Source organism: Mycobacterium sp. PTI7 (genome assembly GCF_056679845.1).
The window spans coordinates 5,113,248-5,226,972 of the sequence record NZ_CM155252.1 but is presented as its reverse complement, the minus strand read 5'-3'; the positions used below and the strand labels follow the sequence as shown (position 1 = coordinate 5,226,972).

The window sequence follows — 113,725 nt, the reverse complement described above, 5'->3', positions numbered from 1 at the left end:
CGCGAATCCTCCGCGGGGCGGCCGGGCACGCCCGCACCGTCTTCCGCACGCTGGCCGCCGCCGAGGCGGTCGGGATCAGCTGGGCCACCATGAACATGGCCGTCGAGTACGCGAAGGTGCGCGAGCAGTTCGGCCGTACCATCGGCACCTTCCAGGCCGTCAAGCACCACGCCGCCAACATGCTCGTCGACGCCGAACAGACCACCGCCGCGACGTGGGACGCGGCCCGTGCCGACGACCTCGACAGCGCCGGGTTCGCCGCCGCCGTCGCCGCGTCCCACGCGATCCGCACCCAGGTGTCCAACGCGCAGGTCAACATTCAGCTGCACGGCGGGATCGGCTTCACGTGGGAGCATGACGCCCACCTCTATCTCCGGCGGGCCCGCACCCTGGCGGCCGTGCTCGCCGACGCCGGTGACCCCCTCGTCGACGTCGTCGAGGCGCAGCGCAGCGGACGGGCGCGCGGTGCGGTGTTCACGCTGCCCGACGAGGCCGAGGTGCACCGTGCGGCGGCCCGCGAGGCCGTCGACACCGTCAACGGGTTGCCCGAGGACCGGCGGCGGGACTTCCTCGTCGACTCCGGCTACCTGGTGCCGCACTGGCCGAAGCCATGGGGACGGGAGGCCGGCGTCCTCGAGCAGTTGGTGGTGGAGGAGGAATTCGCCTCCGTCGCCCGCCCGGACATGGGCATCACGGGATGGGTGACGCTCACCATCGCCCAGGCGGGCACCGACGACCAGCGTGAGCGCTGGGTGGGGCCCGTGCTGCGCGGTCGGGTCATGTGGTGCCAGCTGTTCTCCGAGCCCGGCGCCGGGTCCGACGCCGCGGCCGTGCGCACGTCGGCGACACGGGTCGACGGGGGCTGGCGCGTCACGGGCCAGAAGGTGTGGACAAGCCTCGCCCACGAGTGCCAGTGGGGGCTCGCCACGGTGCGCACCGATCACGATGCGCCCAAGCACGCCGGCGTCACGATGATGGCGATCGACATGACGGCCGACGGCGTCACGATCAACCCGCTGCGCGGCATCACCGGGCACTCGCACTTCAACGAGGTGTTCTTCGACGACGTGTTCGTGCCCGACGGCGACGTCGTCGGCGACGTCAACAAGGGCTGGCTGGTGGCCCGTGCCACCCTCGGCAACGAGCGGATCTCGATCGGCGGCGGGTCGTCGGCACCCACCGGCTTCGGCCCGGACGACCTGGTCGCGCTGCTCGACGCGGCACCGCCGGAAGTGGCGGCCGCGTCCGTCCGTCGGGCCGGCGAGGTGATCGCGGAGGGCCACACGCTGCGGCTGCTGAACCTGCGGCGCGTGACGAGGGCGATCGCAGGCGCCGAACCCGGGCCCGAGGGCAACGTCACCAAGCTGCTGCTGGCCGAGCAGTGCCAGCACGCCACCGAACTCGGGATGGACCTCGCCGGGACGGCGGCCGTGGCCGGGCTGACACCGCAGCTCACCACCGCCTACCTCGGCAACCGCGCGATGACCATCGCCGGCGGCACCTCCGAGATCACGCGGAACACGATCGCGGAGCGGATCCTGGGCCTGCCGCGCGACCCGCTGCTCAAGTAACGATCCAGCGCCAACCGAAGCACGATGCGGCCTCCCCGCGTAGCGAGGCCCCGGCAGCTGTGCCAGGCTCTGAAGTCGTGGCTGGCACACCCCGTTGCCCTGCCGCCGGAAGCGGCGACCGGGCTGAATCACTACGGTCGCGCCGGTGAAGGACCCCGACCTCGACACCGCGCTGGCCGCGCTCGCGCGCCGGCGTGACCAGGCGGCCGCCGGCGCCTCGGGGTCGCCGTGCCCGTCGCCCACGACCCGGACCAACCGGCGCGCGGCGATCGGACTGCTGCTCATCGGCCTGCTGATCGGCGGCACACTGCAGCTCACCGCGCCGGACTCGATCATCCGCGATCCGAACAAGGACAGTCGCGCCGCCAAGGTGTTCGCCAACGCGCAACCGGGGACGTGCCTGAGCTGGCCGGCCGACGAACCCGACAAGCCGTCGTTCGTGCAGTGCAGCAGCGATCACCTGTTCGAGGTGGCCCGGTCGGTCGACATGGACGCCTTCGCCGAACCCTGCCAGCGCGCCGTCAGCGAGTACCTCGGCCCGCGCTACGACCCGAACAGCCGCTTCACCAGCGGCGTGCTGTGGGCCGGTGACGCGGCGGCCGCCCCGTCCGATCGGAAGCTGCTGTGCGGCCTGCAGCTGCTGGGCATGGGCGCGAAGCCGATGCCGTTCACGGGCCTGGTGGCCGAACTCGACCAGTCGAAGGTGTGGCCCGTGGGCACGTGCCTCGGCGTCGACGGCGCGACCACCGTGCCGACCGACGAGATCGTCGACTGCGCCCAACCGCACGCCGCGGAGGTGGCCGGAGCCGTCAGCCTCGCCGAGCGCTTCACGTCCGGTCCGCCGAGCGAGGCCGACCAGGACTCGTTCCTGCGCGAGGGGTGCGCGCGACTCGCCGAGGGCTACCTGGCGCCGCGTGGGCTGCAGGCTGCCGAGCTGGTGGCCCAATTCACCCCGCTGGCTCGGGCGAGTTGGGCGGCGGGCAGCCGCCAGGTGTCGTGCAACGTGGCGCCGCCCGCCGGTGCGGAGTGGAAGCCATTGCTGGGCAGGGTCGGTCGCGTGCAGAGCGACGTGCCCGCGCCTGCCGCGCCCGCTGCGCCTGCTGCGCCGGTGGTGCCTGTTGTGCCTGCGCCGGTGGCGCCGCCGCCGGCCCCGGTCGTCGCGCCCCCGCCCGTCTACACCGAGCCGCTGGCCCCGGCTCCGACCGCGGAGCCGATTGCGCCGTCGCCGGTCACCCCGTCGCCCACCGAGTCGACGCCTGCTCCGTCGCCTGAGTCCCCTGCCCCGCCGTCGCCTGCTGCGCCGTCGCCTGCCCCGCCATCTCCTGCTGCGCCGCCTCCTGGGCCGTCGACCGAGCAGCCGCTCGGACCGCCGCCCGGCCCGGCCCCCGGCGAGATCCCGCCCGAGCCCCCGCCGCCGAACGTCGTCGAAATCCCGGGTCTCGCGCCGATTACCCTCCCCTTCCCACCCCCCTAGCCCGGTCGCCTTCTTCGGCGAGCGTGCGTGTTTGCGGGCGACACGCCGGGCCTGGACCTGACTTCGCGCACGCTCGCGGGGGCGCTCGCCTGGACGGAGGACGCCCGATGAGGGGTCTACGGTTCGTGCGTCGCGTGGATGGTCTGACGTATGTGTTCGTCCGAGATGGCGAATTGGACGGCTATCCCGACTACAAGCGCATCGACGGCGACGTCTGGTGCCGTCGGCTCCCTGACTTCGGCTGGGCGGTGTGCGACGGAAGCGGCGCAGTGTCCGCCCGCCCGTTCGAAGACGCGGGAGCCGGTGACGTTCCGCCGGTGGGTGTATGGGTCAGTTACAAGGGCAATCGGTCCTACGTGTACGACATGGTGCAAGTGGACGACGCCTGACTTTTGGGGTCTCTCGGCGAGCGTGCGCAAAGTCAGGTTTCAACCCGGCGTGTCGCCCGCAAACACGCACGCTCGCCGAAAGAGTGAGACCCCGGAGAAGCGAGACCGGTCAGCGGAGGGCGGCGCGGCCGCGGATCCTGCCGAGCAGCACCAGCGCGACGAGCGTCACCAGCAGCAGGATGCTGGTGCACGCGGCGGCCTGCAGAGCCTGGCCGCGGTCGGTGAGCGCGAAGATGCTGACCGGCAGCGTCTTCCACGTCGCCGGGTACACCATCACGGTGGCACCCAGCTCGCCCATCGACAGCGCGACCGCCAGTCCGGCCGCCGCACCCAGCGCCGGCATCAGCAGCGGCAGCGTCACCTTCAGGAGCACCCGCGTCGGGCTCGCCCCGAGCGACTCCGCGGCCTGCCGGTACGCCGGGTCGAGCCGGTCGAGCGCCGCCGACACCGCACTGAACGCGAACGCGAGCACCAGCACCGCGTGCGCGAGGATGACGATCCACCGCGTGCCACCGAGCAGCAGCGGCCGTTCGTTGAAGGCGATGAGCAGACCGAGTCCGATCGCCACCGACGGCACCGCGATCGGCAGGTGGAACACCGCGTCGACCACGCGCGCCAGCCACGGCGGGCACTCCCGCGCCGCGAGCGCCGCCCACGTGCCGAGCACCAGCGCCACCCCGCCGGCGAGGAACGCCGTCTGCAGGCTCACCGAGAGGCTCGCCAGGTTCTCCCCCGACAGCGCGTCCCCGAGGTGACCGAAGCCGAGGTCCGACGGAAGCGGACCCGTCCACGATCCGGCCAGCCCCGCGGCGACCACGGTGGCCAGCGGGGCGACGAACACCACGAGCACCACCAGGCCGAAGACCGCGAGCAGCACGGCCCTACTTCGGCGGGTCCACAACAGCATCGGTGCCACCCCTTCCCGTCATCAGGCGCGCGAAGACCACGCGGTACAGCGCGTACAGCGTCAGCGACAGCGCGATCTGCACGGTGGCGATCACCGCGGCGCCGGGCAGGTCGAACGTCACGATGCCGCGCGTGTAGATCAGCACCGGCAGCGTCGTCACGCCCTTCGCCCCCGTGAACAGCACGATGCCGAACTCGTTGAGCGTCAACAGCAGAACGAGGCTGCCACCCGCCACCAGCGCGGGCCACGCCTCCGGCAGCACCACGGTCCGCAGCACCCGCAGCGGCGACGCCCCGAGGCTGGCCGCCACGTCGAGCTGCGCCCGCGGCAGTGTCGAGAACGACGCCAGCAGCGGGCGGATCACGAACGGCGTGAAGAAGGTGATCTCGGCGGCGATCACGCCCGCCGGCGTGTAGAGGAAGTTCAGCAGTGGCGACGAGTCGCCCGTCAGACCCGCGAGCGCCGCGTTCACAGCGCCCGCGGTGCCGTAGAGGAACGTGAACGCCAGCGTGATCAGGAACGACGGCAGCGCCAGCACGGTGTCGATCAGCCGTCCCACCACCTGCGAACCGGGGAACGGCACGAACGCCAGCACGATCGCGAGGAAGGTCCCGAGCACCAGGCAACCGACCGTCGACGTCGCCGCAATGGCGATCGTGCGCCACAACGCATCCCGGAACGACTCCGACGCGAGCACGCCGCCCCACGTCGACGACCCCGTCGTCGCTCCGAACGACTCGAGACACACCCGGACGAGCGGATACAGCACCGCCGCCAGCACGACGAGCAGCGGCGGCACCGCCCACCACACGGCCCGCGATCGGGGCGGATCGGGCCGCCGGACCGGCGCCTCGGGCGCCGGTGCGTCCAGGACCGTCACGGCGACGCGACCAGCACGCCGGCCGGTTCGGGGAAGCGGACCCCGACCTCGGTGCCGATGTCGAACCGGGCGTTGCCGGGGACGTCGACGTCGAGCGACTGGTCCGGCATGCCGCCGACCGAGAGCACCAGCCTGGTGGTCGCACCACGCCACACGGACGCGGTCACGTTGGCGCGCAGTGCCTCCCGGTCGCCCAGCGACACGATCCGCAGCGCGTGCGGCCGGACGCACAGCAGCGCCTTCGAGCCGGGGGCCCAGTCCACCCGGCCCACCGACGGCTGCGGCGCCTCGGTGTTGACGGTCTTGTGCGCGAACGTGACCAGTGCCGAGGTGCCGATCACGCGGCCCACGGTGCACGGGATCAGGTTGGCGCCGCCCAGGAACGCCGCGGTGAAGCTCGTCGGCGGCCGCTTCCACAGGCTGTCGGCGGTGTCGACGTCCATCAACCGGGCGTCGTTCATCACGACGATGCGGTCGGCCAGCGCGAGCGCCTCGGACTGGTCGTGCGTGACGTACAGCATCGCGGTGTCCGGCAGCGCCTCCTTGAGTCGCTGCAGCTCGGCCAGCATCGACTGTCGCAGTTGGGCATCGAGCGCGGCGAGCGGCTCGTCGAGGAGCAGCACCCTGGGCCGGATCGCCAGCGCGCGGGCGATCGCGACGCGCTGCTGCTGGCCGCCGGAGAGTTCGCGCGGCAGTCGTCCCGCATAGGCGGACATGCCGACCATGTCGAGGGCCTCGGCCACCCGGCCGGTGACCTGCGCCCGCGGCACCCGGTGCGACCTCAACCCGAACGCGACGTTGTCGGACACCCGCATGTGCGGGAACAGGGCGTACGACTGCAGCACCACGCCGATGCCCCGCTTGGCGGGCGGCAGGTCGGTGACGTCGCGTCCGGCCAGCCGCACCGAGCCCGACGTGGGCCGCACGAAGCCGGCGAGCGCGTTCAGCGCCGTCGACTTGCCCGAGCCGCTGGGACCGAGCAGGGCGACCGTCTCTCCTGCCGCGACCCGCAGGTTGAAGTCGACCAGCGCCTCGGTCGTCTTCTTCCCACGCCCGTAGCTCACCCCGACCCGATCGAACACGATTGCGGCCGAATCACCCTCGGCAGCAACGGTGGTCGACCGCCGGTCGGTCGTCGCCCGTCCGAGCCCGATGTCGGTCACGTCAGCTACCGGTGGCCTTCTGGTACGCCGCGAGGTCGGCGTCGAGATCGGCGAGCACGCCGTTCCAGTCCGGCACCCACACCTCGACGCCCTGGAGGACGCCGGACGGGGTGTTCGGTTCGGCGGATCCCGCCGGCTCCGCGAGTGACGTCAGCACCGGGATGCCGAGCGCGTCGGTGGCGACCGTCTTCTGCACGTCCTCGGAGATCAGGAACGACAGCAGCTTATTGGCGTCGTCGGCGTGCGGCGCCCCGGCGGTCACGCCCGCCACGTAGGGCAGCGAGATGGTGGTCCGCTTACCCGAGGCGTCGGCGGGGACGAAGATCCGGAACGTCGAGCCGTCGTCCTTGATGGAGCCGAGGTTCATCTGCACGTCGCCGTTGGCGACCAGCAGTTCGCCGTTGCTCACCTTGGGCTGCAGCTTTCCGGTGGACGACGAGGGGCCCACGTTGTTGGCCTGCAGCCGTCCCAGGTAGTCCAGTGCGGCGGGCTTGCCCATGAGGTGCTGCAGCAGGATCAGCACCGCCGTGCCGTCGCCGGCCTGACCGGGCGTGGAGTACTGCAGCTTGCCGGTGAACTCCGGCTTGAGCAGGTCGTCCCACGTGGCGGGCTGCGGGTTGGCGCCGGGGTTGGCGATGAAGCTCAGCGCGTTGTTGACGATCGGGACGTAGGTCGCGTCGGGACCGACCTGCTCGCCGGGGATGCCGCTGGCATCGACTCCGCTGGGCTGCAACAGGTTCGACTCGGCGGCCTTCTGGATGAACGGCGGTAGCGTGACCAGCAGGTCGGCCTGCGGGTTGGACTGCTCCTTCTCCACCCGCGACACCACCTCGCCGGAACCGGCCTCCACGATGTCGACGTTGATGCCGGTCTCGTCGGTGAACTGCTTGAACCGCCCCTCGTACCAGGTGGCCAGTCCGTCGGCGCTGTAGACGGTGATCGTCTGGCCGTCGCCGGATCCCGATGACCCGGTGCCGCCACACGCCGTCATGCCGAGCGCGAGGACGACGGCGATGCCCGCCCCTAGCAATGGTCTCTTCACGGTCAGCCCTTCACGGTGCGGTTGGAGGTAATGATCAGGTCGGCGAACTCGGTGACGTCGGCGACGACGTGGGTGGCGAGCGCGGCGCGCAGCCGCTCGGCGTCGTGCGCACCGGTGAGAGTGCCTGCGGCAATGGAACATCCGGCCCGCAGCGCGCTGTCGACGTCGCTCGACGTGTCACCGAGGGCGGCGACGGCGGTGACGGCGTCGACGCCCAGCCGGATCAGCGCGGTGAGGATCAGGTCCGGGTACGGGCGGCCACGGACGCCGTTCCCGGGGGCCAGCACGAGGTCCGGCAGCGTCTGCCAGCCGAGTGCGGCCAGCAGCTTCTCCTGCGTCGTACCGCTGAAGCCGGTGGTGAGCGCCACCTTGACACCGGCGTCGCGCAATCGCGTGATCGCCTCCGCGGCACCGGCGATCGGCCGCGCACCGCCCTCGTCGATGGCCCGTTCGTAGGCGTTCTCGAACTCGGCGTTGGCGCGCTGGGCGCGATCCTCGTCGCCGAACAGCGCACGGAACACCACGATCTTGGACTGCCCCATGGTGTCGAGCACGTACTGGCGTGCATGGTCGCGTTCCGGCCCGGCGGTGGGCAGGCCCACCGCGGTCGCGGCTGCGTCGAAGGCACTCACCACTAGGCCGTCGTCGGCGACGGTGGTGCCGGCCATGTCGATGACGGCGAGTTGAATCGCGTTGTGCGGCATGTGCAGTCCTCTCAGAGTTCCAGCAGATCGGCGGTCTGTTCGGCGATGACGGGGCCGAGCGTCATCCCGCGGCCGCCGGGTCCGGTGACCACCCACACGCCGTCGTCGACCTTCGCGCGGCACACCAGTTCACCGGGGTCGACGCACTGGCTGTACACGCCCGCCCACCGCTGCCGGATCGCAGGCAGGGGCCGGCCGAGGAACTCCTCGACGACGCCGGTCAGGTAGGCGTACGGCGATTCCTGGACGTCGAAGTCGAACGGCTCGTCGTAGGCGTGGGTGTCGCCGATGGTGAGGCCACCGTGGGCGCGCTGTACGCACAGCAGCTGCATCCGGTGCTCGGCGGCGACGTCGTCCTGCGGTTCCCCGTCGCGCAGCGCGGTCAGCGCCTCGCCGGCGAAACCCGGGTAGTAGCGGAAGCTGTCGCCGTCGGCGATGGACGTGGTGAGCGGTTCGCCGAGCGGTTCGGTCTGCATCATCTGCAGCCGCACGCGGCGGACCGGCAGGTCGCCCGCGATCTCCCGGGTGAGGCCACCGTGCGCCGCGCCCGGGCAGACGATGACGAGGTCGGCGTCGTACCGGTGGCCGCGGTCGTCGACGACGGTCCGCCCGGACACCGAGCGCGCCTCCGTCCCGGGCATCCACTGATAGCGGCCCGTCGCCTCGAGGTGGGCGCGGATGGCGGGCAATGCCTGTCGGGACTCGACGGCGGCATCGGTCGAACAGTGCAGGGCGCCAAGAAACTTTCCGCGCAGGGCCGGGTTGATCTCGCGCACCCGGTCCGCGTCGACGAACTCGAAGCCGCGAGCCGTGGCGTCGGACCGTGCGGAGGCCTCCTCGGCGACGGCGACCTCGAGCGGCGTGCGGAGCAGGGTCAGCGAGCCGACGGGCCGGAACCCGACGCCCGGGACGTCTGCGCCGATCCGCTCCCACAGCTCGCGAGAGCGCAGCGCGGCCTCCAGTTCGCCGGACGAGCGGCCGGAGACCCACACCAGCCCGAAGTTGCGGACGGTGGCGCCACGCGCCTCGGTCTCGCGTTCGAGCTGGGTGACGTGGTGGCCGCGTCGAACGGCCTCCAGCGCATGGGCGGTGCCGAGGATGCCGCCGCCGATGATGGTCATACGCATGAGAACAGACCTTTCAAGGTGTGGAAGGCGCCGCACCGACCGCCGGATGGTCGGGGGCGGAACAACAGGTTAACAATTGGTATAGACCAATCAGGGTTACACTCGACCCATGCACCAGCTCGACGAGACGGCCACCGTCCTGCGTTCACTGCGCGGCGTGTGGGACGAGGAGGCCGTCGACGAACTCGACCACGCACTGCAGTCCGCCGCGCGGGCCGTCGAGGACGGCGCCGACGACGAACTCGTCCTCGCCGCCGCCCTGCACGACGTGGCGCACAGCCCGCTGCTCGGCCCGTCGACCCCGCATGACGAGGCCGCCCGAGCGTGGCTGCGGCCCCGGTTCGGCGACCGCGTCGCGTGGCTGGCCGGTGCCCACGTCGCCGCCAAGCGGTACCTGGCTGCCACCGAAACCGGCTATGCCACAGCGCTTTCCGGGACGTCAGTCGCCTCGCTGCATGCGCAGGGTGGCGCGGGCGTCGACGCGGCGTGGACCGAGCACCCGTGGTGGCCGGACGCCCTGCGACTGCGCCGCTACGACGACGCGGCGAAGGATCCGTCCGCGCGCGGACTGACCGTCACCGAGGTGCTCGCGGTCGCCGAACGCGTGGTCGTGGCCGCCCGGTGAGCAAGCCGCACCAGATCCGCACGGCGCTCGACGAACTGCTCGACGGCCTGGTCGAGGGCGATCCCTTCCCACCCGAGCGGGAACTCGCGACGAGGTTCGGCGTGGCCCGCGAGACCCTCCGCCAGGCACTGCACGAACTGCTCGTCGAGGGCCGCATCGAACGGCGCGGTCGCGGTACCGTCGTGGCGAAGTCCAAACTGCTGCAACCGCTTTCGCTGAGTTCCTACACCGAGGGCGCCCTGCGGATGGGCCGCAAGCCCGGCCGCGTGCTGGTGACGTGGGACGACGTGCCCGCCACCGCCGAACTCGCCGACGCCCTCGACGTGGCCGAGGGCGTCGCGGTGATGCACCTCGAACGCATCCTGCTCGCCGACGGACAGCGCATCGGCCTGGAGAGCACCTACCTACCCGGACACCGCTTCGGCTCGTTCCGCGAGACCTTCGACCCGACCACGTCGCTGTACGCCGCGGTCCGGGCGATGGGCGTGACGTTCGGGTCGGCGGTGGAGCGCATCGAGACGGTGCTGGCGTCGCCGCGTGAGGCGCGGCTGCTCGAGTCGACGACGGCGATGCCGATGCTGCGGTTGCACCGGCGCTCGCTGGACACCGACGGCGCACCGATCGAGGTGGTGCACTCGCTGTACCGCGGGGATCGCGTCGCGTTCGAGGCGAGGCTCACCTGAGCGCGAGCGTGCGCAAACTCAGGTTTTGGGTCGGCGTGTCGCCCGCAGACACGCACGCTCGCCGAAGGGGCCAACCACGTACCCAGCCACGAGTAGGGTCGACGGCGTGGAGGACTTTCACCCCGAACTGCGCCGCATGGCCCGCCGGCTGCCGCGCACGGTGATCACCAAGCGCTCGCTGCCCGTGATCCGCAAGCTGTCGAAGGCCATGGACCGCAAGCCCGCGGCCAAGGACGTCGACGTGCTCACCCTGTCGTCCGGCATCGGCGTCCGGCTGCACCGCCCCGCCGGGGTCACGGGTCCGGGACCGGCGCTGCTGTGGATCCACGGCGGCGGCTACGTGATCGGCAGCCCCAGCCAGGACGACGACACGTGCCGCAAGCTCGCGAACCAGCTCGGTGTCACCGTCGCCGCGGTGAAGTACCGGCTCGCGCCCGAGCACCCGTATCCGGCCGCGCTCGACGACTGTCACGACGCACTGGTCTGGCTGGCGTCGCTGCCCGCCGTCGACCGGACGCGGATCGCGATCGCCGGCGCCAGCGCGGGCGGCGGACTCGCGGCGGCGCTCGCCCTCGCGGCGCGCAACCGTGGCCAGGTCGACGTGGCCGCGCAGGTGCTCGTCTACCCGATGCTCGACGACCGCTCGGGACGTCAGGCGGGGCTGGACAGTCCCAACCACCGGCTGTGGACGCAGGCCTCCAACGTGTTCGGCTGGGCCAGTTACCTCGGCGGCGCCGATCCGGAGTCGGCGGTGCCCGCGCGGCGCACCGATCTGGCCGGCCTCCCGCCGACGTGGATCGGCGTCGGCACCCTCGACCTGTTCCACGACGAGGACCTCGCCTACGCCGAGCGGCTCCGCACGGCCGGCGTGCCGTGCGACCTCGAGGTTGTCCAAGGCGCGTTCCACGGCTTCGACGGCCTGGCGCCGAAAGCCGCTGTCACGCGGTCGTTCGTCGCCAGTCAGGTGGACTTCCTGCGCCGCAACCTCACGCAGCGGGAATCCGCGGAGGCCTGAAGCCCTGCGCCGGCTACGGATCCCCGTGGACGAGGTGGCCGTCGACGATCGTGGCGACCACTCGGTCGGCGCGGAGGTCGGCCAGCAGGTCGTCGGCGGTGCCCTCGACGAGGATCAGGTCACCGGGCCGGCCGGGCGCGACCGACCGCGGCACCGTCGGCCGCTCGGCGTCGCCGAGGAACATCGTCAGCGCGTCGAGCGGCGACACCGACTCCGACGCGCCGAGGACCGCACCCGACGCCGTCGTCCGGTGCACCGCCGCGCGCATCACCGCCCACGGGTCCGCGTCACCGAACGGCATGTCGGTGGACAGCACGACGGGGACGTCCGCCGCCATCAGTGAGCCCACCCGCCACAACTGATCGTGCTCGTCGGCGGGGACGTCCGCGAGGTACTGGTCACCGCGCTCGCAGACGAAGTTGGGTTGCGTCGCGACGACGACGCCGAGGTCCTCGAGGTCGGCCAGGCAGTCGTCGGGCACCACGGCGGCGTGCTCGATGCGGTCGCCCGGGACGCTGCCCGCCGCGCGCAGCGCCGCGATCGTCACGACGAGCTGCGCGGCGGTCACGCAGTGCACGGCCACGTGACCGTCGGCGTCGTGGCGCCGCTCGATCCACGCCGTCAGCTCATCGAGGTCGAGGTCGTCGTCGTGCAGGATGCGCTTGCCGGGCGCCAGGCAGTGCACCCGCTGCAGCAGCTCGCCGTGCCTGCGGGCCTCGGCGAACGCGACGACGTCGGCGATGCCGAGATCCGGGGTCGCGTCGGTGACCCCGGTGACGCCGTACGCGGCCAGCCTGCGGCTGATCTCGGCGAGCCCGACGTCCCTGCGCTGCAACGCCCGTGACCACCCACTGTCGGCGCTGCGCAGCCGGCCGTCGGGATGATCGGCCAGGCCCACCCGCTCGAGCCCAACGCTGTTCAGCGTCCACTCGACGCCGCTGCGGTGCTGGACGCGCACCGGGACCGGCGGTGACACGGCGTCGAGTGCGGCACGGTCCAGCGGCCCGGCCACCGCGTCGTGATAGCCGACGGCCCTGATCCAGCCGTCCTCGCCGACCGGCGCCGCGGCGAGCGCCCGGGCCAGATCGTCGCGGCCCGCCACGTCGCGCGGACCCACCCGCACCGAGGTCAGCGCCGCGGCGGCCGAGTACAGGTGGACGTGATGGTCGTGCAGGCCCGGCAGCAGCGTCCGGTTCCCGGCGTCGAGGACGTCCTCGTGCGCGGCGGGGGTCAGGCCCGCGCCGAGTTCGACGATGCGGTGGCCGACGCGTACGTCGCACACCCGTCCGTCCATCAGACGCGCACGCTGAATCAGCATGGGGCCGGGCTCCTCTCGTCGATCAGCCGGTCGACGCGCCCGTGGTCGGCGTCGAGGTCGGCGGCGGGCACCGGCACGTCCGGTGCGACGGGCGCGCGGGCCGGGCCGGTCCACTCGGTTCTGGGCAGCGCCGCGTAGGTGGCGGCCACGTCGGCCATCGCGACCCGGATCTCCTCGCCGCCGCCGCGGTGTAGCGCCTCGGCGACGGCGAGCGCGGCGTGCAGGCCGGTGAGCGGATCGGCGACGGCGTCACCGCAGAACACGGGTCCGCGGCCGACCAGTCCGCCCGCGACGGCCGCGTCGTCGCCGAACGCGACACGGTCGGGGGCGTCCCGGTAGCCGGCGATGCTCAGCCAGACCCTGCCGTCGCGCGCCGCGACGCCGTCGGGGCCGAGGCCACGCCGGCGCAGGCCCGCGGGACGGCTGGACTCGATCACGACGTCGGCCGCCTCGAGCAGCAGGCACAGCGTGGCCACGTCGTCGAAGTCGACTGCGTAGCTGAGCTTTCCGCCATTCACCCAGTCGAAGAAGGCGCGCGGGCCGGCTCGCGTGCCGTCCGGTCGGGCGCGGCTCTCGACCTTGACGACCGTCGCGCCGGCCCGCCGCAGCGACTGCGCGCACGACGGACCCGCCCACATCGACGACAGGTCGATCACCAGGAGTCCGGCCGGGGTGCGCGGCGCGGTCCGTGGGCCGACCCGCCGTATCGACGGGGCCGCGGGCGTCGCCTCCCCCAGCACGGCGGCGGGCAGGTCGAGCAGACGGGCGCGCTCGACGACGTCGGCCGGGTCGCGATCGCGGGCCCACCGCCGCACCGCGTCCCACGCATCGGGCACGCCGTCGGCCTCGACCAGCGCGGGCACCAGGTCGACGTCGTCGGGGCGGGACAGGGTGAGCGCGAACCAGCCGTCGGCGGCGGGCAGCAGACGGCTCGCCCCGCCGGCGGAGATCCGGCCGCGGCGGGTCAGGCCGAGCAGCGCGGCGCGGCCCGCGAGGGCCTCGGCGGCGTCGACGGGGACGCCGGTCAGCGCGGTGAACCTCGCGGCCGTGGCCCGCGCCTCGGTCAGGACGGCGGCCCGAGTGAAGTCCGGGTGGCCGTCGGCCGGGCCGGTCAGATGCGCCAGGCCGCTGGCGCCCCACGCGCCGGCGTCGTCGTCCATCCGGCCATCATCCCCTCGGCTAGAACTGCAGGGCGGTGAATCTCCAGTCCAGCACCGGGCGATCCGTGCCGTCGTCACCGACGGCGTACACCAGCGATCGCAGGCTCAGCACGCCGCCGCGGCCGTCGGGCAGCGGCCGGGCGCCCTCGACGTGGATCTCGCTGTGCAGCGTGTCGCCCTCGTACACCGGCCCGGTGTGATCGCAGGACTGCCACCCGAGCACGGTCACCAGGTCGGGCAGCGCCCGGCTCACCTGGCCGAGTGCCAGTCCGATGGTGTGTCCGCCGTACACGAGCCGGCGGCCGCTGATCCGCGAATCGTGATGGATGGCAGCGAGGTTCATGGTCAGCCGGGCCAGTTCGGGCGCACTGCTCACCACGTCGGCCGTTCCCGTCAACACCGCGCCTTCGAGGTCGGGGGCGAAGCCCGCACCCGGGACGCGGACGCGGTACGCCTCGGCGTCCCAGTCGAGGGTGGGGTCGGGCGGCGCGGGGGTGTCGGCGCCGATCTCGCCGAGGTCGTCGGCGTGGCCGGTGTGGCCCGCACCGTCGCTCAACGGCAGCATCGCGCAGCGGTGGAAGTCGAGGACCAGCCGGTCTGCCTGGTCGATGGTCGTCATGCGCAGGGCGGCCATCCCGGTGGCGGCGCGGCCCGGCTTGTCCGAGTTCTGCCGAAGCCCGACCACCTCGGTGCGCGTGTAGAGGGTGTCGCCGAGCGCGGGGAACCGGTGGAAGCCCAGCCCGCGGTAGAACAGGTTCGCCTTGACCCGCTGCGTCGCCAGCGTCGACTGGCCGATGGCCACGTCGGTCACGTAGCCCGGGTGGGCGAGGACCTCGGGCGCCCCGGTCACCGCGTGCGTGAGCGTCGCGTCGAGGGGCAGCCGCAGCCGGTCACCGATGATCGACTGGTGTACCGCCGCGGCCCCGGTCGTGAGGGTCACCGCCGGTGCGGCATCGAACACCAGGCCCACGTGCAGATCGTCGAAGTACGGGCCACCGGTGATTTGGCCGGACATTGTCACAAGCGCTGATGCTGGCACTCCCTGGATCGACGTGTCAATATGGCCGTACATATGACAACTCGTGATCTGGACGCCGACGAGGCGATGCTCGTCGACACCGTCCGCGCCTTCGTCGACCGCGACGTCAAACCGACCGTGCGCGACGTCGAGCACGCCAACGCCTATCCCGAGGCGTGGATCGAGCAGATGAAGCAGCTCGGCATCTACGGCCTGGCCGTGCCCGAGGAGTACGGCGGCACCCCGGTGTCGACGCGCTGCTACGCGCTGGTGACCCAGGAACTGGCCCGCGGCTGGATGAGCCTGGCCGGGGCGATGGGCGGCCACACCGTGGTGGCGAAGGTGCTCGACCTGTTCGGCACCGACGCGCAGAAGCAGCGCTACCTGCCGCCGATGGCCACCGGCGAACTGCGCGCCACGATGGCGCTCACCGAACCCGGCGGCGGATCGGACCTGCAGAGCATGACCACGGTCGCCCGCCCGGACGGCGACGACCTGGTGATCAGCGGCGCCAAGACCTGGATCTCGAACGCCCGCCGCTCCGGTCTGATCGCACTGCTGTGCAAGACCGACCCGGCCGCGACGCCCCGGCACCGGGGCATCTCGATCGTGCTGGCCGAGCACGGAGAGGCCGCCCCGGGCCTCGACCTCCGGTCGAGCGACGGCCTGACGGTCTCCCGTGACCTGCCCAAGCTGGGCTACAAGGGCGTCGAGTCGTGCGAGTTGTCGTTCGACGGCTACCGCGCCCCTGCCTCGGCCATCCTGGGAGGGGTTGCCGGACAAGGGTTCCCGCAGATGATGAAGGGGCTGGAGACGGGCCGCATCCAGGTCGCTGCGCGGGCACTGGGCGTCGCGACCGCGGCGCTGGAGGACGCACTCGCGTACGCGCAGGACCGGGAGAGCTTCGGCCGGCCGATCTGGCAGCACCAGGCCATCGGCCACTACCTCGCCGACATGGCCACGAAGCTCACCGCCGCGCGCCAGCTGACCTTCCACGCCGCCGACCGCTACGACAGCGGCGAACGCGCCGACATGGAGGCTGGCATGGCGAAGCTGTTCGCCTCCGAGACCGCGATGGAGATCGCGTTGAGCGCGGTGCGCATCCACGGTGGCTACGGCTACTCCACCGAGTACGACGTCGAGCGGTACTTCCGCGACGCTCCGCTGATGATCGTCGGCGAGGGCACCAACGAGATCCAGCGCAACGTCATCGCCGCCCAGCTGGTGGCGCGCGGCGGGATCTGACCGGTGCGCGCCCCACCGGCGTATCAGGCACTGCGGAGGCGACTCCTGGACGAGATCGCCGCCGGGGCCTACTCCGACGGCGTCCGCCTGCCCACGGAGTCCGAACTCGTCGCGCAACTGGGACTGTCGCGGCAGACGGTGCGCCGCGCCTTCCAGGAACTGGTCGCCGAGGGCGCCGTCTACCGGGTGCCGGGTCGGGGCACCTACGCCGACGACGCCGGCCGCTACCTCCGTCAGCTCGGTTCCATCGAGGACCTGATGAGCCTGTCCGACGACACGACCATGGAGGTGCTGACGGGCCTGCGCCGCCGCGTCGACGTCGACGCCGCCAGCCGGCTGCGGCTCGACGAGGACGTGGTCCATGCGGTGACGTTCCGCCGGCTGCACTCCGGCGTCCCGTTCGTGGTGACGCGGGTGTTCCTACCCGAGCACGTCGCCCGCCCGGTGCTGGACGCGGCCGAGACCGCCGACGGCGCGGTGAGCACCACGACGATCATCGGCCTGATCGAGCCGCACCTCGCGCAGCCGATCGCCGAGGCCGCGCAGTCGATCACCGTCGGCCCGGCGGACGACGAGGTCGCCGCCGGCGTCGGATGTGCGGCGGGCCATCCGATGCTGCGGGTGGACCGGCTCTACGCCGACGCCGCCGGCACGCCCGTCGAGCTGGCGGTCAGCCACTTCCTGCCGGAGCAGTACACCTACCGGGTCACGCTGCGCCGGTCGCGCTGACCCGAGGCGTCACCGGCCGACGGCGTCGACCAGTCCCCACTCGAGTGCCGTGGCGGGGGTGATCGTCGCGCCCGAGAGCACCAGGTAGGCGGTCCGCCAGCGGCCGATCCGCCGAGTGACGCTGACCGTCCCGCCCGCACCGGGGATGAGCCCGAGCACCAGTTCGGGGAGCCCGAGCGTCGTGTCCGGCGCGCAGGTCACGTGCCCGCAGAACGCCGCCATCTCCAGACCGCTGCCCAGCACCTGACCGTGCACCTCCGCTCGGCACGCTGACCCGAGTCGCCGGGTGATCTCGTCGAGGACCAGTGCGGGACTGTGCCGGGTGCGGGCCAGGTGCGCCGTCGCGGGGTCGTCGAACGTGCCGAACTCGGCGAGGTCGCCCCCGCTGCAGAACGACGGGCCGTTGCCGCCGAGCACCACCTCCGTCACCGACGGGTCGACCCGCGCCACCTCCAGCGCCTCCAGCAGCGCCGCGCGCGCCGGCGTGGAGAACGCGTTGTGCCTGCCGGGCCGGTTGAACCGGACGTGCAGCACGTCGCCGTGGCGGTCGGCGACCACCGGGTCCGGATCGTCGGGCACCCGGGCCGGACCGCGGTGGCGGAGCCAGCGCGCGAACTCGCCGCCGGCCTGCAGCGTCGAGTACGCCAGCGATTCGGCGATTACGCCTGGGAAGGCGGGCGCGGCGGGGTCGACCGATCGCAGGACGTCGTCGCACACGGCGGCAGCCTGCGGACACGCGTCCACCCGCTCGCCGATCGCGGCCACCGCGTCGGGCACCGACCGCACGGTGACCGCCCGTCGATCACCGGTCGGCGTCTCGACGAGCGTGAACATCGCACGCTCCAACCAGGATTCGGCGTGCGGCGCCGCCGGGTCGCCGGTGGCGATCACGATGCCGGTCGTCGGGTGGGGCTCGTCGGCCAGGTCGACGACCGTCGGCGCCATCGGTCAGCTCGCCGGTGCGGAGTACTTGTCGATCAGCGTCTGCTTGTAGAGCTTGCCGGTGTCGGTCCGCGGCAGCGCCGCCTCGAACGAGATGGACCGCGGACACTTGTAATGCGCCAGGCGATCCCGCAGCCACGCCATCAGTTCCTCGGCGAACTCGTCGGTGGCGTCGGCCGGGTCGACGGTCTGCACCGCACCCTTGACGCTCTGCCCCATCTCGTCGTGCGGGATGCCGAAGACGGCCGCGTCCATCACCTTCGGGTGTGTGACGAGCATGTTCTCGGCTTCCTGCGGGTAGATGTTCACCCCGCCCGAGATGATCATGTGGTGCCTGCGGTCGGTGAGGTAGAGGTAGCCCTCCTCGTCGACGTAGCCGATGTCGCCGACGGTCATCCAGCCGTGCCCCTGCTTGTCCCGCGACGACTCGGTCTTGCCCGGATCGTTGAGGTACTCGAAGTCCCGGCCGCCCTCGAAGTAGATCTCGCCCGCCTGGCCTGGCGGCAGCTCGTTGCCGTCCTCGTCGAGGATGTGGAGACCGCCGGTCATCGGCCTGCCGACCGAGCCCGGGTGGGCGAGCCATTCCTCGGCGCTGATCAGCGTGGACCCGTGCGCCTCGGAGGAGGCGTAGTACTCGTCGACGATCGGGCCCCACCAGTCGATCATCTGCTTCTTGATCTCGACCGGGCACGGCGCCGCGGCGTGGATGACCCGCTCGAGGCTGGCGACGTCGTAGGAGGCGCGGACGTCCTCGGGGAGCTTGAGCATGCGGGTGAACATCGCGGGCACGAACTGGCCGTGGGTGACACGGTGACGGGCGATGGCGTCCAGACAGCCTGCGGCGTCGAACTTCTCCATGACGACGGTCGTGATGCCGCCGGCCTGCACGTTCATCGACCACACCGACGGGGCCGTGTGGTACAGCGGCGCGGGACTGAGGTACACGGCGTCGGGGTGCATCCAGAAGCCGACGAGCGCCGACATCATGCCGGGCACCTCGGCGGGCGGCAGGTGCGGCAGCGCGCGCTTGATGCCCTTCGGCCGGCCGGTGGTGCCGGACGAGTACTGCAGCAGATCGCCCTCCCACTCGTCGTCGATCGGGGTCTCGGGCTGGTCGGCGACACACTCGGGGTAGCGCTCCCACCCGTCGAGGGAGCCGTCCGCGATCAGCAGGACGTCGGGCAGACCGCGGGGCAGCTCCTCGGCGAGACCCTGGCACGTCTCGCGCAGCGCCTCGGAGCCGATGATCGCCGACGCACCGGAGTTGTCGACGATGTACGCCGCCTCGGCAGCGGTGAGGTGCGTGTTGATCGGCACGTAGTAGAGGCCGCTGCGGCGGGCGGCCCACATGACGACGTGCATGTGCTCGTTGTTCTCCAGCAGGATCGCGACGACGTCACCTTCGCGTAGCCCCCGGCTGCGGAAGTAGTGCGCCAGCTGATTCGCCCGCGCCTCGAGCTGGTCGAACGTGACGACCGTGCCAGAGGGATACAGGACGATGGCGGGCTTGTCGGAGCCCAGGTGGTCACGGATCTGCATGCCAGAACTTTACGACGGCCACTTTTGACAGGTGTCAAGAGGGTGCCATGGCTGTGTCGTGGCTCACTGAACCCGTCGTGACGTGGTCCACATCGCGAACGATCTTTGCTTCGCTTCATGAGTCCAGCGACGTCAGATGTACCAGTACAAACGCATTGCTTCGCACCTCTGCGTGTCTTGCCTTTGCACTTTCAGCAAACCTTTGCTTCACTAGAAACATACTTCCGGTCGGTTTTCCGGAAACGAGTCGGACGAAGGGTTTGCAATGGCGGAGTTCGACTACCTCGTACTCGGCGCCGGCGCGTCCGGCTGCGTCATCGCCAACCGTCTGTCGGAGAGCCCGACGAACCGCGTCCTGCTGGTCGAGGCGGGCGGGCACGGCCGCAGCCCCTACCTCCAGGTCCCACGCCTGGCCGGCCGGCTCCTGAACGACCCGCGCCACGCCTGGCAGTACCGGACCACGCCGTTCGGGCCGCACACCGACGGCGAGGCGTGGCCCCGTGGGCGGGTGCTCGGCGGATCCAGCGCGGTCAACGGCATGGTCTACAACCGCGGCGATCGCCGGGACTACGACGACCTCGAGGCCCTGGGCAACCGCGGCTGGGGCTGGGACCACATGCTGCCCGTCTACCGCGACGTCGAGGATCACCAGCTCGGCGCCTCCCCGACCCGCGGCGCCGGGGGTCCGCTGCACGTCAGCGTGCCGACCGATCCCACCGAGCTGGCACGCGACATCATCGCGGCCGGCGAGCGACTCGGCATGCGCCACGTCGACGACGTCAACGCGACCGGGGATGCCCGGGTCGGCCTGCCGCCGGCGACCATCCATCGCGGCCGACGGGTGAGTGCTGCGACCGCGTTCCTGCGGCCCGCCGTCCGGCGCCCCAACCTCGAGGTCGCCACCCACTCGTACGCCGAGCGGCTCGTCATCGAGAACGGCCGCGCGGTCGGCGCCGTCATCCGCACCGGCACGTCCTTCTCCGTGGTGCGCGCCCGGCGCGAGGTCATCGTGTGCCTCGGCGCGCTGGAGTCACCGAAGCTGTTGCAGCTGTCCGGGATCGGACCCCGCGACGTGCTCGCGGACGCCGGGGTCAAGCTGTACCTCGAGAGCGCCAACGTCGGTCGCCGGATGCTCGACCACCGCACGCTCGTCAACACCTACCGCCTCCTGGGCGACGGCGGCTACAACGCCCAACTGGCGACCCCGCTGGCCAAGGTGAAGACCGGACTGCACTACCTCGCCACCCGCAGGGGACCGCTGGCCACGCCCACCGCCGACGTGCTCGCACTGTTCAGCACCGACCCCGCGTCGTCGCGCGTCGACGGCCAGATGCTCGCCACGCTGCTGACCGTCACCGATCCGAGCGGCGGGGGACGCTCGGCCGTCGAGCACGCCGCGGGCATCACGTGCATGGGCGAGATCCTGCGCCCCACCTCGGAGGGCAGCGTGCGCGTCACCTCGCCCAACCCCGAGGCACCGCTGCTGATCGACCCCAACTACCTCGCCACCGAGCACGATCGCCGAGTGGGCGCCGGCGTATTGCGCACCATGCGTGCGGTCTTCGAACAGTCCCCCATCGCCGATCGCATCGACTTCGAGACCTGCCCCGGCGCCGACGTGCAGAGCGACGACGATCTGGTTGCCGCCGCACTCGCCACCGGGACCACGGGCCACCACGCGATCGGCACGTGCGGCATGGGCCCCGACGACGACGACGTGGTGGACGACCAGCTGCGCGTCCGCGGCATCGACGGGCTGCGCGTCGCGGACCTCTCGGCATGGCCGATCATGTTGTCGGGCAACACGAATGGACCGGCGATGGCGGTGGCCTGGCGGGCCGCCGACCTCATCCTGGACGGGGCGTGCGACCGCGTCGCCACGCTGCGCCCCGACGCCGCCTGACCACGACAGACCTGCTGCGCGAGCAGACGCAAAATCCCCTGAACCAGCTGGTTTCAGGGGATTTCGCGTCTGCTCGCGGTAAGGGGCGGTCTACTCGGCCTCGGCCAGGCGGGTCTTGAGCGCGTCGAACTCGTCCTTGATGCCGGTCGGCAGCTTCTCGCCGACGAACTCGAACCACTCCTCGATCAGCGGCAGTTCGTCGCGCCACTCGCTCGGGTTGACGGCCAGCGCCTCGTCGACGTCGGCGGGGTCCACGTCCAGCCCGGCCAGGTCGAGATCGGCTGCGGTGGGCACGATTCCGATGGGGGTGCTCTTCCCGTCGGCCTGGTGCTCGATGCGCTCGACGGCCCACTTCAGCACGCGGCTGTTCTCACCGAAGCCCGGCCACAGGAAGCGGCCGTCGTCGCCGCGGCGGAACCAGTTCACGAAGAACACCGCGGGCAGCTTTGACTCGTCGGCGTTCTTGCCCAGGTCGATCCAGTGCTGGAAGTAGTCGCCGACGTTGTAGCCGAGGAACGGCAGCATCGCCATCGGGTCGCGGCGGACGGTGCCCACCTTGCCCTCCGCGGCGGCGGTCTGCTCGGAGCCGAGGGTGGCGCCGATGAACACGCCGTGCTGCCAGTCGCGCGCCTGCGTGATCAGCGGGACGGTGGTCTTGCGGCGACCGCCGAACAGGATGGCCGAGATCGGCACGCCCTGCGGGTCGTCCCACTCGGGGGCAAGCGTCGGGCACTGCGAGATCGGGGTGCAGTAGCGCGAGTTCGGGTGCGCCGCCTTGGTTTCCGTCTCCCGCAGGTTCCAGTCGTTGCCCTTCCAGTCGATCAGGTGGTCGGGCTCGCCCTCGAGGCCCTCCCACCACACGTCGCCGTCGTCGGTCTTCGCGACGTTGGTGAAGACGGTGTTGCCGCCGGCGATGGTCTTCATCGCGTTGGGGTTGGAGTCCCAGTTGGTGCCCGGCGCGACGCCGAAGAAGCCGAACTCGGGGTTGGTGGCGTAGAGCCTGCCGTCCTTGCCGAACCGCATCCACGCGATGTCGTCGCCGACGGTCTCGGCGCGCCAGCCGTCGATGGTGGGCTGCAGCATGGCGAGGTTGGTCTTGCCGCACGCCGACGGGAACGCCGCGGCGATGTAGTACGCCTTGTTCTCCGGCGAGATCAGCTTGAGGATCAGCATGTGCTCGGCCAGCCAGCCCTCGTCGTGGGCCATGGCCGACGCGATGCGCAGCGAGTAGCACTTCTTGCCCAGCAGCGCGTTGCCGCCGTAGCCCGAGCCGAAGCTCCAGATCTCACGGGTCTCGGGGAAGTGGGTGATGTACTTCGTGTCGTTGCACGGCCACGGCACGTCCTTGGCGCCATCCTCGAGCGGAGCGCCGATCGAGTGCAGCGCCTTCACGAAGAAGCCGTCGTCGCCGATCTTGTCGAGCGCGGCCTTGCCCATCCGGGTCATGGTGCGCATCGAGACCACGACGTACTCGGAGTCGGTGATCTCGACACCGAGCTTGGGGTCCTCGGCGCCGAGCGGCCCCATGCAGAACGGGACCACCCACATCGTCCGGCCGCGCATGCTGCCGCGGTACAGCTCGGTCATGATCCCGCGCATCTCGGCGGGGTCCATCCAGTTGTTGGTCGGGCCGGCGTCGACCTCGCGCTGCGAGCAGATGTAGGTGCGGGACTCGACGCGCGCGACGTCCGAGGGATCCGAGAGCGCCAGGTACGAGTTCGGCTGCTTCTCGTGGTTGAGCTTCTGGAAGGTGCCGGCGGCGACCAGCTGTTCGGCCAGCCGCTCGTACTCCTCCTGGGACCCGTCCGCGAACGCGACCCGGTCCGGCTGGGTGAGTTCGGCAACCTCGCGGACCCAGGCCAGCAGGCCCTCGTGTGTGGTCGGCGCGTTGTCCAATCCGGGAATGGTCGCTGAGGTCATTTATTTCTCCTGCGTGCAGTCACGGTGGTCGCTTGATGAAGGTTAACGCGGGTGACGTACCCGCAGTTAATCGGGAGTATGTCCGATCCCTCACAGGAACGATTCAGAGACCGCGAGATTCGGGCGTTTTTCGTCGTGCACCATTCGTACTGGTCAGTAACCGCTTTTCGAGTTCTCGTGGCCCTCGGCGGACGTTTCCCGGACCCCTGCGGACGACCACCCGCGCGGACCGCGGCGAGCTTCGTCGGACGGGCGTTCGGCCAGGGACCGGCACGTGATCACGCCGTCGCCGTGGACGTCGATTGGGGCACGGCCAGGAAGGAGTGGTCACCGGCGGCGCACCCACTCGACCTCCGCGGCGAGGACGCGTTCGGCCACCACCGACTCGGCATGCCATCGCAGCGCCGCGGCGACCTCCGTCACCCACCCGTCCAGCAGGGCGCGGTCGTGCAGCAGGCGGCGGGTCCGCACCACCCAGACCACCAGGGGCAGACCGACGGCGAACCCGGCGGCGGGCCCGAGGTGCGGCGAGCCGGGCAGCAGCTCCACGAGGAGTCGGCTCACCGCCACGGCGATCCCGAGCGCGACGCCCATGCCCAGCACGGCCATCAGGCGGCCCTCGAGCCGGCGCGACGCCGATCGCGCCGGCGCCGGTGGGGCGATCGGCGCGGGCCGGCCGGCGGCGGGGGCTCCGACGCCGAGTTCCGCCGCGGCGCCGGCGAGCGCATGGTCCACCTCGGCGTCGACGTCGGCGAGGAACTCGACGGCCCGGTCGCGCACGTCGGCCTCGAAGGGCGCCGCACCTCCGCTCGGCAGCGCGGCGGCCCGGTCACGCAGCTCGCCGTGCAGCGCCGCAGACCGGTCGCGCACGAGACGCAGGAGATCGATCCGCGTGCGTGCCAGCACGCTCTTCAGCGCGAGGGCGTCGCGGGCCGGCCGACGGTCGGCGACTCCGACACCGCGGGCCGGCGGGTGCGTCAGCAGGTCCACCAGCGCGTCGATCCGCGCCTCGCCGAGGTCGGGTGCCGCGGCGACGCCCACCCACGGCATCGCCGCACGGCGCGGGCTCCACCGCTCGACCCGCCGCCGGTCGGCGTCCAGCACGTCGCGCCAGCCGCGGTGTGCGTCGATCTTCGACACCACCCCGACGACGACCTCGGTGCGCGTCGCCGCCCGTTCGAGCTGCTCCCAGTCGGTGCGGGTCAGCGGGGCGACGGCCGACACCACCGCGACGACGACGTCCGGCACCACCCGCGCGTCGTCGGTCATCACCGCGTGGTCGGGCAGCGCCGTGCGCAGCGCGGCGGCGACACCGTCGGCACCGGAGAGCGGCGGCCCGACCACCAGGACCGTGGTCACCCGGACCGCCCGCCGAGCAGGCGCAGCGATCCCCTGCTGATGTCCGCGCCGCAGCGTTGGTGCAGCGGGCTCACCGGTCCACGGCCGTAGCGGCGCCAGTGGACCGCCCGGGCGAGGTGGGCGGCCGGCGTATCCCCGCGGTCCACGGACCCGCCGTCGGCCTCGACGACGTCGACGGCGGCCGTCATCACCGCCAGCACGACCTCGTCGGACGACAGCCATTCGTCCACCGGACCGTCTGCGAGACAACGCAGTTCGGCCACGGCGTCGACCACCCGCCGGTAGCGCACCCGTGCCGCGGCCGCGTCGAGCGCCGCCAGCGCCTCCGCGACGTTGCTCAGGCCGGCGAGGTGGGCGGTCAGCGCGTCGGGTGCCACCCCGCGCTCCAGCGCGAGGATTGCGTGCGCGAGGCCGAACCGGTCCAGCAGGCCGAGCAGCCGGCTGCGGACCTCGCGGCCGACGGGATGGGGGTCGTCGACGAGGGCGTCCACGTCGGTCATGTTCGGAGGATCGGCGGCGAGGGCGCGCAGCGCGCCGATGACGGCGTCGTCCAGACCGCTCGGACCCAGCGCCGCGAGCAGCCCGACCATCGGGACGGTCGGCAGACCCGAGCGGGCGGTGATGGCCGCGGCGCGGCGCCGTGCGACGGCGAGGGGCCCGCCGGGACCCGTTCCGGCCAGATCGGCCTTGGTCAGCAGCAGCACCACCGGCCGTCCGAGCGCGCGGGCGAGATCGACGTCCTCCCGCTTGGCGTCCTCGGCGATGACGACGGCGCCGACCTCCCCGGCGTCGCGCGACACCACCTCGACGCCGGCCCGCCGCAGCGCGGTCGCCGCGGTACGCCTCCCCACGCCGTCACGCCCCACCACGGCAACCCCGACCGGCCGGCGTAGACGGTGGATGACCGGCGTCAAGCCCGGATGCCCGCGCGTCGCGGCGAACCGCGCGAGGTGGTCGATGAAGGTCTGTGTCACGATGGAATCCCCCCGAAGGCCATCGTCGCACCCTCGGGCACCCCTCCCGAGCGGCGATTTCGCCGCCCCGCGGAAGGCAACCATTGGGTATCAATCCGCACCACGATGCGAGTTCGGCGCCCGTCACGAGAGACGATGGACAAATGCATGCCCAGCGCGAGGACGCCGCTCAGGACGTCGACGCCTCGGCTCCGGCACTCGCGCACCCGTATCCCCGCATCACCAGCTTCCGATCGCGCCGCTCCAGCCTGTCCGACCGGCAGCAGGAGACCTGGACCCGCCGGTGGCCGGAACTCGGCGCGGCGGCCCGCAACGACGATGGCACCCCCGCCGCACCGCTCGACGCCCGGGCCTGGTTCGGCCGCAGCGGACCGCTGGTGCTGGAGATCGGCTGCGGTGCCGGCATCTCGACCCACGCGATGGCCGTCGACGAGCCCGACATCGACGTCATCGCCGTCGAGGTCTACCGCAAGGGACTGGCCCAGCTGCTCGGCGCCGTGGACCGCGACGGGCTCACCAACGTCCGGTTCGTCCGCGGGGACGGCGTCGACGTGCTCGAGTACCTGCTGACCCCCGGATCGCTGACCGGCATCCGCGTCTTCTTCCCGGATCCCTGGCCGAAGGCGCGCCACCACAAGCGCAGGCTCCTGCAGCCGGCCACCGTCGCCCTGATGGCCGACCGCCTCCGCCCGGGCGGTCTGCTGCACGCCGCTACCGACCACGCCGAGTACGCCGAGCAGATCGCGGAGGTCGGCGACGGCGAGCCGCTGCTCCGCCGCGTCGACCCGGACCGCACCGACCTGCCGATGTCGGTCCGCAGGCCGGAGACGAAGTACGAGGCCCGCGGCCTGCGCATGGGTAGTGCCATCACCGAGCTGCTGTGGGAGCGCACATGAGCCTGACCGAGGACGTCCCGCTCGTCGAGGATCCGGACGCCGCACCGGCGGCGCCGCAGCGCGTGCTGCTGGTGTGGGACGCACCCAACCTCGACATGGGCCTCGGTTCCATCCTGGGCGGCAGGCCCACCGCCGCGCACCGGCCGCGGTTCGACGCGCTGGGCCGCTGGCTGCTGTCCCAGACCGCGGACCTGTCCGCCGCCCGGGCCGAGGAGGGCCGCCCGGCCGCGCTCGAGCCCGAGGCCACGGTGTTCACGAACATCGCGCCGGGCAGCGCCGACGTCGTCCGGCCGTGGGTCGAGGCGCTCCGCAACGTCGGATTCGCGGTGTTCGCGAAGCCCAAGATCGACGACGACAGCGACGTCGACTCCGACATGCTCGCACACATCGCATTGCGTCACAGCGAGGGCCTGGCCAGCGTCTACGTCGCCTCCGCGGACGGCCAGGCGTTCCGGCTCCCACTCGAGGACATCGCTCGCGAGGGCATCGGCGTACACGTCCTGGGATTTCGTGAACATGCCAGTTGGGCGTTAGCGTCGGATACCTTGGAGTTCGTCGACCTCGAGGACATTCCCGGCGTCTTCAGAGAATCGCTACCGCGAATCGGCCTTGATTCGCTGCCCGAGCATGGGGCGTGGCTTCAGCCGTTCCGGCCGTTGTCCGCGTTACTCGCCTCGCGCGCCTGACAATTACAAGCAGCTCAGGCCGAAACGACTTGACGCAGATCCAAAGGAGTTGACGTGTTCGCCTGGTGGGGTCGAACGGTGTACCGATTCCGATACGCAGTCATCGGAATCATGGTCGCACTGTGCCTAGGTGGCGGCGTGTACGGGATGAGTCTCGGCGCGCACGTTACTCAGAGTGGTTTCTACGACGAGGGCAGCCAGTCGGTGCACGCCTCGTTGGCGGCCGACGCGGCGTACGGACGTGACACGTCCGGCCACATCGTCGCGCTGTACACCGCACCCGACGGCAAGACCGTCGACGATCCGACCTTCAAGCAGAAGGTCCTGGACAACCTGGCCGAGGTCGAACGCACGCACCCCGACCAGATCCTCCGGACGATCGGCTACTTCAAGGCCCCCGAGGTCCTGAAGACCATGGCCGACGCCGACAAGCAGCACGCCTTCATGTCGGTGCAGCTCAAGGGCGACAACGACGACGCGATCCTGAACAACTACAACAAGAACGTGGGTAGTGACGGCACGACCGTCAAGGAAGCGCTGAACATCCCCGGCATCGAGGTCCAGCAGGCCGGTCTGCAGCCGCTGGCCAGCGAGCTGACCGGCACGATCGGCGAGGACCAGAAGCGCGCCGAGGTGGCCGCGATCCCGCTGGTCTGCGTCGTGCTGTTCTTCGTGTTCGGCGGCGTCATCGCCGCGGCACTGCCCGGCGTCATCGGCGGTCTGACCATCGCGGGCGCCCTGGGCGTCATGCGCCTCGCGGCGGAGTTCATCCCCGTCCACTTCTTCGCCCAGCCGGTGGTGACGCTGATGGGGCTCGGCATCGCCGTCGACTACGGGCTCTTCATGGTCAGCCGATTCCGGGAGGAACTGGCCGAGGGCTACGACACCGAGGCGGCCGTACGCCGCACCGTGATGACGTCCGGCCGGACGGTCATGTTCTCCGCGGTCATCCTGGTCGCATCCTCGGTGCCGCTGCTGCTGTTCCCGCAGGGCTTCCTGAAGTCGATCACCTACGCGATCATCGCGTCGGTCATGATCGCGGCGATCCTGTCGATCACGGTGCTGGCAGCCGCGCTGGCGATCCTCGGCCCGCGCGTCGACGCGCTGGGCGTCAAGACCCTGGTGAAGTTCGCGCTCCCCGACCCCGTCGTGGCAGACCCGGACAACAAGAAGACCAACGTCTTCGCGATCGCCTCGATCCCGCTCGGCGTGCTGCTGCCGCCCGTGGGCATCGCGCTCGGACACATCGCGCGCAAGCGCATCAAGCAGAGCGGCGAGCAGGGCGCGAACCTGGCGCTCATCGGCCAGGTGCTCGGCTACACCGCGCTGTACGGCGCGATGGCCTACGGCATCATGGCGATGAAGGACGCCGACGTCATCGGCAGCGCCGTCTACTGGATGCTGCTCGGCATCGTCATCTTCCTGGTGGTCGTGACGTTCGGCCTGGCACTGGCCCGCTACGTGCCGCTGGCCCGCAAGCCCATCGTGTGGTGGCTGCACTGGCTGGCGGAGAAGACGCAGAAGAACAAGACGCGCGCCGAGGTCGAGAAGGGCTTCTGGGGCAAGCTCGTCAACCGCGTCATGAAGCGGCCCATCGCCTTCGCGGCGCCGATCGTGATCTTCATGATCATCCTCATCATCCCGCTGGGTCAGCTGGCACTCGCCGGCATCAGCGAGAAGTACCTGCCGCCGGACAACTCCGTCCGCCAGGCGCAGGAGGCGTTCGACCGGACCTTCCCGGGCTTCCGCACCGAACCGCTGACGATGGTGCTCGAGAGCCAGAACGGCGAGCCGGTCACCGACCAGCAGATCGCCGAGGTCCGCGCCAAGGCGACGGCCATCCCGGGCTTCATCGAACCCGACGACGACCCGTCGAAGATGTGGCAGGAACGCTCCTACCTCGACGGCGCGTCGAAGAATCCCGACACCCGCGTCATCCAGAACGGCCTGGTGAACCGCGCCGACGCCCCCGAGAAGATCGAGGAGCTGCGCGCGCTGGCCGCTCCCCGCGGCATCACGGTGTCGGTGGGCGGTACGCCCGCGCTGGAACAGGACTCGATCCACAGCCTGTTCGACAAGCTGCCGCTGATGGGTCTGCTGCTCATCACCACCACGACCATCCTGATGTTCCTGGCCTTCGGGTCGGTGGTCCTGCCCATCAAGGCGGCGCTGATGAGCGCGCTGACCCTCGGATCGACGATGGGCGTCCTCACGTGGATGTTCGTCGACGGCCACGGGTCGGGCCTGATGAACTACACGCCGCAGCCCCTGATGGCGCCGATGATCGGTCTGATCATCGCGGTGATCTGGGGGTTGTCGACCGACTACGAGGTGTTCCTGGTCTCCCGCATGGTGGAGGCGCGAGCGCGCGGCATGTCCACCGCGGAGGCCATCCGCATCGGCACCGCGACCACGGGTCGACTGATCACCGGCGCCGCGCTGGTGCTGGCGGTGGTCGCGGGCGCGTTCGTGTTCTCCGACCTGGTCATGATGAAGTACCTGGCGTTCGGCCTGCTGCTCGCGCTGCTGCTCGACGCGACGGTCGTCCGCATGTTCCTGGTGCCCGCGATCATGAAGATGCTCGGCGACGACTGCTGGTGGGCGCCGCGCTGGATGAAGCGTCTGCAGGAGCGCCTGGGCCTCGGCGAGACGGAGCTGCCCGACGAACTGCGGCGGCCCGTGGTCCGCGAGCAGGAGAACGACCCGGCCGCACTGGTCGGCGCCGGCGCCCCGATCCGGCCGCGCCCGCCGCACGATCCCGGGCATCCCGAGGGTGGCCTGCCCGTGGCACCTCGACCGGGTCTGCCGACCGGGCCGTCCGGTGGTCGCGCACAGCCGCAGGCCGTCCCGGCCCGGGTCAGCCAGCCGTCCGCGTCGGCGACGACGCGGATCCCGACGCCTGCGGGTGCGGGTTCCGGCGAAGCGCCGACGACGCGCTTCTCCGCACCCACCGAGCCGGTGCCGTCGGCGAACGCGACGGCCGCCACGCAGCGGACGCCGCGCGTCGACCCCGGCCGTACAGCTCCCCCGCGCGGTGGCGCACCCCGTGCCCCCGAGCCGACGCCCGCTCGCACGCCGGAACCGGCGCGTGCGGCGAACCGCGAGATCGAGTCCTGGCTCGGCGAGCTGCGGGGTGCGGCGCCCAGCGGTCCGGCGGCGGGTCCGACTCCCGCGCAGCCCTCCGCGGAGCCGACCCGCGCGATGCCCGGACAGCGGTCCGCGCCGGCCGAGGAGGAGGCCGGCTCAGGCACATCGGCGTCCTCCGGCCGCGACGAGCCGACCACCGCCATCCCCACGCCGCGCAAGCAGGACGCCGATTCGACCGAGAAGATCGACCTCCGCGACGCGGCGCTCGAGGAGGAGCGCAAGCGGCGTGGCGGTGGCGTGAGTGCCGCAGATCTGCTGCGTCGCGAAGGGCGCATGTAGCCCTCGCGGCAACGCCCGCTGACGTAGGCTCGACGTTGCCCGACGTCCGCCCGGACACGCTCGTCGGCCATGGGCGTCGGGGGGTCTGATGCGGGATGATCGGTAAGTCCGAACGGGTACCGCCGCGGACGATCGTGGTGGGATCGTCGGCCGGCGGCTTGAACCCCCTCACGGCGCTACTGGGCGCCGTTCCGGACCGAACCGGCTGGTGCTTCGTCATCGCACAGCACGTGGGACCCACGGACCGGAGCATGCTGGTCGATCTGTTACAGCGGATCACCCCGATGCGGGTCGTCGAAGCGCGCGACGGCTCCCTCCTCGAACCCGAAGTCGTGTTCGTCGCTCCGCCCGGCGCCGACATCGTGGTGAACGATCGCACCGTGGGCCTGATGTCGGCCGACGGCGAACGCCGGCCGTGGCCGAGCATCGACCGGCTGTTCGCCTCCGCCGCGACGTCCTTCGGCGAGGCGTCCGTCGGCATCGTGCTGTCCGGGACCGGGCACGACGGTGCCGCAGGGGTGGCCGCCATCGGCATGGCGGGCGGAGTGGTCATCGCCCAGGACCACTCGTCGGCCGCATTCGAGTCCATGCCCGACGCGGCCGACGCCACGGGTGCGGCAGACCTCCGGCTTCCGCCGCAGGAAATCCCGGCCGCACTCGTCCGCATCCTCTCCGGCGCGGTAGACGTACCGGAGTTCGAGCCGGCCGACGTCGACGACGACATGGGGCTCGACGACGAGGCCGTCGAGGCGACCGTCGCCGCGCTGCGATCGGCGACGGGCGTCGACTACTCGGGCTACAAGCGGACGACCCTGCGCCGTCAAATCGAACGCCGACTGCGCGTCACCGACCGAACACCGGCGGAGTATGCGAGCGTCCTGGCCACCAGCCCCGGTGAGGCAACCGCCCTCACCCACGGCCTCCTCGTCGGCGTCACGGCGTTCTTCCGGGACAGCGCCGTATGGGACGAGGTCGCCGTGCAGCTACGCGACGTCGTCGGCACCCTCGACCCGACCATGCAGCTGCGGATGTGGGTGCCCGGCTGCGCCAGCGGCGAGGAGGTCTACACCCTGACCATGCTGGCCGCCGAGGCACTGGGCCGGGACACCCACGCGCTGTCCGACCGCCTGAAGATCTTCGCGACCGATCTCAACGAATCCGCACTCTCCGCGGCGCGCCGTGGCCGCTACTCCGACGGATCGACCGCGGCCATCCCGGCGATGCTGCGCGAGCGCTGGCTGACGCGGGTGGGGCAGGACTGGGAGGTGGCCCCCGACCTGCGGGAGTGTGTGGTGTTCGCCCGACACAACGTGGCCTTCGACCCGCCGTTCCCCCGCCTGCACCTGATCTCGTTGCGCAACACCATGATCTACTTTCAGCCCCACCTGCAGGAGCGGGTGCTCGAACTGTTCAGGTTCGCGCTGTTGCCGGACGGCCTCCTGATCCTGGGGAAGTCGGAGAACGTGCCGCGCCTCGGCCTGCGATTCGCCGTGGTGGCGGCCGAGCACCGCATCTACCGGCGGCGCAGCGTCGACGGCCCCGTGCGGGCGCCGGCGGGCCGGTTCGCCCCGATGACCGCGGCCGTGGCCAAATCCGCTGCCGTGCAGCGCCATGACCACGACGCCGCGCTGTACCGGCGTCTTCTCCGCGTCCTCGCCGCGCCGTCCCTGGTACTCGACGGCGACGACCGTCTGCTCGAGGTGGTCGGCGACGTCTCGCCATGGTGCGCGGTCGGCGAGGGCCGCCATTTCGGGTACGCCGCCGAACTGGTTCGAGAGCCCTACCGTCTGGCGGTGCGAATCCTGCTCAGCCAACTGCGGCACGGCAGCGCCGAGGTGATGGAACGGACGGTGGCAGGACCCGACGGTCCGGTCACGCTCCGCGCCGCACGGGTGGCGGCCGACGGGATCAGCACCGTGGTGAGCTTCGACGTCCCCCTGGCGTCGACGACCGGCTCCGAGGTGGCCGCCGTCGTGTCCGTCGCCGACCCGCAGATGACGAAGGCCCTGGAGTCGGCGCAGGACGCGTTGCAGGCCACGATCCAGGACCTGAGTGGCTCGAACGAAGAACTGCAGGCCCTCAACGAGGAACTGCAGGCGTCCACCGAGGAACTGCAGGCGTCCACCGAGGAGGCGCAGGCCTCGAACGAGGAACTCGAGGCCGCCAACGAGGAACTCGTCACCCTGAATCAGGAACTCCAGGCCCGAAGCGCCGAGTTGACGGTGGCCAACTCGGATCTGGAGAACATCCAGGCGTCGCTGACCAGCGGGCTCATCATCGTCGATCGCGACCTGCGGGTGCTGCGCTACACGCCGATCGCGGTGCGGCTCTTCTCGCTGATCCCGGAGGACGTCGGCCGCCCCCTGCCTGCCGTGCCCACGACGATCGCGGTCCCAGCGCTGGCCGCCGACCTCCATCAGACGATCCTCACGCGCACCCCCCAGCTGTTCGAACTCAGCGACGCCACCCGCGACCTCCTGCTTCAGTTGCAGCCCTACACGGGTTCGCACGGCGAGGTGCTCGGCGCACTGGTCATCGTCATCGACGTCGGCGACGTCGCCGAGGCCCGCCGGGAGCGGCAGCGGGCGCTCACCACCCTGGAGACCGTCGCGGGATCCGTCCGCGAGCTCGTCTGGCAGCGGGACGGATCGGACGGCTTCACCTTTCTCAACGGCCGCATCGCCGACGTCTACGGGCTCGACCGGCAGAAGGTGCTCGACGATCCGACGCTCCTCACCGCCGCCATACATCCGGCCGACCGTGCCCGGGTGGCCTCGGTGATGGCCAACTCAGACCGCCGGTGGCAGTTGGAGTACCGCATCGTCCGACCCGACGGATCGGTGCGCTGGATCGACGAGTCAGCCTCCGCTGCACCTGATTCGGAATTGATCACGGGTAGCGCACTCGACGTCACCGACCGACACCACCTACAGGAAGCCGCGACAGAACGTGGCGCGGTGCTCGATGCGCTGCTGACCACCCGCACCGTGGGCATGCTGATCCTCGACGCCGACGACCGGATTCTTCAGGTCAGCGAACTCGTCGCCGCCATCGCCGGACACAAGGCCGAGACGCTGATCGGAACGCCCCTGGGCGTCCTGATGGAACCCGAGCCCACTCCGACGCCGGGGCCCGGCGCGCCTCACGGCCGAGACACCCGCCGTATCCTCGGCCCGGACGGCACCTACCGCGCCGTCACCATCGAGCTGCTGCCGGTCGCACTCGCGACCGCCGATGGCGCCCACGACGTACCCGGACGGGTCGCCTTGATCCACGACGTCACCCAGATGCGGGAAATCTCGGCGGATCTGGCAGCCCACGAGCAGTTCGACCAGCAGACCGGATTGCTCACGAGGACGTACTTCCGGTCCCGCACCGACGACCAGGTACGCACCGGCTCAGCGGAGTTCGCCGTGTTGTGGATCGACCTCGACGGGTTCAAGGAGATCAACGACCGTTTCGGGCACCGCTCTGGTGACATCCTGCTGGCCACGATCGCGTCCCGACTTCGGCGCGCAGCGCGGCGCTACGACGTGATCGGTCGCCTCGGCGGCGACGAGTTCGCCATGCTGATCACTCGGGTCCAAGACCTCGACGGGATCGAGACCCTCGTCCACCGCATCCTTACTGCGGTACGCGAACCGATCGACATCGACGGCACGCTCGCCTACGTTTCGGCATCGGTGGGCATCGCGTTGCATCCGCACGATGGCGTGACCGCAGACGAGCTGCTGCACAACGCCGACACCGCGATGTACGCCGCCAAGCACCAGGGCCGCGACCGTCACGTCTACTTCGCCGGCGACATGAACCGGCGCGCCGACGAGCGCGCGGAGATACGCCGGGAACTGGCGGGTGCCGTTCGCAACAGGGAGTTCGAACTGCACTATCAGCCGGTGCTGGACGTCGCGACCGGCAAGGTCGCCCACGTGGAGGCGCTGGTCCGGTGGCGGCGACACGGAGAGATCCGCACCGCCGAGACCTTCCTCGGCCACGCCGCGGAGACCGGCCAGTTGCGCGGGATCGGCCGCATCGTCCTGGGGCTCCTCGACACCGACATCGCCGAGCTGCACCGCCGCTTCGGCGACGCCGGGCCGCGGGTGGCGGTCAACCTCTCGGGTGCCGAACTCGAGGAGCGCGACATCATCGACTGGCTGGTGGCATGGCACCCTCCGGGCGGCTTCGAACGGGTGATCGCAGAGGTCACCGAGTCCGTGCTGTTGGCCCCTGGTGGGCGGGCAGTGGACACCGTGACGGTCCTTCGTCGCCTCGGTGCCACGATCAGCATCGACGACTTCGGCACCGGCTACTCGAACCTCGAGGCGCTCGACCGGCTGCAACCCGACATCATCAAGATCGACAGGTCGCTGCTCGAGCGGGCCGCGACCGCGGTGGACGGCCGGGGCGCCAACATCCTGCGGGCCGCCGTCCAGCTCGCCCGGGCCCTCGACGCCCAGGTGGTGATGGAGGGCGTGTCCGACGAGGCGATGTGGGAACGGGTCCGGGCGCTCGGCGTCGACCTGGCTCAGGGTTACTTCCTCGCGAAACCCATGCCGCTGCACGCCCTGGTGGACTGGCTCGGTGCGTCCGGGGCCGAGGGCTAGCGAGGCTCGGGACCCGTGTCCGGCTCCGGCTCGTCCGGTTGGGCGGCCGGCCCCTTGATCGGTCCGCCTACCGCGGCCGCGACCCCTTCGGCCGTGGCGCCGTGGTCCTCGGCGATCAGCACCCGCACCGCGCTGTTGAGCACCGCGACGATCGGGACGGCCAACAGCGCCCCGACGATCCCGGCCAGCACGCCGCCGGTCGCGATGGCGAGCACCACCGCGAGCGGGTGGATGGACACGGCGCGGCCCATCACCAGCGGCTGCAGCACGTGCGCCTCCAGCTGCTGCACCGCGATGATCAGCCCGAAGGTGATCGCGGCGTAGACCCACCCCTTGGCGATCAGCGCGACGATGACCGCGATCCCACCGGTCAGCACCGCACCGACCAGCGGGATGAACGCACCCATGAACACCAGTGACGCCAGCGGCAGCGCCAGGGGGATCCCCATGATCGCCAGCCCGGTGCCGATGCCGATGGCGTCGACCAGCGCCACCAGGAACGTGGCGCGCACGTAGCCGATCAGCGAATGGAAACCGGCTCGCCCGGCGTCACGCACCCGGTCGCGGACCGTCACGGGGAAGACGAGGCTCACGAACGCGAAGATGTTCCGCCCGCCGTGCAGCAGGAAGATCACCGTGAAGAACATCAGCAGCGCGCCGGTGACGATCTCGGCGATGGTGCCCGCCGTGGAGAACGCGCCGCTGGTGAGCTTGGCCTGGTTGTTCTTCAGCGCCTCGATCGCCGCGTCGGTCGCGCTCTTCACCTGGTCGTTGCTGAAGTGCGACAGCATGCCCGTCGACAGCGTCTCCCGTGCACCGGCGATGCTGCGCGTGACCTGCTCGATGAGCGCAGGCGCACCCTCGACGAACTGGCTGACGACGAACGTGAGCAGCCCGCCGACCACCACCAGGCTGCCGAGCATCACCAGGGCGACGGCCGCGCCACGGTTCAGCCCGCGGCCGTCGAGGTGGTCGACGACGGGGAGCAGCATCGCCGCCACCATCGTCGCGAGCAGCACCGGGACCACGATCACCTCGAGGTGGCCGACCACCCACAGCAGCGCGACGAGGGCACCGAGGATGACGATCAGCCGCCACGACCAGGCCGCCGCCTTGCGGACCAGCGGACTGACCGACGCATCGGCCGCGGCGTCCAGCGGCATCCCTCGAGACATGGCGGAAGCGTAACGAGTCGACACGGCACGACGAGGGACGCTTTGCCTGGACACGTCCGCCGTTACCCTGTTAGGCGTGTCGCTAGAGGAGCCGGCCGGCGACGCTCGTCCCGAGGGCCGCCCACGCGGCAAGTATTGGTGGGTGAGGTGGGCGCTGATCGCGCTCGCGGTCATCGTGCTCACCGTCGAGGTGGTGCTGGTCTGGGACCAGTTGGCCAAGGCGTGGAAGAGCCTGCGGACGGCCGACCCGCGGTGGGTGATCGCCTGCGTGGTCGCGTCGATGCTCTCGATGCACAGCTTCGCGCAGATCCAGCGCACGCTGCTGCGGTCGGCGGGCGTGACCGTCCGCCAGTGGCGCTCCGAGGCCGCCTTCTACGCGGGCAATGCGCTGTCGACCACCATGCCCGGCGGCCCGGTGCTGTCCGCGACGTTCATCTACCGCCAGCAGCGCATCTGGGGTGCGACGCCGGTGGTCGCATCCTGGCAGCTGGTGATGTCCGGCGTGCTGCAGGCCGTCGGCCTGGCGCTGCTCGGCCTCGGCGGCGCCTTCCTGCTCGGCGCCAGCAAGAACCCGCTGTCGCTGATCTTCACGCTCGGCGGGTTCGTCGCGCTGCTGCTGCTCGCGCAGTCGGTGGCGTCCAACCCCCAGCAGATCGACGGCATCGGCGTCCGGGTGCTCACGTGGGTCAACTCGATCCGCGGCAAGCCCGCCGACACCGGGTTGGCCAAGTGGCGCGAGACCCTCGAGCAGCTCGAGTCGGTGAGTCTCGGCCGCCGGGCGCTGGGGACGGCGTTCGGCTGGTCGCTGTTCAACTGGATCGCCGACGTGGCGTGTCTCGCGTTCGCCGCCTACGCCGCGGGCGGGCACCCGTCGCTGGCCGGCCTGACGGTGGCCTACGCCGCGGCGCGCGCGGTCGGGTCGATCCCGCTGATGCCGGGTGGCCTGCTGGTCGTCGAGGCCGTGCTGGTGCCCGGTCTGGTGACGAGTGGGATGACGCTGGCCTCGGCCATCTCGGCGATGCTGATCTACCGGATGGTCAGCTGGATCTTCATCTCGGCGATCGGCTGGGTGGTGTTCTTCTTCATGTTCCGCACCGAGAAGGACATCGACCCCGACGCCGCCCTCGCGGGTGGCATCGACGCCGAACCCGCCGACGGGGAACCGCCGTTCAGCCCCGATCCGGAGGTGGTTCACGAACCCGAGTCGCGGCGCGATCCCGAGCCCTAGGATCGATGGATGAGCGCACCGGTGCCCCGCATCGTCGCCGTCCTCGCCGCGCTGGCAGTGCTGACGGCCTGTTCCGGGTCGAGCGAAACACGCTCGCAGACCGACGAATCCGCCGCCACGTCGACCTCGGCCCCGGCCGAGGCGGGACCCGTCGCGGCCACCCCGGTGCTGGCGCGCGTGGCGTCGCCGCCGGTCCCGGTGCCCATGACCGACGGCAAGGTGCACCTCGCCTACGAGCTGTCGCTCACCAACGCGATGGGTCAGGACGTCGACCTCCGGTCGGTGGCCGTCACGGCCGGCGATCGCACCCTGCTCGAGCTGTCTGGCGCCGGGCTGGCCTACTGGACGAGGATCCTCGGGTCGGGTGACACGCCGACCACGCGTCTCGGTCCGGCACAGGCCGCCACGGTCTGGCTCGACGTCGTCATCGACGGCGCCGAGGGTGCCACTCCCGCTGTGCCGCAGCAGCTCTCGCACACCCTGGTCGTCGGCCTCACCAAGCCGATGCCTCCCCTGCTACCCGCCACGATGACCGAGGACGTCGCGCCCGTGACGGTCTCGACCCGCGAGCCGGCCACGATCGCGCCGCCGCTCGATGGACCCGGCTGGCTGGACGGCAACGGCTGCTGCGACATGACCGCGCACCGGATGGCCCTCAACCCGCTCAACGGAAGCCTCTACGCTGCAGAGCGATTCGCCATCGACTACGTGCGGCTCGCACCGGACGGCACGGTGTTCCGCGGCGACCAGACCAGGACCGAGTCGTATCCCTACTTCGGCGACGAGATCCACGCGGTGGCCGACGGACCCGTCGTGTCGGTGCTCGACGGCCTGCCCGAACAGGTCCCAGGCCGCAACCCCGAGGGCCTGAAGCTGGAGGAGTACGGGGGCAATCACGTGGTACAGGACATCGGGGACGGGAACTATGCGTTCTACGCACACCTGAAGACCGGGACGGTGGCGGTGAAGCCGGGCGACCGCCTCACCGCGGGACAGGTGCTCGGGAACCTCGGCAACAGTGGCAACACCGACGCCCCGCACCTGCACTTCCACCTGATGGACGGCCCCGACCCGCTGATGGCCGAGGGATTGCCGTTCGTGTTCGGGTCGTTCGAGACCACCGGGCGCCTGGCTACGATGGACGCCCTCGGCCCGATACTCGACGGAAGGCCCGCCGCCATGCAACCCGGGATCACCGCCCGCGAGGACACCAACGTCAGCCCGCTCGTCCTCGACGTGATGACCTATGACGTCGGCTGAGCGGGACCGCCGCGCCGCTGCGCTGGCCCTGATCGCCGACGCCGCGTGCGTGCTGGCGTTCGCCGCCGTGGGCAGGCGCAGTCACGAAGAGGGCCTCACTCTCACGGGCGTGTTCGAGACCGCATGGCCCTTCCTGTCGGGAACGGCGCTGGGCTGGTTGGTGATTCGCGGTTGGCGCCGGCCGAGCGCGCTGATGCCCACCGGCGTCGCGGTGTGGGTGGCCACCGTGGTCGTCGGCATGGCGCTGCGCAAGGCGACGTCCCAGGGCACCGCCGTCAGCTTCGTGGTGGTCGCTTCCCTCGTGACCGCAATCCTGTTACTCGGCTGGCGCGGCGGCGCAGCGATCCTGGCTCGGCGCCGAGGAGTTCGACCCGGTCTGTGATCTCGTCGCCGTCCTGACCGGTCGACACGGTCAGCGTTGCCCGTAGCCCACCGAGCGGTCCGTCGGAGAGTTCGATGGTGCCGCCGTGCAGCGCGGCCTGCTGCGCCACCAGTGCCAGACCGAGTCCGGACCCACCGGGCGCGGCGGTGCTGCCTCGGGCGAAGCGGCCCATGACGGCACCGTGCTCCTCGGCGGGCAGTCCCTTGCCGTTGTCGTCGACCACGATCACCATGGATCGGTCCCGCCGGTGCGCGGCGAGCACGATCTGTGTCGCCTCCCCGTGCGCTATGGCGTTGCGCACCAGGTTGTCCACCGCGAGCCGCAGTCCACCGGGCCACCCCCAGACGGTGCCGACGTCGTCGTCGGTCTCGACTGCGATCTCGACGCCCACCGCGTAGGTGTTCTCCCGTGCGACGCGGTCGAGCATGTCGGTGACGTCGATCGCCTCGCGGTCCTCGGCCTGTGCCAGCTGCCCGGACGCGAGCTGTCCCAGTGCAGTGATGATCGCCTCGACGCGCCGCTGCGCCCGCGACAGGTCGGCGACGACCTCCTCGCGCTCGTCGGCGGGAAGGTCGTGGATGCGCAGCGTGTCGAGGTCGGCGCGCATCGCGGTCAGCGGCGTCCGCAGCTCGTGGGCGGCGTTCGCGGCGAAGTCCTGTGCCGCCTGCAGGCTGTTGGTGGTCGCCTGCTGCGCTGCGGTCAACCGGCTGAGCATGCCGACCATCGCATCCGAGAGTTCTTCGGCCTCACGGACTCCCGTGACGGCCTCGATCTTGTCGGTGCCCTTGCCCAGCCGCATCGTCTGCACGGTCAGCCGCCGCAGCGGCCGGATCGCCGGGCCCGCGAGCAGCCAGCCCAAGCCGCCGGCGATCAGCACCGTGCCCACGCCGACCGCGGTGTACAGCGGGATCCTGGCCGGGCTCAGCAGGATGCTGTCGGCGCGGATGCCCACCGACATCAGCACGCCGCCCCGCTGATCCATCGGAATCGTGCGCACCCGGTACTCGATGCCGTTGACCTCGACGGTCTCGGTGCCCGGCACCAGCTGCGGGAGCTGGAACCCGCGCTGGAACACCACCTGTCCCGACGAGCGCGACCGTCCGGTGGTCAGGACGCCGCGGCTGGGGTCGCTGAGCTGCTCGGGATACATGCTGGCGTCGACGATCGAGTCCAGCCGTCGATCCAGCTGTGCCGCATCGTTGTTCGCCAGCACCACCGACGTCAGCACGGTGAACACCGCGACCACGGCCGCCGCGGCGGCGGCCGACGCCAGTGCCACGCGGGTGCGCAGCGACGCGGAGCGGAGGAAGCGTGGGAGCGGCACCTGCGAGCCGCTACGGATCCTGGCGCAGGACGTAGCCGATGCCGCGCACGGTGTGGATCACCCGCGGCTGCCCCTCGCGCTCCAGCTTGCGTCGCAGGTAGCTGATGAACACGTCGGCCACGTTGGTGTCGACGTCGAAGTCGTAGCCCCACACCAGTTCGAGCAGACGCTGACGGGACAGGACCACGCCCGCGTTCTCGGCGAGCACGGCCAGCAGGTCGAATTCACGCTTGGTGAGTTCGGCGCGCTCGCCGTCGACGAACACCAGGCGGCGCGCCGTGTCGATGGTCAACGGACCCACCGTCATGGTGTCCGACGCCTGCTCCGAGTGCGCCGACCTGCGCAGCAGCGCGTGCAGGCGCGCGACGAGCTCACCGAGGTCGAACGGCTTGGTGAGGTAGTCGTCGGCGCCGGCCTCGAGCCCGGCGATCCTGTCGTTCACGGTGTCGCGCGCCGACAGCACGCAGATCGGGATGTCGTTGCCCAGGGCGCGCAGCGCGGTCACCACGGCGACGCCGTCGAGTTCGGGCATCTGCACGTCCAGCACCAGCGCGTCGTGCGTCTCGGTGGACAGCAGACGCAGCGCTTCCTTGCCGTTCGATGCGACGCGCACGTCGAAGCCCGAGTGCCGCAGACCGCGCGACACCGAGGTGCGCACGTCCGGATCGTCGTCGACCATCAGGACCATCCGGCCGGAGCCGTCCGAGGACGGCTCCTGACCGATCCCGTCCCCCGCGGTGAGCGGTGCCCCCTGCCTCAGCGGCACGGGGCCTACGGGAGTGCGGGCGCCGGTGCCGAGCCGCAGCGGTTCTTCAGGTCGACGAGCGGCTGGCGAATGCCCGTCAGCTCGGCCTTGGTCTGCGGGTTGTCGTTCAGGTAGCGATCGACCTCGACGCGGACCTCGTCGCGGTTCTTGCCCTCGAGGCCGGTGAAGAAGTTGTTCACGTCCGGGTGGGTGAACAGGTAGGCCGACGTCGACGCCGAGACGCCGGAGGCCACGCCCGCCAGATCGGCGGCGGTGCAGTTCGGCGGGTTGGGCGCGGGCTCCGCCATGGCGGAGGGCAGCGCACCGAACAGCATTGCGCCTGCGATCGCGCCGGCGCCCACGACGCCGGCTACCGCACGTCGCCCAGCATTGGCCGAGAGCAACATGATCAAGCTCCTTCTTCGAAAACGGAGTGGCCGTAACCCCAGGCGGTTACCGACATCGAAAAGCTAAGCAGAATCCCCGACGAGTTTCTTGCCTTGCGGTCAATCAGCTGTGAGAAACCGTAAAAGCCCAGGTGAAATTCTTCGCCTCGGTGCCGTTCGCGACGGCAGTCGCTATCCGGCGGTGATCGACGGGGGTCCGGGCAGCGGGCCCGCGCCCTGTCGCGGTGCCGTGCGGGGGGTCGGCACCGTGGGTGCGACGGCGCCCGGGACGGCGACCGTCTGCGCCGACGGCGAGCCCGCCGGCAAACCACCGGGGACCGTTCCGGCGACCGCGCCGCCCTGCGACTGGGCGGTCTGCATCAGACCCATCAGCTGCGGCAGCGTAAGCGGCAGCTTGCACCGGCCCGACAGCGACACCAGCGGCGCCTGCAACGCCTTCATGTCGTCGGCGACCTCGGGATTGGCGTCGAAGTAGGTCTTCAGAGCTACCAGCGACTGGGGTCCGCCCTGCTGCTGCGAGATCGTGGTCAGCGCGGTGTTGGTCTGCGGGTGCGCGTCGAGGTAGCCGCCCGTGGACGTCGCGACCGAGCCGATCGTCTTGGCCACCTCGCTGGCCGCGCACGGGTCCGTGGCCGCGGTCGCCGACGGGGCGGACAGGCCGCCCGGCACGGCGAGCGCCGCGACGGCGGCACCTCCGGCTGCAGTCACAGCGAACACGCCGAGCAGTCCTCGTCGGACGGCTCCGGTGGTATGGGTCATGGGTTGCTCCTCACGGTCCACGCACGCTCCTGGCTGCGTGAACGCTCGCTATCGGGCGGCGATCGAATCCCCGACCCATCGCCGATTCGAGTCATATTGCCATCGACCCGCACCGCTCGCACAATCCACTCAGCTAATCCTCAGCCCGATGCGGCGCCGGGCGGTGGGCCACGCGCGGCACACGCCGGTCGGTGGTGGCCGACGAGCGGGTCCGAAGACGCCCCCCACCAGCCGAAAGCCACTCTCGGGCGGGCAACCGTACACGGTGCTGCGGTACGCTCCAGTCTACGAAACGCCGGGGAGAAGGCCGAGGTTCGTCATCCAGCAGTTCATGATGCGCTTGAGCAGCAACCTGCGCAGATACCGCTGGGCGGTCTTCGCGGCGTGGCTGTTCCTTCTCCTCCCGTCGGTGTACCTCGCGCTGACCAACTCCGGCAACCTCGTCGGAGGCGGTTTCGAGGTCTCCGGGTCGCAGTCGCTGAACGTCGAGTACCAGGTCGAGGACCACTACCCCGACCAGGGCGCATCGCCCCTGGCGCTGGTCGCGGCCCCCCGCGCGGACGCGTCCTTCGCCGACATGACGGCCGCCGTCGGAGAACTGGAGCGCATCGCCGCGGGCGAGCCCCGCGTCACCATCCTGCGCAACCCGCAGCAGCCGCCGCCGCAGCCCGACCGGCCCTACGTGCTGTCCCTGCAGACGGGGTTCGACAGCGGCAGCACCGACATCGCCAAGAAGCTGCGCAAGGACATCGGCATCGACGGCGAGGAGCCCGGCGAGACGGCGGACGGCAAGGTCCGGCTGTACGTGATCGGCCAGGGTGCGCTCAGCGCGGCGGCGGGTGAGGCCACCAAGCACGACATCGCCCAGGCCGAGAAGTGGAACCTGCCGATCGTCCTGATCGTGCTGCTGGCCGTGTTCGGGTCGCTGGCAGCCGCCGCCCTGCCGCTGCTGCTCGGCGTGTGCACGGTCGCGGTGACGATGGGCCTGGTCTTCCTGCTGTCCACGGTCACCACCATGTCGGTGTTCGTGACGTCGACGGTCTCCATGTTCGGCATCGCGCTCGCGGTGGACTACTCGCTGTTCATCCTCATGCGGTTCCGGGAGGAGCTGCGGGCGGGCCGCGACGCCGAGCAGGCGGCGGACGCCGCCATGGGCACGTCGGGCCTGGCGGTGCTGCTGTCGGGCCTGACGGTGATCGCGTCGATGACCGGCATCTACCTGATCAACACGCCGGTGCTGTCGTCGATGGCCACCGGCGCCATCCTCGCCGTGGCCGTCGCCGTCCTTACCTCGACCACGCTGACCCCGGCCGTGCTGCGCACGTTCGGCAAGCACGCCGCGAAGCGGTCGACGTACCTGCACATGTCCCGCCGCCCCGACGTCACGCAGTCCCGGTTCTGGACGCGCTGGGTCACGTGGGTGATGCGCAGGCCGTGGATCTCGGCGATCGCCGCGGCCGCCTGCCTGCTTGCCTTCGCCGCGCCCGCGTTCGCGATGACGCTCGGCAACAGCCTGCAGCGCCAGTTCGAGCCCACCCACGAGATCCGCGGCGGCATCAACGCGGCCGCCGAGGCGCTCGGCCCCGGCGCGCTGGGGCCCATCCGCGTGCTGGTGACCTTCCCGGACGGCGGCGCGAACCAGCCCGCGAACGCTCCGACGCTGACGGCGATCGAGCAGAGGATCGCCGAGGCGCCCTACGTGGTCAACGTGTCACCGCCGGTGTTCGGCGACGACAACCGCAGCGCGCTGACGTCGGTGGTCCTGTCGATCGACCCCGAGGAGGCCGGCGCCCGCGACACCATCGACTGGCTGCGGGCCAACGTGCCCGAGGCGGCCGGTGACCGCGCGACGATCGACGTCGGCGGCCCGACCGCCCTGCTCAAGGACTTCGACGACCGCGTCTCGGCCAGTCAGCCGCTGGTGTTCGTGTTCGTGGCGCTGATCGCGTTCGTCATGCTGCTGATCTCGATCAGATCAGTGTTCCTGGCGTTCAAGGGCGTGCTGATGACGGTGCTGTCGGTGGCCGCGGCCTACGGCAGCCTCGTGGTCGTCTTCGAGTGGGGCTGGTTGGAGTCGCTCGGGTTCGAGCCGCTGACGTCGATCGACAGCACCATCCCGCCGCTCGTCCTCGCGATGACGTTCGGTCTGTCGATGGACTACGAGATCTTCCTGCTCACCCGCATCCGGGAACGTTTCGTCCAGACCCAGAACACCCGCGACGCCGTCGCCTACGGCGTGAGCACCAGCGCGCGGACCATCACCAGCGCCGCGCTGATCATGATCGCGGTGTTCGTCGGGTTCGCGTTCGCGGGCATGCCGCTCGTCGGCCAGCTCGGCGTGGCGTGCGCGGTGGCGATCGCGGTCGACGCCACCATCGTCCGCCTCGTCCTGGTGCCCGCACTGATGGCGATGTTCGCCGAGTGGAACTGGTGGCTGCCGCGCTGGCTGGATCGCATCCTGCCGTCGGTGGACTTCGAGAAGCCGCTGCCCAAGATCGACATCGGCGACCTGGTGATCATCCCGGAGAACATCTCCGAGACCGGCCCGTCGGGCAGCGACATCCGCACCGTCGTCAGGACCGCCGCGAAGCTGAAGAACCTCGCGCCGCAGAGCATCATCGTCGCCGATCCGCTGGCCTTCAGCGGCTGCGGTCCCTGGATCAAGGGCGGCGACGAACCGCAGCTCGTCGGATCGGTGGCCCGCGCGCAGGCCCCGGGCGCGATCCCCTCCGGTCGCGCCGCTCGCCCCGACGTTCCCTCCCGTCGCTCCGCTCGCCCCGACGTCCCCAACGGCGCGGCCGCCGACACCGTCCGGATCGGCACCCGCAGCGGCAGCCGGTTCACCTCCCGGGTCGGCTCCGGCGGGGGCAACGGCAAGCGGACCGCGCCCGCGACCGTGCACCCCGTCACCATGTGGCGCGGCCGGCTCGCCGTGGCCCTCGACGCCCTGCAGACGACGGCCGACGCCGACGAACCCGTGGTCGAGCGGCGCAAGCCCATGGAGACCACCAACGTGCTGCTGCCCACCGGCGACCGGTTGCAGATCCCCACCGGCGCCGAGACGCTGCGGCTGAAGAGCTACCTGATCATGTGCCGCAACTCACGACGCGACTTCGCGGAGTTCGCCGATCTGGTCGACTCGATGGAGACCCAGACCGCCGCGGAGGTGCTGGCCCGGATGGACCGGTATTACTCTGGGAACCGCTCGCGTAGACAGTGGGTGGCCACGCAGTTGATCCGGCGGCTGGCCGACCCCCACCCGTCGGACGTGGACGACGCACCGACCGACGGTCAGGCGCCGGACCCCGACGGGCAGGCAGACTGGGAGCGGGTGAGGAGTCGCTGCCTATCCGTGGCGGTGGCGATGCTGGAGGAGGCTAGGTGACGTTGTCCGCTGATACGCGGAACACGCGCAGCGACGCCGCTTCCGGCCGTCCGCGTCCTCCCACCTCCCCGCCGCAGCGCCCGCAGGTCGACGACCGTCCCGTCGAGTTCTGGCCGACGTCGTCGATCCGCGCCGCGCTCGACACCGACGACCTCACCGTCTGGCAGCGCATCGTCGTCGCGGTGAAGCGCGACCCCTACGGCAGAACCGCCCGGCAGGTCGAGGAGGTCCTGGAGACGGCGCCGCCCTACGGCGTGTCCAAGGCGCTGGCCGAGGTGCTGGTGCGCACCCGCGCCCACCTCGAGGCCAACGAGTGCGCCGAGGTCGCCCGCCACGTGCGGCTGCTGCTCGAGCGTTCCGGTCTGGGCCAGCAGGAGTTCGCGTCGCGGATCGGGCTGCCGCCCACCACGCTCGCCACCTACCTCGAGGGCAAGGACTGCCCTCCGGCATCACTGATGATCCGCATGCGGCGACTCTCGGACCGCTTCGCCAAGATCCACGACGAGCGCGCCGAGCGCTGAGCTACTAGCGCGAGTTGACCGGCGTCACGTCGACCACGCGCCAGGTGCCGTCGTCCTTGGTGAGCGTGATCCGCAGCGCGTAGACGGCGACGTCCGCGGGCTTTCCCGGGGCGTTCTGCGTGCCCCGCATTACGACGGCCACGCTGGCGACGGCCGGGCCGATGGCCTCCACGCCCGCCGAGATGGTCGCCGCCTGACCGGAGATGTTCTTGCTCGTCAATTCCCTTGCGACGGCGGCGAATTCGCTGCGATAGGCCTCGGCACGCTCGGGCGTCATCAGGCCGGTGGCGCGGTTGATCGACGCGTCGGGGTCCTGCGGGGTGAACGTCGCCGACGCCTCGGCGACACTGCTGGCGATGCCCGTCACCTCGGCGATGTCGGCATTCATGGTGCGGTCCGGCACGGTCCACTGCGTGTAGCCGACCACCACCGCGGCGATCAGTGCGGCGGCGGTGAGGCCCACCACGACGAGGCGCAGGCCGGGTCCGTCGTCGTCGGTGCCCATCGTCACGCCGTCGCGGCGGTACAGCACGAAGTCGACGATCATGGCCTGCACGATCAGCAGGCACAGCACCGACGTGACGGCCACCCACCACAGCGGCCAGGACAATGCGGCGCCGAGGTAGATCAGCGCGGCGATCGCGGCCAGCGGCGCCAGGACGTCGAACAGCGCGACGCGCAGCGTGTTCCTCATCGCATCGCCTCCAGCGTCGAGACGAGCAGCTTGCCGTCGACGTCCGAGATGCCCAGGCGCAGGTTCCAGCGCACAGACTGCGGGGCGGCGCCGCTCGCGTTCTCGCTCACCGAGGTGGCGACGACGATCACAGTGTCGGTGCGCGACGCGACGGTGGACAGCTCGGGCTGCGGGCCGGTCTGCTGCCGTCCCGGCGGGTCGTGGTGCAGCGACTCGATCGACACCGACTCGACCTGACCGGTGGTCTGCGACTGCAGCTTCGCGACGAGTTGCCGGAACGGCTCGACCGTCGAGTCGAAGTCGGCATTGAGCTGGCCGACCGTACCGTCGTGCAGCGTCCGGAGACTCTGGTCGACGGTGTCCTTGTTCATGTTCACCAGCACGTTGGTCCAGTCGACCGCGGCCTGCAGCACCTCGGTCTGATGGGTCCGCTCGGAGGCGTCGCTGCGATGGCCCGACCACACGATGGTCGCCAGCACCACGGCCACCACGCACAGCGCACCGAGGACGGCGGAGCCGATGCCGTAGCCGGTGATGCCGCCGCCGGTGTCCTCGGACGTCGTCACGGTCGGCTCGCGCTTGGCGTCTGCGGGCTCGTCGGGCATGGGCGTGAGGGTACCCGGCAGCCGAATTCGCTCGACTGACGTCGTCCCGGCGTGCAGTCGCCGTCCGATGGCAGGATGGAGGCGTGACGCTTGAAGCCATCCGATCCGGTATCGACCTCACCTACGTCGACGACTCCGCCCGCCCGCAGGACGACCTCTTCGGTCACGTCAACGGCCGTTGGCTCGAGGAGTACGACATCCCCGCCGACCGCGCGACCGACGGCGCGTTCCGCACGCTCGCCGACCGGGCCGAGGAGCAGGTGCGCGAGTTGATCAACGAGTCGGCCGCCGCCAACGCTCCGGAGGGCACCGACGAGCAGCGCGTGGGCGACCTGTTCGCGAGCTTCATGGACGAGGCCGCCGTCGCCACCGCGGGTGTTCGGCCGTTGCTGAACGAACTCGCCGCGGTCGACGAGGCCGCCGACCACGCGGCGCTGGCCGCGGTGCTCGGCGGGCTGCAGCGCGTCGGCATCGGCGGTGGCGCCGGCGTGTACGTCGACACTGACTCCAAGGACTCCACCCGCTACCTGCTGCACTTCTCGCAGTCCGGCCTCGGACTGCCCGACGAGTCGTACTACCGCGATCCGCAGCACGCCGAGATCCTCGCGGCGTACCCCGGCCACGTCGCGCGGATGTTCGGCCTGGTGTTCGGCGAGGAGCCGCAGCCCGGCGAGTGGCAGGCGACGGCCGAGCGCATCGTCGCCCTCGAGACGGCGCTGGCCGCCGCGCACTGGGACGTCGTGAAGCGCCGCGACGCCGACCTCACCTACAACCTGCGCCGGTTCGCCGACCTGTCCGACGAGGCCCCCGGCTTCGACTGGACCGGCTGGGTCGCCGCGCTGGGCACCACGCCCGAGCAGGTCGCGGAGATCGTCATCCGGCAGCCCGACTACCTGACCGCGTTCGCCGCACTGTGGGCCGAGCGCGACCTCGAGGACTGGAAGCGCTGGCTGCGCTGGCGGATGATCAACGGCCGCGCCGCCATGCTCACCGACGACGTCATCGCCGAGAACTTCGACTTCTACGGCCGCAGGCTGTCGGGCACCCAGGAGATCCGGGACCGCTGGAAGCGCGGCGTGTCCCTGGTCGAGGGTCTGATGGGCGACGCGGTGGGCAAGCTCTACGTGGAGCGCCACTTCCCGCCTGCGTCGAAGGCGCGGATGGACGAGCTGGTCGAGAACCTGCGCAAGGCCTACCGGGTGAGCATCGGCGACCTCGAGTGGATGACGCCGGAGACCCGTCAGCGGGCGCTGGCCAAGCTCGACAAGTTCACCCCGAAGATCGGCTACCCGGCGCGGTGGCGGGACTACTCGGAGCTGGTGATCGACCGCAACGACCTGTACGGCAACTACGTACGTGGCCAGGCCGTGGAGACCGACCGCGAACTCGCCAAGCTCGGCGGGCCGGTCGACCGCGACGAGTGGTTCATGACGCCGCAGACCGTCAACGCCTACTACAACCCGGGGATGAACGAGATCGTCTTCCCCGCGGCGATCCTGCAGCCGCCGTTCTTCGACGCCGAGGCCGACGACGCGGCCAACTACGGCGGCATCGGTGCCGTCATCGGCCACGAGATCGGCCACGGCTTCGACGACCAGGGCGCCAAGTACGACGGCGATGGCAACCTCGTCGACTGGTGGACCGACCACGACCGCGCCGAGTTCGGCCAGCGCACGCAGGCGCTGATCGAGCAGTACGAGCACTTCGTGCCCCGGCAGCTGGCCGAGGGCCAGCACGTCAACGGTGCGTTCACCGTGGGTGAGAACATCGGCGACCTGGGCGGGCTGTCGATCGCGCTGCTGGCCTACGAGCTGTCCCTCGACGGCAAGGAGGCGCCGGTCCTAGACGGGCTCACCGGTGTGCAGCGCGTCTTCTACGGGTGGGCGCAGGTGTGGCGGACCAAGTCCCGCGACGCCGAGGCGATCCGCCGTCTCGCGATCGACCCGCACTCACCGCCGGAGTTCCGCTGCAACGGCGTCATCCGCAACATGGACGCCTACTACGACGCGTTCGACGTCAGCGAGTCCGACGAGCTTTATCTCGAGCCTGCCGCGCGGGTCCGCATCTGGCGATAGCCTCTCGGGAGAACGCCGGCGAGAGGATCAGTCGTGGGTCGGGTCGTCATCGGTCGCAGCGCCGGTGGGGTCCGCCACGTCGGTGAAGACGACGTCGATCGGGACGCCCACCGCACGGATGCCGAGTGCGTCCGCGAGGACGTCCTCGATCGCGGTGCGCACCACTCCGCCGGTGGGGCCGAGGCGCGCGCCGTAGTGGCCCGCGAGTTCGACGCGGACACCGGTCAGCCGCTCGTCCTCGATCGCGAGGTCGACGCCGTCGAGTTCGACGTCGGCCAGGCGGCGGACGGTGCGGGCGATCTCACCGCTGAGCGCCATGTCGCTGACGGCGATGCCACCCGGTGCCACGTCGGGGGCGGGGTCCTCGGCGCGGATGGGCCAGCCCTGCCGCGGCGTCGCCCGCACCCGCGCGAGGACCTGCTCGACGACGGCGTCCCACCCCGGCTCGGGGGTGTCGCGCAGGACGTCGCGCGCACGCTCGAGGATCCGTTCGGAGATCGGGTCGGTAGTCATCGCCATCGCTGCAGTCGTTGGGCCAGGGTGGTGCGCGCACGATGATGATGTCCTCGCGCCGCGTCGGGACTCAACTTCAGGATCTCCCCTATCTGCGGAAACGTCAATCGCTCAATGTCTCTCAGGATCCACACCTCACGTTGACGCACGGGCAGCTCGGACAGTGCGACGTCGAGGGCCGCGAGAAACTCGTGGTTGGACACCGATTCGAACGGGTCGGCGCCCGCCGAGGTGTCCGCCGGGTCCACCAGCCGGTCGTCGATGGGCTGTGCCACCTTGACCCGCCGCGAATCGACGACCTTGCGGGCGCAGATCGCGAACAGCCAGGTCCGGACCGACGAATCGGCCCGGAAGTCGGCCATCCGGCGCCACGCGGCAACGAAGGTCTCCTGGGCGACGTCGGCCGCGGTGCCCTCGTCGCGGACCATCCGGCGCGCGTAGCGGAACAGCGCGGGACCGTGTCTGCGGACCAGTACCTCGAACGCGGTCCGGTCACCCGCAGCGGCCGCGGCGGCCAGATAGCGGTCGTCACCGGCGTCCTCGTCGGTGGACTCCCCTGTGCTGTACACCACATCCTCACGACGTTCGGTTCGCCATCCGGCCTGCGTCCAACCCTATGTACGAAAGACCAACCCCGTAACGAGTTTTCACAGGAGAAATCATGACGAGTGCCAAGACCTCCGACGGCCAGACCACCGCGTCGACCGTAGCCCCCTCCAGCCCGAGCGTCCTGCAGACCACGCACGGCAAGACCGTGATCGCCGACACCGTCGTGTCGAAGATCGCCGGCCTGGCCGCCCGCGAGGTGCACGGCGTGTACGACCTGGGTGGCAACACCTCGCGCGTCGTCGGCTCGCTGCGTGAGCGCATCCCGGGCGCCACCACCAACTTCTCCCAGGGTGTCTCGGTCGAGGTCGGCGAGAAGCAGGCCGCCATCGACATCGACATCGTCGCCGAGTACGGCGTCTCCATCGCCGATCTCGCCGGTGGCATCCGCCGCAACGTGATCGCCGCGATCGAGCGCATGACCGGCCTCGAGGTCATCGAGGTCGACATCACCGTCCACGACATCCACGTCGACGACGACTCGGACACCAAGGCCGACGACGAGTCCCACGCCGCTCGCGTCCAGTGACCGGGACCGAGCCCTCGACCGCGGGTGAGCCCGCCGATCGCCTCGCAGCGGTCGTGCGGGCCATCCCCGGCGTGGCGGACCTGCACTCGGGCATGTTCGGCGAGGTGGGCACCTACCTCCCGGGCCGTCGCGTCCCAGGCATCCGCCTCACCGACGACACCGTGCAGATCCACCTCAGCGCGCTCGTCGGATCGCCGATCCGCGACGTCGCCGCTGCGGTGCGCCGTGCGGTGACCGCGGAGTACCCGGGGCTCGCGGTCGACGTCACCGTCGAAGACGTGATCGAACCGGCATGACCCACCCGCGCGACGATCTCGGCCGGACCGCGGCCCGCAGGGCCGCCGCCAGGGCTCACCATCCCGACGCCGGCGGCTCTGCGTCCGCGTTCATCGCGGCCCTGGCCGAGATCGACGCGCGACGCTCCGAGCCGACCGTGATCGTGCGCGCCACCGGGAGCCGACGGCGGGCCGCACTGCGGCGCTGGCTGCGACACCGCGCCACGCGCCGCTACATCACGCTCTAGCACCACCCGCTCGCCGAACCACCTGCTTCACCCGAACATCTGCACCATCCAACCGATACGGAGATCGACATGACCACTTCGACCGTGGGCCTGCTGGCCGGCCTGTTGCTCGGCGTTGCCGCTGCCGCAGGCGGTTTCACCGGCTTCCTCGTCGCACTCGTGCTCGGCGCCATCGGCTACGTCATCGGTGGACACCGCGATGGCGAGTTCGACGCGACCGCGCTGCTACGGGGACGGGGCCGTGGCTGACGAATCCGGCGAGCCGCGCGACGACGACGTCGCCGCACGCGGGCGCCTGACCCTGAAGGACCGCGTCGCGGAACGCATCGCCACCCGCGCGGCACTCGACACCCGTGGCGTGCGCAGCCATTCCGGTGCCGTCGGCCGGCTGGTGGGACGCGACCTGCCGCGGACGCACGTCGCCGTCGCCGGTGACCGCATCCGTGCCGAGGTCGACATCGCCGTCGCGTGGTCCCACCAGCTGCCCGTCGTGGCCGCCGAGGTGCACCGCAACGTCACCGCCGCACTGACCGAGATGGCCGGACTGCACGTCGACGGCGTCACCGTGCGGATCGATCGCATCGTGGCGGACGACGCCCGCCCCGAGAGGACCCTGCTGTGACCACGTCAGTCGGCGCGACCCCCGCCGTCGAACCCGCGAAGGCCCATGCGCCGGTCGCATCCTCCGGCGCGAGCTACGTCGGCGTCGCCTCGAGCGTCGTCCTGATCGCATTGGGCGCCATCGCCATTCGCGACGCCGCCGTCATGTTCGACTGGACCGCCGGGCAGCCGTGGTCCGGGGCGGCCATCGACGCCATCGACGGACTCCAGCCGGAGCCCTGGTTGCTGCCCGCCGCCGTGGTGGTCGCGATCGTCGGTCTCGTCTGCGTCATCGCCGCACTCAAGCCGCGCACGAAGATCGGCCGGGAGGTGACCGCCCGCACGTCCGTGTACCTCGAGGACGACGCGGTGGCCCGTCTGGCCGGCAACGCGGTGCGCGGCGTACCCGGGGTGCTGAAGGCGCACGTTCGTGCGTCGCGCTCGAAGGTCGTCGTGCAGGCGGACGTCACCACCACGGCCATCTCCTCGGAGACCATCACCGCTGCCGTGCGAGATGCCCTGCAGCCGTTGACCCGTCAGCCGAGTGTCAAGGTTCGCACGAAGATCGGAGGACGCTCGTGACCCGCACCGCCGTCACCCTGGACCGGGTGGCCTCGTTCGTCATCGGCGCGCTGCTGCTCGCCGCGGCCGCCCTGGCCATCCTGTGGTCCCTCGACCGTCTGTCGGGTGCACCGCGCGAGTTGTCGGCCAAGCCGGTTCTCGATGCCAGCGGCCAGGGGTGGTGGCCGATCGGCCTGTTGGTCGGCGGCGTGCTACTCGTACTGGTCGGGCTGCGCTGGCTGGCGACGCACCGGCCGGCACGGCGCATCTCGGACTTCACCCTGAGCACCCCCGGCGGCGACCAGCACTTCACGGCCGACCTCGGCTCCCTCGCCGACGCGACAGCCGTTGCGGTGCAGGCACATCCGGCGGTGCGGTCCGCGAAGGCCGTCGCCATCGAGGACCGCGGCAGGCCCACCGTGGTGGTGCGCGCCACCGTCGACTCGACGTCGCGGCTGGACGACGTGGTGACCGCCGTGGACGAGGCGGCCAGCACTGCGGCCACCATGCTCGGGGACGGCGACGTCGCGATCCTCACCCGGGTGAAGGTGCCGCGCAATGATCGTCGCGGGGTGCGCTGACGCGTCCCGCGCCTGACGGCCGCGCCGAGACCTCGGAAGTCTGCGGGTATCCCCCCGAATCCGCAGACCGATACCGTCGTCTCGGCGCGCGCTCGTCACCCCACCAGCCTGGTCGGCCTTCCGGACAGCGGTAGCCCCCGGCTGAGCACGGCGCCGAGGTGGACGCCGACACGCGCCATGGTCTCCTCCTCGTCGACGAAGCCGGCGTAGAGCCCGACGCCCCACATGATCGACGACAGCAGACCGATCATCGCGCGGACGTCGGTGTCGGCGGCGAGTTCCCCGCGCTCCACCGCGGCGCGGACCAACGAGCCGAGGAAGCGTTCGGTACTCGACATCAGCGGACCCTTGCCGCGACCCAGGCGCGCGCCGCGGGCGGCGTCGAGATACTCGTGGATCATGAAGCCCATCATCGAGCGGTCCTGGAAGTCGAGCCGGTGCATCGCGGCGACGTACGCGCCGAGCTGCGCCGGCAGGCTGCGCTGGGTGGTGACGTCGGCGAGCGACGCCCCGACCAGACCCACCGTGTCCGCGACCACCTCGCCGTAGATGTCCTCCACGGAGCTGAAGTAGTAGTAGACGGCGGTGTTCGACAGGCCCGCCTCGCGCGCGATCATCGTCAGCGTGGTCGCGGCGTAGCCGCGGGCGCCGAAGACGACGCGCGCCGCCCGGACGATCCCGTCCCGGGTCGTCACCGACGCCCTACCCACGGGTCGGCCGCGTTTGCGTCCGCCCGTTCGGGCACCCTTCGATCCAACTTCAGCCATGGTGACCCCCCACCCCCGCGAACACTCTAACCCCGGCAAACCGCTACTGCACGCAGCAATGGCAAAGATCGGGCGCGGGATCGCGGGTGCGTGCGTCGGCAAGGACTTGGCGGCCCGAGGGCTTGGCCGCGTCGTCCGGCGTGGGCCGGTCGCGGCGCGGCAAATCAACCGCTCGGTTCGGGCGCGGTCGGGGCTGGGCCGGCGCGGTGGTGAGCGGTAGGGCCGCCGCGCCGGTGCGCGGTGGTGATCCGGCGGTTGGCGTAGCGCCGGTGGGGGGGGTGCGGCGTCAGGCCGCGGCGGTGTCGGGTGGTCCGCGTTCGCCGGTGTCGGCGGCGATGCCGGAGCGGGTCTGTTCCGCATCGGTGAGGCCGGCGTCGGGGAGGGTGCCGGTGGTATCGGTGTTGCTGTCCGGGGTGGGCGGTGGTGGGGTCGCTGCGAGCCGGCGGGCAGCCACCGAGGCACGGTTGTCCACGGTGGATCCGGTTGCAGGCGGCCCGGTTTCGGGGTCGGCAACGGTTTCGGGCTCGGCGACCTCCTGCTCGGCGCCCGCATCCGCCTCGACGTCTGGTGGTGCTGGTCGCAGGTCGGCGGTCGAGGGCTGTGGTGGTGGGTCCTCGGGTGGGCGCAGGAGGAGGTCGGGTCGGTGGTGGAAGTTGAGGCGGGTCTGGCCGTGGTCGAGGTCAGGTGGGGGCTGCCATTCCACGTCGCCGCGGGCGGTGATGGTGGTGGTGTAGCCGCCATCGCCGACGAGGCGGTTGTCGGCGCCGCATGCCAACGCCATCTCGTCGACGTTGGTGTTCCCGCCGCGGGCCCAGTCGGTCACGGCGTGGTGGACTTGGCAGCCGTACGCGCCGACGGTGCAGCCCGGTTTGGTGCAGCCCCCGTCGCGGGCGATCAGCATGATCCGCTGCGCCGGCGACGCCGTGCGGCGGGCGCGGAACAGTTCCAACGCCGACCCGGTGGCCTTGTCGAACACCGCCAGGTAGTGGTGGGCGTGCGCCCCCAACCGGATCACGTCCTTGATCGGCAGCTTGGTGCCGCCGCCGGTGACCCCGACCCCGGCGCCGGACTCCAACTCTTGGAGGGTGGTGCGCACGATGATCGACACCGGCAGCCCGTTGAGCTGGCCGGCGTCGCCGCTCATCAACGCCAACCGCCCGATCACCACCAACGCGTCGTGGCGGCGTTGGGACGCGGTGCGGTGATCGTTGTCGATCTGGGCTTGAGTGGGGGTGCCCGAGATACAGGGTTCGGGGTCGGCGGGGTTGCACATCCCCGGCGCGGCGTACTTGCCGAACAACGGTTCGAGCACCGCGACCAACTCGGGGGTGAACCGGCCGTCGAAATCGGTGATCCCGTCACGGCCCTGCGGGCTCAGGTCGGCGCCGCGGGACCGGTCAGGTTCGGTGTCGTCGGGTTCGGGGCCGTCCTGGTCGATGAGGACCAGCCGGAACTCCGCGGCGTCCTTGAGGTCCTTGGGGCCCACGGTGGCCGCGATGCGGACCAGGTCGACCTCCACCTGCCCGCGGGTCACCACGTCCACCCACGCGGGGAGCTTGGCCATCGCGTCCCGCAAGACCTTCACGTGCTCGGCGCTGATCACTCCGGCGGCCTGGGCGGCGGCAACCGCCGGCAACACCGGTTCCAGGGGTTCGCCGGTCAGCCCCCGGCGGGGCCCGAGGTCCCCGGCCTCGGCGAGGCGGCGGCTCGCCTCACTCGAGGACATCCGCCAGCGGATCCGCAGGACTTCGTTCCAGGACTTCGCGCCCATCTCCCGTGGAGTGGTCTCGCCCTGTAGGCGGGCCAGCAGCCGGTGGCGCTGAGTGGGCAGCAGATTGGTCAGCAGTTCCATCGCGTCCAAAACGGCGACGACCTGGCGGCTAGTCAGCAGATCCACCGGCAGCGCGGCGAACACCTCGTAGTCCGCGAGCAGCCGTTCGGCTGCCTCCTGGACCTCATCTGTCATCTCCCAAGACATCGGTGACAGTTCTGCATCAGGACATCGGTGACAGTTCTATTGGTCTTGGTGGTGACACTCGTGCGCCAAGGCTTCGGTGGTGGCTGTCAATGAACCGATCGATCCTTTGGTCCGTCTGGCGATCTCGCAGTGGCCCGATGACGCTCCTCGGGGTGCGGTGTCGACCTTCTGTGCCGAGTACGGAATCTCTCGTAAATCGTTCTACGAGTTGCGCAAGCGTGCGGCGACCGACGGGCCGGCAGCGGTACTCGAACCCAGGACGCGGCGACCGAAGTCGAGCCCGTCGAAGTTGAGTGACGAGGCCAAGGACCAGGCCCTTGCGGTACGCGCCGCGCTGGAGGCCACCGGGCTGGATCACGGGCCGATCAGTGTGCACGACAAGATGCACGCGATGGGCCTAGAGCAGGTCCCGTCCACGGCGTCGTTGGCGCGGGTGTTCCGTGAGGCCGGCGTGGCTCGCCTCGAGCCGAAGAAGAAGCCCCGCTCGGCGTGGCGCCGGTTCGTCTATCCGGCCCCCAATGCATGCTGGCAACTCGACGCCACCGAGTACGTGTTGAGCGGTGGGCGGCGGTGCGTGATCTTTCAGCTCCTCGATGACCACTCCCGCTACGCGCTCGCCTCCCACGTCGCACTCAGCGAGACCGCCACGGCGGCGATCGCCGTGGTCGACAAGGCCATCGCCGAACATGGAGTGCCACAACGACTGTTGTCCGACAACGGACATGCATTGAACCCGTCGCGCCGCGGGCACGTCGGCCAACTCGTCACCCATCTGGCTGCCCTGGGCGTGGAGGCGATCACCGGCAAGCCCTACAAGCCGACCACCCAAGGAAAGAACGAACGGTTCCACCAAACCCTGTTCCGCTACCTCGACAAGCAGCCCATCGCCGAGTCGCTGACCGAACTCCAACACCACGTCGACGCCTTCGACCACATCTACAACACCGAGCGCCCCCACCAAGGGCTACCGGGACGCGTCACTCCCCGCACGGCATGGGAAGCCACCCCGAAAGCGCCAGCGCCTCACCCCAAGCCCGCCCCTTTGTCCTTCGACCATGCCGTAGTCAAGCCACACCGGCCCGCACCAGCGCCCGCCGACCTCCCCCACGGAACCTCGGTCAAGACCCTCAACACCGCCGGTGCCTTCGTCCTCGCCGGCGTCACCTACAAAGTCGATGGACGACGCAGCTTCGAGCAGATCCTGGTCGTCATCGACGGCGACAACATCATCGCGGCCGATCTCGACGGCGAAGTCCTCATCGAACACACCCGGCCCGCACCCGGGATCACCTACGTCGGCAACGGACGACCCCGCGGCCCACACCCCACAACCACCGGACCGTCACCGAAGTCCTGACACACCAACTGTCACCGATGTCCTGACACAGAACTGTCACCCATGTCCTGAGACATCACATCCTGGACCTCATCCGCCTGCATGATTCGAACATACATTCGACCACCGACAAGTGTCCGGTCGCACAAAAGCGCTGAGCCGGCCACCGGAATCCGGTGGCCGACTCAGCGCCGTTGCAGCCTCGAGGGCTCTAGAACATCTGCCAATCCGACGCGCCGTCGGGCTGGTTGTAGAGGCCGACGGAGTTCTTGATGACGACGGGGTCGCCGCTGCCGAAGTTGTCGTAGAACCACTGGGCGTTGGCCGCGCTGAGGTTGATGCAGCCGTGGCTCACGTTGCGCTTGCCCTGGTCACCGACCGACCACGGCGCGCCGTGCACGAAGATGCCGCTGTTGTCGATGCGGACCGCGTCCTGCACCTTCAGCTTGTAGCCCTCCGACGAGTTCACCGGGACGCCGTAGGTGGACGAGTCCATCACGATGTCGGCGAAGCGCTCAAGCACGTAGTAGGTGCCGTTCTTGGTCTCGTGCTTGCCGTCTTCCTTGCCCATCGACACCGGGAAGGTCTTCTCGAGCTGGCCGTTACGACGGATCTCCATCTGGTGCGTCGCGTCGTCGACCGTGGCCACGAGGTAGTCACCGGTGCGGAAGCTCGACTTCGTGCCGCCGGCGTCGATGTTGACCGTCGTGTTGGCGGGCCAGAAGTCGATCGGGCGCCACCGGAGCTGCGTGTCGCTGGTCCAGTAGAAGCGACCGGGCACCGCCGGGCTCGACGAGATGTGGACGGCCTGCTCGGCCATCGCACGATCGGCGATCGGCCGGGCGAAGTTGATGTAGATCGGCTTGGCGACACCGACCATCGACCCGTTGACCGGGTTGAACGTCGGCGGCGCGAACACCGGCTCACCCGTGTAGGGCAGCGGGTTCTGGCCGGCGGGCGTGCCCTCAGGGACCGCGGCCGGTGCGCCGTAGTTGTTGACCGGGGTCGCCGGGGCGGCGGGCACCATCGGATCGACGGGCGCCAGCGGGTCGGCAGCCGGCGCCAACGGCGGATCCCAGGGCATCCGCGGCATCTGGAACGGTGGCGGCGGCGCGGGCGCAGGTGGCGCGTCGATGACCGCGGGGTCGGGTGCGGGCTCCGCCGAGGCCGACGGGCTGCCGACGGCCATGCCGCCGACCAGCACACCGGCGACGACCGCGATGCCCAGTTTCTTGAGAGCCTTCGTCGGCAATCCGTACGACGTTCCTTGCGGCATTGCGCCACCTCCATAACCCAAAATCTGACCCCAGTGTGTCACAGCGCCGGCATCCATCCCTGCCGGCGACGACCCCTGGACACCCGTCCAGACGTGCGGAATCGGGCCAGAAGACGTCGCTGATCTGCTGTGTAGTTCGACGGACGCGCGGGTTCCGTTACGTCTGCGCCGCTGAGACCGGGCTCAGCGAGCGGCCGGATCGACGCACTCCCAGCGCCATACTGCGCCCTCCTCCTCGTCGGGAAACTCGCCCACGAACGCGAACCCGGCCCGTTCGAGCACCGACGTCGACGCACTCCGGCGCGCCGAGGTGTGCGCGAGCACGGTGTGTACCTCGGTCTCGGCGTGGGCCGTGGCGACCAGTGCGCGGGCGGCGCCGGTGGCGCGGCCACAGCCACGGAAGGCAGGCGCGATCTCGTAGCCGATCTCGACCACCCCGTCGTCGGGTGGACCGACGAACCCGCCCGAGCCGACCAGGACGCCGTCGTCGAAGAAGAGGTGCAACCACCACCCGGCCTCGTCGGGTCGCTTGCGCAGCGTGTCGAGGCCGAACTCGACTGCCCCGTCGGACTCCGGCCAGCCCGCCGGTGCGGGACTGCCCACCAGCGCGGCGAACTCGTCCCCGCCGCGATGCAGGGCCTCCAGAGCCGGGACCGTCGCGGGGACGACGCGGATCAGGAACGCACCAGTCGGGCGATGGCGGCCGACGCCTCGGCCAGCTTGCGCTCCGCCTCGTCACCGCCCTCGGCGACGGCGTGCGAGACGCAGTGTCCGAGGTGCTCGTCGAGCAGCCCCAGCGCCACGGACTGCAGCGCGCTGTTGACGGCGCTGATCTGGGTCAGCACGTCGATGCAGTACTTGTCGTCCTCGATCATCTTCGCGATGCCCCGGACCTGCCCCTCGATCCGCCGCAGGCGCTTCGCGTAGTTGTCCTTGTTCGGCGAATAGCCATGCAGTGCAGTCTCATTCGCCTCGACCATGTCGGCCTCGGTCACGTCAGCCTCCCAACATCGACTTCATCTGGGTGATCTCCGACTGCTGGGCATCGATGATCTCTTCGGCGAGTTCCTTGGCGTCGGCGTTGGCACCTTCGGCGATCTCCGTCTTGGCCATGGCGATGGCCCCCTCGTGATGGCCGATCATCGACTGCAGCCACAGCGTGTCGAAGTCGGCGCCCTTCAGCGTCTCCAGCTTCTCCATCGTGGCCCCATCGACCATTCCCTGCATGTTCATCGCGCCCATGTCGTGGCCTTCGTGCCCGGTCTCCGAGCTGCCGGTCCACTCCTTCAGGAACGCCTGCATCTGACCGACCTCGGGCTCCTGGGCCTTCGAGATGGCGGCGGCGATCTCGACGACCGCCGGATCCGACGAGCGATCGGGGACGAGTGCAGACATCTCCACGGCCTGCTCGTGGTGCGGGATCATGTCCTTGGCGAACGCCACGTCGGCGTCGTTGTGCGACGCCGGTTGACCGCCGGCCTCCGACGAATCGTGCGCGTGATCGGTGTGACCGTCGGACGCGGGCGTCTCGGTACAGCCCGAGACGAACAGGACCGCGGCGAACGCGGCCGCGAGGGCAAGGAGGCGGGTCAGCGGCGTCTTCACCCGGCCCACTGTACCCGATACCCCCATGGGGTATTAAAAGCGTTTTGGTCACCTAACCGGTCAGGCGCATAATCGAGCGCATGCCCTCAGGTCCCACCGACGCAACCACCACACATGACGTCAAGCCCCGGAGCCGCGACGTCACCGACGGCCTCGAGAAGACGGCCGCCCGCGGCATGCTCCGCGCGGTGGGCATGGGTGACGACGACTGGGTGAAGTCGCAGATCGGCGTCGCGTCGTCGTGGAACGAGATCACCCCGTGCAACCTGTCGCTGGACCGGCTGGCGAAGTCCGTCAAGGACGGCGTGCACGCCGCCGGCGGCTTCCCCATGGAGTTCGGCACGATCTCGGTGTCCGACGGCATCTCGATGGGCCACGAGGGCATGCACTTCTCCCTCGTCAGCCGCGAGGTGATCGCAGACAGCGTCGAGACCGTCATGATGGCCGAGCGCCTCGACGGTTCCGTGCTGCTCGCCGGCTGCGACAAGTCGCTGCCCGGCATGCTGATGGCCGCGGCCCGCCTGGACCTGGCGAGCGTGTTCCTCTACGCCGGCTCGATCATGCCCGGCAAGGCCACGCTGACCGACGGCACCGAGCGCGACGTCACGATCATCGACGCGTTCGAGGCCGTCGGCGCCTGCGCCCGCGGGCTCATGTCGCGTGAGGACGTCGACATCATCGAGCGCGCCATCTGTCCGGGCGAGGGCGCCTGTGGCGGCATGTACACCGCCAACACCATGGCCTCGGCCGCCGAGGCGCTGGGCATGTCCCTGCCCGGGTCCGCCGCCCCGCCCGCCAGCGACCGTCGCCGCGACGGCTACGCCCGGGCCAGCGGCGAGGCCGTCGTCGAGCTGCTCAAGCGCGGCATCACCGCCCGCGACATCATGACCAAGGAGGCGTTCGAGAACGCCATCGCCGTCGTCATGGCGTTCGGCGGCTCCACCAACGCCGTGCTGCACCTGCTCGCGATCGCCTGGGAGGCGGGTGTCGAACTCACCCTCGCCGACTTCACCCGCGTCGGCGCCAAGGTGCCGCACCTCGCCGACGTGAAGCCGTTCGGCAAGCACGTCATGTTCGACGTCGACCGCATCGGCGGCGTCCCCGTTGTCATGAAGGCACTGCTCGACGCCGGGCTGCTGCACGGCGACTGCCTCACCGTCACGGGCCGGACCATGGCCGAGAACCTCGCCGACATCGCCCCGCCCGATCCCGACGGCAAGGTGCTGCGCGCCCTGACGTCGCCGATCCACCCCACCGGCGGCATCACGATCCTGCACGGATCGCTGGCCCCCGAGGGCGCCGTGGTCAAGTCCGCGGGCTTCGACTCCGACGTGTTCGAGGGCACCGCACGGGTCTTCGAGCGCGAGCGCGCCGCACTCGACGCGCTCGAGGACGGCACCATCACGGGCGGCGACGTCGTCGTCATCCGCTACGAGGGCCCCAAGGGCGGTCCCGGCATGCGCGAGATGCTCGCCATCACCGGGGCGATCAAGGGCGCGGGTCTCGGCAAGGACGTGCTGCTGATGACCGACGGCCGCTTCTCCGGTGGCACCACCGGCCTCTGCGTGGGCCACGTGGCGCCCGAGGCCGTCGACGGCGGACCCATCGCGTTCGTACGCGACGGCGACCGAATCCGGCTCGACGTCGGCAAGGGCACGCTCGACCTGCTGGTCGACGCCGACGAACTCGAGTCCCGCAAGGTCGGCTTCGAGCCGCTGCCCCCCGTCTACACGACGGGCGTGCTCGCCAAGTACACGAAGCTGGTGCACTCGGCGGCGACGGGCGCGGTCTGCAGCTAGCTCGCCCGTACCGCCGAACGTTGGTTACCGCCACGCTTTTTCGCGAACAGCGTGGCGGTACTCCACGTTCGCGGGGCTAGGCGGTCGCCATCGCGTCGATGCGCGACAGCGCGTTGGCGAGGACCGGGAGATAGGCCGGCGCCCACAGCGGCGCGGTCATCCAGGCGCGGCACCCGTCGCCCTCGGGGTCGACGCCGTGCTTGGTCGCGGGCACGCCGGCGACCCGCCAGCTCCACGACCGGCCGGGCACGAACCCGTCGATGGTGAACTTCAGCGGCACGCCCACCGGCGTCCACACCAGACCCGTCGAGCCGAGCGTCAGCAGCTCGCCCTCGTCCAGCTGCGCCGCGCTGACGGTCGCACCCCACCTGGGCCACGCCTCGAGATCGGTGAGGATGTCCCACACGGTCTGGGGAGGAGCGGCGATGACGCGATCGACCGCGATGTCAGTGCCCTTGAGTGAGATGCCCACTGCTCGTCCATGCCCTGGGCGGGACGGCGGCAAACGTCCACGGGGTTTTCCCACACGGGCAAACGGGTAACAAGTCTCTGCCGGTACGCGAGCGTCCGGCGGCACGACAACGCTGAGAGAACGGCGACACCAGTGGACGCGAACCTGACTTCACTGCTCGAGGGCATCGCCCGAGGCAACTCCGAAGCCCTCCTGAAGTTCTACGACCGCACCTCGGCGCGGGTGTTCGGCGTCATCGGCAACCTCGTACCCGATCGCGTGCGTCGCGAGGCGCTGATGGAGCGCATCTACCTCGAAGTGTGGAACACCGCCGCCGACTTCGACCCCGACGTGTTCTCCCCCGGCGCCTGGCTGATCACGCTCGCTCACCAGATGGCCGTGACCGACGCCCGCGACGACGAGACCGTCGACGCCCGCGGTTCGGACGGTGCCCCCGCGATGGAGTCGCTGTCCGCCGTGCAGCGCAAGTGCGTCGAACTGACCTACTACCGCGGCATGACGGTCACGCAGGCCTCCGAGCACCTCGGGATGACGGAGCAGGCGACGTCCGGCGCACTGTCCGAGGCCGTGGGCTCGATGACGCCCGCCGCCGACGAATTGCTGCCCGCCGGTTGATCTTTCGCGCTACGTCACCCGCGCGACCGCGAACCCGTCCCAGCCCTTGGTGCCTACCGTCTGGATCGCGGCGGTGTCGAGGCGCGGGTGCTCGCCCATCATGACGAACATGTCGTGCACCGCCCGTGCCTGCAGATCGTCGGGCGCGGGGTCCAGCACGCGTCCCATCCGTGCGATGTTGTCGACGACGATCAGCGCCCCGGGGTTGGCCAGCGTCACCGCGTAGTCGACGTAGGCGGAGTTGTTCTCCTTGTCGGCGTCGATGAAGAAGAAGTCGAACCGGTCGCCCCGGCCTACCAGTCGCGGCAGGGTGTCGAGCGCTGCGCCGACGATGATCTCCACCCGCTCGCCGACGTCCGCGCGGTCGAGATTTCGGCGCGCGACGTCGGCGTGGCTCTGGTCGTACTCCAGCGTGACGACCGTGCCGCCGGGCCCGACGCCACGCGCGAGTGCGATCGTGCTGTAGCCGCCGAGCGTGCCGATCTCGAGCACGCTCTCGGCCCGCGACACTGTCGCCAGCAGCGTGAGCAACTTCGCGTGCTGAGCCGACACCTCGATGCGGGGCATGCCTGCGGCGTCGGCCGCCTCGCGCGCCGCAGCCAGCGCGTCGTCCTCGGTCCGCAGCAGGCGGCCGAACATGGCGTCCAGGGCGATGGGGTCCGGCTCGTTCACCAGACCCACGTTAACCGGCGCTCTGCTACCCCACGCCTTCCTTGGCGGGTAGGAACTCCTCGCCGGACGACTCCTTCGTCTCCGGCATGAGGGTGGCGTAGAGGACGAGCCCGACGACCGCGATGCCGGCCAGGGTCCAGAACGCCACGTTGTAGCCGAGCGTCACGATGATCGCGCCGGCCATGCCCGCGCTCAGCGCGCCGCCGAGCCCCTGCGTGGTCGCCACGGCGCCCTGCGCCACGTTGAAGCGACCGGTGCCGCGGGTCAGGTCGGCGATGACGACGGGGAACAGCGCGCCAAAGATGCCCGCCCCGATGCCGTCGAGTGCCTGCACAATCAGCAGCCACACCCCGTTGTCGGACACCGTGTAGAGGACGCCGCGCACCGCCAGGACGACGAACGCGGTCAGGAAGATCGGTTTTCGGCCCCACACGTCGGCCTTGCGTCCGACGACGATCGCCACCGGGATCATTACCAGCTGCGCGGCGAGCACGCACAGCGCGACCAGCGAGGTGGCGCTGTCTTTCCCGACCACCCTGGTCAGGAGCTGGCTCACCGAGGTCAGCATCGCCGCGTTCGAGAGGTGGAAGGTGAACGCGATCACCGCGAAGATCAGCAGCGAACGGTTGGTCAGCAGGGCGCGGAAGCCGCTCGCGCCGCTGCCGCCCTCGTCCGGCGTCGAGTCGGTGAGCCCGCGGGCCTGCCGCTCGTCGATTTCCCCGGCGCGGATCTTCAGGGTCGACGCCACGCTGCACAGCGCCAGGACGCCCATCATCCAGAACACGACCACCGGGCCGAAGAAGTACGCCAACCCTGCCGCGATACCGGCGGAGGCGGCGTTCCCGGCGTGGTTGAACGCCTCGTTGCGACCGATCCGCGGCGAGAACATCTTGGGTCCGACCAGGCCGAGCGTGATCGCCGAGATCGCCGGTGCCACCGCCGCACCCGCGATCGACGCGATCGACTGCGTCGCCGTGACCAGCGCGAAGCCGCTGACGAAGGGCAGCAGCAGACAGCTGACGGTGACCGCCGAGGCCGCGACCACGACGACGAGCCGACGGCGCACCACCCGGTCGACGAGGGCGCCGAGCGGTGTCTGGAACAGCAGGCCGACAATTCCGGCCGTGGTGATGACGCCGCCGACGGTCGCCTCATTCCAACCGTTGTCGGGGCCGCGGACGGCGAGCAGGTAGATCGCGAGGTACGGGCCCAGTCCGTCGCGGACGTCGGCCAGGAAGAAGTTCAACGCGTCGAGTGCGCGCAGCGACTGCGTCGACGGGGTCGACACGGGCGCGCTCACGTCGCGTCCACCTGGTCGCGCAGCGCCTCGAAGGCGCCGCGGCCCCTCGAGAACGTCGCCGGGTCACCGCCCTGATCGGGATGGTGCCTGGCCGCGTACTCGCGCCATGCCCGCTTGAGCGTCGACGTCGTCAGCGGTCCGCGGATCCCAAGGATCTCGAAGGGATCGGTTGGTGCGGCGGGTAATTCGGGCAGGCCCATGGACGCACCCTTGGCCGCAGACGTCTTCGTGCCCTTCTTCGTCGGCGGTGACTTCTTGGCCGCCTTCTTCGCTACCTTCTTCGCCGCCTTCGCGGGGGCCTTCTTCACCGCCTTCTTGGCTACCTTCTTGGCAGGCGCCGTCGTCGCCTTCTTCGCCGGTGCCTTCTTCGCAGCCTTCTTGACCGCCTTCTTCGCGGCCTTCTTGGCGGGTGCTCGGCCGCCGGGTCCGTCGTCGGGCCGCTTGGCCAGTGCTCCCATGGCGTCTGTCTATATCGCCAACCTGTGAGGAGCCCCTCGCGCGGCCCGACGTCACCAACTCGTCAGTGTCGTCGACGCCGGCGAGAACGCCTACCGCACACCTTCCTTCGCGTAGACCACGCGCAGCACGTGGGCCACCTCGGGCCCCATCACCGCCTCGGCCAGCGCGCAGAACGTCGACGTGAACTCCGGCCCGTGCGCCGGTTCGACCGGGCTCAGGTGGTGGGCGATCTCGTGCAGCACGACGAGTTCGCGCAGTGCCCACGTGGTGCTCTGGTCCGGCACGGCAATCGTGGCCTCGTCGTCGACGCGCTCGTAGTGCGCCGCGGTGCGGCCGCGTCGGCTACGGACGGCGAGCGGCCCGGCCTCGGGCCACGACCGGCGAACCGAGTCGAGCGCGAGGACCTCGTCGACGTAGCGCCGGACCGATTCCACCGAGGCGAACCGTGCCTCCGGCGGCAGCGTCATCGCCGCGCCGAAGAAGTCCAGGGTGGCGGTACCACGCGACGACGCGCGGTCGAACAGCGTGCGCACGAACTCCTCCGCGGCGTAGACCTTGGAGCGCTGGGCGTCGCGTGCCATCGCGACCCGTCAGTGCTCCAGCGCCGAGCGGGCACCGGAGAATTCGGTGCTGGGCCCCAACCGCGCGCGCTGGCCGGCTCGGTCGCCCGCCCGTCTGGCCGCAGAGGAGTATCCCGCCGACGCGTTCGTCGCCCGCCACGTCCCGCGCGCCTTGGACGCCTGCCGGTAGAACGACTTCAGCTCGATGTCCTTATTGCGCAACGCGATCTCGGTGCCGGTCCGTTCGTCGGCGTCCACCCGCGCCTGCCGCTGGGCGTCGTCGCGCGCGTCCGAGAGGCGCTGTCCGATGCGCGCGCCGAACGCGAGGTGGAAGTTGAGCCGGGCCGTGATGGTCGGCGTCGGCCGGTGCTGACCGGTCGCGATGTACGCGTCGGCGGCCTTGACCATCTGCACCACCAGGCTGGCGTAGAGCGCGTGGGTGGCGTCGATGTCCTCGGCGAAGCCGTGCGCGTAGACGAACGTCGAGTTGGAGGCGACGTCGCACTTCACGTCGTTCGCCATCGCGATCGCGACGAACAGCTGGACGTAGGTGCGCAATCCCCGGGACCCGGCGTTGCCGATGGTGACGGTGCGCTGCACCGGTTCCTGCGCGGCGGTGCGCGTGGCGGAGTGCGCGCGGGCCACCGCCAGGTCGATGGACGTCGTGGTCGCCAGCCGCTGGGCGGCCGTCATGAACGCCTCGGCCTCGTGCGGGTTCTCGGTGTTCTCGGCCTGCCGCAGGAGTGCGGCGATGCGGGCCAGCATCTTGTCGTCACTCACGGGCTTCTCGCTTGTTCGTCATGGGCGCCACGCTAGGGAGCGGGTCCGACTGGTCCATCGGCGCCGAATCCGGATCGGACGATCCATCCCCAGTGCGGGATTCGTCCACAGGTGCGCGCCGTCCCCGATGGTTCGCGTCATCGCCCGAAATTCTAGTCGGCGCTACTTGGTGACGAACCCGTCGAGTGCCGTGATCAGTTGCGGCGACAGCGGATCCTGCTTCGCATAGTTGGCGACGCTGTCGGTCGGATCGTCGCGCAGGACGTGACTGACGCCCTTGAGCTGAACCACGGTGAGGTCGGTGCGGCCGAGCGCGTCGAAGAGCGGCTTCTCACCGGCACAGCTGGCCTGCGCGTCGGCGTCCGAGCAGGTGGCCAGGACCGGCGTTCCCTCCGGGATCTTCGCGGCCAGGGCCTGCGGATCGATCGCGTCGGCCTCCACGACGGCCTTGACGTTGCCCGCGTTGAGGATCGCGCTGAGGCCCTCCGGCAGCTTGGCCGGCGCGGTGCCCTTGGTGCGCGCCTCGTCGACCGCGGCGGCCCACGCGGCCATCACGTCGTCGCCCTGCTGGCGGGTCTTGGCGCCCGAGGACACCGCGGAGTCGACGTCGGCACGCACCCGGCCGGTGATGATGTCGAGGTAGCGGCCCGACAGCGGCTGGAACAGGGCGAGTGAGTGCACCTTCAGCGCGTCGGGCGAGTCGTCGGTGGCAAGCGCCATCGCGTGCACCGTCCCCTCGCCCAAGGCGTACAACGAGATCCGCGACGTGTCGGTCCGCGCCTCGCCGGCGAGGAACCGCGCGGCCGACTTGGCGCCCGCGGTGTAGACGGCGCTGCCGACGTCGGCGGGGTTCTTCGCGTACGGGCCCAGGCCGGTCTTGCCGGTGCCGACCTTGTCGTAGCGCAGCGTCGCGACGTCCTTCTCCGACAGGTACTCCGCGAGCTGGCGCATGTTGCCGACGGGGCCGGCCACCGAGTTGTCGCCATTGCGGTCGGTGTTGCCACTCTCCGAGATCAGCAGGGCGGCGGGCCCGGGGGCGGAGTCGTCGCGGTGCCGGTACGTGCCGTGCAGGGTCAACCCGTCGGCGGTGAACGTGACGTCCTCGTCGACCCACCCGCTGCCGTCGGAGGACGCCTGCTTCTGCTCCTCCGCGGTCGACGAGGAGCAGCCGACGAGTGCGACCAGCAGCATCAGCGTCGCGGCCACGCGGATCACAGGTGAACCTCGATCCACGACACGACGTCGTCGAGCACCAGGTCACGCTCGGGTTCGTTGAACACTTCGTGGTACAGCTCGGGATATACCTTGAGGTTGGCGTCGAGCGGGCCGACGCACTCCAGCAGGCGCCGGCTTCCCGCGACCGGGATCAGCTTGTCCTGCTCGCCATGCACCACCAGAAGTGGCTTGGTGAGGTCCGCCGCGCGGCGCGGCATCGACTCGCCGACGCCGATCAGCGCCTTCGCGATACCGGCGGGGAGCTTGCCGTGGTGCACCAAAGGGTCGGCCTCGTAGGCGGCGACGACGGCGGGGTCGCGGGACACCGCGTCGGCGGGCAGGTTCTCGACGGGCAGCCCCGGCAGGACGCTGCCGACGATCTTGGCGACCGCGATCATGACCGGCGACACCGCGTCCTGCGCGTAGACCGCCGGGCCCGACAGCACCATCGCCGCGTAGTCACTGGGGTGGTCGACGCCGTAGGCGAACACGACACCGCCGCCCATGCTGTGGCCGAGCACGATCCGCTTCAGCAGGGGATGGTCGGCCGCGGCGATTCCGACCAGGCGATCGAAGTCGCCGGTGTACTCCGAGATGTCCTTGAGGTAGACGCGCTTGCCGCCGGAACGGCCGTGGCCGCGCTGGTCCAGGGCGTAGGTGACGAGTCCGGCCTCGCCGAAGCGGGCGGCGACGTGGTCGTAACGACGGGCATGCTCGCCGTAGCCGTGACACAGCACGACCACTCCGCGCGGCTCGGCTGCCGGTGCCGAATCCCCCGTCGCTCCGCTCCCGCCCTCCGGTGCCGGGGTCCACACGTCGTAGACGATGCGCACCCCTCCGACGCCGTCGAAGCTGCGTTCCTCGCGGGTTGTGGGCATCACGCGAGACTAACGGTCGGACCTTTCACGTCGTCCGCGTCGTCCGCAGGTGCTTGTCGGCGGCACTCGGTAGGCTCCCGCATGTGAGCGTTCTCACCGAGGTATCCCTGGCCCCGGAGTCGTTCGACTCCAAAGATGCGTTCCTTGCCGATGCCCAGCGGTACCGGCGCGAGTTGCTGGCGCACTGCTACCGGATGACCGGATCCCTGCACGACGCGGAGGATCTGGTGCAGGAGACCTACCTGCGGGCATGGAAGTCCTACGACCGCTTCGAGGGCCGCTCGTCGGTCCGCACCTGGCTCTACCGGATCGCCACCAACACCTGCCTGACCTCGCTGGACGGCCGCAAGCGCCGGCCGCTGCCCACCGGTCTCGGTGCGCCTGCCTCCGATCCGACCGCCGACATCGCCGAGCACCACGAGATCACCTGGCTCGAACCCCTGCCCGATGCGCCGCGCGAGGATCCGTCGGACCCGTCGGTGATCGCCGAGTCCCGCGAGTCGGTGCGGTTGGCCTTCGTGGCCGCGCTGCAGCACCTGTCGGCGCGGCAACGGGCGGTACTGGTGCTCCGCGAGGTGCTGCAGTGGAAGGCCTCCGAGGTCGGTGAGGCGATCGGCGCCTCCACCGCCGCCGTGAACAGCCTGCTGCAGCGGGCCCGCGCGCAGCTCGACGCTGCCCACCCGACGCAGGACGACGACCTGTCCCCGCCGGACTCGCCCGAGGCGCAGGATCAGCTGGCCCGGTACGTCGAGGCCTTCGAGACCTACGACATGGACAAGCTCGTCGCGATGTTCACCGCGGACGCCATCTTCGAGATGCCCCCGTTCGATGGCTGGTACCAGGGCCCGGAGAATATCGTCACCCTGTCGAAGACGCACTGCCCCGCCGACGGACCGGGCGACATGCGATTCCTGACGACCACGGCCAACGGCCAGCCGGCGGCCGCCCTCTACATGCGCAATCCCGAGACCGGTCGCCACGAGGAGTTCCAGCTGCACGTGCTCGCCGTCCGCTCCGACGGCGTCTCGCACGTGGTGGCCTTCCACGCGGACGGCCTGTTCGAGAAGTTCGGCCTGCCCGCCGCGTTGTAGTCGCCGTGCCAGATCGCGTGGGTCCGGAACCGCAGTACGACGTCTTCGCCGACGAGTTCCTCGAGCACGGACGCGACGGCCTATACAACGCGCACTACGACCGCCCCGCATGCCTGGACCTGCTCGGCGACGTCGACGGGAGGACCGTCCTCGACGCCGCGTGCGGACCCGGCCTCTACGCCGCGGAACTGGAGGCCCGGGGAGCTTCGGTGATCGGCTTCGACGTCAGTCCGCGCATGGTCGAGCTGAGCCGGCAGCGCGTCCCTGCGGGGACGTTCCGCGTGCACGATCTGGCCGACCCGCTCGTCTGGCTCCCCGACGGGTCGGTCGACCTGGTGCTGTTCGCGCTCGCACTCGAGTACGTAGACGACCGGGTCGGCGCGCTCACCGAGCTAAGACGGGTGCTTCGCCCCGGCGGGGCCCTGGTCCTTTCCCGCTTGCATCCGACCGGGGACTGGCTGCGCCACGGTGGCAACTACTTCGACGCACGCGTGGTCGAGGAGGTGTGGAGCCGGGGTTGGCAGGTCCGCTACTGGCTGTCGCCGCTGGAGCAGACCTGCGCGGAACTCCGGGAGGCAGGCTTCCTCATCGAGCGGCTGATCGAGCCGCGGCCCCGACCCGAGGCCGCCGCGATGAATGCCGACGCGTATCGACGTCTGACGAGCGAGCCGACCGGTTTCTTGGCGATCCGGTCGATACCCGACCCGCGCTAGTCGCCGAGTGGCCACTTACGTGGCGCCTTAGCCGAGGATTCGCGCGATAACTGGCCACTCTGCGCCCGCCTGCCGCAACGCGAGGCAGGTTCGCGTCGCGATCACGTCTCGGCGGTAACGCAGCATGTCCGCGCTGACGCGAACGATGCGCCAGCCGAGAGCCGAGAGTTCCGCGTGCCGGTCGATGTCGCGACGGTGCTGACGGGGATCAGTCCAATGCTGCACGCCGTCGTACTCGATGCCAACGCCGAAGTCCTCGTACCCCATGTCGATCCGCCAGCGGTCCACGACGACCTGCGTTCGAGGTCGCGGCAGTCCGGAATCGATCAGGACCAGTCGGGTCCGCGTCTCCTGCGGCGACTCGGACCCGCCATCCATCAGCTCGACCACCTGACGCAGTTGGCGTAGTCCCCTGGCGCCGGGATGGCGAGCGATCATCCGGTGGACGGACGCGGGCGTGAGGCCCGTGGCATGAGCCAAGGCGTCCACGCGGACGGTCGCGAGTGTGCGTCCGCCACGACGGCCGAGGTCGAACGCCGTGCGTGCCGCGGTGGTCGTGCACATGCCCGCGATCATCTGACGCTCGTCCTCCGGCAGCGAGTCGCGGTGGATGACGATGCCCTCGACCGGCTTGCCGTTAACCCGGTACATCTCGGCGGGGGATCTGGCGTCGACCCATCTCGAGCCGTGCAGGACGGCGGCCGAGTTGCCGGCGAGCGTGCCACGTCTCCCGGACCACAACCACGCAGCCCGTGCGCGCGTCGCGGCCGTGACGTCGCTTCCCCGCGGCACGTAGACGTTGCGATAGATCCGGTCGTACCCGCTGCGCAGCGTGCGTGGGCTGACGTCACCTCGCGCGAGTGCGTCACTACCGAGGAACGGCCGAGGCGTCGACATGGCCCAACGGTGCGGCCGGCCTCCGACGAAAAGCGGCGTCTCGGAGAGGGTTGTCCACAGGCTCGGCCCACTCCAGTGGCCACTTACGGCGCGGTTCGGGCAGCCAGACGCGCTGTAACTGGCCACTCGCGGCGACCCTCACGCCCCGTCCAGCCGACCGAGCACGCCGCTCGTCCAGCGGTCGATCGCCTCGAGGTCAGCCGCCGAGACCCCGTCGAAGACGACCTCGCGCACCAGCTCGGCGTGGCCTGGGGCGGCGGTGTCGAGAGCCTGCCTACCCGCCGGCGTGAGGTCGACGGTGGCCGCACGGCGGTCGTCCGACGAGCCACTGCGCGTCACCAGGTCGCGACGTCGCATGCGTGTCAGCTGGTGCGAGAGCCGGCTCTGCTCCCAGCCCAAGCGTTCGCCGAGTTCGGAGATCCGGCACCCGGCCCGCTCGTCGAGCGCCACCAGCACCTCGTACTCGGCGAGCGACAGCCCGCAGTCGCGTTGCAGCTGACGGTTCATGGCGGCCTGCAGCCGACTCGTCATCGTCAGGTAGTTCCGCCACGCCCGCTGTTCGTCCTCGGTGAGCCACACGGAATACATGACACATCATTCATGTTGTCGTGTCCAGTGCCGGCACCTAGGCTGGCGAAGAACTCCCGAGGAGTGATCGACCATGACAGTCACCGAATCCGTCGACATCCGGCGCGCCGCAGATCGTGCCGCAACCAAGATCTCCTGGCTCGACTCCAAGCACTCGTTCTCCTTCGGCGGCAACTACGACCCGGGCAACACCCACCACGGACTGCTCCTGGTCAACAACGACGACGTCGTGACGCCGGGCTCCGGCTTCGACACCCATCCGCACCGCGACATGGAGATCGTCACCTGGGTCCTGCGCGGATCCCTGGTGCACCAGGACTCGACCGGGCACACCGGCGTCATCTATCCCGGCCTGGCGCAACGCATGTCCGCGGGCCGCGGCATCCTGCACTCCGAGAAGAACGACTCCTGGACGTTGACCGGCGATCCGACGCACAAGGAGCCGGTGCACTTCGTCCAGATGTGGGTCGTGCCCGACGAATCCGGTGTGACGCCGGGCTACCAGCAGCTCGAGATCGACGACGAGTTGCTGCGCGGCAAGCTGACCACCATCGCGTCCGGCATGCCCGAGCACGCCGACGACACCGCGATCACCATCCGCAACAAGTACGCGGCGCTGAAGGGCGCTCGCCTGCAGCCGGGCGACTCCGTCGAGCTGCCGAGCGCGCCCTACCTGCACCTGTTCGTCCCCCGCGGCGAGGTCACGCTGGAGGGCGCAGGCCAACTGACCGAAGGCGATGCGGTCCGGTTCACCGCGTCGGGTGGCCAGCGGGTCACGGCCGTCGAACCATCCGAGATCCTGATATGGGAGATGCATGCGAGTCTGGCAGCGGCGTAGTCGAGAGGCCGCAGCACTCGCGGCAGTGGCGATGGTGGTGGCGTCGTGCTCCTCGGCGCCCCCGCCGTCCGCTTCCGAGTCGAGCGAGACGAGCGGGTCGAGCAGTTCGAGCGGGTCCGCCGAGTCGACGGCCGCGCCCGCCGCCGCCGAACTCGAGGAGGTGGACGTCCAGACCACCGACGACACCGCCTCCGCGCCGTTCGACGAGCCGCGAAAGGCGTTGGTGCCCAAGGGATGGACGATGTCGGTCTTCGCCCGCACCACGAAGCCCCGGCTGCTCGCCTGGGCGCCGGACGGCAAACTGCTCGTCTCGGTGCCGAGCGCAGGACAGGTGCTCAGCTTCGAGCCCACCGGCGCGGGACCGCTCGAGAACACCCTGCTGTCGGGGCTCGATCAGCCGCACGGCCTGACGTTCGCCGGCCCGACGCTGTACGTCGCCGAGAGCGACCAGATCGACGCCTACGACTACGCCAACGGCGCCGCCACCGCGCCGCGGACCGTCGCGCCCGGCCTGCCCGACGCCAAGAGTCCCGATCTGCGCGGCGCCTACTCGCACGCCCTGAAGAGCGTCGCCGTGGGACCCGATGGGGCGGTGTATTTCTCGATCGGCTCGACCGGCAACGTCTCCGTCGAGGACCGCACGGCGAATCCGCCACGGGCGACCATCATGCGCATTCCACCGGGCGGCGGTCCCGCCGCGCCGTTCGCGACGGGCGTCCGCAACGGCACCGGCCTGGCCGTCGCTCCGGATGGCTCGGTGTGGACGGCGGTGAACAACCGCGACAACATCGCGTTCCCCGGGGAGGGACCGGACTACGGCAAGGTGGTCCCCGACTACGTCGACGACCATCCGCGTGAGTCGCTGGCCAAGCTCACGCCGGGACGCGAATTGGGTTGGCCCTACTGCAATCCCGACGGCGGTCCGGCGGACCTGCCGTTCATTCGGGACGTCCAGACCAACGCCGACGGACAGTTCCTCGATTGCGCGTCGCTTCCCCCGGTCGAGCAGAGCTTCGGCGCCCACTCGGCACCGCTCGGCCTCAGCTTCACCAACGGTGGCCTGCCCGCGCCCTACGACCGCGGCGCCCTGGTGGGCGTGCACGGCTCCTGGAACCGGCAGAACCCGCAGGCGCCGGACGTCTCGTTCTTCCCGTGGCAGAACGGCAGCCTGGGCGGTCAGCAGACGCTGGTCGGCGGGTTCCAGTCCGAGGACGGCACCCGCTGGGGCCGGCCCGTGGCGGCGGTGGCCGGACCCGACGGCGCTATCTACGTCAGCGACGACTACGCCAACGCCATCTACCGGCTCGCACCATCAGCCGGCTGAGGCCACGTCGGGGCCGACCACTCCCCGGTCGTGCCGCGGTGGCAAAGCGACCTGCGCCTGCGCAACCGCGCCGACACGCGCCCGTGATGCTGCCGTGACGAAAGTTGACAGTGTGTCACCTGTGGTTATTGTGGTCTCATCCTGTGAGGATCTTTGGGAGGACCGCCGGTGGGCAACGCAGCCGCAAACTTCCGGCGCCTGGTCTCGACCGCCACGATCGCCGTGCTGTGCGCCACGCTGGCGTCGACCGCCGGTGCGCCGGTGGCCCAAGCGGCGGACGCCCGCGAACTGCTCGCCGGCGCCATCGCCACCACCAAGGGGTCGTATCTCGTCTACAACTTCGGCGGCGGCAATCCCGCGCCGATGATGAACGCGGCGGGTGAGTGGTACGACCTCACCAGCGGCGGACATCTGATGATCATCAAGAGCGCCTCGACGCGTCTCACGCCTCGCCTTCTGGTGGACTCCCACCGCGGCTATCAGTCGCGGTGCGAACGGGATCCGCGAGCGCGGACCGGTGAGGGGCTGGTGCAGGCCTCGGAGATCTTCAGTCCGCTGCAGGCGTGGCAGGCGCTCGGCCGGCCGACCATCGCGATCAACGCCAACTTCTTCGACGTCCGCGGTCAGACGGGCGGATCCTGGAAGACGACCGGCTGCAGCTCCCCACTGGGCGCCTACGTCGACAACACTCGGGGAGCCGGTCGCGCCAACGAGGCCGTCACGGGCACCACCGCGTACGCCGGCAAGCAGGGTCTGTCCAACGGCAACGAGACCTGGACCGCGCTGAGCACGATGATCCTGCCCGTCGGCGGAGCGCCGTACGTCGTGGCGCCGAAGTCGACCGACGACTATCACGCGGCCACCCCGGTGATCGCCGACCTGATGGACAAGGGCAGTCGGTTCGTCGCCGTCGCCGGCCTCGGCCTACTCGCGCCCGGCGACACCTCGCAGCTGAACGACGGCGGTCCGAGCGCCGCGCGCACCGCCCTGGCCTACTCGCGCGCCAAGGACGAGATGTACGTGTTCCAGGGCGGCAGTTACACCCCCGACCACGTCCAGGACCTGTTCCGCGGGCTGGGTAGCGACACGGCGATCCTGCTCGATGGCGGCGGCTCGTCCGCGATCGTGCTACGCCGCGACACCGGCGGAATGTGGGCCGGCGCAGGCGTTCCCAAGGGATCGTGCGACACCTACGAGGTGCTGTGCGACTCCCGTGAGCGGGCGCTGCCGAGTTGGCTGGCGTTCAACTGACGTCAGGCGGCGTCCGAGGCACCGCCGTCGGACGCCGACCCGGCACCGGCCGAAGCGTCCGCGGCACCGGCGTCAGCCGCTCCGTTGTCCTTGTCCCCCGCGCCGCCGGCCTCGGCCGAGGGGCCGGGCTTGTCCTTGGGCGAGAACGCGTTCGCGGTATCCCGAACGACGTTGAGCGACGGCTTGCTCGGGCTCTCCGGCTTGGCGTGCTTCGGCGGCGTGGTGGACGCCGGCGGCGGCGCGGAGCCGTCGTCCTCCTTGGCGTGCTTCGGCGTCTTCACCTCGTCGACCGACGGCTCGTCGTCCTTCTGCTGCTCCTGCGACTCAGTCCCGTTCGACCCGGTCGGCTCGTCCGCAGCAGGCTTCTCCGCGGCCGGAGCGGCTTCCTCGGAGGCCTCGTCGCCGGCACCCTGCTCACCGGCGCCCTCACCCTCCGCCGCCGGAGGCGTCTCGGCCTCGTCTGCGGCCTTGCCTGCGTCACCCTCGCCCTCGGCATCTGCCTGGGACTCGGCGCCGGTCTGCTCGCCTGAACCCTCTGCAGCACTGAGACTTTCGTCCTCGGCTCCAGCGGAGATCGACAGGGTGGAGAACCGGGCGTTCGCCTCGGGGATCTCGCTCGCCGAACGTTGCACCGCGAGCGTGCTGGAAGCAGCGGTCGGAAGACCCAACCCGCCGAACAGACCGCCGAGCAGTCCGCCGGGGCCCAGCAGTCCGCCGAGCAGGTCGGTGATCGGGTTGCCGGTGGACGGAGTGCCCGTTCCCGTTCCCGGCGCGGGGGTGGTGCCGGGCAGGACGCCGCCGAGTCCGCCACCGAGGATCGCGTCGAGCAGCGTCTTGAGGACGTTGGGGGTGCCCGGCGTCGGGTTCGGACCGAGTTCCTTCTGGATGCCGCCGATCAGGGCGTTGAAGGAATCGCTGAGTGCTCTGCCGTAGTCGATGTTCGCGAACGAGAGGAACGGGGTCTCGACGCCACTGTTCGTGAAGTCGCGCGTGTACGTCCCGTCGGGATTCTGGACGACGTTGGAGTAGCCGATGTTCGTCAGGATCGTCAGCGCCGGGGCGAGAGCGTTGGCGATCCGCATCGGGATCTGGGCGAGCGGTGCCAGACCGATGAGGTTCAGGAAGTCGGACGCCAGGTACAGCGGCTCCAGCATCGGCAGGGTCTTCGACTGCAACGTGAGGTACAGGTTGATCGCCAGCGGGTCACCGGTGAGCAGTGACAGGTCCACCGCGTCGCCGACGCCCGCGAGGAGCTGATCGGCGAGGCCGTTGAGGCTGAGCCCACGCAGCATGTAGGTCGGCGACAGCGCGGCGGCCAGGTTGTTGGTGAGGGTGAAGGCATTCGGCCAGGATGCGAGGTCGGACAGCGGCTGGTACTCGTAGGTGGCGTCCACCAGGATCGGGATGACGTTCGATCCACCGATGTGCAGCCCGAGCGGACCGTCGAGGAAGCCACCGCTGCCGGTGACCTCCGTCCGCGGGTTGACGGTGTTGATGCCGAAGAGCGCACCGAGGGCACCGAACCGCGCGAGGGCACCGCCGTCGGGGCGGGCCGGGTTGTTGATCAGCACCATCGGCAGCAGGGTGATGCTGCCGAGCAGCGGGTTCTCGCCGAACGGATGGGATGCGCCGCCCGGCTGGAACGGCAGGTCGGCGATTACCTTCTCGTACGCCATCGCCGCCGCGAAGGCGCCGATGCCGATCCCGATAGTGGGCGTGATGCGGAGGTGGACGAGGTCCGGGATGAGACCGGTGATGGGGTCCGCGGAGCCGATAAGCTCGTCCACGACGCCGAGCAGTGCGTCGAGGCTCGGCAGGTTGAGGCTGGTCAGCACACCCCCGAGCAAACCGCCGAGGATGGGGTCGAGCGGTCCACCGCCCAGCGTCCCGAGGCGATCGCGGATGAGTTGCAGAACGCCCGCGGCGCCGACCTCGAGGTAGTCGGAGTTGTTGATCTCGTTGGCGACGGAGTTGGGCAGTGCCGGCACCCAGCCCAGGTCGAGGCCCAGCATCTTGAGAGCCGAGAAGGTCGGGCCCGCGGTGATGATGTTGAGACCGGGGATGTCGAGATTCCCGAGGTTCAGCGGATCGGACAGGTTGTAGCCGATCAGCGCCAGCAGCCCGGTCAGGGTGGCGTCGGTGACCTCGTCCAACCCCAAGGAACTCAGGAGGCCGGTCAGGATCGACAGGTCGACCCCCTGCAGCACCGGACCGAGGATGGGCAGGTCGACCGACAGCTGCGCGAGGATGCCGGGCAACAGGCTGGACGGGATGTCGGCCAGCAGGCCGGTCAGCAGGCTCTGCGGGTCGAGGCCCGCCGCCTGCGCCAGGGCGGCGATGTTGATGCCGTTCACGACCGCCCGGATGAGCGAATCGGCGATCGCCTGGTTCCCGTCGTAGATGGCCGTGCCCAGTCCGCCGGTGATGTCGGGCACCTGGTCGCTCTTCGGCAGCAAGCTGATGACGGCACTCAGATCGACCGCAGCGTCGCTCGCACGCTTCTCGGGCACCGGGGCAGGAGCCGCTCCCACCGTCAAAGCCGAGACGGTCGCTGTCGCGGTGGCGACGATCGCAACCCTCTTCGCCTGCCGGCTCCTCTTACGGTGCTCGACCGCCATCTGACCAGTCCCTTCGGGTGATTCCAACCAGTTTCACAGGACGCTAACACTTACGCCGACGGCAATAGTACAGATTGCTGAGCGAATCTCAGCCCGGGCCGAGCCCGCTCACTGAGGACGCGCACAGCGCCGTCACCTCGGCGTTTTCGAGGCCCAACGCTGGCAAACATCCGCGTCCGAATTTCCGGGCGCAGTTAGCTAGTGGTTCTACCCACGGGGTCGTCCGCGACGGCGAGTGCCGCATTTGCTGGAATGTTCGACGACGTCGAATAGTGCATCGAGGATCAGTCGAGGCGACCGATGCGGAGTGCGCTGGACGTGACCTCCGCCACACTGGCGGTGTACGTGTGACCGAACAGCGCAACGTGCATCAGCAATGGATACAGCTGATGCAGCCCCCGCCGGTCCTGCCATCCCACGCCCAACGGCTGCCGGGCCTGGTAGCCGGACATGACGTCGTCGAGATGCGGACAACCGAACAGCGCGAGCATTGCCAGATCCGACTCACGGTGTCCGCCGTGAGCCGCCGGATCGATCAGCACCACGCCCCGCGGCGTCCACATGACGTTTCCGCTCCACAGGTCGCCGTGGAGGCGAGCCGGCGCCTCGCCGTCGTCGAAGTCGCCCGACCTGCACCGCGCGATGACGTCTCGCACCTGGTGCGCGACGGACGCAGGCAGCGCCTCGGCCGCGTCGAGCGCGGGCCGCAGACGAGCCTCCGCATAGAACTCGCCCCACCGCTCGTACGCACCGAACGCCATCGGGAGTGGGCGCGCCGACGGGCCGAAGTACCCGGGCCCCGACCAGTCGTCGGGGGGAGCCCCGAACGCGACGGCACCGGCAGCGTGCGTCACCGCCAGGCGGCCGCCGAACTCGACGGCCGCCGCTCGCGTCGGCGACGCGGTGGTCAACGACTCGATGGTCAGCGTCGTCTCGTCGACGTCGACGACGCGGGCGCACGGCACGCCGCCCGGCACGGAGCCGAGCCAGCGGAGACCACTGGCCTCGCAGGCGAACGACCCCGGCGGCGCGTCGGCGTTCCGCTTCCGGTGGACGCTCACTCGACCGCGGGTCCGAGCCAGAACACCGCGGCGCTCGCGGCGACGACCAGTGCCGCGAGGCCGATGATCGGTGCCACGCAGAACCGGGTGAGCGTCGCGCCCAGCACCGCGCCGCCCAGCATCGTGGCCACCACGCCGTAGCGAAGCTTCTCGCGCTGCCCGGTGCCACCCGCCAACCGGCTGTCGAACCCGATTCCCACGATCGTCGACGTCAGCACGGTGGTGCTCAGCTCCTGGATGCCGAACTGACGTGCGGTGGCGTTCTGATTTCCGAAGGTGACGGCGAGACCTGCAATCAGGATCAGCTTGCCGTTGTCGTGGTACTCCAGCACGCCCGCGCCGGCGAGGATCGCGAGCACCGCCAGGGCGAGCACCTCGAAGCCGAGCGTCACGACCAACCACCGGCGGACGTTCGTCGCGTGGTGTCGGGACAACCGTCCACCCAGCACGGTGCCCGCCACGAAGCTGACGAAGGCCACCACCGCCGCGAGCATGTCGACGCCCGAGTGCGGGACGAACCAGAAGCCCAGGAAGATCACGTTCCCGGTCATGTTCGCGACGAACACGTGCCCGAGCACCAGCACGCTGACCGCGTCCACCAGACCCGTCGCGAAGGTCAACAGCAGCAGCCCGGTCACCGTGGCTCGCTGCGAGACGGGAGACTTCATCGCCGTCGGCCGCGTGCGGCTACAGCCGCGGCGTGAGGTCCAGTGACGTGACCGCCGTCATCCGGGTGATCAGCCAGTCGTTGTCCCTGCGCTCCAGCGACAACCGGTACGACAGGTACCGCAGCGACGGGATGCCCTTGGTCACCGGACTCGTCGCCACCGAGTTGGTGTAGACGAGAGCCGTTGCCTCCGTAGGCGTCAGCGTCTCGACCGCCGAACCCAGCACCTGGGTGGCATTGCTGACCTGTGCCTGCTTGTTCGGCTCGACGATCGAGTCGATGTAGCGCTTGTACTCGGCCGCGAAGTCGCCGCCGAGGTACTTGGCGGCGCGGTCGGGCAGCGTGTCCATGTCGTCCGGCGTGTAGGTCCACAGCGTCGTGATCGCATCGGCCGAGATCTCGGCGACCTCGTACTTGGTGTGCACCTCGGCCCGATCGGCCAGGTAGGGCTGCAGCGTCGCGCCGGCGAAGGCCGCGGCGCCGACGAACAGTGCGCCCGCCGTCACCGCTGCGACCTTGAGTCCGCGGCCCGCCGTGCGGTGCGGCACCAGGACCGGCTCGGGTTCCGGTTCTGCTGCGGCGTCATCCGCCGGCACGTCGGGATCGGCGTCGGCATCCGCGGTGGGATGGACGTCGGTCTCTGCGACCGGTTCGGGAGTTGCCTCAGCCGCCACCTCGGGCTGCGATTCGACCGGCTCGACCGGCTCGTCGACGACCGGTTCGGCCTCGGGCTCGGTTGCAGCCGAATCGGTTTCGGCTTCGGCGGGAGCGGACGGCGCCGCGGGCTCGGTAACAGTCACCGGAGCAGCGGCCTTCGTCCGACCCCACGGGAAGCGACGCCGACGGGTCGGCTCCGAGGCGACGGCCTCGGGCTCGGATGCGACGGGTTCAGGCTCGACCGGTTCCTCGGACGCGACGGGTTCGGACGCCGAGGGCTCCGCGGTCGCGGCCTCGGATACTGAGGGCTCCTCAGAAGACTCGGGGGCCGCGGCCACCTCGTCAGCCGGCGTCACGTCGTCCGACGACGCTGCATCGTGCGACTCCGACTCCGACTGTGCCTGCGTCGCATCGTCCTTCGGCGCATCCGTCTCACGGAGCTTCTGCCGCGGCAACCGGTGGCGCCGCGCGGACTTGCCCTCGGGGACCGCGGAGGCGGTCAGATCACCTGAATCAGCTGGCTGATCTTCCACTGCTCTCCCTCCTCGATCGTCGTTGCCACCCATCGGCTGGCGCTCTCGACGGTGGGCCTTCCATCGCGACCCGGTGTCGTGACGTTCGCGGCGACCAGGATCTGGGCGCTGCCGTCGTCGTTCCACCGTTGCACGCCGGCCTCCAGCACCGAGCCGACGGTCGGCTCGGCACGTGCCACCTGAATGGTGACCTCGTTCATCTTCTCCTTGAACGACGTCTGGAAGTCGCCGGTCGCCTGCGCGTAGATGTGTTCGGTGTAGTCGTTGGCGTGGAACGGATCCAGCGACGTGTACTCGATCATGAAGTTCCGCACGTAGCCGAGCGCCGCCACGTCGCGGAGGTCGGTGCGCCGCTGGCTCTCGTGACCGACCAGCATGACGACGCTGCCGGCGATGGCGGCCACCGCGAGCAGCACCGACATCGCGATGGTGACGGGCAGGCCCCAGCGGCGCGGGGGCTTGGGCTCGACGACCGGCGTCGTGAAGTAGTCGCGGTCGGCGGCGTCGATCTTCCGACGGGGGCTCATCCGCCGGCCTCGCTCGCGGTGGGCTTCTTCAGCACGGTGAGGTTGTTGACGAGCCAGTCGTCGCCCGACTTCTGGAAGTCGACACGCACCGTCGCGGAGATGAACTTCATCGCCTTGGGGTCATTGCCCCGCTGACCCTGGAGGGCCAGCAGCAGAGCGGCCTCGGTCGGAGACGCGGACAGCACGGCGCTGTTGGTAGACCAGTACTCGTTGGTGGTGGCGCCGCCCTGCTGCACCACCTGCTGCTGCGCGGCCAGCTGCGGCCGGTAGGCGTCCGTCGCGAGGTCCTGCGACCGGGCGAAGTCGGCGGGCATGGTGGCGATGCCGTAGCTCAGCAACTGCTCGACGATGCGGGGACCCTGCTCGGCGATCTGGGTGCGCGCCGTCTCGACGGCCCGATCCTGCCGGTACACCTCGAGGTAGCCGATCCCGCCGCCCGCCACGCAGAGCAGCGCCGCGATCAGGAACACCGCGCCGGCGATCGGGCGCACGTTGCGCTCCGGGGCCGGAACGCGGCGGGCCTCGGTGCGGGCCAGCAGGTCGGCGAACGTCCGGTTCCGCTTGTCCCACAGCGGCCACAGCCATCCGATGAAGAGGCTCAGGGTGTCGAGCAGGTGCGCGACGTCGCGGAGGAACAGGCGGACGCCGCCGGCCGGTGCGCCGGTGCTGGTGACGATCCGGATGCCGAACAGCGATCGGCCCAGACTCCAGCCGGTCAGCGCCGGGAGCAGCCAGCGGTTGACCACGGCGGCGACGAACGCCAGTACCGCGACGACCGTGAAGAACCACCAGAGCGCACCCCGGACCGGGGTGGTGAGAGCGAGCAGTGCCATGGTCGCGATGACCGCCACCGCGGGCAGCACGTCGGCGGCGAGGGCACCGGCGCGGGCGAACCAGCCGGCGTACGGAACGTCCTGCGCGTCGCTCGTCGCGACGCCGCGGTCCGCGTCGAGGACGGCGGTCACGACGTCACCTGCTCGAGCTTGGCGATCTTGAACGTGCCGTCCTCGGGCACCATCTGCACCCGCAGGCGGTAGCCCTGCTCCTGGTCGGCGACCTCGAGGTTGCTCACCTTGATGCGCATGGCGACCAGGACGTCGACAGAGCCGTCGTCGTTGTGTCCCTCGACGGCGGTGCGCATCTCGGTGACCTGCACCTTGACGTTCGCCGCCTGGTACGCCTCGGCGAGGATGCCGCTGTACAGCGCGGCCTGGGTGCCGAAGTCGCCGGTGGAGCAGTTGACGATCTTGGCCTGGCTGGCGCTCATGACGGTGGTGTCGGGCGCCTGCGTCGCGGTCACGCAGTCCTTGGCCGCCGCGACGGCAGCCTCGTCCGCCACGGCGATGGCCTTGCTCCGGTCGTGCGAGTGGAGAGCGAAGTAGCCGCCGACCCCGACGCCTGCCGCCGCGAGCAGCAGCACCACGGCGACAGCGGCGACCCATGCGGGACCGAACCGCTCCTGCCGACGTGGGCTCGCCTCGTCGGAGTGACGCAGTTCGTCACCGTCGATCGAGTGCTGGTCCTTCGGCGTCTCCGTCGACTCCGTCAACGGCTGGTCAAGGCTGTCCTGCGCATCGGTGGGGTTCAGCTGGCCGGAGCCAGCATCCTCTTCCATCCGTCGTCTCCTGGGTTGCTCGAGTTGTCGACGGAGTACTTGACGCCGTCGGGTCCGACCACCTCACCGCTCGACGGGTTGTAGACCGCAGACGGACCTGATGCCGGAGTGTAGATGCACGGGTTGGGCTGCTGTCCACTGCAGCTGACGCTGCCCTGGCCAGGTGCCGTCAGCGGGTCGCTGATCGGCGTCTGGGACTGCGACGGCGGCAGCTTGTTCGCGGGCAGCGGGTTCATGCCGTTGTTCACCGACGGTGCGGGGATCACGTAGCCGGGCTTCACCGGCTGGTCGCACCGCGCGCCCGCCGCCGGGCAGGTGAGGATCTGGTTCGGATCGCCGTACCAGGGGTTGGTGCCCGCCGGGGTGTACGGCTCGTTGCTGCGGCACTCCGTCGGCGTCGCGGCCCGCTTGCCCGGGACGTCGACGCAGGGGTAGTTGCGGGCGCCACGAACGACGTTGCCCTGGAAGTCCTTGGGGATCTTGCAGTAGACGTCGGCCGGGATCTCGGCGGTGGTGGTGTCGGCGGGCGAGCGCCACTGCGACGCCGGCAGGAAGCCGGTGTAGCAGGGCGGCGGCTGGTTGATCGACAGCGCCAGTGGCAGCAGCGCCTGGCCCGGGAAGATCGTGCCCATCTGACCGACGGCGCCGGCCTGCGGGAACGCCACGAGCAGCTGCTCGACGCCCTTGTTGTTGCGCTTGAGCAGGTCGATGACGACGCTCAGGTTGGCCAGCGTCTGCGGCAGCGAGTCCTTCACGCTGGTGAAGAAGCCGGTCACCTCATCGGCCGTCGGGCCCGCCTGCTGCAGACCGGTGCGCAGGGCCTGGTCCTGCTGGGCCGCCTGCGCGGCGATCGTGTCGAGGTTGTTCGCCCACTGCTGGATCGCGTCGCCCGACTGCACCTGGCTCTCCAGGATGGGCGCCGAGTTGTTGATGATGTCCTTGACCTGGGGCAGGTTGTCCTTCAGCCCCTGGGCGATGTTGGTCGTCGAGTCCACCAGCCGCTGCAGCGCCGGGCCGAGGCCACCGACCGCGAGCGACGTCTCCGTGAGCAGGGAGTCGATCTTCTCCTTCGGCAGGACCGTCAGAGCCTGGTTGGCAGCGTCGAGCGCCGGACCGATCTCGCTGGGCACCGTGCTGTTGGTGATGGTCGCGCCGCTGGACAGGTACTGCCCCGGTGCCCCCTCGGGGGGGACCAGGTCCAGGTACTGCTCACCGATCGCCGAGACCGAGTGCACGTTCGCGGACACGTCGACCGGGATCTTGTACTGGCTGTCGATGCTCATCGTGGCCAGCGCACCGGTCTCGGTGGGGACCACGTCGGTCACCTTGCCGATCTCGGTGCCGCGGTAGGTCACGTTCGCCGTGGCGTACAGACCACCCGATCTGGGCAGTTCGGCCTTCAGTTCGTACTGGCCGATGCCGATCAGGCTGGGGAGCCGCAGGTAGTACCACCCGAGGGCCGTCAGCGCGATCAGCGTGAGGATCGTGAACAGGATCAGCTGGATCTTGATGAAACGTGTCAGCACCGCTCACTCACCCCTTTCGACAAGTGGTCCACCCGGCACCGAATGCGGATTGGGCGTGAAACGAACGTCCGGGATCATCGTCGCCGGGTCGCGGCCCCACGACTGCTCGAGTGCTCGCAGGGCGCCGGAGAAGCCGGTGCCCGTCAGCAGGCCGTTGTCGACCGACGACAGCGTGAGGTCGACGTTCAGCGAGACGTTGATGTAGTCACCGCGTACCGCCTTGTCCGCCGACTCGATCGGGAACGGCGCCGTGAGCATGAACTTCAGCGCGCCGATCAGGTACGGCGACGCCTTGCCCAGCTGCTTGAGCGGCCGCTGCAGGCTCTGCAGGTTGGTGTTCAGGTCACCGCTGATCGGTGCCAGCGCTTCGTCGGCCGCCTTGCTGATGCGGCCGAGCGACACCACGGCGTCGCCGAACAGGTCGCGGGTGTCCGCGAAGTACTTGATCAGCGGCGGCACGTCGGTGAGCACCCGGTCGAGGGTCTCGTTGCGCTGCGCGACGATCGACAGCAGCCGGTTGGTCGAGTCGATCGCCCGGGTGATGTCCTGTCGCTGCTCGTTGAGCTGAGCGGTGAACGTGTCGAGCCGGCCGAGGAACTCACGGATCTGCTCGCCGCGTCCCGTCAGCAGGTTGTCCAGCTCCGTCTGGATCACTTCCAGGTTCGGGATGCCGCCGCCGCTGAGGATCGTGCCGATACTGGCCAGCGTCCGCTCGGTGGTGGGGAACGACGTCGACCGGTCGAGCGGGATGGTGTCGCCGCTCTTGAGTTCACCCTCGGGGTCGGGCGGCGAGTCCAGCTGGACGTGCTGGCTGCCCAGGAGGCTGGTCTGGCCGATCGCGGCGGTGGTGTTCTCCGGCAGCTCGACGCCGGGCTCCACGTCGAGCGTGAGCGTCGCCACCCAGTTCTTCAGCTCGATGGCGCGCACGCTGCCGACGAAGACGTCGGCGACGCGCACCCGGCTGTTGACGTTGAGCGCCAACGTGTCCGGCATCTGGACGTAGATCGTCATGCCCTTGGACCCACCGGGGCCGCCGGGCAGCGGCACGTTGGCGATGCCCTGCCAGCCACACGACGTCAGCACTACCGCCGCGGCGGACAGCACGCCCGCCCGCTTCGCCAATCGGCGCACGTTGGGAACCTTCAACGACTTGGCCACTTTCATCACGGTCCTGCCTCGGCAGGCAGCGGCGGCCCGGCGGGTGCCGGAGCAGGTGCCCCGGCAGGCGCGGGTGCGACTGCGGGTGCGATTGCGGACAGCGGGTCACCGGCGACGACGCCCGGTGCGGGTCCCGGCGGCGGGCCCGGCTGTGGGTACCACGGAGGTGGCAGCGGGTTGTTCTGATCGAACGAGTTCGGCGGACCGGGCAGGTTGCCACCGCGGGTGGTCCCGAACGCCGGCGGCGCCGGCGGGATCGCCGAGTCGGCGCCACCCATGAGCGTGGCCAGGGAGTCCGGCGTCAACATGTTCGCGGTGAACGGCTGCACCTCGACGCCCTGCATGCCGGGTGCGACCACCCAGCCGGGCTCGTGGTTGCCGTGCGAGAACAGCGTGTCCCGCGAGAAGATGCCGGGCACCGTCGTGTCCTTGTATCCGGGCGGCGGCTGCAGTCGCGGATCCGAGTAGGCGATCTGCTTGGGCAGCGTCAGCGCGGAGCTGAACTGGTTCAGGCCGAACGGCAGGAAGTTGAACTTGATCGCGTCGAGGATGGGCGCCAGGTACTGGGCACACAGCTCGGCCGACTCCTGGTATCCGAGCCGGCTACCCGCCTGGATGGAGCTGCAGATGAACTCCATCGGGTTGGCGAAGTTGCCGATCACCGGGATGCCGGTGACGCCACCGGGGACGGGCGGCGCGATGTTCAGCGCGTTGACCGCGAGGTTCGGGAACACGTGCAGGCCGGTCTCGAGACCCTTGAAGGGCTCCGGCTGCAGGATCGCGTTGGTGGCCTCGGCCAGGTTGTCGACGTCCGCGGCGAGCACGCCGCCGTTCTCGTCGAAGAACTCACGGGTGTTCGTGAACAGGACGTTGAGGTCGCGGACCGCGTTCGACACCTCTTGGTCGGTGTTGGTGAACGCACCGGTGAACTGGGCGAGATCGTCGTTGAGGGCGACGAACTGCTGATCGCTCTTGTAGAGCGCGTTGACGAACAACGCCAGGCTCTTCACGACGGCGAACAGGTCGCCGCGGCCCTGGTTCAGGGTGGACAGCGCCTCGGACAGGTTGTTGAGCGCCGTGTTGACCTGCTGGCCCTTGCCCTGCAGACCGTCGGCGAACGACTCGATGACGTCGCCGAGGGGACCCTTGGGCTGCTCGGGCGTCGGGCCCAGATCGGTGAGAATCCGGTCGACGGAGTTGCGCAGTTCGTCGAACTCGACCGGCACCTGCGTGCGCTCGAGCGGGATCACGGCGTCGTTCTCCATGACCGGGCCGCCGGTGTACGCCGGGGACAGCTGGATGGCACGCGACGCGACGAGGCTGGGGTTCAGGATCGACGCGCTCGCGTCGGCGGGAACCTTGTACTTGCTCTCGTAGTGGAACGTGACCTTCATCCGGTCACCGGCCGGCTCGATCTCGTCGATCTGGCCGACGCGCACGCCCATGATCTGAACCTTGTCGCCGGAGTACAGCGCAAGGGTCTGCGGGAAGTACGCGACCACGGTGTGGGTGGTCAGCCTCTTGTAGAGACCCCAGCCGAGGAAGGCCAGCACGATCGCGACGACCACCACGATCGTTCCGATGATCACCGACGCCCGGGAGAGGGCGGGCAGCTTCAGACTTCTGACGTTGAAGATCGTCGACATGTCAGCGGCCTCCTATCCCTGTGAGCCGGGCGGCAGGAACGGCGGATTGCCGGGCAGCGGCGGCGTGCCGACGGGCGGGAGTTGCTGTCCCGGTCCCGGAGGCGGTGGCGGACCGGTCAAAGCCGGTGGGGGCGGCGAGGTTCCGTCACCCTGCAGTGATCCCGGCGCGATGTACGGGTCGGACGGACCGGGCGTCACCGGGACGGTGCGCGCTCCGGGCTGACCGGGTGCGAACGGCGCGGGCGGGACGCCCTGGACCGGCGGCGAGAACTCACCGGGGAACGCGGCGCTGGGAACGCCGGGTGCCGGCGGCGGCGCATCCGGGTTGGGCGGCAGACCGATGACGTTCGGCGGCCCGTAGTTGTTGGCGCCGTACGGATTCGGGCCGAACGGACCGTCCTGTGCCTGGGTGCAGGGCAGCGGGTTGGCGGGCGTCGGGAAGTTGCCCGCGGCAGGCGCGTACGAGCACGGCGAGCCGGCGATGACGGCGGGGCCGGGGTTCTCGGCCGTGCCCTCGAGCGGCGTGGGCGCCGGCGGCGGTGCGCCGTTGTCGAACCGCTGGCCATTCGGATCCGGGTAGCGGAACTCCGGCAGGCCTGCGTTCCGCCAGAACTCCTCGGGGTTGATGCCACGCTTCTTGAAGGCGGCGTCGACCCACGGCTGGATGATCTGGTACGGCAGGATGTTGATCAGGATGACCTTGAAGTAGGGGCCCGAGGCCACCGCCTCGCCCAGCGCCGTCGCCACCTTGCTGACGTTGCTCAGGACGTCCATCAGATCGAACTTGCGCTCGACCAGGGTGTCGCTGATCGTCCGGAGCTGCTCCAGCGTGCGGTTCAGGTTCGGGTTGTCCTTCGTGAACCCGGCGACCTGCTGCGAGAAGGCCGAAACCCGTTCCAGCAGAGCGTTGACCGCCGAGGCGCGCTCGTTGATGGCGGACAGCAGGGTCCGCGCGTTGACGAGCAGGTCGTTGATCTGACCGCTGCGATTGCCGAGCACGCCGGCGATCTTGTTGGCGTTGGCCAGCAGCTTCTGGATGTCCTCGTCGCGCTTGCCGATCGTGTCCGAGAACCGTGCGACGCCGTCGAGGGCCGCGCTCAGGTTCGGGTACGTCTGATCGATCGTCTCGGTCAGGACGTTCAGGGACTCCTTGAGCGTCTTGGTGTCGACGCCCGCGCCGGCCTTGGTCAAGTCGGAGAACGCGTCGTAGATCTGGTACGGCGTCGTCGTCTGGTCGATCGGCAGCGTCGCGTTCGGCTTCAGGGCGGTCGAACCCCGCGGCTCGATCTCCAGGTTCTTGCGACCCAGGATCGTGTCGGTGCGGATCGCCGCGCGGCTCTCCGTGCCGATCTTGGTGCCGTTCAGCGTGTAGCCGAGCACGACCTTGTCGCCCTCGATCCCGGCGGTGCGGACCACGCCGACGTCGACGCCCGCGATGCGGACGTTGTCGCCGGGGTTGATGCCCGCGGTGTCGGAGAACTGCGCGTAGTAGACGGGCTGCGCGAAGATCATCGGCACGCTGGCGAAGCTCTGCCCCACGCCGATCACCAGGATCAGGATCAGGATGCCCTTGAGCCCGTTGCGAATCCGGTTGTCGCCCTCGAGAGTTCTCATTTCGGCGTGCACCTACCCGATGGCTGGCTGGTGAGCTTGACGGTTCGCACGGGGCCACCCGGCTGCAGACCGTTCAGGATCAGCGAGATGTCGCAGGCATAGAAGTTGAAGAAGTCACCGTAGATGCCACCGGCGCGTCCCAGGATCCGGACGGCCTGCGGGAACTTGACGAGCAGGTCGTTCAGCTCCTTCTGCTGGTCGACGAGCGGCTGCTGCAGGGCGTCGAGGTAGTTGACGGTGTCGCGCAGCAACGGCCGGTTGTCCGCCAGGAGATCGGAGATGGTGCCCGCCGCATCGCTGATGTCGGCAACCCCGTCCGCGATCGGATCGGCGCGGTTCTTCAATCCGGTGACCAATTTCTCGAAGTTCTGGATGGTTTCGTCGAACTGCACCTGGTGCTTGACCGTGGTGTCGAGGACGGTGTTGAGGTTCTTCACCACCTCGCCGATGGCCTGATCGCGGTCGGCGAGCGCTGAGGTCAGCTGCGCCGTCTGGTTCAGGATGTCGTTGATGGTGCCGCCCTGCCCCTGGAAGATCGTGACGATCGACTGGGTGATGTTGTTGACCTTCTCGGGCTCGAGCGACCGGAACAGCGGGCGGAAGCCGCCGAGCAGGGCGTCGAGGTCGAGGGCGGGCTCGGTGCGCTCGACCGGGATGGTGCCGCCGGCGGGCAGACGCGTCTCGTCGTCGCCGCGCTTCAGCTCCAGGTAGCGGTCGCCGATGAGGTTCAGGTAGCGGATCGATGCCGTCGTGCCCTGGAAGAGGGGCAGCGTCCGGTCGACGTCGAAGTCGACCTCGACCCGGTCGCCACCGGGCAGCAGGCGGACGTCGGCGACCTTGCCGACCTCCACGCCCGACGCGCGGACGAACTGACCCGAGCGCAGGCCGCTCGCGTTCTTGAACACCGCCGTGTACGTCGAGGTGCGGTCGAACCGCAGCTGACCGAACACCACGATGATGATCGCGGTGAACATCAGCAGCACCAAGGACAGGGCGCCGAGCTTGATTGCCGTACCGGTGATTCTCATGGGTTGATCGTGTTCTCCCCGATCTGGCGTCCCCAGACGTATTCGATGGCGATGGGCTGACCCAGTTCGAAGTGGTTGTACGGGGCGATGCTCGCGCCGGTGTCCATGACGAGGTACGGCGCCGGCCACAGGTCACGCGTGATGGGCTGCCAGCAGCCGGGCCGTCCCTCCGGGCCACCGCTCGCGTTGACGCGCGGCAGGTTGTCCGGGAAGACGTAGGGGTTGGCGGCACCGATGATCGAGGTGCGGGTGTTCAGCGAGTAGCCGTTGCCACCACCGAAGGCGGCACGCGCCTTGGGCTCGACGTCGTGGAAGTTGCGGATGGTGCAGAACAGCGCGGGGCTGTACTCGTCCAGCAGCGCCGACGTGGGCAGCAGGTCCTTGATGCCGCGGGTCAGGTACGGCCCGCTCTTCTCGAAGATCTCGCCGCCGGTGTTGCCGAATCCGACCGCACCCATGAGCGCCTGGTCGAGGTCGCCCTGCCGCTCGTTGAGCGTGCGCGCGGTGACGGTGAGGTTCTCCAGTCCGTCGAACAGCGGGGGCGCGGCGTCGGAGAAGACGTCCGCGAAGTCGGCGAGCAGCTGGTTGTCGCGACGCAGCTGCGGCAGCTGGGGATTGAGTTCGCCCAGGACCTCGTTGCCGTTCTCCAGCGACTCGCCGAAGCGGTCGCCCAGCCCGTCCAGCGCCTGGGCGGTGGCGGTCAGCGTCTGGTTCAGCTTGATGGGGTCGACCTGCTGGGTGATCGAGACGATGGTCTCGAACAGCGTGTTGAACTCCGTGGTCACGCCCGTCGACTCGATCGGGGTGGAGCTGCTGACCCGCTGCGGGTTCGGGTTCTTCGGCGACGAGAACGCGATGTACTTGTTGCCGAACACCGTGCTGGCCTTGATCTCCGCGTCCACGTTGGAGGGGATCAGGTCGACGAACTGCTTGTTGACGTCGAGCAGCACCTTGGCCTTGGGCTGGCCGCCGACCTCGACGGCCTCGACGTCGGTGACCCGGCCGATCTCCACGCCGTTGTAGGTGACCTTGGAGCCGGGATCCATCGACAGGCCCGACCGCGTCGAGATCAGCGTGAGCTTCTCCGGATCGGCGAAGCCACCGCGGAACTGCACGGCCACCAGGACGAAGACGATGGCGAAGACCACCAGCAGGACCAGCCCGGCGATCTTGTACGGCGGGGTCCTGGGCTTGTTGATCGGCAACGCCGTCTGATCAGGTCTCGTCATCGCGCTACACCGTCAGGTTGAAGTTGGCGTTGGTGCCGTAGAGCGCCAACGAAGCGAACAGGACGACCAGCACGATCGCGATCAGGGAGGCGCGCATCGAGCGACCGACGGCCTCACCCACGCCCACCGGCCCGCCGCTGGCGTAGAAGCCGTAGTAGCAGTGGTTGAGCATCACGATGACCGAGATGATGATCGCCTGCACGAAGGACCAGGCCACGTCGTCGGGCCGCAGGAACGTGCGGAAGTAGTGCTCGTAGGTGCCGGTCGACTGCCCGTAGAAGAGCGTCGTGGTGACCTGCGCCGAGAGGAAGCTCATGATGATCGCCATCGCGTACAGCGGGATGATCACGACGAAGCCGGCCATGATGCGCGTCGACACCAGGTAGCTGATCGACTTGATCCCCATGACCTCGAGGGCGTCGATCTCCTCGCTGATGCGCATGGCGCCCAGCTCGGCGGTGGCGCCGGCGCCGACCGTGGCGGCCAGGGCCTGGCCTGCGACCACCGGGGCGGCGATGCGGACGTTGACCAGCGCGGCGAAGAAGCCGGTGAAGGCCTCGACGCCGATGTTGCCCAGCGAGGCGAAGCCCTGGATGGCGATCAGCGAGCCACCCGACAGGGTGACGAAGCCGACGATGGCCACGGTGCCGCCGATGACGGCCATGGCGCCGGTTCCCATGCCGATCTCGGCGACGAGCCGGAGCATCTCCTTGCGGTAGAACCGCACGGCGTGGCCGATGGAACCGACGGCCGTGACGATGAACCAGGCGATGTGCCCGACGCTGTCGAGGCCGCGCGCGGGCGCTCCGGCCAAGCGCTCGCCGCGGGCGACGGCCCGGGGGAAGCGACTGCGGACGACTGATGCCGTTGACATGTCAGCTCCCCGTTCCGAATTTGACGCCGATGGTGGTCAGCACGACGTTGACCGCGAACAGCGCGATGACGCAGAGGACCAGGGTCTCGTTGACCGCGGTGCCCACGCCCTTGGCGCCGCCGGAGACCGTCAGGCCGCGGTAGCAGCCGACCAGGCCGGCGATGAGCCCGAACGTCAGGGCCTTCACCACGGAGATGAGGACCTCGGGCAGGCCGGTGACGAGGGTCAGCGTCGAGACGTAGGCGCCCGCCGAGATGTTCTGGATGTAGACGCCGAAGACGAAGCCGCCGACGAGGCCGATCGTGATCACGGCGCCGTTGAGGAGCAGGGCGACGAACGTGGAGGCGAGGACGCGGGGGACGACGAGACGCTGGATCGGGTCGATGCCGAGCACCTCGAGGGCGTCGATCTCCTCGCGGATGGTGCGGGCGCCGATGTCGGCGCAGATGGCCGTCGATCCGGCGCCGGCGACCACGAGCACGGTTACCAGCGGACCGAGCTGGGTAACCGCACCGAGAGCTGCTCCGGCGCCCGAGATGTCGGCAGCACCGAACTCGGCCAGCAGGATGTTGAGGGTGAAGATGATGAGGACGGTCAGCGGGATGGCGACCGCGATCGTGGGCAGGAATGCCACCCGCATCAGGAACCAGCCCTGGAGGATGAACTCCCGCCATTGGAACGGGCCGTGGAACAGGGCCTTGGCCGTGAGGACGCACATCTTGACGAAGCCGCCGACCGCGGTGAGGCCAGGAGTGATCTGGCCTCGCACGTAGCTGACGAGGCCTGGCTGCTGGGCGGTCATGCTCGAGCCTCTACATCATGGAGGGTCGTGCCGTAGCCGCTGCGGCGGACCATTGGAACCCGTCGCACTCGCCCTCCTTGCCAATACCCCGCGTGTGTGATGCCCATCTCCCTACTGGTTGGTAGTAAGGCGGACCACAGGAGAGTACCCGATACCCGTGGGCCGCCGTACCGCATCGGCAAACTTGGGATCGCCGCACCCGGCAAACTCATCGTCACAGGTCAGGCCTTCCCGGTACTGCTAGAAACCGTTGAGGCCGTAGAACTTTCGTTCGCGTCAACCGAGGCGGCCGTTCCGAAGCGCTGTCTCAGTTCCGTCTTCAGCACCTTGCCCGCGGGGTTGCGAGGCAGTGCGTCGACCACCTCGAGGGCCTTCGGATGCTTGTAGCGGGCGAGCCGTTCGCCGAGGAAATCCTCGATGTCGGCCAGCTCCAGCGGCGCCGCGGCCGGCCCCAGTGCCACGACTGCCACCGGGACCTCGCCCCACTTGTCGTGTGGGCGGCCGATGACGGCCGCCTCCGCGATCGACGGGTGGCCGGCGAGGACGTTCTCCACCTCGGCGCAGTAGATGTTCTCGCCGCCGGAGATGATCATGTCCTTCTTGCGGTCCACCACCCAGACGTAGCCCTCGTCGTCCTGGCGGACCAGGTCGCCGGAGTGGAACCAGCCGCCGTGGAACGCCTCGGCGGTGGCCGCCGGGTTGTTCCAGTAGCCGGCCATCAGCGTGGGTGCCCGGTAGACGATCTCGCCGACCTGGCCGACCGGGACGTCGTTCATGTCCTCGTCGACCACGCGGGCGGCGACGGTCGGGATGACCCTGCCCACCGAGCCGAGCTTCCGGATGGCGTCCTCGCCCAGGAGCATGCAGGTCACCGGGGACATCTCGGTCTGGCCGAACGCCGCGAGGATCTGGGTACCGGGGAAGGTGCTGGCCATGTCGCGCAGCAGAGTATCCGACGCCGGGGCGGCCCCCCAGGACAGCGCCCGCAGCCGGACGTCGCGCGGGTTGGCCCGCTGCGCTGCGCACACGGCCTGCCACTGCGCGGGGACCAGGAAGATCGCCGTCACCTTCTCGGCGGCGAGCACGTCGAGCAGCTCGCCGGGATCGAAGGCGCCCAGCGGGTAGAGCACGGTGGGCCTGCCGAGGGCGAGGCCGACGATCAGGTTGCCGATGCCCGCGATGTGGAACAGCGGGACGCCGATGAAGCCGACGTCGTTGTTGAGGTCGACGCCGATCGTGAACATGCTCGACATGCCCTGGATGGCGATGTTCGAGTGGGTGAGGACCGCGCCCTTCGGCCTGCCGGTGGTGCCGGAGGTGTACATGATCAGCGCGGGTGAGTCGTTGGGGATGTCGACCTGCTCGGGGGCGGGCCCGCCCTCGGCGAGCAGGTCCTCATAGCCCAGCAGGCCGTCCTCGGTGGGGCCGTCGGCCACGACGATGGTGGCCAGCGAGGCGTCGAGGTCGCGGACCGCGGTGGCGACGCCGAGCAGGACGGGTTCGGTGACCGCGACGCGGGCCTCGCAGTCGGCGACCAGGAAGGCGATCTCGGGCGGCGTCATGCGGAAGTTGACCGGCACCGCGATGGCGCCGAGCAGGTTGGCCGCCAGCAGCGACTCGATGTACTCGGTGCGGTTGAGCATCAGGATGAGCACCCGGTCGCCGAAGCCGACGCCGCGCCGGCTCAGCGCACCCGCGAGCGCGTGGACGCGTCGGTCGAGGTCACCCCACGTGGTGGTGCGGCCGAGGAAGCGCAGTGCGACGTCGTCCGGCTGCATCAGCGCGTGCCGCGCGAGCTGGTTGGTCCAGTTGTTCCGGCGGGCCAGGTGGGGCTGCTCGGTGGGGTTCCCGAATCCCGGTGACGGGTCGACGGGTGAGGCGGTCAACTGCTGGTGCCCCCTGGTCTTCGCTTCGCGGCTTGCGCTGTGTTGATATTTGATCAAACATGGTGTTGCCCGGGTCACACTATGGCCTCGGCGGCCCGGGTACAAGCCCCGCCAGTTTGCTCGGGAGAGTGGGAAGAACGTGAAGGCAGCCGCCGCGACCCGGCCCGCTCGCCGCCGGGAGCAATTGGCCGACGAGGTGGCCGCCCACCTGCGCATGGGCATCATGACCGGCACGCTGCGACCGGGCACCTTCATCCGGCTCGACGAGACCGCCACCGAGCTGGGCGTCAGCATCACGCCGGTCCGCGAGGCGCTGCGGACGTTGCGCGGTGAGGGCATGGTGCACCTCGAACCGCACCGCGGACACGTGGTCGCGCCGTTCACCCGCGACGACATCCAGGACATCTTCTGGCTGCAGGCCGCGATCGCCAACCGGCTGGTCCGGACCGCCACCCAGCGGGTCACCGACGCCGAACTCGACGAACTCGACCACCACATCGACCTCCTCGCCGCCGGCGTCGAGACGCAGGACGGCGACCTGGTGATCGAGGCGGAGTTCGCGTTCTTCCGCACGCTCAACCGGTCCGCCGGGCGGATGAAGCTGGCGTGGTTCCTGCTGCACGCCAGCCGTTACCTGCCGTCGACGATGTACGCCGACGATCCCGACTGGGGCGCGCAGGCCGTCGTCAACAACCGGGCGCTGGTCGCAGCCCTGCGCAGCCGCGACGAGCACGCCGTCGCGAGGCTCACCGCCGAGCAGTACGCCGACGGCGCCCGCCGCCTGACCGCGCGGCTCGACCACCTGGGGCTGTGGCGCTGACCGCTGCGCCCCCCTTCGCCGAACGTGGGTTACCGCCACGGTTCGTCGAGAAACGCGTGGCTCGAGCCCACACTCGGCGGGCGGAGGTCAGCCCGCCGACAGCTGCTCGGCGCGCTTCTTGAGGTTCTCCGCGAGGTGATCGAGGGCGTCGTTGACGACCTTCTTCAGCATCATCGCGGGCACCGGCATGGTGGTCTCGACGTCCAGGTCGACGGTGAGCAGCGTGGTGGGGCCCATCTCGACGACCGAGAACACCTGCTCCTGCTTGGAGAAGAGGTCGCCCTGCTGCATGACGGTCTGGATCTGGTTGGGCCCCGGGTAGTAGACGGCCTGGATGTACATGCCGTCCATGCCCTGCACCGAGGTGTCCAGCCGGAGCTGACTTGGCCTGCCGTCGTCGTAGCGCGCCAGGATCCAGCAGCCCTTGATCTCCTCGTTCCACTGGGGGTAGGCCTCGAAGTCGGCGACGATCGCCAGGATCGCCTCGGCCGACGCCGACACCTCGACGGTCTTGCTCACGATGGGCATCGGGCGAGCATATCGTCGCCCTGGTGAGCATCCACGGAACGGCGACGGGCGGTCGCACCCGCATCGCCGTGCTCGACGACTACCAGAACGTGGCGCTGGCCTCGGCCGACTGGGAGCCGGTGACCGCCCGCGCCGACGTGACCGTGTTCGACGACCACGTCGCCGATCCCGACGAGCTGGTGACGCGGCTCGCGCCGTTCGACGTGGTGTTCGTGATGCGCGAGCGAACGCCGTTGCCGCGCAACGTCCTCGAGCGACTCCCCCGGCTGCGGATGATCGCGTCCACGGGTCCGGCCAACGCGTCGATCGACATGGCGGCGGCCGACGAGCTGGGCATCCACGTCAGCGGCACCGGCGGCAGCGTCGCGTCGACGGTCGAACTCACCTGGGCGCTGATCCTCGCGTCGGCGCGGCACCTGGTGGCCGAGAGCCGCTCCGTCGCCGACGGTGGGTGGCAGACCACGGTCGGCCGCGAGCTGGACCGTCGCGTGCTGGGCGTTCTCGGCCTCGGCCGGATCGGGTCGCGGATCGCGCGCATCGGGGCGGCGTTCGGCATGGACGTCGTGGCGTGGAGCCAGAACCTCACCCCCGACGCCGCCGCCGAGGCCGGCGCGCGCTACCTGCCCCGCGACGAGTTCTTCGCCAGCGCCGACGTGCTGACAATCCACCTCAAGCTGAGCGAACGGTCCCGCGGCCTGATCGGCGCCGCGGAGCTGGCGGCGATGAAACCGACTGCCCTGCTGATCAATACGTCCCGCGGCCCGATCGTCGACGAGGCCGCGCTGATCGACGCCCTGGCTTCCGGAGCGATCGCGGGCGCCGGCCTCGACGTCTTCGACACCGAGCCGCTGCCCGCGGGGCATCCCTTGCGCACGATGGCCAACGTGACGGCCACGCCGCACATCGGCTACGTGGGCGACCGGGCCTACCGGATCTTCTTCCGGGACGGGGTCGCGGCGATCGCGGCGTGGCTCGACGGTTCGGCCCCCTGACCCCCTACTCCACCACCGCCGTCGCCAGCACGGCGCGGATCGCGTCCGGAATCGGGACGGGCCGGCGGCTGGTGCGGTCGACGTAGACGTGCACCCAGTGCCCCACCGCGGCAACGGGCGCGGCCTCGACGTCCGGCGCGAAGACCGAGAGCCGGTAGGTGACGCTGCTGGTGCCCAACCGCGTCACCGCGAGACCCACGACGAGCGGGTCGGGGAAGGCCAGTTCGGCGAAGTAGCGGCAGCCGGACTCGGCGACGACGCCCAGCCACGGCGCGGTCACGGGGTCGACGTCGGCGCTGGTGTTGATCCAGGCGTTGATCGCGGTGTCGAACAGCTCGTAGTAGACCGCGTTGTTGAGGTGGCCGAACATGTCGTTGTCGGTCCACCGCGTCAGCACCGGCCAGTGCACCGGAAAGTCTCGACTGGTCAGCGTGCGCTCCTCGACGGCCATGCGGCCAGTCTCTCAGGCCGCGAGTGGCCAGTTACGACGCGCGTTCGGTCGTCGACCGCGCCGTAAGTGGCCACTCGCGCTGTTGCGGCGTGGTCCGGCAGGGCAGGCTGGTGCCATGAAGATTCGTGGAGCCGTCCTCGAGAACATCGGATCGCCGCGTCGCTACGCCGAGTCGCGTCCGCTGGTGGTCGCCGAGCTGGACCTCGCGCCTCCGGGGGACACCGAGATCCTGGTGCGCATCGAGGCCTCCGGCCTGTGTCACTCCGACCTGTCGGTGGTCGACGGCAACCGGGTGCGCCCGATCCCGATGCTGCTGGGCCACGAGGCCGCGGGCGTGGTCGAAGCCGTCGGCTCCGGGGTGTCGGACCTGTCGGTGGGACGACGGGTGGTGATGACGTTTCTGCCGCGCTGCGGTGAATGCGCGGGGTGCGCCACCGACGGCCTCGCTCCGTGCGTTCCGGGCAGTGCGGCCAACGGCGCCGGCACGCTGCTGTCGGGTGACGTCCGGCTGACCCGCGACGGCGAGCAGGTCCGCCACCACCTCGGGGTGTCCGCGTTCGCGACGCACGCCGTGGTCGACCGCCGCTCGGTGGTGCCGGTCGACGACGACGTGCCGCCCGTCGTCGCCTCGCTGCTCGGGTGCGCGGTGCTGACCGGTGGTGGCGCGGTGCTCAACGCCGGCAAGCCGCTGGCCGGACAGACGGTGGCGGTGGTCGGGGCCGGTGGCGTCGGCATGGCGGCCATCCTCACCGCACTCGCACATGATGACGTCCGCGTCGTCGCCGTCGACCGCCTGCCCGAGAAGTTGAACAGAGCAAGGGAACTCGGCGCGCACGCGGCCGTCACGCCCGACGACGTCGGCGACCTGAAGGCCGAGGTGGTGATCGAGGCCGTCGGCCATCCGTCCGCCCTGGAGACCGCGGTCGCCGTCACGGCACCGGGAGGCCGCACCATCACGGTGGGCCTGCCGCATCCCGACGCGCGAATCAGCCTGTCGCCGTTGGCCTTGGTCGCCGAGGGCCGGACGCTGATCGGCAGCTACCTGGGCTCGGCGGTGCCCGCCCGGGACATCCCGAAGTTCGTCGACATGTGGCGGTCGGGCCGGCTGCCCGTCGAGCAGCTGGTGTCGTCGACGATCACGCTCGACGAGATCAACGAGGGCATGGACCAACTCGCCGACGGCAACGCCGTCCGGCAGATCATCGAGTTCTAGCGCCGGCCAACGCCGCCGAAGGTCGGCCCCGTCGAGGGGTTGTCATACGTCTCGCAACTTGTATGATGAGTTGAACGCTTATCATAGGAGTCTTGATGTCCGACCGCATCCGCCACCTCACCCTGTCGCACGTCGTGCTGCCGCTCGACAACCCCGTCAGCGACGCGAAGGTCCTCACCGGTCGCCAGAAGCCACTGACCGAGACCGTGCTCCTGTTCGTGGAGGTCCTCACCGAACAGGGCCTGACGGGAATGGGTTTCAGCTACTCGAAGCGCGCGGGCGGCAAGGCGCAGTACGCGCACCTGGCCGAGATCGCCGAGGTCGCCATCGGCCAGGACCCGTCCGACATCGACCGCATCTACCAGTCGCTGCTGTGGGCCGGCGCGTCCGTCGGACGGTCGGGCGTCGCCTCGCAGGCCATCGCCGCACTCGACGTCGCCCTCTGGGACCTCAAGGCGCGCCGTGCCGACCTCCCGCTCGCCAAGCTGATCGGTGCACACCGCGACTCCTGCCGCGTCTACAACACCTCGGGCGGCTTCCTGCAGGCCTCGCTCGAGGAGATGAAGGAGAAGGCCGACGCCTCCCTGGAATCCGGCATCGGCGGCATCAAGATCAAGGTGGGACAGCCGGATTGGAAGAAGGACCTCGAGCGGGTGACCGCCATGCGCGAACACCTCGGCGAGACCCCGCTGATGGTCGATGCGAACCAGCAGTGGGACCGCGCCCGCGCCCGCCGCATGTGCCGGGAACTCGAGGCGTTCGACCTCATCTGGATCGAGGAGCCCCTCGACGCGTGGGACGCGGTGGGCCACGCCGACCTCAGCCACACCTTCGACACCCCGATCGCCACCGGCGAGATGCTGACGTCGGTGCCCGAGCACATGGCACTGGTCGAGGCGGGCTACCGCGGCATCGTGCAGCCGGACGCCCCGCGCATCGGCGGCATCACCCCGTTCCTGCGCTTCGCCACCCTGGCCGCGCACGCCGGCCTGGCGTTGGCGCCGCACTACGCGATGGAGATCCACCTGCACCTGGCCGCGACCTACCCGACCGAGCCGTGGGTGGAGCACTTCGAGTGGCTGAACCCACTGTTCAACGAGCGCATCGACATTCACGACGGTCGCATGTGGCTCGCGGATCGCCCGGGGCTCGGCTTCACGCTCAGCGACCAGATGCGGGCGCGGACGGTGGAGACGGCGTCGTTCGGGAAGCCCTGACAACACCCCGTCCGCGAACAGTCATGAACTCCCCTCGATCCCGCGGGTTGAGGGGAGTTCGCGACTGCTCGCGCGGTAGAGTCGCGACACCGTGACGACGACGCTCGCCCAGAAGGTCGTCACCGGGCTGAAGGACAAGATCTTCGCCGGTGACCTGCCGCCCGGCCACAAGCTGCCGTCCGAGGCCGAGCTGATCGACGAGTTCGGCGTCTCCCGGACCGTCATCCGCGAGGCGGTGACCCGGCTGCGCGCCGAGGGACTGGTCGAGACGTTCCAGGGTCGCGGATCGTTCGTGCTGGCCGTCCCCGAGCCGACGTCGTTCACCGTCGAGTCGGCCGCGATCCGCACCCAGCGCGACGTGCTCGACATGGTCGACTTCCGGATCGGGATGGAGTGCGAGGCGGCGGCTTTGGCGGCCGGCCGGGTGGACGACACCGGCCGGGCCGCCATCCGCGCGGCGCTCGGCGCGTTCATCGCGGCGGCGCCCGAGGACGCGGTGGAGGCGGACTTCCTGTTCCACCGCGCCGTGGCGGCCGCCAGCGGCAACCGGTTCTACCTCGAACTGCTCGACTCGCTCGGACCGATGGTGATCATGCTGGCCCGGACCCGGCTCGGCGACGAGCACTCTCAGGCCGACGTCGGGCAGGTCGAGCGGCTGCGCCGGGAGCACGACGACGTGGCCGCCGCCGTCCTGGCCGGCGACCCCGACACCGCGCGGGCCGCGATGCGCGTGCACCTCGGCAACACCCGCAGGCGCCTCGACACCGCGCACTGACGCGTCACACGCCGAGCTTCTCCGTCTCGCGGTCGGGTGCGGCGTGCGCCCGGCGCAGCTTCATCACGTGCCGGATCACCGGCAGCAGTGCCAGCACGAGGAAGATCGCCAGGATGGTGCCCGAGATGGGGCGGGTGACGAACCCCGTGGGATCGCCGCCGAAGATCAACAGTGAACGGCGCGTGCTCGATTCGATGATGGTGCCGAGCACGAACGCCAGGACCATCGGCCCGGGATCGAAGCCGGCCTTCTTCATCAGGTAGCCGATGATGCCGAACACGACCATCAGGAAGATGTCGAACACCGAGTTGTTGATCGTATAGACGCCGAGGATCGTGATCAGCGCCGTGATCGGCGCGAGAATGGCCGGCCGCACCCGCAAGATCCGGACGAACAGGCCCACCAGCGGGATCGACAGGATCAGCAGCAGGATGTTGCCGATGTACATCGAGTTGATGACGCCCCAGAACACGTCGGGGTGCTCGGTGACGAGCTGCGGTCCGGGCGAGACGCCCAGGATCAGCAGCGCCCCGAACAGCATGGCCATGGTCGCGTTGGCGGGCAGGCCGATGGTCAGTAGCGGAATGAACGACGACGTGGCCGCCGCGTTGTTCGCGGTCTCGGGGGCGGCGACGCCCTCGATGGCGCCGCGGCCGAAGCGTTCCGGTGTCTTCGACCGACGCTTCTCGGTCGCATAGGCCACGATCGACGACAGCACCGCGCCGCCGCCGGGCAGCACGCCCAGGACGAAGCCGATGATCGAGCCCCGACCGATGGCACCCGACGACTGTCGCAGCTCCTTGCGCGACGGCCACACGTTGCCCACCTTGGCCGGCACGTGCGGCTTGCCGTGGCGTGCCTCGAGGTTGTAGAGGATCTCGCCGACGCCGAACAGGCCCATGGCGACGACCACGAAGTCGATGCCGTCGGCGAGCTGCAGGCTGTCGAACGTGAATCGCTCTGCGCCGCTGAAGCTGTCGCGACCGACGGTCGCCAACAGCAGACCGACGGCGCCGGCGATCATCGCCTTGAGCTTGTTGCCGCTGCCGATGGTGGCGACCAGCAGGACGCCGAGCAGGGCGAGCGCCGCGTACTCGGGGGGCCCGAAGTCGAGCGCCACCTCTGCGACCACCGGTGCGAGCAGGGTGAGGCCGACGATCGAGATGGTCGCGCCCACGAACGATCCGATGGCCGCGATGCCGAGCGCCGTGCCGGCCTTGCCCTGCTTGGCGAGCGCGAAGCCGTCGAAGACGGTGACCACCGACGAGGCCTCACCGGGCAGGCGGAGCAGCACGGAGGTGATGGTGCCGCCGTACTGGGCGCCGTAATAGATGCCGGCGAGCATGATGATCGCCGACACCGGATCGATGGTGTAGGTGATCGGCAGCAGGATCGCGATGGTCGCCGCCGGGCCGAGGCCGGGCAGGACGCCGATGACCATGCCGATCAGGACGCCGACGAGGCAGTACAGCAGGTTGGTCGGTTGGACGACGAGCGCGAACCCGTCGACGAAGGCGTTGAAGTCCATGGCCGTCGATTCAGATCGAGATCAGATGGGGCAGCGGGATGCTCAGCCCGTAGAGGAAGAGGAGGTAGAAGGCGGTCACGGTCACCAGGCTGATCACCACGGTGTTGCGCCAGCTCTCCCTGCCGAGGAACCGCAGCCAGATCACGCACAGCAGCAGTGCGGGGATCTCGAACCCGGTGAGCGGCAACATCAGTCCGAACGCGACGAAGGTGACGATGCCGACCACCGGCAGCACGCTGCTGCGGGTGAACGCCTCGCTGTCGGTGAGCCCGCGTCCGACGACGAGGAGTACCACCGACAACGCCGCGATCAGGACGCTGACGACGAACGGCCACAGTCCGGGGCCGGGCTCGCGCAGGGAGCCGAGTCCGTAACCGAAGGACAGCACCGCCCCGCCGATGCCGATCGCGGCCCCGACGAGGGCACCGACGATCTGGTAGACGGGTCCACCCGACGGCGGGCGGTCCTCCTCCATCTCCTGGGCCACCTCGGCCTCGAGTTCGGCCAGGATGTCACGCGTGTGCGGATGTGCGACAACGGGTTCGGGCGTCGTGGTCGAGGGGGTCGGCTCGCGATCCCTGTCCGCGTCGGTGGTCACCTCGTTCACGGGTCAGCCCTCGTTGCGCAGGTTGATGTCGTACTCCGCGACCAGGTCGGTGTACCGCTTCTGGTCGTCCTTCAGCCGGGTCACGACCTCGTCGCCGGACACCTCCATGGGCGTCAGGCTGTTCTGCTTGTTGAAGTCCTTGTAGGAGTCGGTCGCGAAGGTGGCCTCGAGTCCCTTGACCAGCGCGTCCTTGACGTTCTGCGGGGTCCCCTTGGGCACGGTCATGAAGCGGTACTGGGTGACCTCGACGTCGAGGCCCTGCTCCTTGGCGGTCGGCACCTCGGGCAGGTACTCGATGCGCTCGGGGCTGAACACCGCGAGCGGCGTCAGCTTGCCGGACTGGATGTTCTCGATGGCCTCGCCGACCTGGATGCTGGCGACGTCGACCTGATTGCCGAGCACCGCGGCCAGCGCGGGCGCTCCCCCGTCGAAGGGCACGGCCTGCGAGTCGACGCCGCTGGTCTTGAACATCAGCGCGGCGGACAGCTGCGCTCCGGTGCCGACGCCGGTCGTCCCGTAGCGGACGACGCGGGGGGACTTCTCTACGTCGCCGAGGTTGCGGAACCCGCTGGCGGGGCTGGTCACCAGGACGTAGTCGTCCCGGGAGACGCCGTGGACGACGTCGAAGTCGTCGATCGTCGTCACCTCGTCGGGGCTGACGGCGAGCGGGGTGATCGTGAACAGCGAGGCGTTCTGGATGGCGATCTTGGCACCGTCCGGTGCGGCGTTGGCGATCTCGGCGGCGGCGAGCGCACCGTTGGCGCCCTCCCGGTTGATCACGGGGAACGACGCGCCGAGGTCGTCGGAGAGGCCCTTGGACACGGCGCGGCTGATCAGGTCGCTGGACCCGCCCGCCGATGCGCCCACGTACATCTCGACGGTGCCCGACGGGTAGTCGCCGCCGGAACTGCCACCGGTACTGGTCTGCACTCCGCCGCACCCGGTCAGGATGAGGCCGGCTGCGGCCGCGGTGGCGAGTCCTGCGCGGATGGGCCGCCGCGTGCGCACGATGCTGGACATGAATCACTCCTCGTTGTGTGATCTGCACGAACACCGCGGTGGGTGTGTCGGTCGTCACTCAACGTAGGTAGGCGAGGCAATACCTGTCCAAGCCTCTTTTAGCATCCTTTGATGCCGTTCGAGCATCGCTGCTCGTCGAGGCACCGCGGCGGGTCAGAACCAGGCGTCGCGCATGTCGAGTGTGGTGCGGTCGAGGCTGGCCAGCAGGTCCAGCTGCGGTGCGGTCCGCGGCAGCTCGTAGCGGTAGAAGAACCGCGCGGCGGCGCGCTTGCCGTCGTAGAAGTCGCCCGCGTGCCCCTCGGCGGTCACGTACTGCTCCAGCCACAGCCAGGCGACGACGACGTGTCCGAACGCCTCCAGGTAGACCGCACTGTTGGCCATGGCGGCCTCGGCGTCGCCCGCGGCGAACATGCCTGCCGTCACGCCGACCAGCCGCTCCCACGAGGCCCGCAGGTCGGCCGCGAGGTCGGCGGCCTCACCGCCGGTGGCTCCGGCACGGTCGCAGGTCGCCGAGACGGCCCTGCCCAGCTCGGCCAGGCTGGCGCCGCCGCGCTGGGTCACCTTGCGGCCCAGCAGATCCAGGCTCTGGATGCCGTTGGTGCCCTCGTGGATCGGGTTGAGCCGGTTGTCGCGGTAGTGCTGCTCGACGTCGTACTCGCGGGTGTAGCCGTACCCGCCGTAGACCTGGATGGCCAGGTCGTTGGCCGCCAGGCACCACTGCGACGGCCAGGCCTTCGCGACTGGGATCAGGATGTCCAAGAGGAGCGTCACGTGCTCGGCCTCTTCGGACGAATCCGCCGTGTGCTGCAGGTCGATCAGCCGCGCGCAGTACAGCTCCAGCGCCATGCCGCCCTCGACGTAGGCCTTCTGCGCCAGCAGCATTCGCTTGACGTCCGCGTGCTCGATGATCGGCACCTGCGGCGTCGACGGGTCCTTGGCGGTGACGAGCCTGCCCTGCGGACGCTCCCGGGCGTACTGCAGCGACTTCAGGTAGCCGGTGTAGCCGAGCGCGACCGCACCCATGCCGACGCCGAGCCGGGCCTCGTTCATCATGTGGAACATGTGTGCCAGGCCGCGGTGCGCCTCGCCGACGAGGTAGCCGATCGCACCGGGTTCGCCTGCAGGCGTGTGTGTTCCGTCGCCGAAGTTCAGCACGGTGTTCGTGATGCCGCGCTGGCCCATCTTGTGGTTGAGGCCGGCGATGGCGACGTCATTGCGTTCGCCGATCGAGCCGTCGGGCCCGACCAGGAACTTCGGCACCAGGAACAGCGAGATGCCCTTGGTGCCGGGCGGGCCGCCCGGGATCTTGGCGAGTACGAGGTTGACGATGTTGTCGCTCATCTCGTGTTCGGCGCCCGAGATCCACATCTTCGAGCCGAACAGCCGGTAGGTGCCGTCGTCGCGCGGTTCGGCGCGGGTGGTGATGTCGGCGAGCGAGGACCCGGCCTGCGTTTCCGACAGCGCCATCGTCCCGAGGAACCGGCCCGACAGCATCGGCCGCACGTACGCGTCGACCTGCTCGTCGGTGCCGAAGTGGGCGACCAGGTTCGCGTTGGCGATGGTCAGCATCAGGTAGCCCGACGTCGAGACGTTGGCGGCCGCGACCCACGCGAAGCCGGCCTGCGCGACGCACACGGGAAGCTGTGCGCCACCGTGCCGTTCGTCGGCGGTCATGCCGAGCAGGTCGGCCTGAGCGAAGGCGTCGATCGCCTCCTTGACCTCGGGGACGACGGTGACCGTGGTGCCGTCGAACGTCGGCTCGTGGGCATCGCTGGTCTTGTTGTGCGGCGCGAAGTACCGGGTGGCGAGCTGCTCGCAGAGGTCGAGGACGCCGTCGAACGTCTCGCGGGAGTGCTCGGCGAAGCGGTCCCGCTTGGTGAGGTCGTCCACCCCCAGCCACTCGTAGAGGAGGAAGTCCAGGTCGCGGCGGGAGAGGATGGTCGACTTCATCGGATCGTGCTCACTCCTCCGTCGACGGGGATGACGGCGCCGGTGATGTAGGCGCTGGCTCGGCTGGCCAGGAAGACGGCGATGCCCGCCATGTCGTCGGGTGCGCCGATGCGACCGAGCGGCAGCGCGGAGCCCACCGCCTCCGAGCCGGCCGACAGCAGCTCCTTGGTCATACGGGACTGGAAGAGTCCGGGGGCGATGGCGTTCACCAGGATTCGCGGCGCGAGTTCGCCGGCGAGGTGCCGGGTGAGCATGTGCACCGCGGCCTTGCTGGCGCTGTAGGAGAAGTTGTCGCGGCCCTTCTCGGGGGCGACGATGCCGTCGATGCTGCCGGTGTTGACCACGCGGGCCGGGTCGCCGTCGGTGGCGCCGGCGGTGAGCAGGGGCACCAGCGCCCGGGTCAGCAGGAACACGCCCTTCACGTTGACGTCGAAGACCTTGTCGAAGCCGGACTCCGGGAAGTCCTCGAACGTCGCGCCCCACGCCGCGCCCGCGTTGTTGAACAGGGCGTGGACCGCGTCCTCGCGCTCGGTGAGGTAGGACGTCAGCGTCGCGACGCCGTCGGCGGTGCCGAGGTCGGCGGGTACCGCGTCGACCTGGCCCAGCGGCGACAGTTCGGCGACGGCGGCGTCGAGTTCGGCGGCCTTGCGGCTCGAGAGGTAGACGCGCGCACCGGCGTCGAGCAGACCGCGGGCGATCATCACGCCGATGCCGCGACCGCCGCCGGTGACGACCGCGACCTTCCCATCGAGCCGGAACAGGTCACTCACGAGCGGCCGCCGTCTTGACGTCGATGCCCAGCGGCGACTCGAGGCGGACGGTCTCGTCCTTGATGAGCCCTCGCAACAGCGCGGTGCTGAACTCGACGGCGATCTCCTGTGCGCTGCGCCGGCCCTGCGGCCGCAGCCAGCGGTAGGCGCCGAGCGTCATGCCGATGTACCCGAGGGCCAGGACGTGGGAGTCGCAGTCGTTGAACTCGCCACTGGCGATGCCGCGGTCGATCACGTCGCGCACGTGCTCGTAAACCGTGGTCTCCGAAGTCCGGATGTAGGCGACCTGCTCCTCGGTGAACCACTCCGAGATGTAGGGGCCTTCCTGGAAGTAGACGGCGGCGCGCTCGATGTCGCTGGCGATGCCCACCAGCAGCCGGCGGGTGAAGTGGTAGATCGTCTCGCGCGCGGACGCCGTCGGATCGTCGTGCAGGGCGCCGACGGTGAAGTCGGCCGCGCTCTTGTACACGTCGTAGAGGATCAGCGACTTGCTCGCGTAGTAGTGGTAGACCGTGGCCTTGTTGAGGCCGACCGCGTCGGCGACGTCGTCCATCCGGGTGCCGTGATAGCCGCGGGCGGCGAACAGCTTGGTGGCGACGGCGAGGAGTTCGTCGCGTCGGGTCGAGCCGTTCGCGCTGGTCGCCGATGAGCCGCTTGCGCGAACGGCATCGGGACGCGCGGCGCTGGCGCGAACTGCGTCTGATCGTTCGGCGGGCATGGCGTCTCACTATAGGTAGGCCGGGGTGGTGACCGGGGGCCAATCAACTGGTTGGCCGCTAGTTTATTCACAGGTCCAAATCGGGTACCCGCGGCACCTGCCGGAGGTCTAGACTTCCGGTGACCGAGGCCGTTGCTGGGAGGCATTGATGGATCCGAATCCGGATTACGACGCGAGTGACGAGATCGAGTACTTCTTCCAGTTCCTCCCCTGGGGCCTGCGCGGCGTCTACCCGCCCCCGGCCTACCCGCCGGTCTGATCCGCAGCCGCCACCGTCACCTCGTCGCCGACGCTGATCGTCCCCGACGACAGCAGTTGGCACACCGATCCCGCCCGGCGGCTCAGCGCCGCGGCTGCCCCGCGACCCATGTCGTCGTCGAGCAGTCGGCACGGTGCCGACACCCGCACCACTTCCAACTCGACGTCACCGATCATGATCCGCGTGCCCGGCTTGGTCGGGATCTCGCCGGCATCCACCGTCACGTTGCGGCGCGTGCCGCCGCTGTCGATCTCGCGGCCCAGGTCGGCCGCCGCACGGTCCAGCATCTCGCGCGACTGAATGGTGACGTGGCGGTGCTTCGTCCCGTGATAACGGTCGCCGACCAGCCCGCGACCCTCCTCCGCCACCACCGATTCGACCGCCCGCACGGGTAATCGCCGCCCCTTCGCGGTGTGGATCGCCACGACCCTCATCGCCGAGCGTCCGAGAGGTGCGCGCCGAAGAACTCGGTGATCCGACGCCAGGCGTCGTCGCTCGCGGCCTCGGAGTAGCGGAAGCCGGGCAGCATCTCGAAGATGCGCAGTCGCAGTGGGGCGTTGCGCCAGTCGTTCATGAACGAGTGGCCCACCCCCGGATACTCCTCGACGTCGTGCGGGACGCCGGCGTCCTCGAGTAGCGCGGACAACCTGGCCGCCGCCCCCTTCAGCGTGGGGTCGTCGGCGCCGTAGCTGGCGACGACGGGGCACGCCCGGCGCAGCGAGTCGACGTCGGCGGGCCAGTTGCCGTAGTTGGGCGCGGTCGCGTCGAACGATCCGCGCGGTGCGAGCACCAGGCACATGCCGCCGCCGATGCAGAAGCCGACCGCCCCCATCCGGCCGGTGCACCTCGGGTCCGCGGCGATCAGGTCGCGGACGGCCTCGACGTCGTCGACCGCCGGACCGACGCCCGTCTTCAGCGAGCGCATCATGCCGACCACGCAGCGGATGGCGTTGCCGCGGTACAGGTTCGGTGCGGCGGCGAGGAAGCCGGCGGTCGCCAGGCGGTCGGCGTGCCGACGGATGTCGTCGGTGAGGCCGCCCACGTCGTGGATGACCACCACCCCGGGCCACGGCCCCGGCCCGTCGGGCACCGCCAGGTACCCCGGCAGGTCACCCGTGCGGGTCGCGAACGTGGTGTCGGTCATCGTCGTCCCAGGATGTGCACACATCCCATGATCCACGCGCCGACGGGTCAGGCTGCCGCGGCCTTCACCGCACGCCCGACCTCGGCGCGCAGGCGCGTGTACTCCGGCGAGCGCCGTAGCTCGTCCGGATCGACGCCCGTGCGGGGCAGGTCCACCGGGAGGTCCAGCGCCACCTGGCCGGGACGCCGGGTCAGCACCACGATCCGCGACCCGAGGAACGCCGCCTCGTCGGCGCTGTGCGTCACGAACACCGTCGTACGGCCCGTCTCGGCGCTCACCTGGCGGACGTCCTCCTGCAGCCGCTCGCGCGTGAGCGCGTCGAGCGCCGCGAAGGGCTCGTCGAGCAGGAACAGCGGCGTCTCCGCGGCGAGTGCGCGGGCGATCGCGACGCGCTGCTGCTGGCCACCGCTGATCTCCCAGATCTTGCGGCCCGCCGTGCCCTCGAGGCCGACGCGCTGCAGCAGCTGGTCGCGCCGCTCGGTGCGGCGCTCGCGCGGCACCCCCGCGTACTTCAGCGCCAGGTCCACGTTGCCGGCGACCGTGCGCCACGGGAACAGCCGCGGCTGCTGGAAGACCACGCCGGACGTCACGCCGGGCGTGGGTGCGCCGCCGGAGATCTTCACCTCCCCCGACGACGGCTCCTCGAAGCCGGCGATCAGGCGCAGCAGCGTGCTCTTGCCGCAGCCGGACGCGCCGACCAACACCAGGAACGCGCCCGGTTCGACGTCGAGGTCGACGGGGCCGAGAGCGGTCACCTGGTCCCGGCCCTCGCCGTAGCGGTGCTCGACGCCCGCGATCCTCAGACCGCCGCGCTGCGTGCTGACCGCCTCACTGCTTGAGGGCATCGGGCAGACCCTCGGTGTAGATGGCGTCCTGGAAGGTCTTGAGCGGCGCTGCTTCCGGGATCTGCTTCTGCTCGGCGAGGAACTTCGAGGCACTCTCCAGGTTGGCGGCGATGTTGCCGGGCTTGCCCTCGGATCCGAGCCATTCCGGCGAGGCCACCTCGGCGGGGGTCAGGTAGACGCCCTGCTTCAGCTGACCGGCGAGGTCCTCGGGGGTCAGACCCACCTCGGCGGCGATGGCCTTGGCGGCCGCGGCCGGGTCACCGGAGATCACGTCGAGGGCGCGGGCCTCCTGCTGACGCCATGCGTCGACGACGTCGGGGTGGGCGTCGGCGAACTCGGTGCGCACCGCACCGAGATCGAGCGTCGGCTTGCCGTCCTGCGCGAGCTGGCGGCTGGTGATCAGGTCCTTCCCGGTCTTGCGCAGATCGTTGAGCGTCGGCAGCCAGGTGTAGGCGGCGTCGATGTCACCGCGGTCCCACGCGGCGAGGATGGCCTGCGGCTGCAGGTCGACGAGCTGAACGTCGTTGGCGGACAGCCCGTTCTGGGCCAGCGCTGCCAGCAGACTGTAGTGCGCGGTGGACGCGAACGGGGTCGCGATGCGCTTGCCGCGCAGTTCGGGAATCGCGTTGACCCCCGACTCGTTGCGCACCACCAGCGCCTCGTTGTCGCCGGCGACGTCCAGCACGAACGCCACCTTGTAAGGGATGTTGAGCGGCGCGGACAGGCCGCGGGCGACGGGACTCGAGCCCAGCGCGCCGAAGTCGAGTTCCTTGGCGATGAACGCGGTGTTGACATCGGCGCCGGAGTCGAACTTGATCCACTTGACGTTGTAGTTCGGCAGCGCCTCTTCGAGCCACTTGTTGTTCTTGACGATCAGGTCGCCACTCGGGAAGGACTGGTAGCCGATCCGGATGGTCTCCTTCTCGGAATCGCTGCCCGAGTTGTCCACCGCGCAGCCGGCCAGCGCGAGAGCGCTGACGGCCACTGCCAGTAGGGCTTTGAACTTCATATCTTTCCTCTCCAGGGAACGGCCCGCCGTTCAGCGGCGCGGAGTAGACCGTCGATGATCAGTCCCGAGAACCCGATGGCGAAGATGCCGACGAGGACGACCGGGGTGTTGTTGTAGTTGCTCGCGTCCTTGACCAGACCGCCGACGCCGGGGAGACCGTTGAACAGCTCGGCGGCGACCACCGACGAGTAGGCCATGCCCACGGCCAGGCGGATGCCGGTGAACGTCTCGGGCAGCGCGGACGGGATCACGACGTCGCGGATCACCTGGATGCGGGTGGCGCCGAGCGCGCGGGCCGCCTCCTGCAGGCCGACCGGCGCGGAGACGACTGCCGCGGTGGTGGCGACCGCTGCGGGCGGCAGCGCAGCCAGGGCCAGCAGCGTGATCTTCGGCGCCTCGTCGATGCCGAGCCAGATCACCAGCAGGAAGAAGTACGCCAGCGGCGGCAGGGCGCGCAGGAACGTCAGCCACGGCTCGAGCACGCTGCGCACCCAGCCGACCGACCCCATGACCAGGCCCAGCAGCACGCCGAGCACGACACCGATCACGACACCGGCGAGCACCCGCCGGATCGTCATGTAGAGGTGCTCCCACAGCAGGTAGCCCGCGTAACCGCGGATGCCGTCGTGCGTGGTGGAGACGTCGATGAAGGCCCTCCACACCGTGCTCGGGAAGGGCACGAAGGTCTGATTCCAGATGCCGCTGGCGGCGACGAGCTGCCACACGCCACCGAACACGACCACCGACAGCAGGGGCAGCACGGCCTTGGTCAGGAGCGACCTGCCGCGGCGTCGGGACGACGCGGATCCGCCCGGCGAGTCGAGACGAGACTCGTCGGGGGTGATGTCGACGAAGACGGACACTGCCTACCTGCGACTTTCTGGAGCTGGGGCTGGACGGGAACGCGGTCAGCGACAGCAGGGGTCGGCAGGCGGTGTCACGGGCACCTCGGTATCCAATCCGATGCACCGGAAAAGGCGTAGACCTGCACTCGTGGCGATTTTTAGTCGCTCTCCGCGGGGTTTTGGGAGGACCGGCCCGGGTAGTACCGGAAGGTGACACTTGCTCAACCGACCACGCAACCGCGCCTGCCCAGCGCCCGCGGGCCCCTGTCGTCGACCGTGATCGATCTGGTCGCCGAGCGCGCCCCGCACGGGCACCTGCAGCGCATCGAGACCTCGCTCGGCGACGCCGACCCGTACGGCCTGGACCTGCAGTTGGCGCTGGCCGTCTGCTACGAACTGCACTACCAGGGCTTCGCCGGCGTCGACTCCCGCTGGGAGTGGAACGCCGGCCTGCTGCACCTGCGCGGCCGCATGGAGGACGCCTTTCTGGCGGCCCTGCGCCGCGACGTGGGCGCCATCGACGCCGACGACACCGCCGATGCCGAGATGGCACGCCTGTCGCTCGAGCCGACCACCGGCAACGGCCCCACCTGGTTCCTGGGCAGCGAGGGCACCTGGGAGCACATGCAGGAGTACTTCGTGCACCGCTCGATCTACCACCTGAAGGAGGGCGACCCGCACGCGTGGGCGATCCCGCGTCTGCGTGGCCGGGCGAAGGCGGCGTTCGTCGCCGTCGAGTTCGACGAGTTCGGCGGTGGCCGCCCCACCGAGGTGCACCAGCAGCTGTTCGCCGATCTGCTCGCCGCGGTGGGCCTGGACGACTCGTACCTCGGCTACCTGGACTACGCGGTGGCGGAGTCACTGGTGGCGGTCAACCTGATGTCGATGTTCGGTCTGCACCGCGCGCTGCGCGGATCGACGATCGGACACTTCGCGGCCACGGAGATCACCTCGCCGTCCGGCTCGCAGCGGATGGTCAGCGCACTCGAAAGACTGGGCGCGCCAGCCGAAGCCATCCGCTTCTACGCCGAGCACGTCGAGGCCGACGCCGTTCACGAGCAGATCGTGCGGACCGACGTGGTGGGCGATCTGGTGGCGCGAGAACCCGACCTCGAGGACGACGTCGTCTTCGGCATGCGCGCCTTCGAGTTCGTCGAGGACCGCCTCGCCGATCACATGGTGGCGTCGTGGACCGCGGGCCAGACGTCGCTGCGGCGCCCACTCGACGACTGACACGCACGAACGCCACGGTCGACGACGGAGTCCGAGAGGATTCGTCGTCGACCGTGGCGTTTGTGTCTACTGTGCCTTGTTGCGCAGGCGCTTTCGGTGACTGGTATCGCACAGTGGATAGATCTTGCTGCGCTTGCACGTGCAGATCGCAACCATGAAGCGGTCGGACTCGAC

110 protein-coding genes (2 of these 110 only partly in view) are annotated in these 113,725 nt (G+C 70.1%); 41 read left to right on the top strand and 69 right to left on the bottom strand.

Going from position 1 to position 113,725, the window contains the following annotated elements; all coding sequences use genetic code 11:
* The 3 genes from AC1MEY_RS25200 to AC1MEY_RS25190 all read left to right on the top strand — a co-directional run.
* Positions 1–1,571, top strand: the 3' portion of a protein-coding gene (locus AC1MEY_RS25200; RefSeq protein WP_480228079.1) for an acyl-CoA dehydrogenase family protein. 589 nt of this gene lie to the left of the window's left edge; 1,571 of the gene's 2,160 nt are visible here — the last part of the coding sequence; its start codon lies off the left edge, out of view; the stop codon is at positions 1,569–1,571.
* Between the two features lie 145 nt (positions 1,572–1,716).
* Positions 1,717–3,045 carry a septum formation family protein gene (locus tag AC1MEY_RS25195; protein ID WP_480228078.1) on the top strand — a complete coding sequence of 443 codons (1,329 nt, stop codon included), beginning with the start codon at positions 1,717–1,719 and terminating at the stop codon, positions 3,043–3,045.
* A gap of 134 nt (positions 3,046–3,179) precedes the next feature.
* Positions 3,180–3,434 (top strand): hypothetical protein, encoded by a 255-nt coding sequence (locus AC1MEY_RS25190; protein ID WP_480228077.1) that lies wholly within the window; start codon positions 3,180–3,182, stop codon positions 3,432–3,434.
* A 109-nt stretch (positions 3,435–3,543) separates the two neighbouring features.
* Here the strand turns inward: AC1MEY_RS25190 and AC1MEY_RS25185 are convergent, their stop codons facing one another.
* The 6 genes from AC1MEY_RS25185 to AC1MEY_RS25160 are packed head-to-tail and all read right to left on the bottom strand — an operon-like array spanning position 3,544 to position 9,257.
* Entirely contained in the window at positions 3,544–4,341 is a 798-nt protein-coding gene (locus AC1MEY_RS25185; RefSeq protein ID WP_480228076.1) for an ABC transporter permease, read from the bottom strand.
* Complete coding sequence (locus AC1MEY_RS25180) at positions 4,316–5,221, bottom strand: 2-aminoethylphosphonate ABC transporter permease subunit (RefSeq protein WP_480228075.1); 906 nt, start codon at positions 5,219–5,221, stop codon at positions 4,316–4,318. Before AC1MEY_RS25180 ends, AC1MEY_RS25185 begins: the two co-directional genes overlap by 26 nt.
* Positions 5,218–6,375, bottom strand: coding sequence for an ABC transporter ATP-binding protein (locus AC1MEY_RS25175; protein WP_480231664.1), 1,158 nt, complete (start codon positions 6,373–6,375; stop codon positions 5,218–5,220). The genes AC1MEY_RS25180 and AC1MEY_RS25175 overlap by 4 nt, the downstream gene beginning before the upstream one ends.
* Before the next feature lie 10 nt (positions 6,376–6,385).
* Positions 6,386–7,375, bottom strand: coding sequence for a 2-aminoethylphosphonate ABC transporter substrate-binding protein (locus tag AC1MEY_RS25170; RefSeq protein WP_480231663.1), 990 nt, complete (start codon positions 7,373–7,375; stop codon positions 6,386–6,388).
* A 53-nt stretch (positions 7,376–7,428) separates the two neighbouring features.
* Positions 7,429–8,130: a phosphonatase-like hydrolase gene (locus AC1MEY_RS25165; protein ID WP_480228074.1), complete on the bottom strand. Its 702-nt coding sequence runs from the start codon at positions 8,128–8,130 to the stop codon at positions 7,429–7,431.
* An 11-nt stretch (positions 8,131–8,141) separates the two neighbouring features.
* Positions 8,142–9,257, bottom strand: coding sequence for a TIGR03364 family FAD-dependent oxidoreductase (locus AC1MEY_RS25160; RefSeq protein ID WP_480228073.1), 1,116 nt, complete (start codon positions 9,255–9,257; stop codon positions 8,142–8,144).
* Between the two features lie 109 nt (positions 9,258–9,366).
* Here AC1MEY_RS25160 and AC1MEY_RS25155 point away from each other — a divergent pair, with 109 nt between their 5' ends.
* The 3 genes from AC1MEY_RS25155 (at position 9,367) to AC1MEY_RS25145 (ending at position 11,580) form a co-directional block, all read left to right on the top strand.
* Complete coding sequence (locus tag AC1MEY_RS25155; protein ID WP_480228072.1) at positions 9,367–9,882, top strand: HD family phosphohydrolase; 516 nt, start codon at positions 9,367–9,369, stop codon at positions 9,880–9,882.
* Positions 9,879–10,565, top strand: coding sequence for a GntR family transcriptional regulator (locus AC1MEY_RS25150; protein ID WP_480228071.1), 687 nt, complete (start codon positions 9,879–9,881; stop codon positions 10,563–10,565). Before AC1MEY_RS25155 ends, AC1MEY_RS25150 begins: the two co-directional genes overlap by 4 nt.
* A 136-nt stretch (positions 10,566–10,701) precedes the next feature.
* Positions 10,702–11,580, top strand: a complete 879-nt coding sequence (locus AC1MEY_RS25145; protein WP_480231662.1) for an alpha/beta hydrolase — start codon at positions 10,702–10,704, stop codon at positions 11,578–11,580.
* A 13-nt stretch (positions 11,581–11,593) separates the two neighbouring features.
* Here the strand turns inward: AC1MEY_RS25145 and AC1MEY_RS25140 are convergent, their stop codons facing one another.
* From AC1MEY_RS25140 to AC1MEY_RS25130, 3 genes are read right to left on the bottom strand one after another with little or no spacing between them, the layout of a single operon-like run.
* Complete coding sequence (locus AC1MEY_RS25140) at positions 11,594–12,898, bottom strand: amidohydrolase family protein (protein WP_480228070.1); 1,305 nt, start codon at positions 12,896–12,898, stop codon at positions 11,594–11,596.
* On the bottom strand, positions 12,892–14,058 hold the full coding sequence (locus AC1MEY_RS25135; protein ID WP_480228069.1) for a CoA transferase: 1,167 nt from the start codon (positions 14,056–14,058) through the stop codon (positions 12,892–12,894). Before AC1MEY_RS25135 ends, AC1MEY_RS25140 begins: the two co-directional genes overlap by 7 nt.
* Before the next feature lie 19 nt (positions 14,059–14,077).
* Positions 14,078–15,073 carry a MaoC family dehydratase gene (locus AC1MEY_RS25130; RefSeq protein ID WP_480228068.1) on the bottom strand — a complete coding sequence of 332 codons (996 nt, stop codon included), beginning with the start codon at positions 15,071–15,073 and terminating at the stop codon, positions 14,078–14,080.
* Between the two features lie 57 nt (positions 15,074–15,130).
* Here AC1MEY_RS25130 and AC1MEY_RS25125 point away from each other — a divergent pair, with 57 nt between their 5' ends.
* Both AC1MEY_RS25125 and AC1MEY_RS25120 read left to right on the top strand, forming a co-directional pair.
* Positions 15,131–16,321 carry an acyl-CoA dehydrogenase family protein gene (locus tag AC1MEY_RS25125; protein WP_480228067.1) on the top strand — a complete coding sequence of 397 codons (1,191 nt, stop codon included), beginning with the start codon at positions 15,131–15,133 and terminating at the stop codon, positions 16,319–16,321.
* A gap of 3 nt (positions 16,322–16,324) precedes the next feature.
* Positions 16,325–17,050 (top strand): GntR family transcriptional regulator, encoded by a 726-nt coding sequence (locus AC1MEY_RS25120; protein ID WP_480228066.1) that lies wholly within the window; start codon positions 16,325–16,327, stop codon positions 17,048–17,050.
* Between the two features lie 9 nt (positions 17,051–17,059).
* Here the strand turns inward: AC1MEY_RS25120 and AC1MEY_RS25115 are convergent, their stop codons facing one another.
* Entirely contained in the window at positions 17,060–17,995 is a 936-nt protein-coding gene (locus AC1MEY_RS25115; RefSeq protein ID WP_480228065.1) for an enoyl-CoA hydratase/isomerase family protein, read from the bottom strand.
* A gap of 3 nt (positions 17,996–17,998) precedes the next feature.
* A complete protein-coding gene (fadD4, locus tag AC1MEY_RS25110) occupies positions 17,999–19,531 on the bottom strand; it encodes a fatty-acid--CoA ligase FadD4 (protein WP_480228064.1) in 1,533 nt (510 codons plus the stop codon).
* Between the two features lie 265 nt (positions 19,532–19,796).
* Between fadD4 and AC1MEY_RS25105 the strand changes: the two genes are divergently transcribed.
* Positions 19,797–21,434 (top strand): GMC family oxidoreductase, encoded by a 1,638-nt coding sequence (locus AC1MEY_RS25105; protein ID WP_480228063.1) that lies wholly within the window; start codon positions 19,797–19,799, stop codon positions 21,432–21,434.
* Between the two features lie 90 nt (positions 21,435–21,524).
* On the opposite strand, the gene AC1MEY_RS25100 is transcribed toward AC1MEY_RS25105, so the two are convergent.
* From AC1MEY_RS25100 to AC1MEY_RS25090, 3 genes are all read right to left on the bottom strand, one after another.
* Positions 21,525–23,354: a phosphoenolpyruvate carboxykinase (GTP) gene (locus AC1MEY_RS25100; RefSeq protein WP_480228062.1), complete on the bottom strand. Its 1,830-nt coding sequence runs from the start codon at positions 23,352–23,354 to the stop codon at positions 21,525–21,527.
* A gap of 327 nt (positions 23,355–23,681) precedes the next feature.
* On the bottom strand, positions 23,682–24,713 hold the full coding sequence (locus tag AC1MEY_RS25095; RefSeq protein ID WP_480228061.1) for a hypothetical protein: 1,032 nt from the start codon (positions 24,711–24,713) through the stop codon (positions 23,682–23,684).
* Positions 24,710–25,687: a hypothetical protein gene (locus AC1MEY_RS25090; protein WP_480228060.1), complete on the bottom strand. Its 978-nt coding sequence runs from the start codon at positions 25,685–25,687 to the stop codon at positions 24,710–24,712. Before AC1MEY_RS25090 ends, AC1MEY_RS25095 begins: the two co-directional genes overlap by 4 nt.
* A 143-nt stretch (positions 25,688–25,830) precedes the next feature.
* On the opposite strand from AC1MEY_RS25090, the gene trmB reads away from it, so the two are divergent.
* The 4 genes from trmB (at position 25,831) to AC1MEY_RS25070 (ending at position 35,299) form a co-directional block, all read left to right on the top strand.
* Positions 25,831–26,583, top strand: a complete 753-nt coding sequence (trmB, locus tag AC1MEY_RS25085) for a tRNA (guanosine(46)-N7)-methyltransferase TrmB (RefSeq protein ID WP_480228059.1) — start codon at positions 25,831–25,833, stop codon at positions 26,581–26,583.
* A complete protein-coding gene (locus AC1MEY_RS25080; RefSeq protein ID WP_480228058.1) occupies positions 26,580–27,269 on the top strand; it encodes an NYN domain-containing protein in 690 nt (229 codons plus the stop codon). The genes trmB and AC1MEY_RS25080 overlap by 4 nt, the downstream gene beginning before the upstream one ends.
* Positions 27,270–27,323: 54 nt before the next feature.
* A complete protein-coding gene (locus tag AC1MEY_RS25075; RefSeq protein ID WP_480228057.1) occupies positions 27,324–30,695 on the top strand; it encodes an MMPL family transporter in 3,372 nt (1,123 codons plus the stop codon).
* Between the two features lie 95 nt (positions 30,696–30,790).
* Complete coding sequence (locus AC1MEY_RS25070; RefSeq protein WP_480228056.1) at positions 30,791–35,299, top strand: EAL domain-containing protein; 4,509 nt, start codon at positions 30,791–30,793, stop codon at positions 35,297–35,299.
* Here AC1MEY_RS25070 and AC1MEY_RS25065 read toward each other — a convergent pair.
* Entirely contained in the window at positions 35,296–36,474 is a 1,179-nt protein-coding gene (locus AC1MEY_RS25065) for an AI-2E family transporter (protein WP_480228055.1), read from the bottom strand. The two genes, AC1MEY_RS25070 and AC1MEY_RS25065, sit on opposite strands and share 4 nt — an antisense overlap.
* Positions 36,475–36,550: 76 nt before the next feature.
* Between AC1MEY_RS25065 and AC1MEY_RS25060 the strand changes: the two genes are divergently transcribed.
* The 3 genes from AC1MEY_RS25060 to AC1MEY_RS25050 are packed head-to-tail and all read left to right on the top strand — an operon-like array spanning position 36,551 to position 39,344.
* Positions 36,551–37,702 carry a lysylphosphatidylglycerol synthase transmembrane domain-containing protein gene (locus tag AC1MEY_RS25060; RefSeq protein WP_480228054.1) on the top strand — a complete coding sequence of 384 codons (1,152 nt, stop codon included), beginning with the start codon at positions 36,551–36,553 and terminating at the stop codon, positions 37,700–37,702.
* Positions 37,703–37,711: 9 nt separating this feature from the next.
* Positions 37,712–38,962 (top strand): M23 family metallopeptidase, encoded by a 1,251-nt coding sequence (locus AC1MEY_RS25055; RefSeq protein ID WP_480228053.1) that lies wholly within the window; start codon positions 37,712–37,714, stop codon positions 38,960–38,962.
* Positions 38,949–39,344: a DUF3054 domain-containing protein gene (locus tag AC1MEY_RS25050; RefSeq protein WP_480228052.1), complete on the top strand. Its 396-nt coding sequence runs from the start codon at positions 38,949–38,951 to the stop codon at positions 39,342–39,344. Before AC1MEY_RS25055 ends, AC1MEY_RS25050 begins: the two co-directional genes overlap by 14 nt.
* On the opposite strand, the gene AC1MEY_RS25045 is transcribed toward AC1MEY_RS25050, so the two are convergent.
* From AC1MEY_RS25045 to AC1MEY_RS25030, 4 genes are all read right to left on the bottom strand, one after another.
* Complete coding sequence (locus tag AC1MEY_RS25045) at positions 39,238–40,668, bottom strand: sensor histidine kinase (protein WP_480228051.1); 1,431 nt, start codon at positions 40,666–40,668, stop codon at positions 39,238–39,240. The genes AC1MEY_RS25050 and AC1MEY_RS25045 overlap by 107 nt on opposite strands.
* 10 nt (positions 40,669–40,678) lie before the next feature.
* Positions 40,679–41,356: a response regulator transcription factor gene (locus AC1MEY_RS25040; protein ID WP_480231661.1), complete on the bottom strand. Its 678-nt coding sequence runs from the start codon at positions 41,354–41,356 to the stop codon at positions 40,679–40,681.
* 83 nt (positions 41,357–41,439) lie between these two features.
* Positions 41,440–41,820: a heme-binding protein gene (locus tag AC1MEY_RS25035; RefSeq protein WP_480228050.1), complete on the bottom strand. Its 381-nt coding sequence runs from the start codon at positions 41,818–41,820 to the stop codon at positions 41,440–41,442.
* Positions 41,821–41,991: 171 nt separating this feature from the next.
* Entirely contained in the window at positions 41,992–42,579 is a 588-nt protein-coding gene (locus AC1MEY_RS25030) for a hemophore (protein WP_480228049.1), read from the bottom strand.
* Positions 42,580–42,910: 331 nt separating this feature from the next.
* On the opposite strand from AC1MEY_RS25030, the gene AC1MEY_RS25025 reads away from it, so the two are divergent.
* Complete coding sequence (locus tag AC1MEY_RS25025) at positions 42,911–45,964, top strand: MMPL family transporter (RefSeq protein ID WP_480228048.1); 3,054 nt, start codon at positions 42,911–42,913, stop codon at positions 45,962–45,964.
* Positions 45,961–46,485, top strand: coding sequence for a helix-turn-helix domain-containing protein (locus AC1MEY_RS25020; protein ID WP_480228047.1), 525 nt, complete (start codon positions 45,961–45,963; stop codon positions 46,483–46,485). The genes AC1MEY_RS25025 and AC1MEY_RS25020 overlap by 4 nt, the downstream gene beginning before the upstream one ends.
* Positions 46,486–46,489: 4 nt before the next feature.
* Here the strand turns inward: AC1MEY_RS25020 and AC1MEY_RS25015 are convergent, their stop codons facing one another.
* Both AC1MEY_RS25015 and AC1MEY_RS25010 read right to left on the bottom strand, forming a co-directional pair.
* Positions 46,490–47,179, bottom strand: a complete 690-nt coding sequence (locus tag AC1MEY_RS25015; protein WP_480228046.1) for a hypothetical protein — start codon at positions 47,177–47,179, stop codon at positions 46,490–46,492.
* On the bottom strand, positions 47,176–47,784 hold the full coding sequence (locus AC1MEY_RS25010; RefSeq protein WP_480228045.1) for a hypothetical protein: 609 nt from the start codon (positions 47,782–47,784) through the stop codon (positions 47,176–47,178). Before AC1MEY_RS25010 ends, AC1MEY_RS25015 begins: the two co-directional genes overlap by 4 nt.
* Before the next feature lie 83 nt (positions 47,785–47,867).
* On the opposite strand from AC1MEY_RS25010, the gene AC1MEY_RS25005 reads away from it, so the two are divergent.
* Positions 47,868–49,859 (top strand): M13 family metallopeptidase, encoded by a 1,992-nt coding sequence (locus AC1MEY_RS25005; protein ID WP_480228044.1) that lies wholly within the window; start codon positions 47,868–47,870, stop codon positions 49,857–49,859.
* Between the two features lie 27 nt (positions 49,860–49,886).
* Here the strand turns inward: AC1MEY_RS25005 and AC1MEY_RS25000 are convergent, their stop codons facing one another.
* Both AC1MEY_RS25000 and AC1MEY_RS24995 read right to left on the bottom strand, forming a co-directional pair.
* Positions 49,887–50,378: a hypothetical protein gene (locus AC1MEY_RS25000; protein WP_480228043.1), complete on the bottom strand. Its 492-nt coding sequence runs from the start codon at positions 50,376–50,378 to the stop codon at positions 49,887–49,889.
* On the bottom strand, positions 50,369–50,941 hold the full coding sequence (locus AC1MEY_RS24995) for an RNA polymerase sigma factor (RefSeq protein WP_480228042.1): 573 nt from the start codon (positions 50,939–50,941) through the stop codon (positions 50,369–50,371). Before AC1MEY_RS24995 ends, AC1MEY_RS25000 begins: the two co-directional genes overlap by 10 nt.
* Before the next feature lie 92 nt (positions 50,942–51,033).
* Between AC1MEY_RS24995 and AC1MEY_RS24990 the strand changes: the two genes are divergently transcribed.
* The 7 genes from AC1MEY_RS24990 (at position 51,034) to AC1MEY_RS24960 (ending at position 53,772) form a co-directional block, all read left to right on the top strand.
* Positions 51,034–51,507 (top strand): Asp23/Gls24 family envelope stress response protein, encoded by a 474-nt coding sequence (locus AC1MEY_RS24990; RefSeq protein ID WP_480228041.1) that lies wholly within the window; start codon positions 51,034–51,036, stop codon positions 51,505–51,507.
* On the top strand, positions 51,504–51,803 hold the full coding sequence (locus AC1MEY_RS24985) for a hypothetical protein (RefSeq protein ID WP_480228040.1): 300 nt from the start codon (positions 51,504–51,506) through the stop codon (positions 51,801–51,803). The genes AC1MEY_RS24990 and AC1MEY_RS24985 overlap by 4 nt, the downstream gene beginning before the upstream one ends.
* Positions 51,800–52,030, top strand: coding sequence for a hypothetical protein (locus AC1MEY_RS24980; RefSeq protein ID WP_480228039.1), 231 nt, complete (start codon positions 51,800–51,802; stop codon positions 52,028–52,030). Before AC1MEY_RS24985 ends, AC1MEY_RS24980 begins: the two co-directional genes overlap by 4 nt.
* Positions 52,031–52,099: 69 nt before the next feature.
* A complete protein-coding gene (locus AC1MEY_RS24975) occupies positions 52,100–52,279 on the top strand; it encodes a hypothetical protein (protein WP_163796273.1) in 180 nt (59 codons plus the stop codon).
* Entirely contained in the window at positions 52,272–52,652 is a 381-nt protein-coding gene (locus AC1MEY_RS24970; RefSeq protein WP_480228038.1) for an Asp23/Gls24 family envelope stress response protein, read from the top strand. The genes AC1MEY_RS24975 and AC1MEY_RS24970 overlap by 8 nt, the downstream gene beginning before the upstream one ends.
* Positions 52,649–53,212 carry a DUF6286 domain-containing protein gene (locus AC1MEY_RS24965; protein WP_480228037.1) on the top strand — a complete coding sequence of 188 codons (564 nt, stop codon included), beginning with the start codon at positions 52,649–52,651 and terminating at the stop codon, positions 53,210–53,212. The genes AC1MEY_RS24970 and AC1MEY_RS24965 overlap by 4 nt, the downstream gene beginning before the upstream one ends.
* A complete protein-coding gene (locus tag AC1MEY_RS24960) occupies positions 53,209–53,772 on the top strand; it encodes a hypothetical protein (protein ID WP_480228036.1) in 564 nt (187 codons plus the stop codon). The genes AC1MEY_RS24965 and AC1MEY_RS24960 overlap by 4 nt, the downstream gene beginning before the upstream one ends.
* A 95-nt stretch (positions 53,773–53,867) precedes the next feature.
* Here AC1MEY_RS24960 and AC1MEY_RS24955 read toward each other — a convergent pair whose 3' ends face one another.
* Both AC1MEY_RS24955 and AC1MEY_RS24950 read right to left on the bottom strand, forming a co-directional pair.
* The gene (locus tag AC1MEY_RS24955; protein ID WP_480228035.1) at positions 53,868–54,467 is read right to left on the bottom strand and encodes a TetR/AcrR family transcriptional regulator; all 600 of its coding nucleotides are present in this window, start codon (positions 54,465–54,467) and stop codon (positions 53,868–53,870) included.
* Positions 54,468–54,825: 358 nt separating this feature from the next.
* Positions 54,826–56,505 carry an HNH endonuclease signature motif containing protein gene (locus tag AC1MEY_RS24950; RefSeq protein ID WP_480228034.1) on the bottom strand — a complete coding sequence of 560 codons (1,680 nt, stop codon included), beginning with the start codon at positions 56,503–56,505 and terminating at the stop codon, positions 54,826–54,828.
* 88 nt (positions 56,506–56,593) lie between these two features.
* On the opposite strand from AC1MEY_RS24950, the gene AC1MEY_RS24945 reads away from it, so the two are divergent.
* On the top strand, positions 56,594–57,874 hold the full coding sequence (locus AC1MEY_RS24945) for an integrase core domain-containing protein (protein WP_480228033.1): 1,281 nt from the start codon (positions 56,594–56,596) through the stop codon (positions 57,872–57,874).
* A gap of 190 nt (positions 57,875–58,064) precedes the next feature.
* On the opposite strand, the gene AC1MEY_RS24940 is transcribed toward AC1MEY_RS24945, so the two are convergent.
* The 4 genes from AC1MEY_RS24940 to AC1MEY_RS24925 all read right to left on the bottom strand — a co-directional run bounded on the left by AC1MEY_RS24940 (position 58,065) and on the right by AC1MEY_RS24925 (position 60,734).
* Complete coding sequence (locus AC1MEY_RS24940) at positions 58,065–59,129, bottom strand: L,D-transpeptidase (RefSeq protein WP_480228032.1); 1,065 nt, start codon at positions 59,127–59,129, stop codon at positions 58,065–58,067.
* Between the two features lie 183 nt (positions 59,130–59,312).
* Positions 59,313–59,732: a GNAT family N-acetyltransferase gene (locus AC1MEY_RS24935; RefSeq protein ID WP_480228031.1), complete on the bottom strand. Its 420-nt coding sequence runs from the start codon at positions 59,730–59,732 to the stop codon at positions 59,313–59,315.
* A gap of 71 nt (positions 59,733–59,803) precedes the next feature.
* A complete protein-coding gene (ricR, locus tag AC1MEY_RS24930; protein ID WP_480231660.1) occupies positions 59,804–60,109 on the bottom strand; it encodes a copper-sensing transcriptional repressor RicR in 306 nt (101 codons plus the stop codon).
* Positions 60,110–60,125: 16 nt separating this feature from the next.
* The gene (locus AC1MEY_RS24925; protein ID WP_480228030.1) at positions 60,126–60,734 is read right to left on the bottom strand and encodes a DUF305 domain-containing protein; all 609 of its coding nucleotides are present in this window, start codon (positions 60,732–60,734) and stop codon (positions 60,126–60,128) included.
* Positions 60,735–60,814: 80 nt separating this feature from the next.
* Here AC1MEY_RS24925 and ilvD point away from each other — a divergent pair, with 80 nt between their 5' ends.
* Complete coding sequence (ilvD, locus tag AC1MEY_RS24920; protein WP_480228029.1) at positions 60,815–62,533, top strand: dihydroxy-acid dehydratase; 1,719 nt, start codon at positions 60,815–60,817, stop codon at positions 62,531–62,533.
* Positions 62,534–62,609: 76 nt separating this feature from the next.
* Here ilvD and AC1MEY_RS24915 read toward each other — a convergent pair whose 3' ends face one another.
* Positions 62,610–63,005: an SRPBCC family protein gene (locus AC1MEY_RS24915; protein ID WP_480228028.1), complete on the bottom strand. Its 396-nt coding sequence runs from the start codon at positions 63,003–63,005 to the stop codon at positions 62,610–62,612.
* Between the two features lie 132 nt (positions 63,006–63,137).
* Between AC1MEY_RS24915 and AC1MEY_RS24910 the strand changes: the two genes are divergently transcribed.
* Positions 63,138–63,620 carry a sigma factor-like helix-turn-helix DNA-binding protein gene (locus tag AC1MEY_RS24910; protein WP_480228027.1) on the top strand — a complete coding sequence of 161 codons (483 nt, stop codon included), beginning with the start codon at positions 63,138–63,140 and terminating at the stop codon, positions 63,618–63,620.
* Between the two features lie 9 nt (positions 63,621–63,629).
* Here the strand turns inward: AC1MEY_RS24910 and AC1MEY_RS24905 are convergent, their stop codons facing one another.
* The 7 genes from AC1MEY_RS24905 to AC1MEY_RS24875 all read right to left on the bottom strand — a co-directional run bounded on the left by AC1MEY_RS24905 (position 63,630) and on the right by AC1MEY_RS24875 (position 69,484).
* Entirely contained in the window at positions 63,630–64,259 is a 630-nt protein-coding gene (locus tag AC1MEY_RS24905; protein WP_480231659.1) for an O-methyltransferase, read from the bottom strand.
* A 58-nt stretch (positions 64,260–64,317) separates the two neighbouring features.
* Positions 64,318–65,592: an MFS transporter gene (locus tag AC1MEY_RS24900; RefSeq protein WP_480228026.1), complete on the bottom strand. Its 1,275-nt coding sequence runs from the start codon at positions 65,590–65,592 to the stop codon at positions 64,318–64,320.
* Entirely contained in the window at positions 65,589–66,050 is a 462-nt protein-coding gene (locus AC1MEY_RS24895) for a hypothetical protein (RefSeq protein ID WP_480228025.1), read from the bottom strand. Before AC1MEY_RS24895 ends, AC1MEY_RS24900 begins: the two co-directional genes overlap by 4 nt.
* A gap of 90 nt (positions 66,051–66,140) precedes the next feature.
* Positions 66,141–66,632: a TIGR04338 family metallohydrolase gene (locus AC1MEY_RS24890; protein ID WP_480228024.1), complete on the bottom strand. Its 492-nt coding sequence runs from the start codon at positions 66,630–66,632 to the stop codon at positions 66,141–66,143.
* A gap of 9 nt (positions 66,633–66,641) precedes the next feature.
* Positions 66,642–67,391 (bottom strand): DUF2786 domain-containing protein, encoded by a 750-nt coding sequence (locus tag AC1MEY_RS24885; RefSeq protein ID WP_480228023.1) that lies wholly within the window; start codon positions 67,389–67,391, stop codon positions 66,642–66,644.
* Between the two features lie 162 nt (positions 67,392–67,553).
* A complete protein-coding gene (locus AC1MEY_RS24880) occupies positions 67,554–68,582 on the bottom strand; it encodes an alpha/beta hydrolase family protein (protein WP_480231658.1) in 1,029 nt (342 codons plus the stop codon).
* 20 nt (positions 68,583–68,602) lie between these two features.
* Positions 68,603–69,484 (bottom strand): alpha/beta hydrolase, encoded by an 882-nt coding sequence (locus AC1MEY_RS24875; protein ID WP_480228022.1) that lies wholly within the window; start codon positions 69,482–69,484, stop codon positions 68,603–68,605.
* An 83-nt stretch (positions 69,485–69,567) separates the two neighbouring features.
* Between AC1MEY_RS24875 and AC1MEY_RS24870 the strand changes: the two genes are divergently transcribed.
* Together AC1MEY_RS24870 and AC1MEY_RS24865 are read left to right on the top strand one after the other, a co-directional pair.
* Positions 69,568–70,575 carry a sigma-70 family RNA polymerase sigma factor gene (locus AC1MEY_RS24870; RefSeq protein WP_480228021.1) on the top strand — a complete coding sequence of 336 codons (1,008 nt, stop codon included), beginning with the start codon at positions 69,568–69,570 and terminating at the stop codon, positions 70,573–70,575.
* Between the two features lie 5 nt (positions 70,576–70,580).
* Positions 70,581–71,288: a class I SAM-dependent methyltransferase gene (locus AC1MEY_RS24865; protein ID WP_480228020.1), complete on the top strand. Its 708-nt coding sequence runs from the start codon at positions 70,581–70,583 to the stop codon at positions 71,286–71,288.
* A gap of 27 nt (positions 71,289–71,315) precedes the next feature.
* Here AC1MEY_RS24865 and AC1MEY_RS24860 read toward each other — a convergent pair whose 3' ends face one another.
* A complete protein-coding gene (locus tag AC1MEY_RS24860; protein WP_480228019.1) occupies positions 71,316–72,185 on the bottom strand; it encodes an endonuclease domain-containing protein in 870 nt (289 codons plus the stop codon).
* A 138-nt stretch (positions 72,186–72,323) separates the two neighbouring features.
* Positions 72,324–72,773 carry a MarR family winged helix-turn-helix transcriptional regulator gene (locus AC1MEY_RS24855; RefSeq protein WP_480228018.1) on the bottom strand — a complete coding sequence of 150 codons (450 nt, stop codon included), beginning with the start codon at positions 72,771–72,773 and terminating at the stop codon, positions 72,324–72,326.
* 73 nt (positions 72,774–72,846) lie between these two features.
* Between AC1MEY_RS24855 and AC1MEY_RS24850 the strand changes: the two genes are divergently transcribed.
* The 3 genes from AC1MEY_RS24850 to AC1MEY_RS24840 all read left to right on the top strand — a co-directional run bounded on the left by AC1MEY_RS24850 (position 72,847) and on the right by AC1MEY_RS24840 (position 76,186).
* Positions 72,847–73,611 carry a pirin family protein gene (locus AC1MEY_RS24850; protein WP_480228017.1) on the top strand — a complete coding sequence of 255 codons (765 nt, stop codon included), beginning with the start codon at positions 72,847–72,849 and terminating at the stop codon, positions 73,609–73,611.
* Positions 73,589–74,935, top strand: coding sequence for a PQQ-dependent sugar dehydrogenase (locus AC1MEY_RS24845; protein ID WP_480228016.1), 1,347 nt, complete (start codon positions 73,589–73,591; stop codon positions 74,933–74,935). The genes AC1MEY_RS24850 and AC1MEY_RS24845 overlap by 23 nt, the downstream gene beginning before the upstream one ends.
* 168 nt (positions 74,936–75,103) lie before the next feature.
* Positions 75,104–76,186 (top strand): phosphodiester glycosidase family protein, encoded by a 1,083-nt coding sequence (locus tag AC1MEY_RS24840; RefSeq protein WP_480228015.1) that lies wholly within the window; start codon positions 75,104–75,106, stop codon positions 76,184–76,186.
* 2 nt (positions 76,187–76,188) lie between these two features.
* Here AC1MEY_RS24840 and AC1MEY_RS24835 read toward each other — a convergent pair whose 3' ends face one another.
* The 16 genes from AC1MEY_RS24835 to fadD5 form a co-directional block, all read right to left on the bottom strand.
* A complete protein-coding gene (locus AC1MEY_RS24835; RefSeq protein WP_480228014.1) occupies positions 76,189–78,696 on the bottom strand; it encodes a hypothetical protein in 2,508 nt (835 codons plus the stop codon).
* Between the two features lie 392 nt (positions 78,697–79,088).
* Entirely contained in the window at positions 79,089–79,865 is a 777-nt protein-coding gene (locus tag AC1MEY_RS24830; protein ID WP_480228013.1) for a fructosamine kinase family protein, read from the bottom strand.
* Complete coding sequence (locus tag AC1MEY_RS24825; protein WP_480228012.1) at positions 79,862–80,533, bottom strand: YoaK family protein; 672 nt, start codon at positions 80,531–80,533, stop codon at positions 79,862–79,864. The genes AC1MEY_RS24830 and AC1MEY_RS24825 overlap by 4 nt, the downstream gene beginning before the upstream one ends.
* Before the next feature lie 19 nt (positions 80,534–80,552).
* On the bottom strand, positions 80,553–81,722 hold the full coding sequence (locus tag AC1MEY_RS24820; protein WP_480228011.1) for a mammalian cell entry protein: 1,170 nt from the start codon (positions 81,720–81,722) through the stop codon (positions 80,553–80,555).
* Positions 81,689–82,249 (bottom strand): mammalian cell entry protein, encoded by a 561-nt coding sequence (locus tag AC1MEY_RS24815; protein ID WP_480228010.1) that lies wholly within the window; start codon positions 82,247–82,249, stop codon positions 81,689–81,691. The genes AC1MEY_RS24820 and AC1MEY_RS24815 overlap by 34 nt, the downstream gene beginning before the upstream one ends.
* The gene (locus AC1MEY_RS24810; protein ID WP_480228009.1) at positions 82,246–83,214 is read right to left on the bottom strand and encodes an RDD family protein; all 969 of its coding nucleotides are present in this window, start codon (positions 83,212–83,214) and stop codon (positions 82,246–82,248) included. The genes AC1MEY_RS24815 and AC1MEY_RS24810 overlap by 4 nt, the downstream gene beginning before the upstream one ends.
* Positions 83,211–83,864, bottom strand: a complete 654-nt coding sequence (locus AC1MEY_RS24805; RefSeq protein WP_480228008.1) for a hypothetical protein — start codon at positions 83,862–83,864, stop codon at positions 83,211–83,213. The genes AC1MEY_RS24810 and AC1MEY_RS24805 overlap by 4 nt, the downstream gene beginning before the upstream one ends.
* Positions 83,834–85,390 carry an MCE family protein gene (locus AC1MEY_RS24800; protein WP_480228007.1) on the bottom strand — a complete coding sequence of 519 codons (1,557 nt, stop codon included), beginning with the start codon at positions 85,388–85,390 and terminating at the stop codon, positions 83,834–83,836. The genes AC1MEY_RS24805 and AC1MEY_RS24800 overlap by 31 nt, the downstream gene beginning before the upstream one ends.
* 3 nt (positions 85,391–85,393) lie before the next feature.
* Positions 85,394–86,554: a virulence factor Mce family protein gene (locus tag AC1MEY_RS24795; RefSeq protein WP_480231657.1), complete on the bottom strand. Its 1,161-nt coding sequence runs from the start codon at positions 86,552–86,554 to the stop codon at positions 85,394–85,396.
* Entirely contained in the window at positions 86,554–88,194 is a 1,641-nt protein-coding gene (locus tag AC1MEY_RS24790; RefSeq protein ID WP_480228006.1) for a virulence factor Mce family protein, read from the bottom strand. The genes AC1MEY_RS24795 and AC1MEY_RS24790 overlap by 1 nt, the downstream gene beginning before the upstream one ends.
* A 12-nt stretch (positions 88,195–88,206) precedes the next feature.
* The gene (locus tag AC1MEY_RS24785) at positions 88,207–89,808 is read right to left on the bottom strand and encodes an MCE family protein (protein WP_480228005.1); all 1,602 of its coding nucleotides are present in this window, start codon (positions 89,806–89,808) and stop codon (positions 88,207–88,209) included.
* Entirely contained in the window at positions 89,805–90,836 is a 1,032-nt protein-coding gene (locus tag AC1MEY_RS24780; RefSeq protein WP_480228004.1) for a virulence factor Mce family protein, read from the bottom strand. Before AC1MEY_RS24780 ends, AC1MEY_RS24785 begins: the two co-directional genes overlap by 4 nt.
* Positions 90,833–92,065, bottom strand: coding sequence for an MCE family protein (locus AC1MEY_RS24775; protein WP_480228003.1), 1,233 nt, complete (start codon positions 92,063–92,065; stop codon positions 90,833–90,835). Before AC1MEY_RS24775 ends, AC1MEY_RS24780 begins: the two co-directional genes overlap by 4 nt.
* Before the next feature lie 4 nt (positions 92,066–92,069).
* Positions 92,070–92,939, bottom strand: a complete 870-nt coding sequence (locus AC1MEY_RS24770; protein ID WP_480228002.1) for an MlaE family ABC transporter permease — start codon at positions 92,937–92,939, stop codon at positions 92,070–92,072.
* 1 nt (position 92,940) lies between these two features.
* Entirely contained in the window at positions 92,941–93,741 is an 801-nt protein-coding gene (locus AC1MEY_RS24765) for an MlaE family ABC transporter permease (protein ID WP_480228001.1), read from the bottom strand.
* 221 nt (positions 93,742–93,962) lie between these two features.
* Complete coding sequence (gene fadD5 / locus AC1MEY_RS24760; RefSeq protein ID WP_480228000.1) at positions 93,963–95,627, bottom strand: fatty-acid--CoA ligase FadD5; 1,665 nt, start codon at positions 95,625–95,627, stop codon at positions 93,963–93,965.
* 139 nt (positions 95,628–95,766) lie between these two features.
* On the opposite strand from fadD5, the gene AC1MEY_RS24755 reads away from it, so the two are divergent.
* The gene (locus AC1MEY_RS24755) at positions 95,767–96,447 is read left to right on the top strand and encodes a GntR family transcriptional regulator (protein WP_480227999.1); all 681 of its coding nucleotides are present in this window, start codon (positions 95,767–95,769) and stop codon (positions 96,445–96,447) included.
* 87 nt (positions 96,448–96,534) lie between these two features.
* On the opposite strand, the gene AC1MEY_RS24750 is transcribed toward AC1MEY_RS24755, so the two are convergent.
* The gene (locus AC1MEY_RS24750; RefSeq protein ID WP_480227998.1) at positions 96,535–96,975 is read right to left on the bottom strand and encodes an SRPBCC family protein; all 441 of its coding nucleotides are present in this window, start codon (positions 96,973–96,975) and stop codon (positions 96,535–96,537) included.
* 23 nt (positions 96,976–96,998) lie between these two features.
* Between AC1MEY_RS24750 and AC1MEY_RS24745 the strand changes: the two genes are divergently transcribed.
* Positions 96,999–97,967 carry a D-2-hydroxyacid dehydrogenase family protein gene (locus tag AC1MEY_RS24745; protein ID WP_480227997.1) on the top strand — a complete coding sequence of 323 codons (969 nt, stop codon included), beginning with the start codon at positions 96,999–97,001 and terminating at the stop codon, positions 97,965–97,967.
* 4 nt (positions 97,968–97,971) lie between these two features.
* Here AC1MEY_RS24745 and AC1MEY_RS24740 read toward each other — a convergent pair whose 3' ends face one another.
* On the bottom strand, positions 97,972–98,418 hold the full coding sequence (locus AC1MEY_RS24740) for an acyl-CoA thioesterase (protein WP_480227996.1): 447 nt from the start codon (positions 98,416–98,418) through the stop codon (positions 97,972–97,974).
* Between the two features lie 115 nt (positions 98,419–98,533).
* Between AC1MEY_RS24740 and AC1MEY_RS24735 the strand changes: the two genes are divergently transcribed.
* The 3 genes from AC1MEY_RS24735 (at position 98,534) to AC1MEY_RS24725 (ending at position 101,623) form a co-directional block, all read left to right on the top strand.
* A complete protein-coding gene (locus tag AC1MEY_RS24735; RefSeq protein WP_480227995.1) occupies positions 98,534–99,631 on the top strand; it encodes an alcohol dehydrogenase catalytic domain-containing protein in 1,098 nt (365 codons plus the stop codon).
* 95 nt (positions 99,632–99,726) lie between these two features.
* On the top strand, positions 99,727–100,848 hold the full coding sequence (locus AC1MEY_RS24730) for an L-talarate/galactarate dehydratase (RefSeq protein WP_480227994.1): 1,122 nt from the start codon (positions 99,727–99,729) through the stop codon (positions 100,846–100,848).
* 91 nt (positions 100,849–100,939) lie between these two features.
* Positions 100,940–101,623, top strand: coding sequence for a FadR/GntR family transcriptional regulator (locus tag AC1MEY_RS24725; protein ID WP_480227993.1), 684 nt, complete (start codon positions 100,940–100,942; stop codon positions 101,621–101,623).
* A 4-nt stretch (positions 101,624–101,627) separates the two neighbouring features.
* Here the strand turns inward: AC1MEY_RS24725 and AC1MEY_RS24720 are convergent, their stop codons facing one another.
* The 6 genes from AC1MEY_RS24720 to AC1MEY_RS24695 all read right to left on the bottom strand — a co-directional run bounded on the left by AC1MEY_RS24720 (position 101,628) and on the right by AC1MEY_RS24695 (position 108,216).
* The gene (locus tag AC1MEY_RS24720; protein ID WP_480227992.1) at positions 101,628–103,151 is read right to left on the bottom strand and encodes a tripartite tricarboxylate transporter permease; all 1,524 of its coding nucleotides are present in this window, start codon (positions 103,149–103,151) and stop codon (positions 101,628–101,630) included.
* Positions 103,152–103,161: 10 nt separating this feature from the next.
* A complete protein-coding gene (locus tag AC1MEY_RS24715) occupies positions 103,162–103,758 on the bottom strand; it encodes a tripartite tricarboxylate transporter TctB family protein (RefSeq protein WP_480227991.1) in 597 nt (198 codons plus the stop codon).
* Positions 103,759–103,761: 3 nt separating this feature from the next.
* Positions 103,762–104,778 carry a tripartite tricarboxylate transporter substrate binding protein gene (locus AC1MEY_RS24710; protein WP_480227990.1) on the bottom strand — a complete coding sequence of 339 codons (1,017 nt, stop codon included), beginning with the start codon at positions 104,776–104,778 and terminating at the stop codon, positions 103,762–103,764.
* Positions 104,779–104,931: 153 nt separating this feature from the next.
* Positions 104,932–106,728, bottom strand: a complete 1,797-nt coding sequence (locus tag AC1MEY_RS24705; RefSeq protein ID WP_480227989.1) for an acyl-CoA dehydrogenase — start codon at positions 106,726–106,728, stop codon at positions 104,932–104,934.
* Entirely contained in the window at positions 106,725–107,498 is a 774-nt protein-coding gene (locus AC1MEY_RS24700) for an SDR family oxidoreductase (RefSeq protein ID WP_480227988.1), read from the bottom strand. Before AC1MEY_RS24700 ends, AC1MEY_RS24705 begins: the two co-directional genes overlap by 4 nt.
* Positions 107,491–108,216, bottom strand: a complete 726-nt coding sequence (locus AC1MEY_RS24695) for a TetR/AcrR family transcriptional regulator (protein WP_480227987.1) — start codon at positions 108,214–108,216, stop codon at positions 107,491–107,493. Before AC1MEY_RS24695 ends, AC1MEY_RS24700 begins: the two co-directional genes overlap by 8 nt.
* 145 nt (positions 108,217–108,361) lie before the next feature.
* Between AC1MEY_RS24695 and AC1MEY_RS24690 the strand changes: the two genes are divergently transcribed.
* On the top strand, positions 108,362–108,475 hold the full coding sequence (locus AC1MEY_RS24690) for a hypothetical protein (RefSeq protein ID WP_174266930.1): 114 nt from the start codon (positions 108,362–108,364) through the stop codon (positions 108,473–108,475).
* Here AC1MEY_RS24690 and AC1MEY_RS24685 read toward each other — a convergent pair.
* From AC1MEY_RS24685 to AC1MEY_RS24665, 5 genes are read right to left on the bottom strand one after another with little or no spacing between them, the layout of a single operon-like run.
* Entirely contained in the window at positions 108,460–108,909 is a 450-nt protein-coding gene (locus tag AC1MEY_RS24685) for an MOSC domain-containing protein (protein ID WP_480227986.1), read from the bottom strand. The two genes, AC1MEY_RS24690 and AC1MEY_RS24685, sit on opposite strands and share 16 nt — an antisense overlap.
* Positions 108,906–109,619 (bottom strand): dienelactone hydrolase family protein, encoded by a 714-nt coding sequence (locus AC1MEY_RS24680; protein ID WP_480227985.1) that lies wholly within the window; start codon positions 109,617–109,619, stop codon positions 108,906–108,908. The genes AC1MEY_RS24685 and AC1MEY_RS24680 overlap by 4 nt, the downstream gene beginning before the upstream one ends.
* Before the next feature lie 47 nt (positions 109,620–109,666).
* Positions 109,667–110,464 carry an ABC transporter ATP-binding protein gene (locus tag AC1MEY_RS24675; protein WP_480227984.1) on the bottom strand — a complete coding sequence of 266 codons (798 nt, stop codon included), beginning with the start codon at positions 110,462–110,464 and terminating at the stop codon, positions 109,667–109,669.
* Positions 110,448–111,473: a taurine ABC transporter substrate-binding protein gene (locus AC1MEY_RS24670; protein WP_480227983.1), complete on the bottom strand. Its 1,026-nt coding sequence runs from the start codon at positions 111,471–111,473 to the stop codon at positions 110,448–110,450. Before AC1MEY_RS24670 ends, AC1MEY_RS24675 begins: the two co-directional genes overlap by 17 nt.
* Positions 111,470–112,336 carry an ABC transporter permease gene (locus tag AC1MEY_RS24665; RefSeq protein ID WP_480227982.1) on the bottom strand — a complete coding sequence of 289 codons (867 nt, stop codon included), beginning with the start codon at positions 112,334–112,336 and terminating at the stop codon, positions 111,470–111,472. The genes AC1MEY_RS24670 and AC1MEY_RS24665 overlap by 4 nt, the downstream gene beginning before the upstream one ends.
* A 192-nt stretch (positions 112,337–112,528) precedes the next feature.
* Between AC1MEY_RS24665 and AC1MEY_RS24660 the strand changes: the two genes are divergently transcribed.
* Positions 112,529–113,551, top strand: a complete 1,023-nt coding sequence (locus AC1MEY_RS24660) for an iron-containing redox enzyme family protein (RefSeq protein WP_480227981.1) — start codon at positions 112,529–112,531, stop codon at positions 113,549–113,551.
* Positions 113,552–113,617: 66 nt separating this feature from the next.
* On the opposite strand, the gene AC1MEY_RS24655 is transcribed toward AC1MEY_RS24660, so the two are convergent.
* Positions 113,618–113,725 carry the 3' portion of a CDGSH iron-sulfur domain-containing protein gene (locus AC1MEY_RS24655; protein ID WP_480231656.1) on the bottom strand. It continues 48 nt past the right edge of the window, so 108 of the gene's 156 nt are visible here — the last part of the coding sequence; its start codon lies beyond the right edge, outside the window; its stop codon occupies positions 113,618–113,620.

Bases quoted from the DNA above. Each gene is read 5' to 3' on its own strand.
- AC1MEY_RS25070 (WP_480228056.1), top strand. From the start codon at position 30,791: ATGATCGGTAAGTCCGAACGGGTACCGCCGCGGACGATCGTGGTGGGA.
- AC1MEY_RS24735 (WP_480227995.1), top strand. From the start codon at position 98,534: ATGAAGATTCGTGGAGCCGTCCTCGAGAACATCGGATCGCCGCGTCGC.
- AC1MEY_RS25130 (WP_480228068.1), bottom strand. From the start codon at position 15,073: ATGTCCGGCCAAATCACCGGTGGCCCGTACTTCGACGATCTGCACGTG.
- AC1MEY_RS25145 (WP_480231662.1), top strand. From the start codon at position 10,702: ATGGCCCGCCGGCTGCCGCGCACGGTGATCACCAAGCGCTCGCTGCCC.
- AC1MEY_RS24710 (WP_480227990.1), bottom strand. From the start codon at position 104,778: ATGTCCAGCATCGTGCGCACGCGGCGGCCCATCCGCGCAGGACTCGCC.
- AC1MEY_RS25170 (WP_480231663.1), bottom strand. From the start codon at position 7,375: ATGACGGCGTGTGGCGGCACCGGGTCATCGGGATCCGGCGACGGCCAG.
- AC1MEY_RS25100 (WP_480228062.1), bottom strand. From the start codon at position 23,354: ATGACCTCAGCGACCATTCCCGGATTGGACAACGCGCCGACCACACAC.
- AC1MEY_RS25160 (WP_480228073.1), bottom strand. From the start codon at position 9,257: ATGCGTATGACCATCATCGGCGGCGGCATCCTCGGCACCGCCCATGCG.
- AC1MEY_RS24770 (WP_480228002.1), bottom strand. From the start codon at position 92,939: ATGTCAACGGCATCAGTCGTCCGCAGTCGCTTCCCCCGGGCCGTCGCC.
- AC1MEY_RS24705 (WP_480227989.1), bottom strand. From the start codon at position 106,728: ATGAAGTCGACCATCCTCTCCCGCCGCGACCTGGACTTCCTCCTCTAC.
- AC1MEY_RS24815 (WP_480228010.1), bottom strand. From the start codon at position 82,249: ATGAGCCCCCGTCGGAAGATCGACGCCGCCGACCGCGACTACTTCACG.
- AC1MEY_RS24905 (WP_480231659.1), bottom strand. From the start codon at position 64,259: ATGTTCGGCCGCCTGCTGCGGACCGAGGACGACGCGCTGGCTGCGGCG.
- AC1MEY_RS25035 (WP_480228050.1), bottom strand. From the start codon at position 41,820: ATGTTGCTCTCGGCCAATGCTGGGCGACGTGCGGTAGCCGGCGTCGTG.
- AC1MEY_RS25155 (WP_480228072.1), top strand. From the start codon at position 9,367: ATGCACCAGCTCGACGAGACGGCCACCGTCCTGCGTTCACTGCGCGGC.
- AC1MEY_RS25025 (WP_480228048.1), top strand. From the start codon at position 42,911: ATGATGCGCTTGAGCAGCAACCTGCGCAGATACCGCTGGGCGGTCTTC.
- AC1MEY_RS25010 (WP_480228045.1), bottom strand. From the start codon at position 47,784: ATGCCCGACGAGCCCGCAGACGCCAAGCGCGAGCCGACCGTGACGACG.
- AC1MEY_RS25185 (WP_480228076.1), bottom strand. From the start codon at position 4,341: ATGCTGTTGTGGACCCGCCGAAGTAGGGCCGTGCTGCTCGCGGTCTTC.
- AC1MEY_RS24765 (WP_480228001.1), bottom strand. From the start codon at position 93,741: ATGACCGCCCAGCAGCCAGGCCTCGTCAGCTACGTGCGAGGCCAGATC.
- AC1MEY_RS25165 (WP_480228074.1), bottom strand. From the start codon at position 8,130: ATGCCGCACAACGCGATTCAACTCGCCGTCATCGACATGGCCGGCACC.
- AC1MEY_RS25065 (WP_480228055.1), bottom strand. From the start codon at position 36,474: ATGTCTCGAGGGATGCCGCTGGACGCCGCGGCCGATGCGTCGGTCAGT.
- AC1MEY_RS25115 (WP_480228065.1), bottom strand. From the start codon at position 17,995: ATGGCGCCGACGGTCGTCGACCTGGCCGACGAGCCCCACCCGACGACC.
- AC1MEY_RS24695 (WP_480227987.1), bottom strand. From the start codon at position 108,216: ATGCCCGCCGAACGATCAGACGCAGTTCGCGCCAGCGCCGCGCGTCCC.
- AC1MEY_RS24680 (WP_480227985.1), bottom strand. From the start codon at position 109,619: ATGACCGACACCACGTTCGCGACCCGCACGGGTGACCTGCCGGGGTAC.
- AC1MEY_RS25055 (WP_480228053.1), top strand. From the start codon at position 37,712: ATGAGCGCACCGGTGCCCCGCATCGTCGCCGTCCTCGCCGCGCTGGCA.
- AC1MEY_RS24895 (WP_480228025.1), bottom strand. From the start codon at position 66,050: ATGGGAGCACTGGCCAAGCGGCCCGACGACGGACCCGGCGGCCGAGCA.
- AC1MEY_RS25000 (WP_480228043.1), bottom strand. From the start codon at position 50,378: ATGGCGATGACTACCGACCCGATCTCCGAACGGATCCTCGAGCGTGCG.
- AC1MEY_RS24790 (WP_480228006.1), bottom strand. From the start codon at position 88,194: ATGTCGACGATCTTCAACGTCAGAAGTCTGAAGCTGCCCGCCCTCTCC.
- AC1MEY_RS24980 (WP_480228039.1), top strand. From the start codon at position 51,800: ATGACCCACCCGCGCGACGATCTCGGCCGGACCGCGGCCCGCAGGGCC.
- AC1MEY_RS24775 (WP_480228003.1), bottom strand. From the start codon at position 92,065: ATGACGAGACCTGATCAGACGGCGTTGCCGATCAACAAGCCCAGGACC.
- AC1MEY_RS24730 (WP_480227994.1), top strand. From the start codon at position 99,727: ATGTCCGACCGCATCCGCCACCTCACCCTGTCGCACGTCGTGCTGCCG.
- AC1MEY_RS24825 (WP_480228012.1), bottom strand. From the start codon at position 80,533: ATGAAGTCTCCCGTCTCGCAGCGAGCCACGGTGACCGGGCTGCTGCTG.
- AC1MEY_RS24890 (WP_480228024.1), bottom strand. From the start codon at position 66,632: ATGGCACGCGACGCCCAGCGCTCCAAGGTCTACGCCGCGGAGGAGTTC.
- AC1MEY_RS25080 (WP_480228058.1), top strand. From the start codon at position 26,580: ATGAGCCTGACCGAGGACGTCCCGCTCGTCGAGGATCCGGACGCCGCA.
- AC1MEY_RS24880 (WP_480231658.1), bottom strand. From the start codon at position 68,582: ATGCTGCTGGTCGCACTCGTCGGCTGCTCCTCGTCGACCGCGGAGGAG.
- AC1MEY_RS24780 (WP_480228004.1), bottom strand. From the start codon at position 90,836: ATGAGAATCACCGGTACGGCAATCAAGCTCGGCGCCCTGTCCTTGGTG.
- AC1MEY_RS25050 (WP_480228052.1), top strand. From the start codon at position 38,949: ATGACGTCGGCTGAGCGGGACCGCCGCGCCGCTGCGCTGGCCCTGATC.
- AC1MEY_RS24805 (WP_480228008.1), bottom strand. From the start codon at position 83,864: ATGGAAGAGGATGCTGGCTCCGGCCAGCTGAACCCCACCGATGCGCAG.
- AC1MEY_RS24940 (WP_480228032.1), bottom strand. From the start codon at position 59,129: ATGCCGCAAGGAACGTCGTACGGATTGCCGACGAAGGCTCTCAAGAAA.
- AC1MEY_RS24670 (WP_480227983.1), bottom strand. From the start codon at position 111,473: ATGAAGTTCAAAGCCCTACTGGCAGTGGCCGTCAGCGCTCTCGCGCTG.
- AC1MEY_RS24990 (WP_480228041.1), top strand. From the start codon at position 51,034: ATGACGAGTGCCAAGACCTCCGACGGCCAGACCACCGCGTCGACCGTA.
- AC1MEY_RS25135 (WP_480228069.1), bottom strand. From the start codon at position 14,058: ATGGACGACGACGCCGGCGCGTGGGGCGCCAGCGGCCTGGCGCATCTG.
- AC1MEY_RS25015 (WP_480228046.1), bottom strand. From the start codon at position 47,179: ATGAGGAACACGCTGCGCGTCGCGCTGTTCGACGTCCTGGCGCCGCTG.
- AC1MEY_RS24950 (WP_480228034.1), bottom strand. From the start codon at position 56,505: ATGACAGATGAGGTCCAGGAGGCAGCCGAACGGCTGCTCGCGGACTAC.
- ilvD (WP_480228029.1), top strand. From the start codon at position 60,815: ATGCCCTCAGGTCCCACCGACGCAACCACCACACATGACGTCAAGCCC.
- AC1MEY_RS25140 (WP_480228070.1), bottom strand. From the start codon at position 12,898: ATGCTGATTCAGCGTGCGCGTCTGATGGACGGACGGGTGTGCGACGTA.
- AC1MEY_RS25125 (WP_480228067.1), top strand. From the start codon at position 15,131: ATGACAACTCGTGATCTGGACGCCGACGAGGCGATGCTCGTCGACACC.
- AC1MEY_RS24795 (WP_480231657.1), bottom strand. From the start codon at position 86,554: ATGAAAGTGGCCAAGTCGTTGAAGGTTCCCAACGTGCGCCGATTGGCG.
- AC1MEY_RS24845 (WP_480228016.1), top strand. From the start codon at position 73,589: ATGCGAGTCTGGCAGCGGCGTAGTCGAGAGGCCGCAGCACTCGCGGCA.
- AC1MEY_RS25105 (WP_480228063.1), top strand. From the start codon at position 19,797: ATGGCGGAGTTCGACTACCTCGTACTCGGCGCCGGCGCGTCCGGCTGC.
- AC1MEY_RS24875 (WP_480228022.1), bottom strand. From the start codon at position 69,484: ATGCCCACAACCCGCGAGGAACGCAGCTTCGACGGCGTCGGAGGGGTG.
- AC1MEY_RS24750 (WP_480227998.1), bottom strand. From the start codon at position 96,975: ATGCCCATCGTGAGCAAGACCGTCGAGGTGTCGGCGTCGGCCGAGGCG.
- ricR (WP_480231660.1), bottom strand. From the start codon at position 60,109: ATGGTCGAGGCGAATGAGACTGCACTGCATGGCTATTCGCCGAACAAG.
- AC1MEY_RS24675 (WP_480227984.1), bottom strand. From the start codon at position 110,464: ATGCCCTCAAGCAGTGAGGCGGTCAGCACGCAGCGCGGCGGTCTGAGG.
- AC1MEY_RS24720 (WP_480227992.1), bottom strand. From the start codon at position 103,151: ATGGACTTCAACGCCTTCGTCGACGGGTTCGCGCTCGTCGTCCAACCG.
- AC1MEY_RS24855 (WP_480228018.1), bottom strand. From the start codon at position 72,773: ATGTATTCCGTGTGGCTCACCGAGGACGAACAGCGGGCGTGGCGGAAC.
- AC1MEY_RS24740 (WP_480227996.1), bottom strand. From the start codon at position 98,418: ATGGCCGTCGAGGAGCGCACGCTGACCAGTCGAGACTTTCCGGTGCAC.
- AC1MEY_RS25030 (WP_480228049.1), bottom strand. From the start codon at position 42,579: ATGACCCATACCACCGGAGCCGTCCGACGAGGACTGCTCGGCGTGTTC.
- AC1MEY_RS25040 (WP_480231661.1), bottom strand. From the start codon at position 41,356: ATGGTCCTGATGGTCGACGACGATCCGGACGTGCGCACCTCGGTGTCG.
- AC1MEY_RS24975 (WP_163796273.1), top strand. From the start codon at position 52,100: ATGACCACTTCGACCGTGGGCCTGCTGGCCGGCCTGTTGCTCGGCGTT.
- AC1MEY_RS24685 (WP_480227986.1), bottom strand. From the start codon at position 108,909: ATGAGGGTCGTGGCGATCCACACCGCGAAGGGGCGGCGATTACCCGTG.
- AC1MEY_RS24785 (WP_480228005.1), bottom strand. From the start codon at position 89,808: ATGAGAACTCTCGAGGGCGACAACCGGATTCGCAACGGGCTCAAGGGC.
- AC1MEY_RS24850 (WP_480228017.1), top strand. From the start codon at position 72,847: ATGACAGTCACCGAATCCGTCGACATCCGGCGCGCCGCAGATCGTGCC.
- trmB (WP_480228059.1), top strand. From the start codon at position 25,831: ATGCATGCCCAGCGCGAGGACGCCGCTCAGGACGTCGACGCCTCGGCT.
- fadD4 (WP_480228064.1), bottom strand. From the start codon at position 19,531: ATGCAGATCCGTGACCACCTGGGCTCCGACAAGCCCGCCATCGTCCTG.
- AC1MEY_RS24860 (WP_480228019.1), bottom strand. From the start codon at position 72,185: ATGTCGACGCCTCGGCCGTTCCTCGGTAGTGACGCACTCGCGCGAGGT.